The organism is Massilia sp. BAP21, assembly GCF_057801335.1.
The window spans coordinates 5491006-5606348 of the sequence record NZ_CM173596.1; the positions used below are offsets into that span (position 1 = coordinate 5491006).

Annotated in this window: 93 protein-coding genes, 1 tRNA gene, 1 pseudogene and 2 riboswitches (2 of these 97 only partly in view); of the genes and pseudogenes, 34 read left to right on the plus strand and 61 right to left on the minus strand. The window is 66.3% G+C overall.

The window, feature by feature from the left end:
- The 9 genes from bamA to rpsB form a co-directional block, all read right to left on the minus strand.
- Positions 1–1491 carry the 5' portion of an outer membrane protein assembly factor BamA gene (bamA, locus tag ACWYRN_RS23955; protein ID WP_229439811.1) on the minus strand. Its footprint begins 858 nt before the window's first position, so only the first 1491 of its 2349 coding nucleotides appear in the window; the start codon lies at positions 1489–1491; the stop codon falls past the left edge of the window.
- A gap of 65 nt (positions 1492–1556) precedes the next feature.
- On the minus strand, positions 1557–2921 hold the full coding sequence (rseP, locus tag ACWYRN_RS23960) for an RIP metalloprotease RseP (protein ID WP_488690303.1): 1365 nt from the start codon (positions 2919–2921) through the stop codon (positions 1557–1559).
- 5 nt (positions 2922–2926) lie between these two features.
- Positions 2927–4117, minus strand: coding sequence for a 1-deoxy-D-xylulose-5-phosphate reductoisomerase (ispC, locus tag ACWYRN_RS23965; RefSeq protein ID WP_488690304.1), 1191 nt, complete (start codon positions 4115–4117; stop codon positions 2927–2929).
- A gap of 38 nt (positions 4118–4155) precedes the next feature.
- Positions 4156–4986: a phosphatidate cytidylyltransferase gene (locus tag ACWYRN_RS23970; protein WP_488690305.1), complete on the minus strand. Its 831-nt coding sequence runs from the start codon at positions 4984–4986 to the stop codon at positions 4156–4158.
- Positions 4986–5735 (minus strand): polyprenyl diphosphate synthase, encoded by a 750-nt coding sequence (gene uppS, locus ACWYRN_RS23975; protein WP_488690306.1) that lies wholly within the window; start codon positions 5733–5735, stop codon positions 4986–4988. Before uppS ends, ACWYRN_RS23970 begins: the two co-directional genes overlap by 1 nt.
- A 123-nt stretch (positions 5736–5858) precedes the next feature.
- Entirely contained in the window at positions 5859–6419 is a 561-nt protein-coding gene (gene frr / locus ACWYRN_RS23980; RefSeq protein WP_229439806.1) for a ribosome recycling factor, read from the minus strand.
- A 35-nt stretch (positions 6420–6454) separates the two neighbouring features.
- On the minus strand, positions 6455–7171 hold the full coding sequence (gene pyrH / locus ACWYRN_RS23985; RefSeq protein WP_488690307.1) for a UMP kinase: 717 nt from the start codon (positions 7169–7171) through the stop codon (positions 6455–6457).
- A gap of 434 nt (positions 7172–7605) precedes the next feature.
- A complete protein-coding gene (tsf, locus tag ACWYRN_RS23990) occupies positions 7606–8514 on the minus strand; it encodes a translation elongation factor Ts (RefSeq protein WP_488690308.1) in 909 nt (302 codons plus the stop codon).
- 160 nt (positions 8515–8674) lie between these two features.
- On the minus strand, positions 8675–9424 hold the full coding sequence (gene rpsB / locus ACWYRN_RS23995; RefSeq protein ID WP_229439803.1) for a 30S ribosomal protein S2: 750 nt from the start codon (positions 9422–9424) through the stop codon (positions 8675–8677).
- A 462-nt stretch (positions 9425–9886) separates the two neighbouring features.
- Between rpsB and map the strand changes: the two genes are divergently transcribed.
- The 7 genes and pseudogenes from map to ACWYRN_RS24030 all read left to right on the plus strand — a co-directional run bounded on the left by map (position 9887) and on the right by ACWYRN_RS24030 (position 20576).
- Positions 9887–10714: a type I methionyl aminopeptidase gene (gene map, locus ACWYRN_RS24000; RefSeq protein ID WP_488690309.1), complete on the plus strand. Its 828-nt coding sequence runs from the start codon at positions 9887–9889 to the stop codon at positions 10712–10714.
- A 9-nt stretch (positions 10715–10723) separates the two neighbouring features.
- A complete protein-coding gene (locus ACWYRN_RS24005; protein ID WP_488690310.1) occupies positions 10724–13327 on the plus strand; it encodes a [protein-PII] uridylyltransferase in 2604 nt (867 codons plus the stop codon).
- A gap of 23 nt (positions 13328–13350) precedes the next feature.
- On the plus strand, positions 13351–14097 hold the full coding sequence (locus tag ACWYRN_RS24010; protein ID WP_488690311.1) for a pseudouridine synthase: 747 nt from the start codon (positions 13351–13353) through the stop codon (positions 14095–14097).
- A gap of 304 nt (positions 14098–14401) precedes the next feature.
- Entirely contained in the window at positions 14402–15271 is an 870-nt protein-coding gene (locus ACWYRN_RS24015; protein ID WP_488690312.1) for a phosphate/phosphite/phosphonate ABC transporter substrate-binding protein, read from the plus strand.
- 4 nt (positions 15272–15275) lie between these two features.
- Positions 15276–18152 (plus strand): EAL domain-containing protein, encoded by a 2877-nt coding sequence (locus ACWYRN_RS24020; RefSeq protein ID WP_488690313.1) that lies wholly within the window; start codon positions 15276–15278, stop codon positions 18150–18152.
- Positions 18153–18488: 336 nt separating this feature from the next.
- A complete protein-coding gene (locus ACWYRN_RS24025; protein WP_488690314.1) occupies positions 18489–19988 on the plus strand; it encodes a peptide MFS transporter in 1500 nt (499 codons plus the stop codon).
- Between the two features lie 130 nt (positions 19989–20118).
- Positions 20119–20576 (plus strand): annotated as a pseudogene (locus ACWYRN_RS24030) (GNAT family N-acetyltransferase).
- Here the strand turns inward: ACWYRN_RS24030 and ACWYRN_RS24035 are convergent.
- Genes ACWYRN_RS24035 through ACWYRN_RS24045 form a run of 3 tightly spaced genes read right to left on the minus strand, consistent with a single transcriptional unit; the run spans position 20573 to position 23782 of the window.
- The gene (locus tag ACWYRN_RS24035) at positions 20573–21922 is read right to left on the minus strand and encodes an ATP-binding response regulator (protein WP_488690315.1); all 1350 of its coding nucleotides are present in this window, start codon (positions 21920–21922) and stop codon (positions 20573–20575) included. The pseudogene ACWYRN_RS24030 and the gene ACWYRN_RS24035 overlap by 4 nt on opposite strands.
- A 12-nt stretch (positions 21923–21934) precedes the next feature.
- Positions 21935–23404 carry a DUF7125 family protein gene (locus ACWYRN_RS24040; protein WP_488690316.1) on the minus strand — a complete coding sequence of 490 codons (1470 nt, stop codon included), beginning with the start codon at positions 23402–23404 and terminating at the stop codon, positions 21935–21937.
- Positions 23405–23782, minus strand: a complete 378-nt coding sequence (locus ACWYRN_RS24045) for a hypothetical protein (protein ID WP_488690317.1) — start codon at positions 23780–23782, stop codon at positions 23405–23407.
- Positions 23783–24107: 325 nt separating this feature from the next.
- Between ACWYRN_RS24045 and ACWYRN_RS24050 the strand changes: the two genes are divergently transcribed.
- Positions 24108–25856: a DUF885 domain-containing protein gene (locus ACWYRN_RS24050; RefSeq protein WP_488690318.1), complete on the plus strand. Its 1749-nt coding sequence runs from the start codon at positions 24108–24110 to the stop codon at positions 25854–25856.
- An 87-nt stretch (positions 25857–25943) separates the two neighbouring features.
- Here ACWYRN_RS24050 and ACWYRN_RS24055 read toward each other — a convergent pair whose 3' ends face one another.
- The 7 genes from ACWYRN_RS24055 to ACWYRN_RS24085 all read right to left on the minus strand — a co-directional run bounded on the left by ACWYRN_RS24055 (position 25944) and on the right by ACWYRN_RS24085 (position 35558).
- The gene (locus ACWYRN_RS24055; protein WP_488690319.1) at positions 25944–26441 is read right to left on the minus strand and encodes a hypothetical protein; all 498 of its coding nucleotides are present in this window, start codon (positions 26439–26441) and stop codon (positions 25944–25946) included.
- A complete protein-coding gene (gene def / locus ACWYRN_RS24060) occupies positions 26438–26974 on the minus strand; it encodes a peptide deformylase (RefSeq protein WP_488690320.1) in 537 nt (178 codons plus the stop codon). Before def ends, ACWYRN_RS24055 begins: the two co-directional genes overlap by 4 nt.
- 3 nt (positions 26975–26977) lie before the next feature.
- A complete protein-coding gene (gene galU, locus ACWYRN_RS24065; protein WP_488690321.1) occupies positions 26978–27865 on the minus strand; it encodes a UTP--glucose-1-phosphate uridylyltransferase GalU in 888 nt (295 codons plus the stop codon).
- Between the two features lie 16 nt (positions 27866–27881).
- On the minus strand, positions 27882–30236 hold the full coding sequence (gene ligA, locus ACWYRN_RS24070; protein ID WP_488690322.1) for an NAD-dependent DNA ligase LigA: 2355 nt from the start codon (positions 30234–30236) through the stop codon (positions 27882–27884).
- A gap of 8 nt (positions 30237–30244) precedes the next feature.
- The gene (locus tag ACWYRN_RS24075) at positions 30245–31444 is read right to left on the minus strand and encodes a cell division protein ZipA C-terminal FtsZ-binding domain-containing protein (RefSeq protein ID WP_488690323.1); all 1200 of its coding nucleotides are present in this window, start codon (positions 31442–31444) and stop codon (positions 30245–30247) included.
- On the minus strand, positions 31441–34965 hold the full coding sequence (gene smc / locus ACWYRN_RS24080; protein ID WP_488690324.1) for a chromosome segregation protein SMC: 3525 nt from the start codon (positions 34963–34965) through the stop codon (positions 31441–31443). The genes ACWYRN_RS24075 and smc overlap by 4 nt, the downstream gene beginning before the upstream one ends.
- Before the next feature lie 122 nt (positions 34966–35087).
- Entirely contained in the window at positions 35088–35558 is a 471-nt protein-coding gene (locus tag ACWYRN_RS24085) for a hypothetical protein (RefSeq protein ID WP_488690325.1), read from the minus strand.
- A 260-nt stretch (positions 35559–35818) separates the two neighbouring features.
- Between ACWYRN_RS24085 and ACWYRN_RS24090 the strand changes: the two genes are divergently transcribed.
- Positions 35819–36673: a hypothetical protein gene (locus ACWYRN_RS24090; protein ID WP_488690326.1), complete on the plus strand. Its 855-nt coding sequence runs from the start codon at positions 35819–35821 to the stop codon at positions 36671–36673.
- A 59-nt stretch (positions 36674–36732) separates the two neighbouring features.
- On the opposite strand, the gene ACWYRN_RS24095 is transcribed toward ACWYRN_RS24090, so the two are convergent.
- Positions 36733–39351 (minus strand): DUF1631 family protein, encoded by a 2619-nt coding sequence (locus tag ACWYRN_RS24095; protein ID WP_488690327.1) that lies wholly within the window; start codon positions 39349–39351, stop codon positions 36733–36735.
- A gap of 243 nt (positions 39352–39594) precedes the next feature.
- Between ACWYRN_RS24095 and ACWYRN_RS24100 the strand changes: the two genes are divergently transcribed.
- Both ACWYRN_RS24100 and ACWYRN_RS24105 read left to right on the plus strand, forming a co-directional pair.
- Complete coding sequence (locus ACWYRN_RS24100; RefSeq protein ID WP_488690328.1) at positions 39595–40896, plus strand: methyl-accepting chemotaxis protein; 1302 nt, start codon at positions 39595–39597, stop codon at positions 40894–40896.
- Positions 40897–41096: 200 nt separating this feature from the next.
- On the plus strand, positions 41097–41432 hold the full coding sequence (locus ACWYRN_RS24105; protein WP_488690329.1) for a hypothetical protein: 336 nt from the start codon (positions 41097–41099) through the stop codon (positions 41430–41432).
- Positions 41433–41761: 329 nt separating this feature from the next.
- Here the strand turns inward: ACWYRN_RS24105 and ACWYRN_RS24110 are convergent, their stop codons facing one another.
- Entirely contained in the window at positions 41762–42322 is a 561-nt protein-coding gene (locus ACWYRN_RS24110) for an ATP-dependent Clp protease proteolytic subunit (RefSeq protein WP_229439781.1), read from the minus strand.
- A gap of 126 nt (positions 42323–42448) precedes the next feature.
- Positions 42449–42536: riboswitch (glycine riboswitch) on the plus strand.
- Between the two features lie 16 nt (positions 42537–42552).
- Positions 42553–42647, plus strand: a riboswitch (glycine riboswitch).
- A gap of 63 nt (positions 42648–42710) precedes the next feature.
- On the opposite strand from ACWYRN_RS24110, the gene gcvT reads away from it, so the two are divergent.
- The 3 genes from gcvT (at position 42711) to gcvP (ending at position 47333) form a co-directional block, all read left to right on the plus strand.
- Positions 42711–43841, plus strand: coding sequence for a glycine cleavage system aminomethyltransferase GcvT (gene gcvT, locus ACWYRN_RS24115; protein WP_488690330.1), 1131 nt, complete (start codon positions 42711–42713; stop codon positions 43839–43841).
- A gap of 55 nt (positions 43842–43896) precedes the next feature.
- Positions 43897–44277, plus strand: coding sequence for a glycine cleavage system protein GcvH (gcvH, locus tag ACWYRN_RS24120; protein WP_229439779.1), 381 nt, complete (start codon positions 43897–43899; stop codon positions 44275–44277).
- Between the two features lie 173 nt (positions 44278–44450).
- On the plus strand, positions 44451–47333 hold the full coding sequence (gcvP, locus tag ACWYRN_RS24125; RefSeq protein ID WP_488690331.1) for an aminomethyl-transferring glycine dehydrogenase: 2883 nt from the start codon (positions 44451–44453) through the stop codon (positions 47331–47333).
- Between the two features lie 552 nt (positions 47334–47885).
- On the opposite strand, the gene ACWYRN_RS24130 is transcribed toward gcvP, so the two are convergent.
- A complete protein-coding gene (locus ACWYRN_RS24130) occupies positions 47886–49604 on the minus strand; it encodes a methyl-accepting chemotaxis protein (protein WP_488690332.1) in 1719 nt (572 codons plus the stop codon).
- A 234-nt stretch (positions 49605–49838) separates the two neighbouring features.
- Here ACWYRN_RS24130 and ACWYRN_RS24135 point away from each other — a divergent pair, with 234 nt between their 5' ends.
- The gene (locus ACWYRN_RS24135) at positions 49839–50948 is read left to right on the plus strand and encodes a DUF3108 domain-containing protein (RefSeq protein WP_488690333.1); all 1110 of its coding nucleotides are present in this window, start codon (positions 49839–49841) and stop codon (positions 50946–50948) included.
- Positions 50949–50955: 7 nt separating this feature from the next.
- Here the strand turns inward: ACWYRN_RS24135 and ACWYRN_RS24140 are convergent, their stop codons facing one another.
- The 10 genes from ACWYRN_RS24140 to ACWYRN_RS24185 all read right to left on the minus strand — a co-directional run bounded on the left by ACWYRN_RS24140 (position 50956) and on the right by ACWYRN_RS24185 (position 65630).
- Positions 50956–53115 carry a TonB-dependent receptor plug domain-containing protein gene (locus ACWYRN_RS24140; RefSeq protein WP_488690334.1) on the minus strand — a complete coding sequence of 720 codons (2160 nt, stop codon included), beginning with the start codon at positions 53113–53115 and terminating at the stop codon, positions 50956–50958.
- 447 nt (positions 53116–53562) lie between these two features.
- Complete coding sequence (locus ACWYRN_RS24145; protein WP_488690335.1) at positions 53563–55230, minus strand: peptide chain release factor 3; 1668 nt, start codon at positions 55228–55230, stop codon at positions 53563–53565.
- Between the two features lie 146 nt (positions 55231–55376).
- Positions 55377–60041, minus strand: coding sequence for a pilus assembly protein (locus ACWYRN_RS24150; protein WP_488690336.1), 4665 nt, complete (start codon positions 60039–60041; stop codon positions 55377–55379).
- A gap of 107 nt (positions 60042–60148) precedes the next feature.
- A complete protein-coding gene (locus ACWYRN_RS24155; RefSeq protein WP_488690337.1) occupies positions 60149–60745 on the minus strand; it encodes a pilus assembly PilX family protein in 597 nt (198 codons plus the stop codon).
- A gap of 3 nt (positions 60746–60748) precedes the next feature.
- The gene (locus ACWYRN_RS24160; protein ID WP_488690338.1) at positions 60749–61927 is read right to left on the minus strand and encodes a PilW family protein; all 1179 of its coding nucleotides are present in this window, start codon (positions 61925–61927) and stop codon (positions 60749–60751) included.
- Positions 61927–62361, minus strand: coding sequence for a type IV pilus modification PilV family protein (locus tag ACWYRN_RS24165; protein ID WP_488690339.1), 435 nt, complete (start codon positions 62359–62361; stop codon positions 61927–61929). Before ACWYRN_RS24165 ends, ACWYRN_RS24160 begins: the two co-directional genes overlap by 1 nt.
- Entirely contained in the window at positions 62358–62984 is a 627-nt protein-coding gene (locus ACWYRN_RS24170) for a pilus assembly FimT family protein (RefSeq protein ID WP_488690340.1), read from the minus strand. Before ACWYRN_RS24170 ends, ACWYRN_RS24165 begins: the two co-directional genes overlap by 4 nt.
- A gap of 32 nt (positions 62985–63016) precedes the next feature.
- Positions 63017–63451, minus strand: coding sequence for a type IV pilin protein (locus tag ACWYRN_RS24175; RefSeq protein WP_488690341.1), 435 nt, complete (start codon positions 63449–63451; stop codon positions 63017–63019).
- Positions 63452–63639: 188 nt separating this feature from the next.
- Positions 63640–64968: a sensor histidine kinase gene (locus tag ACWYRN_RS24180; protein ID WP_488690342.1), complete on the minus strand. Its 1329-nt coding sequence runs from the start codon at positions 64966–64968 to the stop codon at positions 63640–63642.
- Positions 64965–65630, minus strand: a complete 666-nt coding sequence (locus ACWYRN_RS24185; protein ID WP_488690343.1) for a response regulator transcription factor — start codon at positions 65628–65630, stop codon at positions 64965–64967. Before ACWYRN_RS24185 ends, ACWYRN_RS24180 begins: the two co-directional genes overlap by 4 nt.
- A gap of 348 nt (positions 65631–65978) precedes the next feature.
- On the opposite strand from ACWYRN_RS24185, the gene ACWYRN_RS24190 reads away from it, so the two are divergent.
- Positions 65979–66791, plus strand: coding sequence for a Crp/Fnr family transcriptional regulator (locus ACWYRN_RS24190; protein WP_374041338.1), 813 nt, complete (start codon positions 65979–65981; stop codon positions 66789–66791).
- On the opposite strand, the gene ACWYRN_RS24195 is transcribed toward ACWYRN_RS24190, so the two are convergent.
- The 11 genes from ACWYRN_RS24195 to ACWYRN_RS24245 all read right to left on the minus strand — a co-directional run bounded on the left by ACWYRN_RS24195 (position 66788) and on the right by ACWYRN_RS24245 (position 77871).
- The gene (locus ACWYRN_RS24195; RefSeq protein WP_488690344.1) at positions 66788–68335 is read right to left on the minus strand and encodes a CHASE3 domain-containing protein; all 1548 of its coding nucleotides are present in this window, start codon (positions 68333–68335) and stop codon (positions 66788–66790) included. The two genes, ACWYRN_RS24190 and ACWYRN_RS24195, sit on opposite strands and share 4 nt — an antisense overlap.
- 229 nt (positions 68336–68564) lie before the next feature.
- Positions 68565–69197 (minus strand): response regulator, encoded by a 633-nt coding sequence (locus ACWYRN_RS24200; protein WP_005667428.1) that lies wholly within the window; start codon positions 69195–69197, stop codon positions 68565–68567.
- Between the two features lie 179 nt (positions 69198–69376).
- A complete protein-coding gene (locus ACWYRN_RS24205) occupies positions 69377–69781 on the minus strand; it encodes a MerR family transcriptional regulator (protein ID WP_229436604.1) in 405 nt (134 codons plus the stop codon).
- 7 nt (positions 69782–69788) lie between these two features.
- Positions 69789–70142 (minus strand): integration host factor subunit alpha, encoded by a 354-nt coding sequence (locus ACWYRN_RS24210; protein ID WP_229436605.1) that lies wholly within the window; start codon positions 70140–70142, stop codon positions 69789–69791.
- Positions 70143–70298: 156 nt separating this feature from the next.
- A complete protein-coding gene (gene pheT / locus ACWYRN_RS24215; RefSeq protein ID WP_488690345.1) occupies positions 70299–72740 on the minus strand; it encodes a phenylalanine--tRNA ligase subunit beta in 2442 nt (813 codons plus the stop codon).
- Positions 72741–72921: 181 nt separating this feature from the next.
- Positions 72922–73938 (minus strand): phenylalanine--tRNA ligase subunit alpha, encoded by a 1017-nt coding sequence (pheS, locus tag ACWYRN_RS24220; RefSeq protein ID WP_290424309.1) that lies wholly within the window; start codon positions 73936–73938, stop codon positions 72922–72924.
- A gap of 130 nt (positions 73939–74068) precedes the next feature.
- Entirely contained in the window at positions 74069–74428 is a 360-nt protein-coding gene (gene rplT, locus ACWYRN_RS24225; protein WP_192052139.1) for a 50S ribosomal protein L20, read from the minus strand.
- Positions 74429–74448: 20 nt separating this feature from the next.
- Positions 74449–74646 carry a 50S ribosomal protein L35 gene (gene rpmI / locus ACWYRN_RS24230; protein ID WP_026354218.1) on the minus strand — a complete coding sequence of 66 codons (198 nt, stop codon included), beginning with the start codon at positions 74644–74646 and terminating at the stop codon, positions 74449–74451.
- Positions 74647–75064: 418 nt separating this feature from the next.
- Entirely contained in the window at positions 75065–75535 is a 471-nt protein-coding gene (gene infC / locus ACWYRN_RS24235) for a translation initiation factor IF-3 (RefSeq protein ID WP_488690346.1), read from the minus strand.
- Positions 75536–75622: 87 nt separating this feature from the next.
- Positions 75623–77533, minus strand: coding sequence for a threonine--tRNA ligase (gene thrS / locus ACWYRN_RS24240; RefSeq protein WP_488690347.1), 1911 nt, complete (start codon positions 77531–77533; stop codon positions 75623–75625).
- Between the two features lie 261 nt (positions 77534–77794).
- Positions 77795–77871, minus strand: a tRNA-Val gene (locus ACWYRN_RS24245).
- Between the two features lie 145 nt (positions 77872–78016).
- Here ACWYRN_RS24245 and ACWYRN_RS24250 point away from each other — a divergent pair.
- On the plus strand, positions 78017–78958 hold the full coding sequence (locus ACWYRN_RS24250; RefSeq protein ID WP_488690348.1) for a cation diffusion facilitator family transporter: 942 nt from the start codon (positions 78017–78019) through the stop codon (positions 78956–78958).
- 69 nt (positions 78959–79027) lie between these two features.
- Positions 79028–80044: an NAD(P)/FAD-dependent oxidoreductase gene (locus ACWYRN_RS24255; protein ID WP_488690349.1), complete on the plus strand. Its 1017-nt coding sequence runs from the start codon at positions 79028–79030 to the stop codon at positions 80042–80044.
- Between the two features lie 19 nt (positions 80045–80063).
- On the opposite strand, the gene ACWYRN_RS24260 is transcribed toward ACWYRN_RS24255, so the two are convergent.
- The 7 genes from ACWYRN_RS24260 to ACWYRN_RS24290 form a co-directional block, all read right to left on the minus strand.
- Positions 80064–82850: a bifunctional diguanylate cyclase/phosphodiesterase gene (locus tag ACWYRN_RS24260; protein WP_488690350.1), complete on the minus strand. Its 2787-nt coding sequence runs from the start codon at positions 82848–82850 to the stop codon at positions 80064–80066.
- A gap of 79 nt (positions 82851–82929) precedes the next feature.
- Entirely contained in the window at positions 82930–83562 is a 633-nt protein-coding gene (locus ACWYRN_RS24265; RefSeq protein WP_488690351.1) for a hypothetical protein, read from the minus strand.
- On the minus strand, positions 83559–84488 hold the full coding sequence (locus ACWYRN_RS24270; protein WP_488690352.1) for an MlaD family protein: 930 nt from the start codon (positions 84486–84488) through the stop codon (positions 83559–83561). The genes ACWYRN_RS24265 and ACWYRN_RS24270 overlap by 4 nt, the downstream gene beginning before the upstream one ends.
- A 4-nt stretch (positions 84489–84492) precedes the next feature.
- Positions 84493–85302, minus strand: coding sequence for an MlaE family ABC transporter permease (locus ACWYRN_RS24275; RefSeq protein WP_488690353.1), 810 nt, complete (start codon positions 85300–85302; stop codon positions 84493–84495).
- Between the two features lie 131 nt (positions 85303–85433).
- A complete protein-coding gene (locus ACWYRN_RS24280; protein WP_488690354.1) occupies positions 85434–87671 on the minus strand; it encodes a RelA/SpoT family protein in 2238 nt (745 codons plus the stop codon).
- Positions 87672–87674: 3 nt separating this feature from the next.
- Positions 87675–88025, minus strand: a complete 351-nt coding sequence (locus tag ACWYRN_RS24285) for a RidA family protein (protein WP_229436620.1) — start codon at positions 88023–88025, stop codon at positions 87675–87677.
- 38 nt (positions 88026–88063) lie between these two features.
- Positions 88064–88942 (minus strand): alpha/beta fold hydrolase, encoded by an 879-nt coding sequence (locus tag ACWYRN_RS24290; protein ID WP_488690355.1) that lies wholly within the window; start codon positions 88940–88942, stop codon positions 88064–88066.
- A 146-nt stretch (positions 88943–89088) separates the two neighbouring features.
- On the opposite strand from ACWYRN_RS24290, the gene ACWYRN_RS24295 reads away from it, so the two are divergent.
- The 5 genes from ACWYRN_RS24295 to ACWYRN_RS24315 all read left to right on the plus strand — a co-directional run bounded on the left by ACWYRN_RS24295 (position 89089) and on the right by ACWYRN_RS24315 (position 93697).
- Positions 89089–89871, plus strand: coding sequence for a 3-hydroxybutyrate dehydrogenase (locus ACWYRN_RS24295; protein WP_488692882.1), 783 nt, complete (start codon positions 89089–89091; stop codon positions 89869–89871).
- A 220-nt stretch (positions 89872–90091) separates the two neighbouring features.
- On the plus strand, positions 90092–90730 hold the full coding sequence (locus ACWYRN_RS24300; protein WP_488690356.1) for a CatA-like O-acetyltransferase: 639 nt from the start codon (positions 90092–90094) through the stop codon (positions 90728–90730).
- Between the two features lie 95 nt (positions 90731–90825).
- Positions 90826–91413 carry a TetR/AcrR family transcriptional regulator gene (locus ACWYRN_RS24305; protein WP_488690357.1) on the plus strand — a complete coding sequence of 196 codons (588 nt, stop codon included), beginning with the start codon at positions 90826–90828 and terminating at the stop codon, positions 91411–91413.
- Positions 91414–91557: 144 nt separating this feature from the next.
- Positions 91558–92274 carry an SDR family oxidoreductase gene (locus ACWYRN_RS24310; RefSeq protein WP_488690358.1) on the plus strand — a complete coding sequence of 239 codons (717 nt, stop codon included), beginning with the start codon at positions 91558–91560 and terminating at the stop codon, positions 92272–92274.
- Between the two features lie 19 nt (positions 92275–92293).
- A complete protein-coding gene (locus tag ACWYRN_RS24315; protein WP_488690359.1) occupies positions 92294–93697 on the plus strand; it encodes an MFS transporter in 1404 nt (467 codons plus the stop codon).
- 174 nt (positions 93698–93871) lie between these two features.
- Here the strand turns inward: ACWYRN_RS24315 and ACWYRN_RS24320 are convergent, their stop codons facing one another.
- Positions 93872–95386 (minus strand): tetratricopeptide repeat protein, encoded by a 1515-nt coding sequence (locus tag ACWYRN_RS24320; protein ID WP_488690360.1) that lies wholly within the window; start codon positions 95384–95386, stop codon positions 93872–93874.
- A gap of 104 nt (positions 95387–95490) precedes the next feature.
- On the opposite strand from ACWYRN_RS24320, the gene ACWYRN_RS24325 reads away from it, so the two are divergent.
- From ACWYRN_RS24325 to ACWYRN_RS24355, 7 genes are all read left to right on the plus strand, one after another.
- Entirely contained in the window at positions 95491–96792 is a 1302-nt protein-coding gene (locus ACWYRN_RS24325; RefSeq protein ID WP_488690361.1) for a metal-dependent hydrolase family protein, read from the plus strand.
- Between the two features lie 369 nt (positions 96793–97161).
- Positions 97162–98478: a dicarboxylate/amino acid:cation symporter gene (locus tag ACWYRN_RS24330; RefSeq protein WP_488690362.1), complete on the plus strand. Its 1317-nt coding sequence runs from the start codon at positions 97162–97164 to the stop codon at positions 98476–98478.
- Between the two features lie 97 nt (positions 98479–98575).
- Complete coding sequence (locus ACWYRN_RS24335) at positions 98576–99427, plus strand: acyl-CoA thioesterase (RefSeq protein ID WP_488690363.1); 852 nt, start codon at positions 98576–98578, stop codon at positions 99425–99427.
- A gap of 90 nt (positions 99428–99517) precedes the next feature.
- Entirely contained in the window at positions 99518–100981 is a 1464-nt protein-coding gene (locus ACWYRN_RS24340) for a DUF4124 domain-containing protein (RefSeq protein ID WP_488690364.1), read from the plus strand.
- Between the two features lie 136 nt (positions 100982–101117).
- The gene (locus ACWYRN_RS24345) at positions 101118–102125 is read left to right on the plus strand and encodes a S41 family peptidase (RefSeq protein ID WP_488690365.1); all 1008 of its coding nucleotides are present in this window, start codon (positions 101118–101120) and stop codon (positions 102123–102125) included.
- 51 nt (positions 102126–102176) lie between these two features.
- Positions 102177–102308 (plus strand): response regulator, encoded by a 132-nt coding sequence (locus ACWYRN_RS24350; RefSeq protein WP_488690366.1) that lies wholly within the window; start codon positions 102177–102179, stop codon positions 102306–102308.
- Between the two features lie 97 nt (positions 102309–102405).
- Positions 102406–102867 (plus strand): YciI family protein, encoded by a 462-nt coding sequence (locus ACWYRN_RS24355; protein ID WP_488690367.1) that lies wholly within the window; start codon positions 102406–102408, stop codon positions 102865–102867.
- A gap of 132 nt (positions 102868–102999) precedes the next feature.
- Here ACWYRN_RS24355 and paoC read toward each other — a convergent pair whose 3' ends face one another.
- From paoC to paoA, 3 genes are read right to left on the minus strand one after another with little or no spacing between them, the layout of a single operon-like run.
- On the minus strand, positions 103000–105201 hold the full coding sequence (paoC, locus tag ACWYRN_RS24360; protein WP_488690368.1) for an aldehyde oxidoreductase molybdenum-binding subunit PaoC: 2202 nt from the start codon (positions 105199–105201) through the stop codon (positions 103000–103002).
- A gap of 2 nt (positions 105202–105203) precedes the next feature.
- The gene (locus tag ACWYRN_RS24365) at positions 105204–106157 is read right to left on the minus strand and encodes an FAD binding domain-containing protein (RefSeq protein ID WP_488690369.1); all 954 of its coding nucleotides are present in this window, start codon (positions 106155–106157) and stop codon (positions 105204–105206) included.
- Positions 106154–106819: an aldehyde dehydrogenase iron-sulfur subunit PaoA gene (gene paoA / locus ACWYRN_RS24370; protein ID WP_488690370.1), complete on the minus strand. Its 666-nt coding sequence runs from the start codon at positions 106817–106819 to the stop codon at positions 106154–106156. Before paoA ends, ACWYRN_RS24365 begins: the two co-directional genes overlap by 4 nt.
- Positions 106820–107009: 190 nt before the next feature.
- On the opposite strand from paoA, the gene ACWYRN_RS24375 reads away from it, so the two are divergent.
- Entirely contained in the window at positions 107010–108329 is a 1320-nt protein-coding gene (locus ACWYRN_RS24375; RefSeq protein ID WP_488690371.1) for an amidohydrolase, read from the plus strand.
- Between the two features lie 4 nt (positions 108330–108333).
- Here ACWYRN_RS24375 and ACWYRN_RS24380 read toward each other — a convergent pair whose 3' ends face one another.
- Positions 108334–109053, minus strand: coding sequence for an SIMPL domain-containing protein (locus tag ACWYRN_RS24380; RefSeq protein WP_488690372.1), 720 nt, complete (start codon positions 109051–109053; stop codon positions 108334–108336).
- Positions 109054–109196: 143 nt separating this feature from the next.
- Between ACWYRN_RS24380 and ACWYRN_RS24385 the strand changes: the two genes are divergently transcribed.
- On the plus strand, positions 109197–109580 hold the full coding sequence (locus tag ACWYRN_RS24385) for a BlaI/MecI/CopY family transcriptional regulator (RefSeq protein ID WP_229436643.1): 384 nt from the start codon (positions 109197–109199) through the stop codon (positions 109578–109580).
- On the plus strand, positions 109577–110839 hold the full coding sequence (locus ACWYRN_RS24390) for a M56 family metallopeptidase (protein ID WP_488690373.1): 1263 nt from the start codon (positions 109577–109579) through the stop codon (positions 110837–110839). The genes ACWYRN_RS24385 and ACWYRN_RS24390 overlap by 4 nt, the downstream gene beginning before the upstream one ends.
- 359 nt (positions 110840–111198) lie before the next feature.
- Here ACWYRN_RS24390 and ACWYRN_RS24395 read toward each other — a convergent pair whose 3' ends face one another.
- Complete coding sequence (locus tag ACWYRN_RS24395) at positions 111199–111849, minus strand: 3-oxoacid CoA-transferase subunit B (RefSeq protein WP_488690374.1); 651 nt, start codon at positions 111847–111849, stop codon at positions 111199–111201.
- A 21-nt stretch (positions 111850–111870) separates the two neighbouring features.
- The gene (locus tag ACWYRN_RS24400) at positions 111871–112569 is read right to left on the minus strand and encodes a CoA transferase subunit A (RefSeq protein WP_488690375.1); all 699 of its coding nucleotides are present in this window, start codon (positions 112567–112569) and stop codon (positions 111871–111873) included.
- 145 nt (positions 112570–112714) lie between these two features.
- Between ACWYRN_RS24400 and ACWYRN_RS24405 the strand changes: the two genes are divergently transcribed.
- Positions 112715–113275, plus strand: a complete 561-nt coding sequence (locus ACWYRN_RS24405) for a LuxR C-terminal-related transcriptional regulator (protein WP_488690376.1) — start codon at positions 112715–112717, stop codon at positions 113273–113275.
- Positions 113276–113344: 69 nt separating this feature from the next.
- Here ACWYRN_RS24405 and ACWYRN_RS24410 read toward each other — a convergent pair whose 3' ends face one another.
- From ACWYRN_RS24410 to ACWYRN_RS24425, 4 genes are all read right to left on the minus strand, one after another.
- A complete protein-coding gene (locus ACWYRN_RS24410; protein ID WP_488690377.1) occupies positions 113345–113965 on the minus strand; it encodes a 4'-phosphopantetheinyl transferase family protein in 621 nt (206 codons plus the stop codon).
- A gap of 16 nt (positions 113966–113981) precedes the next feature.
- On the minus strand, positions 113982–114422 hold the full coding sequence (locus tag ACWYRN_RS24415) for a heavy metal-binding domain-containing protein (RefSeq protein WP_488690378.1): 441 nt from the start codon (positions 114420–114422) through the stop codon (positions 113982–113984).
- A gap of 108 nt (positions 114423–114530) precedes the next feature.
- On the minus strand, positions 114531–115112 hold the full coding sequence (locus tag ACWYRN_RS24420; protein WP_488690379.1) for a hypothetical protein: 582 nt from the start codon (positions 115110–115112) through the stop codon (positions 114531–114533).
- 3 nt (positions 115113–115115) lie between these two features.
- On the minus strand, positions 115116–115343 hold the 3' end of the coding sequence (locus tag ACWYRN_RS24425) for a beta-ketoacyl-ACP synthase (protein ID WP_488690380.1). It continues 1020 nt past the right edge of the window; only the last 228 of its 1248 coding nucleotides appear in the window; its start codon lies off the right edge, out of view — the gene reads right to left on this strand; it ends in the stop codon at positions 115116–115118.

Consider the following 115343-nt stretch of genomic DNA (forward strand, 5'->3'; position numbering starts at 1 on the left):
GCGCGACACGCCGTCGTCGGTGAAGTACGGGTTGGTGTTCGAGACGGCGAAGGTGCGGCTGTACTTCGAGGTGTTGATGTCGAAGCCGACGGTCTGGCCGCTGCCGGCGAAGTTCGCCTGCTGCACGCCCATCGTGAAGGTGAACTTCTCGGCCTGCGAGAACGAGCCGCCGATCGTGAAGTTGCCGGTCGGGCGTTCCTCGACCGTCATGTTGACGTCGACCTGGTCCGAGCTGCCCGGCGACTCCGGCGTTTCGATCTTCACGTCCTTGAAGTAGCCGAGGCGGTCGACGCGGTCGCGCGAGAGCTTGACGCGGTCGGCGTCGTACCACGAGCTTTCGAACTGGCGGAACTCGCGGCGGATGACTTCGTCGCGGCTCACGGTGTTGCCCGAGATGTTGATGTGGCGGACGTAGGCGCGCTTGCCCGGATCGACGGTGAAGGTGAAGGCGACTTCGCGCTTCTCGCGGTCGAGGACCGGGTCTGCGTTCACGTTGGCAAAGGCGTAGCCGAAGCTGCCCAGGCGCGCGGCGATGCGCTTGCTCGAGGCTTCCTGCAGCGCGCCGGAGTACGGCTTGCCCGCTTCGAGCACGATCAGCTGGCGCAGTTCTTCCTCACGGCCGAAGGTCTCGCCTTCGAGCTTCACGCTCGAGACGGTGTACTTCTCGCCCTCGGTGATGTTGATGGTGAGGTAGATATCCTTCTTGTCCGGGGTGATCGCCACCTGGGTCGATTCGACGTTCGCTTCCAGGTAGCCGCGGTCCAGGTAGTAGGACTTGATCGCTTCCAGGTCGCCGGTCAGCTTGGTCTTGGAGTACTGGTCGGCCTTCGAGTACCAGGTGAACCAGCCCGAGGTGGACAGCTGCAGGATCTCGCGGATCTGCTTGTCCGAGACCACCTTGTTGCCGACGATGTTGATCTGCTTGATGCGCGCAACCTCGCCTTCGTCGACGTTGAACATCACGTTCACGCGGTTACGCTCGATCGGGGTGACGGTGGTGGTGATCTTCACGCCGTACATGCCGTGCGAGAGATACTGGCGCTTGAGTTCCTGTTCGGCGCGGTCGACCGCCGACTTGTCGTAGATCTTGGCTTCGCCCACGCCGATTTCGCGCAGGGCCTTGACCAGCATGTCCTTCTCGAATTCCTTGGCGCCGGTGAAGTCGACGGTGTTGATCGCCGGACGTTCCTCGACCAGCACCACCAGCACGCCGTTTTCTTCTTCGAGGCGGATGTCCTTGAAGAAGCCGGTCGCGTACAGGGCCTTGATGGCGGCGATGGATTTGTCGTTGTCGAAGGTCTCGCCCACGCGCACCGGCAGATAGGTGAACACGGTGCCGGCTTCGGTACGCTGGATGCCTTCGATCCGGATGTCCTTGACGACGAACGGATTGACGGCGAACGCAGGGCCGGCGCACAGCGCCAGCACGGCCGCGCCGATCAGGCTGCGGCGAATGAACGGCAGGGCAAAACGATCTGGTTGTGAATTCATTGGCTAAATAACGGGTCAGTCATTGGACAACATACATATTCTTGTTTGCCGGTGCCGCGGGAAGATCAGAGCAATCGTCCCAGGTCATTGAAGACGGCGAGCGCCATCAGCATGAACAGCAGGCCTACCCCTGCGCGCTGAGCGAATGCCTGGATTCGCTCGGACAGGGGACGCCCGGTCAAAACTTCCAGCGAATAATACAGCAAATGGCCACCATCCAGCACTGGAATTGGTAACAGATTCATTACACCCAGGCTCACGCTGACCACCGCGATGAAGCCCAAAAACGTCGCCAGGCCCATGCGTGCGGTCTGTCCGGCATAGTCGGCGATGGTCAGGGGACCGGTGACATTCTTCAGCGAAGCCTGCCCCGTGACGATCTTCGCGATCATCTTGAAGGTCAGCGCCGTCATCTCCCAGGTGCGCTGCGTGCCCTTCGCAATCGCCTCGAACGGGCCGGCCTGCACGGTCACGAAGTCGACCGCCGGCGCCAGCTGGACCTGGGCCACGCCCTGCCCCTTGGGGTCGCGTGCCTTGGGGTCGCGCTCGGGCGTGAGCGGCAGGCGCAGGAGATTGCCGTCGCGCCGCACGTCCAGCTGCAACGTGCGCCCGGCCGCGGCGCGCACGGTACGGATGAAATCGCCGGCGTCCAGGAGCGGCTTGCCGTCGGCCGCCACGACCACGTCGCCGCGGCGCAGGCCAGCGCGTTCGCCCGGACCGCCCGCCACCGCCTGTTCCACGACCGGCATGCCGATCCAGACGTTCATGCCGAGCGCGGCCATCACGTCGCCGTCGGGTTCGCCTTCAGGGTCGACGGCGCCGAAGGCGCTGGCCGGAATGGTGGCCGCGTAGCCGCTGCCGTTGGCGCTCTTTACGTCGAGGTGGGCGGCTTGCCTGTCGACCGCAAGATGGGTGACGGCCCAGCGCAGTTCCGAGAACGATTGCACCGGTTCGCCGTTGACGGCCACCACCACGTCGCCGGCGCGCAAGCCGGCGGCGTAGGCCGGCGTGTTCGTTTCCATCGCCGCCAGCCTGGCGCTGGGCTCCTGGGCGCCGTGCATGAACAGCAGGCCAAACAGGACAATGGCCAGCAGGAAGTTGGCGGTCGGACCGGCGGCGACGATGGCGATGCGCTTCCACACGTTCTGGCGCGTGAACTCGCGCGCCAGGTCGGCTTCGTCCTTGGGCGCGGTGGCCGGATCGCGCGCATCGAGCATCTGCACGTAGCCGCCCAGCGGCAGCGCCGAGATCGCCCATTCGGTATTGTCGCGGCCGAAGCGGCGCGACCAGACGACCTTGCCCATGCCGACCGAGAAGCGCAGGACCTTCACGCCGCACAGGCGCGCAACGAGATAGTGGCCGAGTTCGTGGAAGACGATCAGCGGCCCCAGCGCGAGCACGAAGCCCGCGGCTGCATACAGGAAGTTCATGGTATCTAAGTCCGGGTCGGGTTGCCTGCCAGCGCGGCGACGATCTGCTTCGCTGCCGCGCGGGCACGCTCATCTTGCGCCATCACGGCCGCGATGTCATGCGCTGCGCCATGGGTGTTCTCGTCCATCACGCGGCGCACCACGCGGTCGATGTCGCGAAAGCCGATGCGCCGTTCCAGGAAGGCTTCGACCGCCACTTCATTGGCCGCGTTCAGGAGGGCCGGCGCGGTGCCGCCCGCGCGCAGGGCGTCAAAGGCGAGCGCCAGGCAGGGGAAGCGCGCGAAGTCGGGCTGGTAGAACTGCAGCGCCGCCATCGCCGTCAAATCGAGCTGGGCCACGCCGGAGTCGATCCGCTCCGGATAGGCCAGCGCGTGCGCGATCGGGGTGCGCATGTCGGGGTTGCCGAGCTGGGCCAGCACCGAGCCGTCGACGTACGACACCATCGAGTGGATCACGCTTTGCGGATGGATCACCACCTCGATGCGGTCGGCCGGCGCGCCGAACAGCCAGTGGGCCTCGATCACTTCCAGGCCCTTGTTCATCATGGTGGCGGAGTCGACCGAGATCTTGCGGCCCATCGACCAGTTCGGATGCTTGCAGGCTTCTTCCGGGGTGACGTTTTCCAGCGTTTCGACGGCACGGTTCAGGAAGGGGCCGCCCGAGGCCGTGAGCAGGATCTTGGCCACGCCGGAGGCGTCCGGCTGGCGCGCGTAATTGCCGGGGAGCGACTGGAAGATCGCGTTGTGCTCGCTGTCGATGGGCAGCAAGGTTGCCTTGTGCTCGCGCACGGCGTCCATGAACAGCTGGCCGGACATGACCAGGGCTTCCTTGTTCGCCAGCAGCACCTTCTTGCCGGCGCGGGCCGCGGCCAGGGTCGGCGCCAGGCCGGCGGCGCCGACGATGGCGGCCATGACGGTGTCGGTGTCGTTGCCGGAAGCGATCTCGCACAGGGCCGCTTCGCCCCAGGCGACGTCGACCGGCAAGCCTTCGAGCAGGCGCGCCAGTTGCGCGGCGGCGGCGGCGCTGCCGACCACGGCGCGCTGCGGCTTGAACCGGCGGCATTGCGCGGCCAGTTCCTCGACGCGGCTGTGCGCGCTCAGTGCGTAGACCTGGTACTGATCGGGATGACGCGCGAGCACGTCGAGGGTCGAGACGCCGATGGAACCGGTGGCGCCCAGGATGGTGATGCGTTGCATGTGAAGCTCCTTACAGCCCGTGTTTTACAGCCCGGGTATTACAGCCAGTTGCCGATCAGTGCCGCCAGCGGCAATACGGGAACCAGGGCGTCGATCCGGTCCAGCACCCCGCCATGGCCGGGCAGCAGATTGCTGCTGTCCTTCATGCCGGCGCGGCGCTTGAGCTGGGATTCGAACAGGTCGCCGACGACACTGGCGGCGACGATCAGGACCAGGATGGCCCAGGTGGCGGCCCAGCCCAGGCTGGCCTGGACGCGCACCGGGAAGGTGTTGGCAAGCGGCGCGCCGGCGAACACGATGACCAGGGTGGCGATGACGAGCACGGCGATGCCGCCGCCGATCGCGCCTTCCCAGGATTTGCCAGGCGAGATCGACGGCGCCAGCTTGCGCTTGCCGAAGGCCTTGCCCGAGAAGTAGGCGAAGATGTCGGCGGCCCAGACGATGGCCATCACCGACAGCAGGTACAGCGGAGAGTAGGCGAACAGGGCCACGATGGCGGCAAAGCAGCCGACCAGCGACACGGCATACACCACGCTGAGCAGGGTGTTGGCCGTGGAATCGAGCGCCGGCAGGCCGATCTTCAGCGAAGGCGCGAAGCGCAGCGCCCACAGCAGCAGCGAGATCGCATACCAGAACACCGGGTTCGGCTGGGCCGGGCCGAAGAAGGCCCAGGCAAAGGCCGCCGTCCAGAAGGCGGCCACGACCGGGGCCTTGGTCGACTTCGGATTGAACAGGCGGAAGCATTCCCAGATCGCGGCGCCGAAGAACACGGTCGCCACCACCGCGAAGGCTGTGTAGTTGTTGGAATACAGGACCGGCAGCAGGACTGCCAGCAGCACGAGCGCGGTGATGATCCGGGTTTTCAGCATCAGGTTTTGTTCGCTACTTGTTCGCCGGTACGGCCGAAGCGCCGTTCGCGGTGTTGGTAAGACGCGATCGCCGCGTCCAGGGACTCGGCCGAGAAGTCGGGCCAGTAGGTATCGGTAAAGTACAGCTCGGAATATGCCAGCTGCCACAGCAGGAAATTGCTGATGCGCTCTTCGCCGCCGGTACGGATGAACAGGTCGGGTTCCGGCGCATAGGCCATCGCCAGGTGCGGTGCCAACATCTCCTCGGTGTAGTCGCGCACGCCGGGGTTGGCGGCTACCATCTTGCTTGTCGCCTGCATGATGTCCCAGCGGCCGCCGTAGTTGGCGCACACCGAGACTGTCAGGCGCTTGTTGCCGGCGGTCTTGCGCTCGGCATTCGCGATCATTTCCTGCAACTTCGGGTCGAAGCGCGAGAGGTCGCCCACCACTTTCAGGCGGATGTCGTTGGCGTGCATCTTCGCCACTTCGCGCTCGAGGGCGGTGACGAAGAGGCGCATCAGCAGCGACACTTCCTCGACCGGACGGCGCCAGTTTTCCGACGAAAACGCGAACAGCGTCAGGTACTCGACGCCGCGCAGCACGCAGGCCTCGACCACGCCGCGCACGGCCTCGACGCCCTTCACGTGGCCGGCCACGCGCGGCAGCAGGCGCTTGGTCGCCCAGCGGCCATTGCCGTCCATGATGATCGCGATGTGGCGCGGCACGGCCGGCACATCGGGGACTGCAGTCGTCGAACTCTTGAAAATCATAGATCCTTTGCCATCACGGCAATACAGAAAGGAAGAAAACAAACGGGCCCCGGGAACGCGGCAAGCGCGCATGCACGGGGCCAGGGACGCCATCAGCGTTGCAAAGGGGCGTCCGCTCCTGCGTCAGACGGTCAGGACTTCCTTTTCCTTCTCGGCCACCAGCTTGTCGATGTCGGCAACGAACTTGTCGGTCAGCTTCTGGATCTCGTCGGATGCACGGCGCTCGTCGTCTTCCGAGGCGGTCTTGTCCTTCACCATTTTCTTCAGCTGCTCGTTGGCGTCGCGGCGGATGTTACGCACGGCGATCTTCGCGTCTTCGGCTTCCGACTTGCACAGCTTGACCATTTCCTTGCGGCGCTCTTCGGTCAGCGGCGGGGTCGGCACGCGCACCATGTCGCCCATCGTCGACGGGTTCAGGCCGAGGTCGGCGTCGCGGATCGCCTTTTCGATCGTGCTCAGCATCTTCTTTTCGTAAGGCGTGACGGCGATCGTGCGCGCATCGGCCAGGGTCAGGTTGGCCACGCCGGAGAGCGGCGTTGGCGAACCGTAGTAATCGACCATTACATGGTCGAGGATGCCGGTGTGGGCACGGCCGGTACGCACTTTGGCGAGGTCGGCACGCAGGGTTTCAATCGACTTTGTCATGCGCTCTTGCGCATTCTTTTTGACGTCAGCTAGGGACATGCTGCTCTCCTGTTCTTCAGTATTTCAGAGTTAAATCAAACGTGTACCAGTGTACCTTCGTCTTCGCCCATGATCACGCGCTTGAGCGCGCCGGGCTTGACGATGGAGAACACCTTGATCGGCAGCTTCTGGTCGCGGCACAGGGCGAACGCGGTCGCGTCCATCACCTGCAGGTGCTTGGCGATCGCCTCGTCGAAGCTGATCGACTCGTAGCGCGTTGCGTGCGGATCCTTCTTAGGATCGGCAGTATATACGCCATCGACCTTGGTTGCCTTCAAAACAATCTGGGCCGAGATTTCCGAGCCGCGCAAGGCAGCCGCGGTGTCGGTGGTAAAGAAGGGATTGCCGGTGCCGGCGGCGAACACGACGACCTTGCCTTCTTCCAGGTATTGCAGGGCTTTCGGGCGCACGTAGGGCTCGACCACCTGCTCGATGCCGATCGCCGACATCACGCGTGCGGTGATGCCGACATGGCGCATGGCGTCGGCCAGGGCCAGGGCGTTCATGACGGTGGCCAGCATGCCCATGTAGTCTGCGGTGGCGCGGTCCATGCCCTGGGCGCCGGGGGCGACGCCGCGGAAGATGTTGCCGCCGCCAATCACGACCGCCAGCTCGACGCCCAATTTGGCCACTTCCGCCACGTCGGCCACCATGCGGTCGATGGTGGCGCGGTTGATGCCGAAGGGGTCGTCGCCCATCAGCGCTTCGCCAGACAGTTTGAGGAGGACTCGTTGGTAGGCTGGTTTTGTCATGATGAGGCGCTCTCCTGTAGTGTTCGGTTCGAATTCGGTTCCGGCCGCAGGCACATGGCTTGCGGCCTCATCTGCAAATGTACAGATGGCGGTGAAACTGGCGCGCACGGTGGCCGCCTTGGATGGCCCGCGGCGTATTCCGTACGGTGGGCACCCCGTGCCCACGCGGATGCCGGCATGGTGTTGGCCATGCCATATCCGGTACTGCCGGCGCTATCGAAACGCCTCGGGAGATGTCTCCGCGACGCATGCCGACGGCCACGAACGGCGTTCCGTTGACGCATCGTTCCGCGTGGGCACTTCGTCATGGATGCCACTGGCATCCATGACCCCACCGTACGGTTGCAGCCAACGATGCTGCGACCTGCCCCACAATTACCCGGCCACGTAAACCGCCGGGCTTAAAAAAACGGGCCTTGCGGCCCGCTTTTTCATTACTGCTTGTTGGCAGCCATCTGGGCCGCGACTTCTGCTGCGAAGTCGTCAACCTTCTTCTCGATGCCTTCGCCGACGACGTACATGGTGAAGCCCTTGACGGTCGTGTTGGCGGCCTTCAGCATCTGCTCGATCGACTGCTTGTCGTTCTTCACGAATGCCTGGTTCAGCAGCGACACTTCTTTCAGGTACTTCTGAACCGAACCTTCCAGGCGCTTGGCCAGGATTTCCGGCGACTGGGCTGGCTTGCCTTCGGCAGCTGCCTTGTCTGCATCTTCCTGGGCCTTCAGCTGGGCGACCGAACGCTCTTTCTCGATCATTTCAGCAGGCACTTGCTCAGCCGACAGAGCGACTGGCTTCATTGCGGCGATGTGCATCGCGACGTCCTTGCCGACCTGCTCGTCCGCGCCTTCGTATTCGACCATGACGCCGATACGGGTGCCGTGCAGGTAGGAAGCCAGCTTGCCGACCGTTTCGAAACGCTGGAAGCGGCGCACGGTCATGTTTTCACCGATCTTGCCGATCAGCGCCGAACGCAGTTCGTCGAAGGTCTGGCCGCCGGCGTCGAGCGCCGACAGGGCTGCCACGTCGGCCGGGTTGTTTTCGGCGATCAGCTTGGCGGCCAGGTTGGCCATGGCCAGGAAGTCGTCGTTCTTGGCGACGAAGTCGGTTTCGCTGTTGATTTCCACCAGCGCGCCGATGTTGCCGGCGATGTAGGTCGCGACGACGCCTTCGGCGGTCACGCGTGCCGATGCTTTCGATGCCTTGCCGCCCAGCTTGACGCGCAGGATCTCTTCGGCACGGCCCATATCGCCTTCGGCTTCGGTCAGTGCTTTTTTGCATTCCATCATCGGTGCGTCGGTTTTCGCGCGCAGTTCGCCGACCATCGCTGCAGTAATCGCTGCCATGTGTATTCTCCTAAATAGTGAGTCGCAGAGTGAAAACGCCAAACGGCGCTTCCACGACGTTATTGCTGAATTCGTTTTTGCTTGAAAAAAGGGGTGCTCAGTAACCGGCACCCCTTTTAAGAGCCTTGCAAGCTACAGGCAGGACCAGCCTGCCCGGGGCTTACGCCTGCTCGGAGACTTCGACGAAGTCGTCGCCGCCGGCCTTGACCATTTCAACGACTTCGTTGGTGGCGTTGGCACGGCCTTCCAGGATCGCATCGGCGACGCCGCGTGCGTACAGGGTGATGGCTTTCGACGAGTCGTCGTTACCAGGGATCACGTGGGTGACGCCTTCTGGCGAGTGGTTGGTGTCGACCACGCCGATGACCGGGATGCCCAGCTTGCCGGCTTCGGTGATGGCGCCCTTGTGGTAGCCGACGTCGACGACGAAGATCGCGTCAGGCACGCCGCCCAGGTCCTTGATGCCGCCAATCGACTTCTGCAGCTTTTCCATTTCGCGCGAGAACATCAGCGCTTCTTTCTTCGACATCTTCTCGACCGAACCGTCTTCGACCTGGGCTTCCATGTCTTTCAGGCGCTTGATCGAGGTCTTGATGGTCTTGAAGTTGGTCAGCATGCCGCCCAGCCAGCGCTGGTCGACGTAAGGGACGCCAGCGCGCTGTGCTTCAGCGGCGATGATGTCGCGGGCCTGGCGCTTGGTGCCGACCATCAGGATGGTGCCGCGGTTGGCCGAGATCTGCTTGATGGTTTTCATCGCATCCTGGTACATCGCCATGGTTTTTTCCAGGTTGATGATGTGGATCTTGTTGCGATGACCGAAGATGAACGGTGCCATCTTTGGGTTCCAGAAACGGGTCTGGTGGCCGAAGTGAATACCGGCTTCCAGCATTTCGCGCATAGTAACGGACATGTAATTCTCCAGGGTTAAATTCTTGAATAACGACCAGTCACCTCGAGGGCACCCTTGTCGGTCGCATTCGCGATTTGAATAAATAAAATAGACTACTTTGACAACATTGCCCGATCAGGATCGGAGCAACCCGAGATTCTAGCGGGATTCCGGTTGCTTATCAAGCTTTGCGTGTCATGACGGGGGGCTTGATCCCGCTGCACATCGGACGTAGGGTGGACGGCTGCGCCGTCCACGCGTTCAAATCACACTTGCACCACGGCGTAACGGTCTGCAAGGCATAGTCGGACGCGTGGACGGCAAAGCCGTCCACCCTACATGCGGCAGCCAGGCATCGGCAACCGGGATACACATCACTTATAATGCGGAGGATATTGCAGCGATTGAAATGTTTGCTCGACTGTTACGCGCTGTTACGAATCGCTGTTACGAATAAATACCGACCGCTTTAGCAGAACTCCTATGTCCATCTCCATCAAAACGCCAGAAGAAATCGAAGGCATGCGCATTGCCGGCCGCCTTGGCGCCGAAGTGCTCGACTACATCACGCCCTTCGTCAAGCCGGGCGTCACCACCGCCGAGCTCGACCGCCTGTGCCACGAGTACATGGTCAACGTCCAGGGCACGACCCCTGCCCCGCTGAACTACCAGCCGCCGGGCTATCCGCCTTACCCGAAGTCGGTCTGCACCTCGCTCAACGACGTGATCTGCCACGGCATCCCGAACGACAAGCCGCTGAAAGACGGCGACGTGATGAATATCGACGTTACTGTGATCACGAAAGACGGCTTCCACGGCGACAACAGCCGCATGTTTTTTGTGGGTAAACCGTCGATCATGGCCAGGCGCCTGGCGGAAGTCACCTACGAATGCATGTGGCTGGGCATCAGCAAGGTCAAGCCGGGCGCCCACCTGGGCGACATCGGCCACGTGATCCAGCAGCACGCGGAAAAGCACGGCTACAGCGTGGTGCGCGAATTCTGCGGCCACGGCATCGGCCGCGTCTTCCACGAGGAACCGCAGGTGCTCCACTATGGCAAACCAGGCACGCTGGAAAAGCTGGAACCGGGCATGATCTTCACCATCGAGCCGATGATCAACGCCGGCAAGCGCGAGATCAAGGCCCTGCCGGACGGCTGGACCATCAAGACCAAGGACCGCAGTCTGTCGGCCCAGTGGGAACACATGATCCTGGTCACCGAAACCGGCTACGAGATCCTGACCCAGTCCGCCGGCACGCCGCCGCCGCCGGCCATCGTACTGCCGGCCGCTGCTGCGGTGCCGGCATAAGGACACACCATGCCAGCCGCGCAGCGCGACGACACGCAGCCCGCGACCGGGCCCGAACTCAGGCAGAAGCTGAAAGCCGAACGGCAGGCGCTGTTCGAACGCTTCCGCCATGACGACCGCCCCGAGAAGCTGCTGCGCAGCCTGCGCCGCTGCGTCGACGGCATCCTCGGCGAAGCCTGGCGCGCGGCGCGGCTGCCGGCCAATACGGCCCTGGTGGCGGTCGGCGGCTACGGCCGCGGCGAACTCTTCCCCTACTCCGACGTCGATGTCCTGATCCTGCTCGGCGCCGCGCCCGACGCCATCACCCAGGCCAGGCTGGAGAACCTGGTCCAGCTGCTCTGGGACCTGGGGCTGGAGATCGGCCACAGCATCCGCACCGTGGACGAATGCCTGAGCGAGTCGGCCGCCGACATCACCGTGCAAACCAGCCTGCTCGAAGCGCGCCTGGTCAGCGGCGACACCGCCCTGTTCGCGCAGCTGCAGGCGCGCTATCGCGAAGCCCTCGACCCGCAAGCGTTTTTCCAGGCCAAGACCGCCGAGATGCGCCTGCGCCACGCCAAGTACGAGTACACCGCGTTTGCGCTGGAGCCGAACTGCAAGGAAAGCCCGGGCGCGCTGCGCGATTTGCAGGTGATCCTGTGGGTGGCGAAGGCGGCGGGCCTGGCCAATTCCTGGGGCCAGCTGGCCACGCGCGGCCTGATCACGCGGGTGGAAGCGCGCCAGCTGATGGAAAAGGAGCGCGCCTTCAAGGACATCCGCGTGCGCCTGCACCTGCAGACCAACCGGCGCGAAGACCGCCTGCTGTTCGACGTGCAGACGGCGATCGCCGAATCGTTCGGGCTCGCCTCCGACCCGCCGGGACCGGGCGCGCGGCGCGCTTCCGAATACCTGATGCAGCGCTACTACTGGGCCGCGAAGACCGTCACCCAGCTCAATACCATCCTGCTGCAGAACATCGAGGCGCGGCTGTTCCCGCAGCCCTCGGTGCCGCGCCCGCTCAGCTCCTCGTGCGGCGATTGCTTCAACGAGGTGAACGGTTTCATCGACATCGTGCGCGACGATACCTTCGAGACCACGCCGTCGGCGGTGCTCGAGATTTTCGTCGCCATGACGGAGCGGCCCGACATCAAGGGCATGACGGCGCGCACCACGCGCGCGCTCTGGCATGCGCGCAACCTGATCGACGACGACTTCCGCGCCGACCCGGCCAACAAGGCACGCTTCCTGCGTATTTTAAAGGCGCCGGTCGGCCTGGTGCACGCGCTGCGGCGCATGAACGAATTCGGCGTGCTGGGACGCTACCTGCCCAACTTCCGCAACATCGTCGGCCAGATGCAGCACGACCTCTTCCACGTATATACCGTGGACCAGCACATCATGATGGTGGTGCGTAACCTGCGCCGCTTCACCATGAGCGAGCACGCCCACGAATACCCGTTCTGCAGCGCCCTGATCGCCAACTTCCGCGACCGCTGGCTGCTGTACGTGGCGGCCCTGTTCCACGACATCGCCAAGGGCCGCGGCGGCGACCATTCCGAGCTCGGCAAGACCGACGCCTTCGAGTTCTGCCGCGACCACGGCTTGTCTGAAGCAGACACCGAACTGGTGGTGTTCCTGGTCGAGCAGCACCTGACCATGTCGCAGGTGGCGCAGAAGCAGGATCTGTCGGACCCGGACGTGGTCCAGGCCTTTGCCGGCGTGGTGAAGGACGAGCGCCACCTGACCGCCCTCTACCTGCTGACCGTGGCCGACATCCGCGGCACCAGCCCCAAGGTGTGGAATGCCTGGAAGGCCAAGCTGCTGGAAGACCTGTACCGCATCACCCTGCGCGTGCTGGGCGGCGAGCCGCATTCGGCCGACCGCGAGCTGCGCATGCGCCAGCAGGAAGCCCTGGCCACGCTGCGGCTGTTCGGCCTGCCGGCGAACGCGCACGAGGCGCTGTGGGACCAGCTCGACGTGGTCTATTTCCTACGCCACGACGCCTCCGACATCGCCTGGCAGACGCGCTGCCTGCACGACAAGCTGGGTAGCGGGCGGCCGGTAGTCAAGGCGCGCCTGGCGCCGATCGGCGAAGGCCTGCAGGTGACGGTGTACGTGAAGGACCAGCCCGATCTGTTCGCGCGCATTTGTGGCTACTTCGACCGCAAGAACATCAGCATCCTCGACGCCAAGATCCACACCACGCGCGACGGCTATGCGCTCGACACCTTCCTGGTCACCGACGCCACCTTCGCCAAGCATTACCGCGACATCATCAGCCTGATCGAGCACGAGCTGTGCGAACTGCTGGTGTCCCAGGCGCCGCTGGGTGCGCCGACGCGTGCCCGCCTGTCGCGCCTGTCGCGCCACTTCCCGATCACGCCGACCGTGGAGATGCGCCCGGACGAGCGCGGCCAGAACTACCTGCTGTCGATCGCGGCCCACGACCGTACCGGTTTGCTGTATGCGATTGCGAATGTGCTGACGCGCTACCGCATCAATCTGCACACCGCCAAGATCATGACCCTGGGCGAACGCGTCGAGGACGTGTTCCTGATCGACGGCCCGAACCTGAACAACCCGCGCGTGCAGGTCCAGCTCGAGACCGAGATGCTGGACGCGCTGTCCAATTAATTCTTTTCTTTGTAAGTTGCCTCATGACCGAACCGCTCCGCCTTTCCAAACGTATGTCCGAACTCGGCCTGTGCTCGCGCCGCGAAGCCGATGAATGGATCGCCCGCGGCTGGGTGCGGGTCGACGGCAAGGTGGTGTCCGAACTGGGCAGCAAGGTGCTGCCTTCGCAACGCATCACGGTCGAACGCCAGGCCGCCGCCGAGCAGTCGAAGCGCGTCACGGTCCTGATCAACAAGCCGGTCGGCTATGTCAGCGGCCAGGCCGAGGACGGCTATACACCGGCGGTGGCCCTGATCAAGGCGGAGAACCGCTGGGCCGACGACCCCTCGCCCGAGAACTTCCACCCTACCCAGCTGCGTTCGCTGGTGCCGGCCGGGCGCCTCGACATCGATTCGGTGGGCCTGCTGGTGCTGACCCAGGACGGCCGCATCGCCAAGCAGCTGATCGGCCAGGACACCAGCATCGACAAGGAATACCTGGTGCGGGTGCAATACACGAAACCGGGCAAGCTGCCCGACAGCGACCTGAAAAAGCTGAACCACGGCCTGTGGATGGACGGCAAACCGCTGCTGCCGGCCAAGGTGCGCTGGCAGAACGACGACCAGCTCAGCTTTACCCTGAAGGAAGGCAAGAAGCGCCAGATCCGCCGCATGTGCGACATGGTGGGGCTGAAGGTGGTGGGCCTGAAGCGGGTGCGCATCGGGCGCGTCAAGCTGGGCGACCTGCCGGTGGGTCAGTGGCGCTACCTGGGGGCGGACGAGCAATTCTGAGCTTGGTGGATTGATGCTTCCAGCAGCGTTGTTCGCAATAGCGTAGGGTGGACGGCTCTGCCGTCCACGCGTCGATCCATAGCGGCCGGGTCATCATGCCGCATGATCTTGCCGCCAACGATCACCGCGTGGACGGCGCACGCGTCTTGTCAGGGCAAGCATGCGGGTGCAGCCGTCCACCCTACACCGATCGCCGCCGCGATTGTTGCAAAAACTATCATAAACATTGTCTTGTGGAATTGTGTTATATTTGCCGGCCGGCGTAAGGACATCGCCGTTCGACTCCCTAGCTCCCCTCGACTCCATGCGTACCCCTTTCCGGGCAGGCCTCGCGCTGCTCCTTTGTTCGTCGCTGGCCGCGCGCGCCATCGCCGCACCCGCCGCACCTGCCCACCCCGCACCGCCCGTCTACAACTTCTCGCCGGTGAACCAGTACAACCTGCAGGTCTCGGCCAGCTTCTGGAATCCGATCGTGCGCTACGTCTCGGCGAAAAGCGGCGTGCGCCTGAACCTGAAACTGGGCCGCACCTCGGCCGATACCACCAGCTACGTGCTGGCCAAGGAAGTCGATTTCGCCTTCACCAACCACCTGTTCAGCCCCGAGCGCGCGAAGATGGGCTGGACCGTGTTCGGGCGCCGCAACGCCGAGCCGGTGCGCGCCCAGATCGTGGTGCCGGCCGATTCGCCGGTATGGCGCCTGTCGCAGCTGGCCAACAGCACCGTCGTGTTCCCCGGCCCGGAAGCGCTGATCGCCTACAAGGTCACCTATGCCCAGCTGCTGCGCCAGGGGATACCGGTGACGGTCGCCTTTGGCGGCAACATGGACGCCGCGTTCACCCAGATGTTCAGCGGCCGCGCCCGCGCCGCCGGCGCCAACTCGCAGCTGGTGGCCAACTATGCCGGGCGCGAGGACAAGCGCTTCCGCGTGCTGTGGAGCTCGGCCCCGTTCAACGACCTGGCCCTGATGGCCTCGCCGCGCGTGCCGGCGGCCCAGGTGCGCGCGGTCGCCGCCGCCTTCCTCAACATGCACCGCGATCCGGAGGGCCGGCGCATCCTCGATACGGCCGCCGAACTGATCCACGCGCCCGAGCCGCTCTCGTTTGTCGCCGCCAGCGACGCCGACTACGCCGCCTACCGCACGTTCTACCAGGCCGCCCCGGCCGAACTGCGCTAGGACCATGCCTTCCACCCTGCCCGCGTTCTTCGCCCGCCTGCAAGGCCTGCTGCTGCCGCGCTCCCTGGTCGGCCGCGTGTTCACGCTGTTTGCGCTGAGCATGCTGCTGTTCGTGACGGCCGGCCTGGGCATGTTCTACCGCCACCAGTTCCTGCAGCACATCGAGGAAACCCAGGACGCCGCCAGCACGCTGGTCGAGGTGGCCTCGCAGGCGGTCGAGGACAGCGCCGTGATCGGCGACTACGACACCGTCAAGCGCACCCTGTCGACGATGATCGTGCAGTCGCCCTTCCACAGCGCCACCTTCATCGACCTCGACGGCGGCGTGATCCGCGTCGAGGCGCCCGACGAAACCTACCAGACGCCGGCGCCGGACTGGATGACCCACCGCATGGCGGGTGCGCTGTTCGACGTCAACCGCGTGGTGACGGTCGGCGGCAAGGACTACGGCGTGCTGCGCCTCTCGTTCAACGAACGCAAGCTCGCCGCCCAGCTCTGGTCGCTGCTGCTGCAGTCGGCCGGGCTGGCGGCGGTCGCGCTGCTGGTCAGCCTGGTACTGGCGCGCACCTTCCTGGCGCGCTGGCTGAAGAACCTGGGGCGCCTGCGCTTCTATGGCGACGAAGGCGCGGCCAGCGCCGGCCTCGCGGAAGCCCTGGACAACAACGCGCCGCTGGAAATCCGCGAAGCGATCCAGGCCGTTAACCGCAGCGCCGCCAGCATGCGCGACCAGTACGGCCAGCGCATCGCCGCGCTGATGAGTTCCCTGGTCCAGCACAAGAGCGCGCTCGACCAGGCGGCGATCGTCTGCGAGGTCGACCGCGAGGGCCGCATCACCGGCGTCAACGAGCAGTTCGTGCGCCACGCCGGCTATGCGCGCGAGGAATTGATTGGCGCCGAACTGGCGCGCGTCGGCGCCCCGCTGCCCGCCAGCGGCCGCGCCTGGACGCCGTCGGACAGCGTCTGGAACGGCGAAGTCGTGGTGTCCGCGCGCGGCGGCGAGCGCCAGTGGCGCCGCACCGTGGTGCCGATCTTCGACGGCGCCGGCCTGGTGGAAAAATATATCTGCATCGATTTCGACATCACCGAACGCAAGGAATTCGAGGACGCCATCATCCAGAACGCCAAGCGCCAGGGCCTGGTCGCGCGCCTCGGGCGCAGGGCCCTCGAAGCCGGCCCGCTGCCGGAACTGTTCGCCATGGCGACCCAGCTCGCCTGCGAAGGCCTGCAGGTGCGCCATGCGGCGGTGTTCGGCTTCGACCCCGAACGCGGCACGGCCGCGCTGCAGGCGGGCCACGGCTTCCCGCCGCATGCCGCCGCAGGCGCGGAGTTCCCGCACGTGCCCGGCCCCGGTTCCTCGGACTACCTGGCGCGCTGGGGCCGCGGCCTGCTCGGCGCGATCGATGCCGGCAGCAGCATCGAGGTCTTCATCGTCTGCCACGACCGCCTGTACGGCGCGCTCGCCGTGTATGCGCCGGTCGAGCGCACCTTCCAGGAAGACGAGGACGGTTTCCTGAACGGCCTGGCCAACATCCTCGCCACCGCCATCGAGCGCGCGGACGCGAAGAGCCGCCTGACCTACCTGGCCCAGTACGACGCCCTCACCGGCCTGCCGAACCGGCACCGCCTGTCAAGCTGCCTGGAAGAAGCCATCGCCGGTTCGGCAAGCGGCGCCCACTGCGCCGGCGTGATGTTCATCGACCTCGACCGCTTCAAGAGCGTCAACGACATGATGGGCCACAGCGTCGGCGACGAACTGCTGGCCCAGGCCAGCCGCCGCCTGCAGGACTGCGTGCGTCCCGGCGACGTGGTGGCGCGCCTTGGCGGCGACGAGTTCGCGGTGGTGCTGCCGCACCTGGCCAGCAACCTCGAGGCCGAAACCATCGCGCGCTGCATCGTCGACGGCCTGGCGCGCCCCTTCCTGCTGCAGGGCCAGCAGATCTTCGTGTCGGCCAGCGTCGGCATCGCCGGCTACCCGCACGACGGCGAAGATGCCGCCACCCTGCTGAAAAGCGCGGACACCGCGATGTACAGCGCCAAGAACAGCGGCCGCAACAACTTCCGCTTCTTCGAAGCCGGGATGCACGCAAGCGCGGCCCGGCGCCTGCAGACCGAGACCGATTTGCACCTGGCGCTCGAGCGCGGCGAATTCGAGCTGCACTACCAGCCCAAGCTGCGCCTGGACAGCGGCGCGGTGAGCGGCTTCGAGGCCCTGCTGCGCTGGCGCCATCCCGAGCGCGGCCTGGTCTCGCCGCTGGAATTCATCGCCATCCTCGAGGACACCGGCCTGATCCTGCCGGTGGGCGAATGGGTAATCGCCGAGGTCTGCCGCCAGCTCGGCGCCTGGAGCGAAACGCTGGAGAACGTGCCGCCGGTGGCGATCAACCTGTCGGCGCGCCAGCTGGCGCATGCCGGCCTGTCGGAGACCGTGCGCGCGATCGTGGCGGCGGCGGGAATCGATCCGCGCCTGCTGGAATTCGAACTGACCGAGTCGATGCTGATGGCCGACCCGGAAGCGGCGGTGGCGATCCTGTCGAACCTGAAGGCGCAGGGCATGCGGCTGTCGGTGGACGATTTCGGGACCGGGTATTCGAGCCTGGCATATTTGAAGCGCTTCCCGCTGGACGCGCTGAAGATCGACCGCACCTTCGTGCGCGACCTGCCGACCGACGGCGACGACGCGGCCATTACCAAGGCGGTGATCAGCCTGGCGCACAGCCTGAACCTGAAGGTGGTGGCCGAAGGGGTCGAGACCATCGGGCACGTGCGGGCGCTGGAGGCTTACCAGTGCGACGAGATCCAGGGGTATTACGTGAGCCGGCCCTTGCCGGCGGCGGCTGCCGCGGCCTTGTTGGCGGAGCGGGTGGTGGTTGCGTCGGTGTGATGGGTTGGTGCCGTTTCGTCCGTTTGCATCGTTCGCCGCGTTTCAACCGGTGAGACCGCGTGGGCACAGGTGCGCACCCTACAAGAACACCGCCCGTCTGGGGTTTGCCACCGAGGCGCGGAGCGCCGAACCACCGGCTTCATCCGTAGGGTGGGCACCTGTGCCCACGCGGATCATGCACATCAATAACAGCACAGGCAACAGCCCCACATCCCCACGCACACCCGCCCGTCAACACACCTGCCACCATTGCAACTTCCCATTCCCTGGCGTAGCATGCAACGCTTGCCTCTGGTCACGAGCCAGCGGTGAAAGTCCATCCAAGAAGGGAATTAAATGAAAACGGAAATCCTCCCGTACAGCCAGACCCGCTCGTTCATGACGGTCGCCCTGATCGAACTCTGGGAACGCTTCGGCTACTACGGCATGCAGGCGCTGATCGTGTACTTCATGGTGCAGCGCATCGGCTTCGAAGACAGCCGCGCCAACCTGGTCTGGGGCGCAGCCGCGGCCCTGATCTACGTCGCCCCCGCCATCGGCGGCTGGATTGGCGACAAGGTGCTCGGCACCCGCCGCTGCATGGTCCTCGGCGGCATCATCCTGACCCTGGGCTATGCCCTGATGGCGGTCCCGACCGAGAACACCTGGTTCCTGTTCTCGGCCCTGGGCGTGATCGTGGTCGGCAACGGCCTGTTCAAGCCGAACACCGCGAACCTGGTGCGCAAGATCTACGAAGGCGACGACTCGAAGATCGACTCGGCCTTCACCATCTACTACATGGCCGTGAACGTCGGCTCGACCATCTCGATGCTGGCCACGCCCGCCATCAAGGACTACGTGAACGCCACCTATGGCAACGAACTCGGCTGGCACGTGGCCTTCGCCGTGTGCTCGGTCGGCCTGGTAGTCGGTCTGCTCACCGTGATGATGATGCGCGCCACCATCCGCCACGTCGGCTCGCTGCCGGACGAACTGCCGCTCGACAAGGCCAAGCTGGCCATGGTGCTGGCGGGCGGCGTGGTCGCCGTCGGCGTCTCGGCCGTCATCCTGCAATACCAGAGCCTGGCCCGCATCTTCGTCTACCTGGCCGGCATCGTGGTACTGGGCATTTTTGTCCACTTGATCCGCAAGAGCGAAGCCAGCGAACGCGCCGGCCTGATCGCGGCGCTGATCCTCACGCTGCAGACCGTGTTCTTCTTCATCTTCTACCAGCAGATGTCGACCTCGCTGTCGCTGTTCGCGCTGCGTAACGTCGACCTCGACTTCACGCTGTTCGGTTCCCACCTGTGGACCTGGTCGCCGGCCCAGTTCCAGGCCCTGAACGCGATCTGGATCATGGTCCTGAGCCCGGTCCTCGCATTCATGTACGCCCGTGCCGGCCGTACCGGCTCGGACCTCTCGATCGCCGGCAAGTTCGCGCTCGGCTTCTCGGTGGTGGCCCTGGGCTTCTTCACCTACGGCTTCGCCGGTTCCTTTGCCGTGAACGGCCTGACCTCGTCGTGGATCATGATCGCCGGCTACGGCCTGTATTCGCTGGGCGAGCTGCTGGTGTCGGGCCTGGGCCTGGCGATGGTGGCGCGCTACGTGCCGGCGCGCATGGGCGGCTTCATGATGGGCGCCTATTTCGTCGCCACCGGGATCTCGCAATACCTGGGTGGCGTGGTCGCCAACCTGGCCAGCGTCCCTTCCGGCATGACCGACCCGCTGCAGACCCTGCCGATCTACACCAGCCTGTTCAACAAGCTGGGCATCGCCGCCGTGCTGTGCACCCTGATCGCGCTGGCCGTGCTGCCGCTGATGCGGCGCCTCACTGCGACGCACCACGCGCACCAGTAAGCTACCAACGCAATGAAGGCCGGTTCATCAACCGGCCTTTTTTTATGCGAGCGACACCATGACTACCTTGATTACCGACCGCCTGCACCTGGAACCCTTCGACGACCATCACTTCGACGGCTTGCAGGCCATGAACCGCCTGCCCGAGGTGATGCGTTACCTGTCGGGCCAGCCCGAAACGCCGGAACAAACCCGCGCCGCGATCGACCTTGTGAAAGGCCGCTGGGCGGAATACGGCTTTTCCTGGTGGGCCTTTGTCGAGCAGGAAAGCGGGCGCGTGATCGGCGCCGGCTGCATCCAGTACCTGGGGCGCGACCCGGCCAACCGCACGAGATCGGCTGGCGCCTGGTGCCGGACAAGTGGGGCCAGGGCCTGGCCTCGGAGGCAGCGCGCGCGATGGCGGCCTGGACTTTCGACACCCTGGAGGCGCCGCTGCTGGTGGCGGTCTGCAAGCCGGAGAACCGCGATTCCGGGAAGGTGATGGCGCGCCTGGGCATGCGCTACCGCGGCGAGGAAACCTGGTACGGCAGCCCGCACGCGGCCTGGGAGCTCACGCGCGCGGCCTGGCTGGCGCACCAGTGCGCCTAGCGGCGCGGCGCAACGAGCGCCAGCAGCGCATCCGGGCTGACCGGCTTCACCAGGTAATGGTCGAAGCCGGCGGCCAGGGCGCGCGAGCGGTCTTCGGCCTGGCCGTAGCCCGACAGGCCGATCGCCAGCGGCTGCGCGCCCTTGCTTGAGGCGCGCAGGCGCGCCAGCACTTCCAGGCCGTCCATGCCGGGCAGGCCGATGTCGCAGACGATCACATCGTAGTCGTGCGCCAGCATGGCGTCGAGCCCGGCCTGGCCGTCGTGCGCCATGGTGACGTCGTGCGCTTCCAGTTCCAGGAAGGCCTTCAGGGTTTCGCAGGCGTCGATGTTGTCTTCGACCAGCAGCACGCGGCAGCGGCCCGAGGGCTGCGCCGCCGTGTCTTCGCGCGGCGGTGCGCTGTTTGTGAGCGGGCACAGCGGCAGGCGCACCACGAAGCGGCTGCCCTGGCCAAGACCGTCGCTGTCGGCCTTGACCGTCCCGCCGTGCATCGACACCACGTTACGCACCACGTTCAGGCCCACGCCCAGGCCGCCCTCGGAACGCGCCAGCGAGCGCGGGCCCTGGGTAAACAGGTCGAAGATGTGGGGCAGCACCTCGGGCGCGATGCCGGTGCCGTTGTCGCGCACCGAGACCACCACTTCGCCGGTTTCCACCGTGACGTCGACATAGACGTTGCCGCCGTCGCCGGTGTACTTCGAAGCGTTGCCGATCAGGTTGGTGAACACCTGGGTCAGGCGCACGCGGTCGCCGCGGGTGCCGGCCGGCTCGGACGGCATGTTCAGGTACAGGTGCTGGCCACGCTCGCGGATGCGCGGCAGCACGGTTTCCAGGGCCTGGTCGATGGCGTTCGAGACCGGCATCGGCTCCAGGCTGAGGGTGATCTTGCCGCTGCTGATGCGCGCCGCGTCGAGCAGGTCGTCGAGCAGGCGCGCCATGTGGTCGACCTGGCGCCGGATGACTTTCGAGAAATTCAGCAGCTGGGGCGAGGCGTCGGACGAGCGTTCCAGCAGCATCGCCGACATGCTGATCGGGACCAGCGGGTTGCGCAGCTCGTGGGCCAGCATGGCCAGGAACTCGTTCTGGCGCCGGTTGGTGGCTTCGGCATCGTCGCGCGAACCCTGGGCATTGATGGCGGCCACCACCAGGTGTTCGTTGGCCTCGCGCAGGCGCGTCACCGTCGCTTCCAGCGCCTCCTTCTCGCGCAGCGATTCGCGCAGGCGCGCCAGCTCGTCCTCGAGGGCGCCGATGTGGCGCAGCAGCGTGGCGCTGAGCGGGTCGGGATTCAGCTGCTCCGAGCCGGCCTGGAGGGAACGCTGCATCGAATTGCTGTCGTCTTCGTGAAACATTCCCTGTCCTCCTTAGCGTCCTGGCGCGCGCGATACCGCGCCGCCGGTAAGCGTCCCTTCGACACTGGTCGGCAACTCGTCGACCTCGATGCCGTTCTCCGTGATTTCGTAGCCGCGCACGTCGCGGCTGTGGTCGCTGCCGCGCACCTTCACTACCGACATGAACTTGTGCAAGCGCCCCTCGACCTCGGCGTAGCGCAGCGCCACCACCGCATCGGTGAGGTAGGAGATATTCGCCTGGCTGAAGCGCAGCTCGGTAAACACGTCGTCGAGGCCGATCGTCACCAGCGCCGTGACGCCGTGCTTGGCCACCACCGACAGCATGCGAAACACCGACAGGCGCAAATCGGCGTGGAATTCCGGCGCCATGTAGAGGCCGAATTCCGACAGCGAATCGATCACCAGGCGGCGCGCGCCGGTACGCCGCAGCGTATGCTCGAGTTCGTCGATGAGTTCGTCCACGGTGAGGTCGAGCAGGCGGCTCTCGACCACCGCCACCTGGCCGGACTGCACCATGTCGGCTAGTTCGGCATTGCGCAGGCGCGGCGTGCCCTTCTCGAAGAACATGGCCACGCCCTTCTCGCCCTGCGCCACCCCTTCCTGCAGGAAGTTGGTGGCGAGGACGGTCTTGCCGGCGCCGGTCGGCCCCGCCACCAGCACGGTGTGGCCCTGAGGCAGGCCGCCGTTGAGCATCTTGTCCAGTCCCGGCGTGCCGGTGGGGATGCGGCGCAGTTCGCGGTCGACCGCGACGCCCGGGTGGCGGTCGGCGGCCAGCGGCGGCAGGATGCGCGGATAGACGCGCAGGCCGTCGTCGGTGATGCGGAAATTGTGCGAGCCGGCCAGGTGGGCGCGCCCGCGCATCTTGACCACGCGCATCTTGCGCACCACGGTGCTATGCTCGTGGGCCTGGGTCAGCGACAGCATGCCGTCGGCCACGGTCATGATCGGGTTCGCTTCCGGGTCGGTGTGCATGTATTCGCCGATCAGGAAGGTGGTGGCCTGCCAGGTGGTCATGCGGGTGCCGAGTTCCTGGATGAAGAACTGCAGATCGGCCGCGCCTTCGTTGCCGCCCTTGGCGGTCTGCACCACGGAGCGGAAGGAATCGACAAAGACCAGCGAGGGCTGGAAGGCCTCGACCTCGGCCATGATGCGTTCGAGCACGCCGGAAAAGTCGCCGGTGCGCAGGTTTTCGCCCAGGTTGACGTAGCGGATCGCGGGGCCGACCTTGGCCACGTCGAAGAAGGAGAACTGCTGCTGGTAGCGCAGCATCTTCAGCGGCGGCTCGCCCAGCACGGTGAAGAACAGGGCGCGGCGCTCGCTCGTGGCCAGCGAGAACATGATCTGGTGCGCAAGCGTGGTCTTGCCGCTGCCCGGAGGACCGGCAACGAGATTGAACGAAAACTCCGGCAAGCCGCCGCCCAGCAGCGTGTCCAGTCCCGGTACGCCCGTGTTCAGCAGTCCCAAGGCTACTTTGTCGCTCATTTACTTCTGCTCCTGTACATGCTTCTGCCCGTCTCCGCCCATTGCGTCTTGTAACAGCTGCTTTGTTAACGCTTCGCCGATCAAGGTTCCCAGCAGCGTGGTGAAAGTATCGAGCAGCGCGGCATTCGCCAGCGCTGCCTGCTCCGGTCCTAGCTCGTTCAGGGTTCTGGTCAGGGACGCAAACAGGTGGGCAGTGGGCTTGGACGGGTCGCACCCGTCCAGGCCACTGAAACGCACCGTCGTCAGCCGGACGGCGCGCCCGAACAACACACAAAAGCCGCTGTCGCCGATCAATGGCGTCAGCTGCTCGCCCAGGCGCAGCCAGGGTTTGATCCCGGGCGCCTGCGCGCCCGCATCTGCCTGCTCATGCGTTGGCATGGGTGTGCTTGTATCTTTCCTGTTCGTCATGTCGGCTTTGTCAGACCGCGGAAGCTCCGCGTCGTTTCTTCTGGTCCATGCTTGCTGATCAGCTGTCATTGTGTAAGTGCACGGCCTGCCGACTGGCTGGCTGGTCCTCAATTATAGAGGTAATACCGACAATTTTTATAAAAGGTCAGCCAGGCATGCAAAAACAGGTGCCCCCGTTGCTGCGCCGCGAAAAAAGTGCGCATTCATCCGGTGTGCGACATAATGCCAATTGACAATTCTTGAGTTTCACACGCTGTATTCGACACGCTGGTTTCGGTTTATAACGAGGAGCAAGATGAAGCACACCTTGGTCGCGGCCCTGGCCGCTGCAGGAATGTTGATGGCAACGCCAGCCGGCGCGGCGCCGTCCGCGGCGGACGCCCGGTTCGAACGGATCTACCAGGCCGAATGGGAATGGCGCGTCAAGGAACGCCTGGCCAGCGAGGAAGACACCCGCGGCCGGGTGCGCGCGGAACTGCCGCGCGTCGATGCCAAAACCCAGCAGGCGCGCCTGGCCTACTTCCAGGGCGTGCTGCGCCAGCTCGACGCCCTGCCCCAGGCCGGCCTGTCGCCGGCGGCGCGGCTCGACTACCAGGTCTACCGCGCCCAGGTCGCCGCCTTCGTCGAGGAACTGCGTTTCCGCGAATACGAGCAGCCGCTGAACGCCGACAGCGCCTTCTGGACCGATGTCACCTACGGCGCGCGCCAGACCCTGACCAGCCGCGAGGACTACGACAACTACCTGCACCAGCTGGCCAGCTACCCGCGCTACTTCGGCGAGCAGCTCGACAACATGCGCGCCGGCCTGGCGCGCGGCTTCACGCCGCCGAAGGTCACCCTCCGCGGGCGCGACGCCTCGCTGGCCTCGGTGGCCGATGCCAAACCCGAGGACACCGTGTTCTACACGCCGTTCAAGACCATGCCGCCATCGATGCCGGCCGCCGAGCAGGCCGAACTGCGCGCGCGGGCGGTGGAGGCGATCCGCAGCCAGGTGCAGCCCGCGTATGCGCGCGTCCTGGCCTTCATGCGCGAGGAATACATGCCGGGTGCGCGCGAGGTGCTGGCCGCCGAGCGCCTGCCGGACGGCAAGGCCTATTACCAGTCGAAGATCGTCGAGTACACCACCACGAACCTGACCGCCGACGAGATCCACCGGATCGGCCTGGCCGAGATGGCGAAGATCCGCGCCGAGATGGCAACGACCATTGCCCAGACCGGCTTCAAGGGCGACTTCCCGGCCTTTTTGCAATTCCTCCGCACCGACCCACGCTTCTATGCCAGGACGCCGGAAGAACTGCTGATGCGCGCGGCCTGGGTGGCGAAGAAGTTCGACGCCAAGGCCGGCCAGTATTTCGGCTACCTGCCGCGCCAGCGCTTCGCGATCCTGCCGGTGCCGGACGACCAGGCGCCCTACTACACGGCCGGCCGCGGCGGCCCCGGCGTCTATCTGGTCAACACCTATAACCTGCCGGCGCGCGCCCTGTACAGCCTGCCGGCCCTGACCCTGCACGAGTCGGCACCGGGCCACGCCTTCCAGATGCCGGTGGCGCTCGAACAGAAAGGCTTGCCGCGCTTCCGCCGGGCCTACATCTCCGCCTTTGGCGAGGGCTGGGCGCTGTACACCGAGCGCCTGGGGACCGAGATGGGCATCTACGAGACGCCCTATGAAGTCTTCGGCATGCTGAGCTACCAGGCCTGGCGCGCCTCGCGCCTGGTGGTCGACACCGGCATCCACGCCAAGGGCTGGACGCGCGAGCAGGCGCAGGCCTATTTGCGCGAGAACACGGCGCTGTCCGAGCACGAGATCACGACCGAGGTGGACCGCTATATCTCGTGGCCGGGCCAGGCGCTGTCCTACTACCTGGGGCAGATGGCGATCATGGAGGCGCGCGCCAGGGCGGAGAAGGCGCTGGGCGCGAAGTTCGACATCCGCAACTTCCACGATACGGTGCTGCAGCTGGGGTCGGTGCCGCTGCCGGCGCTGCAGGAGCGGATCGACAGGTTCATTGCCGAAGGTGGGAAGAGCCCTTACCCGGCAGGGTAAGGGCTCGTAGGGTGGGCACCCCGTGCCCACGCGGAACGATGCGTCAAGTTAGCAGAGCAAAAGCGTCATGTTAGCTCCGTAGGGTGGTCATTCGAAGACCTTCAGCTTCAATTGCACCGACACCCCGCCGTACAGGCGGTCCTTGTAGCTGGGGATGATGCCGATGTTGACGCCCACGCGCTGGTAGTCGTAGGTCAGCGTCGGGATGACGGCCGGGAACCAGCCGCCGTTGCGCATCTTCGGGTAGCCGTCGAACGCCGCCAGCGCCGCGCCCACGCGTACCGGGCCGACCGCATACGGCTGCCACAGCACGCCGGCATAGTTCGACCATTCTCGGTCGCTGTTATAGAAGCGCCCGCCGACGGCGGCCATCGTGCCGGAAAAGCGGTATTCGGCGCCCAGGCCCTTGTTGTTGCCGTTCAGGCCCTTGCCGCTGTCGAAGTGGGCGGTCCAGAAACCGGAGTCGATCCAGAACTCGCGCTTCGGCTCGGCCTCGATCTTCGTGAACAAGTCCTCGGCCTGCGCCAGGGGCGCGGCCAGCGCCAGCAGCAGGAAGGCAGGTCCCGGCCAGGCGGCGGCCTTCAATCGTCGCTCCTGGGGTCGAGCCCGGGGAACATCACCTCGGTGAAACCGAAGCGGGAAAAATCGCGTATCCGCATCGGATACAGGATGCCGAGCAGGTGATCGACTTCGTGCTGCACCACCCGCGCATGGAAGCCGTCGACCTCGCGCCGGATCGGGTTGCCATGCTGGTCCACGCCTTCGTAGCGCAGGCGCGTATGGCGCGGCACGCTGCCGCGCAGGCCGGGCACCGAGAGGCAGCCCTCGAAACCCTCTTCCATCTCGTCCGACAAGGGCGTGAGCACGGGATTCAGGAGCACGGTCTCCGGCACCTGGGGCGCTTCGGGATAGCGCGGATTGCTCTGGAAGCCGAAGATCACCAGCTGCAGGTTGACGCCGATCTGCGGCGCGGCCAGGCCGGCGCCGTTTGCCGCATGCATGGTGTCGAACATGTCGGCGATCAGGCTGTCCAGCTCCGGCGTGCCGAAGGCGGTAACGGGTTCGGCCACGCGCAGCAAGCGCGGGTCGCCCATCTTCAAGATCTCGCGCACGGCCATGGTTTACCCCTTCAACTGGTCCAGGAATTCCCGGAAACCGGCGGCGGTTTCCGGGTGCTTCAGGCCGATGGCGGCGGTGGCCTGCAGGTAGCCGAGCTTGGAGCCGCAGTCGTAGCGCTGGCCGGCGTAGCGGTAGGCCAGCACGCGCTCGGCCCGCATCAGCGCGGCGATGCCGTCGGTGAGCTGGATTTCGCCGCCGCTGCCCACGCCCAGGTTTTCCAGGTGATCGAAGATGGCGCCGCTCAGCACGTAGCGGCCGACCACGGCCAGGGTCGACGGCGCCTCCTCCGGCTTCGGTTTCTCGACGATGCCCGACACCAGTTCCAGGTCGCTGCGATACGGCGTGGCGCTGACGATGCCGTACTGGCGCGTGTTCGCGCGCGGCACGTCCTGCACCGCCAGCAGGCTGCACTTTTCGTATTCGTAGAGTTCCGTCATCTGGGCCAGCACCGGCTTGCCGCCGTCGGCATCCATGAAGTCGTCGGCCAGCAGCACGGCAAACGGCTCGTTGCCGACCACCGGACGCGCGCACAGCACCGCGTGGCCCAGGCCGAGCGGGGCCGACTGGCGGATGTAGATACAGGTGACGTTCTTCGGGATCACCTTGCGCACCACGTCCAGCAGCTCCTGCTTGTTATGCGCCTGGAGCTCGGATTCAAGTTCGTAGGCCTTGTCGAAATGGTCTTCGATGGCGCGCTTGTTGCGGCCGGTGATGAAGATCATCTCGGTGATGCCGGCCGCCACCGCCTCTTCCACCGCGTACTGGATCAGCGGCTTGTCGACGATCGGCAGCATCTCCTTCGGCTGCGCCTTGGTGGCGGGAAGGAAGCGGCTGCCGAGACCGGCCACCGGAAAGACTGCCTTGCGGATCTGCGAAGTGCGCTGCGTCATGCTGTCCTTTCTTTGTTCAGGTTGGATTACCCAGCAGCGCCAGCAGGCCTGCTTCGTCGAGCACGGTCACGCCCAGCGCCTCGGCCTTTTCCAGCTTGCTGCCGGCCTCGGCGCCCGCGACCACGTACGAGGTCTTCTTCGAGACCGAACCGGAAACCTTGCCGCCGGCCGCCTCGATCAGCGCGCCGGCCGCATCGCGCGACATGGTCGGCAGCGTCCCGGTCAGGACAAAGGTCTTGCCGGCCAGGGCGCCCTGCGGCGCCTCGGCTTCCTCTGGCAAGGATTCCAGCAGCTCGCGCCGCAGGGCCGACAGGTTCATCAGCGCCTCGCGGTTCGCCTCGACCGCCATCCACGACTCCAGCGAAGTCACCAGCGCTTCGGGCAGGCCGAACACGCCGAACACCTTCAGGAAGGCCAGGTCTTCCAGCGTGCGGCCATCGAGCAGCTGGCGCGCGCGCGGCTCGGTCAGTTTCGGAATGCCGAGGGCGGCCAGCAAGCCGACTTCGTCCAGGCGTTCGCGCAGCGCCGCCTTCGGCGCGTGTTCGCCGGTGGGCGCCACGCCGGTCGCCAGCAGCGCGTTCAGGGCGATCTGGTTCTTTTCTTCGGCAAAGAAGTCGGCGATCGACTCGGCCACGGTGCCGCCGATGTCGGGCAGCACGCGCAGCAGCGCGGCCGGGGCACGGCGCACCAGGGCCAGCGAACCGAGCCAGTCGGCCAGGGTCTTGGCAGTGGACTCGCCCACGTGGCGGATGCCGAGCGCGAACAGCAGGCGCTCCAGCGGCGGATGCTTGCTGGCGGCAATCGCGGCCAGCAAATTGTCGGCCCACTTGGTGGCAACCTTGCCTTGTTTCACTGTCTCCGGCGTGGTGCCGTCGCGCTCGTCGGCCGCGCGCTTCATCTGCAGCAGATCGTCCAGCGTCAGCGTGTAGAGGTCGGCCACGCCGTGGATCAGATTGCACTCGACCAGGCTGTCGATATAACGGTCGCCCAGGCCCTCGATGTCCATCATGCGGCGCCCGGCAAAGTGGCGGATCGCTTCCTTGCGCTGGGCCGCGCAGGTCAGCCCGCCCGAGCAGCGCGCCACGGCCTCGCCCTCTTCGCGCACCACGTGCGAGCCGCACACCGGGCAGTTGGTCGGCAGCGTGTACACCATCGGCTCCGGGCTCAAGCGGCGCTCCAGCACCACCGACAGGACTTCCGGAATCACGTCGCCGGCGCGGCGCACGATGACCGTGTCGCCGATGCGCACGTCCTTGCGCCGCACCTCATCCTCGTTGTGCAGGGTGGCATTCGTGACGGTCACACCGCCCACCGACACCGGCACCAGGCGCGCCACCGGAGTGATCGCGCCGGTCCGGCCGACCTGCACGTCGATGGCCGAGACCACGGTCAGCGCTTCCTCGGCCGGGAATTTATGGGCCAGCGCGAAGCGCGGCGCGCGCGAGACGAAGCCGAGCGCGCGCTGGTCTTCCAGGCGGTCGACCTTGTACACCACGCCGTCGATCTCGTACGGCAGCGTGGGGCGCTTTTCCCCGATGCTGCGGTAGTAGTCGAGCAGGCCGGCGCTGCCTTTCACGACCGCCCTTTCCTTCGATACCGGCAGGCCGAGACGGTCGAACCAGTCCAGCATCTGCGAATGCGATGCCGGCATCTCGGCCCCTTCCAGCAGGCCGATGCCATAGGCGAAGAAGCGCAGCTTACGCTGGGCAGTGATGCGCGCGTCGAGCTGGCGCAGGCTGCCGGCGGCGGCGTTGCGCGGATTCGCGAATTCCTTCTGGCCGCCCTCGCGCTGGCGTTCGTTCAGCTTTTCGAAGTCGGCCTTGAACATCAGCACTTCTCCGCGCACTTCGAGCACGGCGGGAATATCGTCGCCATGCAGGCGCAGCGGAATCACGCGCACGGTGCGAATGTTGGCGGTGACGTCTTCGCCGGTGTAACCGTCGCCGCGCGTGGCGGCCTGCACGAAGACGCCGTTCTCGTAGCGCAGGCTCATGGCCAGGCCGTCGAACTTCAGTTCGGCCGCATATTCCACCGCACCGGCGGCCGCGCTCAGGTCGAGGCCTTCGCGCACGCGGCGGTCGAAGTTGTCGACGTCCTCGTCCTGGAAGCCGTTGTTCAGCGAGAGCATCGGCACCGCATGGGTCACCTGCTTGAACTCGGGGATCGGGGCGCCGCCCACGCGCGAAGTCGGCGTGTCGTTCGACACTGCTTCCGGGTGCGCGGCTTCCAGGTCCTGCAGTTCGCGGAACAGCTTGTCGTACTCGGCGTCGGGAATCGTCGGCGCGTCGAGCACGTGGTAATTGTAGATGTGGCGGTTCAGTTCCTCGACCAGCCAGGCCATGCGTTCAAGGTAGTCTTGCGCTTCGCTCATGCTGGTCCTCAGCTGAACAGGCGCAGCGCGCGGGTGGAGCCGGCCGGGATGTCCGAGGCTTCCATCTCCGCGTAGAACTCCTTCACCTGGCCGGCGATTTCTTCCAGGCTGGCGTCGAGCAGCGGCTGCTCGAAGTCGTCGACAACCGTCGCGTCCAGGCGCCCCACCAGGTCTTTCGCGCACCGGACCATGGCGCCAAAGCCGTCGCGGCTCGGGGCCACGCAAGGCACGTCGAGCAGCAGGGTCAGGCGGTCGGTCGTTTCGGCGCCCATGTTGACGTTGGTCGAGAGCGTGAACAGCACGCCGCCATGGCCGTCGGGCATGGCGAAGCGGCCATCCGGGCGCACGTCGAAGCCGGCCTTTTCCAGCGCGCCGATCAGGGTGCTCATCGGCCAGGCCGGGCCGTTCGATTTCAGGTTCACGCCCAGCTGGGCGTCGTGGCCGGCGACGAACTTGTGCAGGGTGCGCGCTTCGCTCATCACCTCGATCATGTCGGGCACGGCCGGCTCGGCGCCGATCTCGTCGGCCACGGCACGCAGGCGCGTGACCAGTTCCGAGTATTCGAGTTCGTTCAGGGCCGTGGTACGGGTCGCCATCTGCACACCGGCCTGCAGCTCGGTGTAGACGCCGCCATGGACGATCGGCTCCCAGTCGCCGCTGACGGCCAGGCCGATGAAGTGGATCGGCTTGTTGCCGACCCGGCGCAGTTTCAGCAGCGAAGGCAGGATCTTGTCGCCGCGCGCCGCGCCTTCCAGCGCCAGCGGGATCATGCAGTCGATCAGCGGGTCGACCAGGCTCTCGGCCACTTCGGCCGGCGGCGGCCCGGCGGTCACGCCGGGCGGGACGACGCCGGGCAGCGGCGCAGCAGGCGCCAGCGGATCGGCCGTCACGGAGGCAGCGGAGGCGGCGGCGACCGTACCGGCGGCGCCGGCCACGCTGCCACCCGTGGCGCCCAGGTCCGGCGCCGCATTCGAAGGCGCGCCGAAGCTCGGCTCCATCGCCTCGGCGCCGGGCATGCCGACGTCGAGCACCGGTTCCTGGCGGTCGACGCCGACCGAACCGCTGCGCATCAGGACGTCGTCATGGTCGGAGGCAAAGGCGCGTTCGACGGTTTTTCTCGCCTTGTACTCCTGCCACTTGTTGTAGGTGATGACGCCGACGACGAATACGCCGCCAGCCGCGATCAGGCTCATCTGGAAGTCTGTCATGCTGCTTGTGCCTCTTGTGCGAAGTGGGCGGCGGACTCCATGTCCACCGCCACGATGCGCGATACGCCCTGCTCCTGCATCGTCACACCGATCAGTTGATTGGCCATCTCCATGGCGATCTTGTTATGGGAGATGAAAAGAAATTGGGTATGTTCCGACATGCGCTTCACCATGCGGCAGAAGCGCTCGGTATTCGCGTCGTCCAGCGGCGCATCCACCTCGTCCAGCAGGCAGAACGGCGCCGGATTCAGGCGGAACATCGAAAACACCAGCGCCGTCGCGGTCAGCGCCTTCTCGCCGCCCGACAGCAAATGAATCGTCGCGTTCTTCTTGCCCGGCGGCTGGGCCATCACCTGCACGCCGGCGTCGAGGATCTCGTCGCCGGTCATCACCAGGCGCGCCTGGCCGCCGCCGAACAGGATAGGGAACAGTTCCGAGAAGTGGTTGTTCACGCGGTCGAAGGTATCCTGCAGCAGCTCGCGCGTTTCCTTGTCGATGCGGCGGATCGCGTCTTCGAGCGTGGCGATGGCCTCGTTCAGGTCGGCGTTCTGCGCATCGAGGAAGCGCTTGCGTTCGGTGGCCGTGGCCAGTTCGTCCACGGCCGCCAGGTTCACCGCGCCCAGCGCCGCGATCGCATTCGTCAGGCGGGTGACCTCGCCCTGCAGGTACTGGGGTTTCAGCTCCGGGTTCAGCTTTTCGGCCAGCTGCGCCACGTCGGCGCCGGTGGCGGCCAGGGCCTCGGCAAACTGCTCCTGGTTCAGGCGAGCGGCCTGCTCCTTGAGCTGCATTTCCGTGATGCGGTCGCGCTGCGGCTGCAGGCCGCGCTCGTTGCCCATGCGCGACTCTTCCGCGTGGCGCAACTGCTGGGCCACCTGGTCGAGTTCATGGCGGGCATCGGCCAACGCGCGTTCCTGGGCGCTGCGGCGCTCCAGCAGTTCTTGCAAGCCTTCGTGGGCGGTGCCCGATTCGAGCGTCGTCAGTTCGGACTGGCCGGAGGCCAGGCTTTCCGCCACCTGGGCCGCCTGCTGGCGCGCGGTGGCGATGCTGCGCCGCAGTTCCTCGATCTTCGCGCGGCCGGTCTTCTCCGCGAACAGCGCCTCCTGGGCGCCGCGTTCCAGCTCGCGCAGCTTGTCGCGCGCTTCGGCGAGGGCTGCTTCGCGCTGCAGGAACAAGGTCTGGCCATCTTCGTGGCTGCCCTGGAGTTCGGCCAGTTCCGTGTCGAGCACTTCGAACTGTTCCTCGGCTTCGGCCTTGACCTGCTGCTGCTCGGCTTCCTGGGCGCCGATCTCGTTCAGATCGAGGTCGATCTGGTGGCTGCGCTGGTTGAAGCGCGCCTCGACTTCGCTCTGGCGCACCACCTCGATCTGCAGCGCGTGTACCTCGCGCGTGAGCGTGCCGACGCGCGTGCGCGCATCCTGCAAACGGCGCTGCAAGTCGGTGACGGCGGCGTCGGCACGGGTGGCGCGACTTCGTGCTTCGTCGAGCAGCAGGGCCTGCGCGCGCAGCTGTTTTGCCGTGTTGTCGATGTCGTGCTGGCGGCCGAGCATGCCGTCCTGTTCGGCGTCGGGCGCGAAGAAGCGCACGCTCGACTGGGACACCATGTGGCCCTGGCGCGTGACGAAGGCGCCGCCCTGCGGCAGGCGGCCACGCTCGGCAAAGGCGGTGGCCGCATCCTCGGCCACGAACACCAGGTGCAGCCAGTCGTTCAGCACGCCGCGCAGGCCGGGGTCGTTCAGTTTCAAGAGGTTGGCGAAGGGCTTCAGGCCAGGGGCTTCCGCCGCGGCGGGTGCGCTTGGTGCCGGCGAGTACAGGGCCAGGCGTGCCGGCGGCGCATCGGCAAGAAAAGCCCTGGCCCAGTCGATGTTCGACACTTCGAGGGCGCCGGTGCGTTCACGCAGCACGGCTTCCAGCGCGGTCTCCCAGCCCTCTTCCACCTGCACCTGCTGCCACAGGCGCGGCAAGCCGCCCAGCTCGTGCTTTTGCAGCCAGGGCGCGACCTTGCCCTGGGTTTGCACGCGTTCCTGCATCGCCTTCAGCGCGGACAGGCGCGCCTCCAGCTTGGCGTTCGCGCCGGACTCCTGCTGGACCTGGGCGTGGGCTTCGCGGCGCTCGGTTTCCACCGCTTCCTGGCGCTCGCTCGCTTCTTCCTGCAACATGGTCTGCTCTTCCAGCGCCTGCTGCTTTTCTTCCAGCTGCATGCGCAGGTTGGCCAGGTGGCTGCTGTCGGGCGGGCTGAGGGCGTTCTTTTCGCCCTGCAGGCGTTCGCGGCGCGTGGCCAGGCCGCTCAAAATGTTGGCGGCGTTGCGCCCGTGCGCAGCGGCCAGTTCGATGCGCTGCTGGATCTGCATGATGCGCGCGCGCGATTCCTCGGCCTTGCGCTGGGCTTCGCGCCAGGCGGCGTCGAGTTCAGGCAGGCGTTCGCCGGCCGCTTCCACCGCGATCTGCGCGCCTTCCGCGCGCGCCGCCAGTTCCTCGACGTTGAAGCTGGCTTCTTCGATCTGCTCTTCGTACTCCGCGGCCTGCGCCAGCCAGCCGTCGCGCTGGGCGCCCAGGGTGCCGAGCTGGTTCTGCAGGCGCGTGCGCGACTCGATCACGAACTTGATTTGCGCTTCCAGGCTGCCGATCTCGGAATTGGTCGCGTACAGCGCGCCCTGCGCCGTGTGCAGGCGGTCGCCGACGGCGAAGTGGTGCTGGCGCAGGTGCTCGAGTTCGAGCTCGACGTTGCGCAGCTTGGCCGTCTGCGCTTCCAGGCTGGTCTGCGCTTCTTCCATCTCGCGGAACCAGCGCTTCTGTTCGGCCTCGGCTTCGTTCTTGCGCAGCAGCCAAAGCAGCTTCTGCTTTTCTTCCTGGTCGGCCTGCAGTTGGTGGAAACGGTTCGCCACCGCCGCCTGGGCTTCGAGCTTTTCCAGGTTGGCGTTCAGTTCGCGCAGGATGTCTTCCACGCGCAGCAGGTTTTCGCGCGTGTCGGACAGGCGGTTCTCGGTTTCGCGACGGCGTTCCTTGTACTTCGAGACGCCCGCCGCTTCTTCCAGGAAGACGCGCAGCTCTTCCGGGCGCGACTCGATGATACGCGCGATCATGCCCTGGCCGATGATGGCGTAGGCGCGCGGGCCGAGGCCGGTGCCGAGGAAGATGTCCTGGATGTCGCGCCGGCGCACCGGCTGGCTGTTGATGTAATAGGTCGAGGTGCCGTCGCGCGTGAGCGTGCGCTTGACGGCGATCTCGGCGTACTGGCCCCACTGGCCGGCGGCCTTGCCCAGGCTGTTGTCGAACACCAGTTCGACCGAGGCCCGGCCCGAGGGCTTGCGGTGAGTGGAGCCGTTGAAGATCACGTCCTGCATCGATTCGCCGCGCAGTTCCGACGCTTTCGATTCGCCCAGCACCCAGCGTACGGCATCGATGATGTTCGACTTGCCGCATCCATTCGGGCCAACCACGCCGACCAGTTGCCCAGGTACCTGGAAATTGGTGGGATCGACGAAAGACTTGAATCCCGACAATTTAATGGAAGATAGTCGCACCTTGCTTCGGCTATTCGGGAATCGATGAAAGCCGCATCATACCATTTGTTGCTTGCTTTTCGGCCAAGTTTGCGGCATGTGCGAAACGCTGGAAAGCGGCCCGCCCGGGCGCCGCTGCCGGATCAGCCCGGCCCCTGGAAATTGCGGTACAAGGCGGTGGCCGCGACAAGCGCCAGCAGGAGCAGTTTCAGGCAGGTGATCACCCTGGCGCGGCGCAGCGCGGCACGCCCCGGGCCGCTCGAGGCCAGGGCCGCTTCGCGCGCGGCGCGGTCGTCCGGGTGCAGGTAGCATTCGTCGACGCTGCGGAAGGTCTCGAAGTCGTCGTTGCGCACGCGTGCGCCGAGCAGCCGCGCCAGTTCGATCATCGCTTCCAGCAGGTGCTCGTCGGGATTGCGCGCCCACAGCTCGTCGGCTTCGCACACGATGCGTTCGCGTTCGTCGCCCAGGGCGGGCATGACGATGTGGTGGCCTTCGCTGCCGGGCAGGAAGGCCAGCTTGCCGCCCATGCCGGCGAGCGCGCGCTCGATCTCCGGGCGGCGGATCGGCATGGCCTTGCCGGATTGGGTGCGCAGGATGCGAACGTGATAGCCCATGGTCTTCCTGGTTGGAATCGGACGGCGATTGTAGCAAGAGCGCAAACCGACGAATGCGCTGCCTGCGAAGATGCAGCGCGACCCAGGCCGCCCTCGCTAAAAAACGTCGGCCATTTACGGGCAACAGCAAGTTCCTTTGTGCAATACACGCAGCTATAATGCTGCGAGATTTACAAGACATGCTGGCTGGTCGACGTCGCGCCGCCAGTCCTTCATCACGTCGATCCACCCTCCGACCTGACTGCTTTCGAAAGACCCGCGTGAACACCTCGACGCTTTTCTCCACCCTGGGCATGGCTGCCTTGCTGGCAGCACTGTGCTCTACCCCTGCCAGCGCCGCACCTGGCCCTGTCGATCCGCAGCGCGACAGCATTGCCGACGAGATCATCAACAGCGTGCGCACCGCCATCGGCGCCGGCAACTGCGACGCGGCGGTGAACCTCCTGAAGAGTGGCTTGAAATCCGGACGCCCGAAGGTATCCTTGCTGGCCGGATCGATGTATGAGCAGGGTCTGTGCGTGAAACGCGATTGGGACTCCGCCATCAGCTTCTATGCCCTGGCTGCCGATGGCGGCCTGAACCAGGGCGCCGACCGGCTCGCGGCAGGCTATGCCGACCCCGTCAACGGTCCCGACATTGCCGCCGCCCTGTGGTGGGCGCAGCGCGGGATGAGCAGGCTCGTCATCCCCTACTGCCCGATCAGCGATGAAGCCCTGAAGGACCCGGACCGCTTCGTCGCCGAAATCGGCGCCTGGGAACCGGCGCGCCTGGCGACATGCAATTATGTGTTCGCCGTGTCCAGCATGATGACGGCCGAGCTGGCCTATCCCGAGCTTGCAGCCGATTTCAACCTTGGCGCCGAGGTCAGATACATCTTTTGTCCTGGCAAACCCGCGGTCGAGATCGAGAAAAGCGAGACGCAGGAATACGCCATGCTCGGCGTCATCGACGGCGATGCCTTGCGTTATCGGAACAGGAAGGACAAGACGGGCGGCTTCGAGAAAGCAGTCAACGATGTTGCCAAGCGCGCCCTTGCGCGCTATCCGCAGCCGCCCGGCATTTCGCCCGACGCCAAGGTGCATCTGGGTATGGGCTTCTTGATCGACCATCGATAGCCATACCGGCTACGGCCGCCTGGAACATTCTCCCAGGCCGGCGCGTGATCCGGCGTCCGCTAGCCCACCGCGCGCTTCGGCCCCGGATCGTTGACGGCTTCCTGCATCGCTTCGGTCAGCACCCGGCCGACCACGCCTTCGACAGCCAGCACCCGGATGCTGCCGCAGCGCACGGCCTCGACCAGCTTTTCTGCCGGCAGCGAAAACGATTCCTGGCGCGCCGCGCCCGAGAAGATGAAGAGCGTGCGCAGCGGGCTGACCCAGGCCAGCTTGACCTTGCGCACACTACCGTCGCGCTCCCTGAACTCAAGGCGCATGCCGCGTTCCAACTCATCGACAGTGCTGATTGCCGCGTCTTTCGGCGCTGCGTTATCAGGTGTCATTTCGTCGTGTGCTCGCTGGCCGTGTGTCCGCCCTTCATGGGCGCGTTGCTCCTGCTCGCGCTCTTGCTCGATGCTCGCCTGCTCCAGCGCGATGCGGCGCAGTGCGTCCTGCTGGGCCGCCTCCACCGCGAGTTCCAGCTGGCGCTCGGGCGAGAGTTCGATCGGCGCGCGCACGATCTGCAGATGGCATTCGGCCAGTTCGGCAAAGAATTGCAGGCGGTCCGCATCCTGCCACTTGATGGCGTCCAGCCACTTGTTCAAGGCGGTCAGCAAGGGCGGGAGCTTGGCGATCAGGGCCTTGCGTTGCTCCTGGGTCGCCTTCGGCTTCACGGTCCAGATCAGTTCGTCCATGGTCTGGGTGGCGTTTTCCACGGCGCCGGGGCGCTCCTCGTCGATCAGGTAAGCAAAGGTCAGCACGTCGACCCAGCGCTTGTCGAGGAAGGCCGACACCGTGGCCACCAGTTCGGCGTCGCCCAGGCGCAGCGCCACCGCCTTGCGCGCGGAGCGGCCGGCCACGGTCTGCTTTTCCAGTTTCGTCGCGCGGGCGATCGGCTGGGCAATGGCGGCTTCGGCGGCGCGTTCTTCGGCGGCCAGCTGGGCCTCGACCTCGGCCACCGCCTCGGCAAAGGCTTGCGGCTCGGCGCCGGGTTCGCCGCCAGTGCGGCCGATGCGGTCGACGCCGCGGCGCATGGCCTGCAATACCGGATCGTCCGGCGCCTGGCGCTGCTCCCAGCCCATGCGCGACAGCAAGTCGATCATGCGCCGTGCCGGGTGCGTTTCTTCGAAGAAGAAATTCTGGTCGAGCAAGGCCGCTTTCAGCACCGGCACTTGCAGGAAGCGGATCAGTTCGCGTGTTTCGAGCGGGATGTTGTCGTCGAGCAGAACCGTTTCGAAAATGCGCGACAGCAAATCGAGCGTGTTTTCCTCGCCGCGCGACAGGCTGCCCTGTGGCAGGCTCTGCTTCAGGCGCGGCAGGTAGAACACCTGGTGCGGGGTGCTGCCAGCCTGGGCTGCATTCGCCGCACTTGCCGCATCCACACCGCTAGCCGCGGGCAAGCCTGGCTGGGCCAGCTGCAAGGAAGCGAGCAGGTCGAGCAGCGAAGCCGGGGCGCCCGCGGCAGCCGGCAGCCCGGCCTGGACAAGCTGCACGCCAGCCACGGCGCCGGCCGGCATCACCGGCCCCACGCCCTGCCCGGCCGCCGTCGCGGGCAGGCCGGCCTGCGCCTGTCCCGCCTGCACCCCTGCTTGTACGTCCGTTGATGCACTGATCGATGCGCCCATAACGGGTACGGCAACCATGCCGGCAATGTACCCGGAACCGATACCGGCAATGTTGCCGGCAATGTGCGCGGTACTGATCGCGGCATTGGCGCCGGCCTGCGCCGGCATCGCGGCGCCGGCGTCCTGCGGCACGGCGGGCACGGCCGGCGCTGCCTGCGCTGCCACCGCGAACCCCAGCGCCGAACTCGGGCGCCAGCCGCTGCCCTGGGGCATGTTCGGCAACTCGGGAATCAGCGGCACTGCCGGCTCGCCGTCGGCGCCGCCCAGCAGATTGCGCAGTTGCCGGGCCAACGCGGCATCCATTCCGGACCGCCTGGCGCGCGCAGTGTCGGTGGACTTGCTGATGTGGAAGCGTTCACGCGCCTGCTTGTTGCGGGCGCGCAGTTCCTTGTCGGCCGCGTCCAGCAACGCACCCAGGTCGAGGAAGATATCCGGCTTCATCAGCGGCAGCAGCAGCTCGTGGGAACCGGTGTCCGGCTCGAAGGCGCACCAGGCTTCGTGGATGGCGGTCAGGAACACGTCCGGGCGCAGTGGATTCTGCGCGGGGCGCAACACGTCGCGCCCGAGCAGCAGGCCGAGGCGCACGCAGAGGCTGGCCAGCACTTCCGAATGGGCGATCTCGAAGGGTCGGCACAGCGCGCCAAAGGCGACCTTGCTGTCCATGACCTCGATCGGCACCAGGCTCAGCGAGTCGAGATCGGCATCGGGCTTGCTGGCCGGCGCCAGCTCCTCGGCGGCGGCGGCGAGATGGCGCGCCAGGGCTTCGCCCGCCAGGTGGATGAAGGCGTAGGAATTGGTTTTCAGCAGGTTCCCGGCGCGGGTGCGGCGGTAGGCGGACTGGGCGTCGTCGCCGGCCGTGGTCAGGTCGAGCAGGACGCTCACCAGGCGCGTGACCATGCCGCCCAGCTGTTCGCCGGCGCCGCGCGCCGCGTTGCGGGCGAGTTCTGCCACGACCTCGCGCGCCGGTGTCGCGGGCTGGGCCTTGCTGGATGTCTCGGTGTTAGCTTGAGCCATGGTGAATTCCTTCGGCGTGGGCGCCGCTCCTGCCATTGTTGCACATTATTGCCACGTGGCAATAGTCCATTTACATATTTCCCGACTATGCGCATGCCGACTGTGGCGCCCTGGGCTGCTTGCGGCTGAGAATTACTTAACGGCAGGTTTTCTGTTGAGCTTGAACAAATTCGGCGCATTTCCTTTCCATAACATTGCTAGGTTCCTCCTTCCGCCTTCTCCCCATTTGTCCAGGAGCGCTCCATGAAAACCATCCGCCGGCTCGACAGCAGAATCAAGATCCACCTCGCTTTTGCCCTGTTCTTCTTGCTGTATGCGCTCGAAGTCGTGCAGTTGGGTGCGCAGGACGGGCGGCCGCTCCTGCACCTGGGCGTGCTCGGCCCGCTGGCCCTGGGCCTGGTCCTGGCGCTCGGCTTTGCCAGCTGGCTGGCCGGCGACACGCAGCGCGCCTTGCGCGAGGCCGGCGCCCTGGCGCAGCGCCTGGCCGACGGCGACCTGCGCGTGCGCGTCGACACCGTGCAGCACGGCGAAGCCGGCAAGCTGATGGCGGCCATCGCCGCACTGGCGACAAAGCTGGCGGCCGTGGTGAAAGAGGTGCGCGCTGGGGCCGAAGGCATCGGCACGGGCACTGGGGAAATTGCCACCGGCAATATGGACCTGTCGGCGCGTACCGAACAACAGGCCGCTTCGCTGGAAGAAACGGCGTCGTCGATGGAGGAATTGACGGCGACCGTGCGCCAGAACGCCGACCATGCGCACGAAGCCAGCCGGCTGGCGGTGTCGGCGTCGGAAGTGGCGGTCAAGGGCGGCCAGGTGGTGGCGGACGTGGTCGGCACCATGGCCTCGATCAACGATTCCTCGAAGCAGATCAGCGAGATCATCGGAGTGATCGACGGCATCGCTTTCCAGACGAATATCCTGGCCCTGAACGCGGCGGTGGAGGCGGCGCGCGCCGGCGAGCAGGGGCGCGGCTTCGCCGTGGTCGCCTCGGAGGTGCGCAGCCTAGCCCAGCGCTCGGCAGCGGCGGCCAAGGAAATCAAGGCGCTGATCGACGATTCGGTGGCCAAGGTCGATACCGGCACCCAATTGGTCGACAAGGCTGGCAAGACAATGGAAGAAGTGGTGAGCAGCGTGAAGCGCGTGACCGACATCATTGCCGAGATTGCCGACGCCAGCATGGAGCAGACCGCCGGCATCGAGCAGGTGAACGGGGCGATCGCGGCGATGGACCAGGCCACCCAGCAGAACGCGGCCCTGGTCGAGGAATCGGCGGCGGCAGCCACGGCGGTGCGCGAGCAGGCGGCGGCGCTCGCGCGCGCAACGAGCGGCTTCGTGCTGGCGAACGATGCGTCCGCGCCTGCTCCGGCCAGGGAAAAGCTGTCGGACAAATCCGTAACGCCTGCCCCAGCCAGGCTGGCCGGTAAACCTCGCCAGGCGCCGGCAACGTCCCGCCCCGCCCCGGGCGCCAAACCCAAAACCAGCAAATCGGCGCCCGCCGCAGCACGCGCAGCGGCCAAAACCGACACCGATTGGGAAGAGTTTTAAATAAAACGCACGAATTACATTGACGTATTTGAGGATGCGCTTATTTTGAATATGTAGGAGTTTCCCCTACACGGGCTCAGGCGGTCATCCGATACCTCTTCCACTGCGTGGGTCGCATGATGGCGCTACCGAATTGACTGCCTATCGAAACGCAGTAGTTCGGCGAGCGACGTATTTCTCTACATTGAAAGGAAATAATCATGGCCTCGAATCAAAACAAAGGTACGCAAGGCGGCACCCCTGAGCAACACGCGGCAGCTGGCCGCCAGAGCCACAAGAACGACGCAAACAAGCAGTCCGGTTCGGGCTCGGGTTCGCGCTCGGGATCGGCGTCGGGATCAGGAGCAGGCACCCGCGGCGGCACGCCTGAACAGCATGCCGCAGCCGGCCGCCAGAGCCACAAGAACGACGGCAACAAGCAGTCGGGCTCGGGTTCCGGTTCGCGTTCGGGCTCCAGCTCGGGCAACAGCATGCGCGATGACGCATCCGAGCAGAACCTCGAACTCGGCCGTCAAAGCAGCAAGCGCAAGCGCTGACGTGCCTGCACGCCGTTTCATGAAAAGGCGGTAAATAAAAAGCCTGGCGCACCGAGCAGCCAGGCTTTTTTTATTTCGATTCGTCTATCCCGATGACTGCACTATTCGCCTATTTGCAATCATCGCCCTGGATGCACATGTTTTATTGTCGAGTTAACCCGAGTGCAAATACTATTTGCATTCAGCGGCCGATCGATTAATACAATATGGTGTGACCTATTTTACTGCGGGGCCGCAGCGACAATATGCTCAGCAATAAAAAGAAAAAGCCGGCGAGGACCGCATCGTATCCCGATGCATTTCCCTGCCGGCCTGCATGCGCAAATGCTTCAGATATTGCGCAGGATCGCCCCTTTCGGCGGCGCGAAATCGGCCACGTCGTCGATCATGCGCGCCGTTTTCGCATCGCGCGAATTCAGGTGCAGGTCTGAATACTGGTGGATCGCCCACTGGTCCGGCGTGAGTTCGATGTGCTTGCGCAGGATCGACTCGGTACGCGCATCGTCGGCGCGCAAGCCCTCGACGATGATATTCAGCGCATCCGGCCGCGAGCCCGGCGAGGCCGTGGCGTGCGATTTATGCACCATGAAGCGCGCCGTGTCGCTGGCATAGCGCCGCGAACCGGCCAAGTACATGATGACCGCGATCGAGGCCACCGCCCCGCCGTTGTACATCACGAATTCGATCGGCGACTTCGACATGAAGTTGTACAGGCACAAGCCGTCGCTGACGTAGCCGCCATTCGACTGCACCAGCACGTGGGCCGTCTCGATCCCGTCCTCGGTCATGTGGCCGACCGCCTCGAATACCCGGTGCACCATGTCGCTGTTGACGTCGCCAGACAGCGTGAACCAGGCTTCCTTGTCGTGTTTGGTTTGATCTTCGCTCATCGTTTTTCTACCCGCAAAGTGACGACCCCAGTGTAACAAATGGAGGAAAAAGCCTGCGCGCATGCTCGCCAACGGTGCGCGCCCTCTCCTTTCATTGACACGGCTGCACGAGTAACATATTCTCCACAGTCTTGATCGGGAGAGGGCAGATTCCACGCTGCCGCCGAAGGGGCATCACCCAAAAACTCTCAGGCAAAAGGACCGGTCAGGGGACGGCGCGCACGGCGCACCGGACCAACTCTGGAGAGCGGCCAGCAACCCTGGCCCACCGAAGGGGCAGGCGGATTTCCGCTATCTCTCAGGTACCAAGGACAGAGGGGCGCGCAGCCGACGCCAGGCCACAGGGCCGGCGCGGCCGCTCCCTTATTCAATCTGCCCAGAGGATTCCATGACGCTCCAAGCGACCCCGCTCAATTCCGCACACCGCGCCGCCGGCGCCAAGATGGTCGACTTCGGCGGCTGGGACATGCCGGTCAACTACGGTTCGCAAATTGAAGAGCACCACGCCGTGCGCACCGATGCCGGCATGTTCGACGTCTCCCACATGTGCGTGGTCGACCTCGAGGGCGCGAATGTGCGCGCTTTCCTGCGCGGTCTGCTGGCCAACAACGTCGACAAGCTGCAGGTGCCGGGCAAGGCCCTGTACTCGGCCATGCTGAATCCCGAAGGCGGCGTGATCGACGATTTGATCGTCTACTTCTTCCGCGAAGACTGGTTCCGCCTGGTCGTGAACGCCGGCACTGCCGAGAAAGACATCGCCTGGATGCGCCAGCAGAACGACGCCACGAACAGCGGCCTGACCATCACCCCGCGCCGCGCCGGCCTGATCGACACGGATAAAGCCATCGCCCTGGTCGCCGTGCAGGGCCCGAATGCCCGCGCCAAGGTCTGGGAAGTGCTGCCGCAAACGAAGGCGGCTTCGGAAGCCATGAAGCCCTTCAACGTCGTGATCGTCCCTGACACTGCCTTTGGCGAAGCGATGGTCGCGCGCACCGGCTACACCGGCGAGGACGGCTTCGAGATCGGCGTGCCGGCCAGCCAGGTCGAAGCGCTGTGGAATGCCCTGATTGCGGCAGGCGTGAAGCCGGCCGGCCTGGGCGCGCGCGACACCCTGCGCCTGGAAGCCGGCATGAACCTCTACGGTCAGGACATGGACGACAGCGTGAACCCGCTCGACGCCGGCCTGGGCTGGACGATCGACCTGGTCTCGGAACGCGACTTCATCGGCAAGGCCGCCTTGCAAAATAAGGGCCAGAACGCCCAGTTCGTCGGCCTGATCCTGCGCGAAAAAGGCGGCATCCTGCGCGCCCACCAGAAGGTCATCGCCGCATCCGGCGCCGAGGGCGAGATCACCAGCGGCACCTTCAGCCCGAGCATGCAGCAGGCCATCGCCCTGGCGCGCGTGCCGATGGACGTGCAGGTCGGCGACACCGTCCACGTCGAGATCCGCGACAAGAAGCTGGCCGCCAGCGTGGTCAAGCTGCCGTTCGTGCGCAACGGCAAAGTGCTGGCTGTTTAATACACGCGATACCCGATTTATAATCACGCACCATCCCAAACCAGGAGTCTTTTACATGAACATCCCAGCCGACCTGAAATACACCGAGTCCCATGAGTGGGTCCGCCTCGAAACCGACGGCACCCTGACCGTCGGCATCACCGAGTACGCGCAGGACGCACTGGGCGACATCGTGTTCGTCGAACTGCCGCAGGTCGGCAAGACCTTCACCGCCGGCGACGACGCCGCCGTCGTGGAATCGGTGAAAGCCGCCAGCGACATCTACGCGCCGGTTTCGGGCACCGTCACCGCCGTCAACCAGCCGGTTGCCGACGCGCCGGACTCGATCAACAGCGACGCCTACGGCGCCTGGCTGTTCAAGCTGCAGCCGCAGGACGCCAACGCGATCAACGGCCTGCTGGACGCCGACGCCTACGGCAAGACCACCGACAATTAATTGTCGTCATTCGTAGGGTGGACGGCTGTGCCGTCCACGCGTCCAACTTCCGGTCGCACAACCGCGATGCATGCTCTGGCTGAACGCGTGGACGGGAAACCCGTCCACCCTACCGCAGTCCCCGATTTCATATCACCCAGCGGCACGCCGCCCTCCTCTCTTTGGCCCACATCATGACCCGCACCAGCCTCCTTGACCTCGAAGCACGCGATTCCTTCATCCCGCGCCACATCGGCCCATCGGAATCCGAACAGGCAGCCATGCTGTCGACCCTCGGCTACGACACGCGCGAAGCGCTGATCGATGCCGTCGTTCCCGCCAACATCCGCCGCAAGGACACCCTGGACCTGGGCCAGTTCGTCGAGCCGCGCAGCGAGGAAGAAGCGCTGGCGACCCTGAAAGCGCTGGCCTCGAAGAACAAGGTCATGAAGTCGATGATCGGCCAGGGCTACTACGGCACCTACACGCCGAAGGTCATCCTGCGCAACATCTTCGAAAACCCGGCCTGGTACACGGCCTACACCCCATACCAGCCAGAGATCTCGCAGGGCCGCCTGGAAGCCATCCTGAACTTCCAGCAGATGATCACCGACCTGACCGGCATGGGCATCGCCAACTCGTCGATGCTCGACGAAGGCACCGCCGCCGCCGAAGCCATGACCCTGATCCAGCGCGTCGGCAAGTCGGCATCGAAGGTATTCTACGTGGCCGAGGACGTGCTGCCGCAGACCCTGGAGGTGATCCGCACCCGCGCCCTGCCGATCGGCGTCGAAGTGCGCAGCATCGCCCCCGCCGACATCGAGAAGCTGGAAGACACCTGCTTCGGCGTGCTGCTGCAATACCCGGGCGTGAACGGCGAAGTGCGCGACTACCGCGCCGCCTGCGAACACCTGCACGCGATGGGCGCGATGGTCGTCGTCGCCGCCGACCTGCTGGCCCTGACCCTGCTGGCCGCCCCTGGCGAATGGGGCGCGGACGTGGTGGTCGGTAACAGCCAGCGCTTCGGCGTGCCGCTCGGTTTCGGCGGCCCGCACGCCGGCTACCTGGCCACCCGCGACGAATACAAGCGCTCGATGGCCGGCCGCCTGGTGGGCGTGACCGTCGATGCGCAAGGCAACCAGGCGTACCGCCTGGCCCTGCAGACGCGCGAACAGCACATCCGCCGCGAAAAGGCGACCTCGAACATCTGCACCGCCCAGGTGCTGCTGGCCGTGATGGCCGGCATGTACGCGGTCTATCACGGCCCGCAAGGCCTGAAGCGCATCGCCCAGCGCGTGCACCGCCAGGCGAGCATCCTGTTCGCCGGCCTGAAGTCGCTCGGCCATGACGTCGTCAACCACACGTACTTCGACACCCTGACCGTGCGCACGGGCGACGCCGAAGCGCTGCTGGCGAACGCCGCCGCCCAGGGCATCAACCTGCGCCGCGTCGACGGCACCCACGTCGGCATCTCGCTCGACGAAACCACTACCCGCGACGACCTGGCCGCACTATTCTCGGTGTTCGGTAACGGCGCCTCGGTCGACCTCGACGCGCTCGACGCCGACGCCCAGGACGCCTACCCGGCCGCCCTGCAGCGCACCACCGCCTACCTGACCCACCCAACCTTCAACCGCTACCACGCCGAGCACGAGATGCTGCGCTACCTGCGCTCGCTGGCCGACAAGGACCTGGCGCTCGACCGCACCATGATCCCGCTCGGTTCGTGCACGATGAAGCTGAACGCGACCTCGGAAATGATCCCGGTCACCTGGCCCGAGTTCTCGAACATGCACCCGCTGGCACCTAGCGACCAATCCGTCGGCTACCGCGAGATGATCGCCCAACTGGAAGCCATGCTGTGCGCCGCCACCGGCTACGCCGCGATTTCGCTGCAGCCGAACGCCGGCTCGCAGGGCGAATACGCCGGCCTGCTCGTCATCCAGAAGTACCACCAGTCGCGCGGCGAAGGCCACCGCAACGTTTGCCTGATCCCGTCGTCGGCGCACGGCACCAACCCGGCATCGGCCAGCATGGTCGGCATGAAGGTCGTGGTCACCGCCTGCGACGAGAACGGCAACGTCGACCTGGCCGACCTGAAGGCCAAGGCCGAGCAGTACAGCAAGGACCTGGCCTGCGTCATGGTCACCTATCCGTCGACTCACGGCGTGTTCGAGGAAGGCATCAAGGAACTGTGCGAGATCGTGCACGCGCACGGCGGCCAGGTGTACGTGGACGGCGCCAACATGAACGCGATGGTCGGCGTGGCCGCGCCGGGCGCGTTCGGCGGCGACGTCAGCCACCTGAACCTGCATAAAACCTTCTGCATCCCGCACGGCGGCGGCGGCCCGGGCGTCGGCCCGATCGGCGTCGGCGCCCACCTCGCTCCGTTCCTGCCGAACCAGCTGTCGACCGGTTACGTCCGTAATGAAGCCGGTATCGGCGCGGTGAGCGCGGCGGCCTATGGCTCGGCCTCGATCCTGCCGATCTCGTGGATGTACATCGCGATGATGGGCGCGGAAGGCCTGACCGCCGCGACCGAAGTGGCGATCCTGAACGCCAACTACATCGCGCGCCGCCTGGCCCCGCACTACCCGGTGCTGTACACCGGCCACGACGGCCTGGTCGCGCACGAGTGCATCATCGACCTGCGTCCGCTGCAGGACAAGACCGGCATCAGCAACGAAGACGTGGCCAAGCGCCTGATGGACTTCGGCTTCCACGCCCCGACCATGAGCTTCCCGGTGCCGGGCACGCTGATGATCGAGCCGACCGAGTCGGAATCGAAGGCCGAGCTGGATCGCTTCATCGAGGCGATGATCACCATCCACGCCGAGATCGTGAAGGTCGAGCGCGGCGAGTACGACAAGATGGACAACCCGCTGAAGGGCGCCCCGCACACGGCCGAGGTGGTGACTGCGGACGACTGGCAGCACACCTACACGCGTGAGGTGGCTGCCTTCCCGGTGGCCTCGCTGCGCAAGAAGAAGTACTGGCCGCCGGTCGGCCGTGCCGACAACGTGTACGGCGACCGGAACCTGTTCTGCGGCTGCGCACCGATCAGCGATTACGAGTGATGTGATGCGCTGTTGGTGACCGAAGCCCCGCCGCGTGCGGGGCTTTTCGTTTCCGGAGTCGGAATACCAATCGTACGGTGGGCACTCCGTGCCCACGCGGGTACGTGCGCATCCTTTTGCCTGCTGCGGGGATGGTTCGCTCCGCGGCTTGGCGAGCACCGCAAGCGTTGGCGTGACCCTCTTGCAAGCGCCGCAGCGGCGCGGCGGTTTCGACCATGCAGACGCCAACAATGCTCATCGTTCCGCGTGGGCACGGGGTGCCCACCCTACGGTAGTCGCGTTGCAACGCAACTTGGGCCCGGGACGTGAACATAGGGTGGGCCGGGCCGCGCAAGGCACTCCGTGCCCACGCGCTTACGTGCGTGTCCTTTTGCCCACTGCCGCGACTATTCGCTCCGCGGCTCAACCATCGATGCGAACGTTAGCGAGACGCCTTTGGACCAGCCGCAGGGCCGCGCCCTTCTCGACCAGAGCGCCGCCAACAATGACCACCATTCCGCGTGGGCACAGCGTGCCCACCATACGGGATACGCCGCCGGCCTCAATCCGGCCTCAATCCCGCCGCGAAGCCAGATGCAAATGCGGCCGCGGATGCCGCCTTCTCTCGGCCGCCACTTCCAGCGTCCCCTCCTGCGTCACCAGCCGCGACCAGGTCTTCACCGCCCCCTGCTGCGCCTGCGCGGGCTGCGCCGGCGCCGTGCCCGGCTCGCCCGTCGCCACTTCGTCCAGGCGGAACGCCGACACCGCCCGCGACAGCGTCAAGGCCTGCATCTGCAGGGTGCGCGCCGCGTCCGCCGCTTCTTCCACCAGCGTCGAATTGCGCTGCGTGACCTGGTCCATCTGCACGATGGCCTGGTTCACTTCGTCCAGTCCGCTGGCCTGCTCCAGGCTGGCCGAACTGATCTGGCTGACGATGTCCCCCACCTGCTGCACCGACATGGCCAGCGTCGCCATGCTGCTGCCGGCCTGCGCCGCGCAGGCGGTGCCGCCCTCGATCTCGGCCACCGACTGCGCTACCAGTTCGCGGATCTCGCGCGCCGCGCCGCCGACGCGCAGCGCCAGCGAACGCACCTCCCCCGCCACCAGTGCGAACTCGCGTCCACCCTCGCCCACGCGTGCCGCTTCCAGCGCCGCGTTCAGCGCCAGCGTGCCGGTCTCGTTGGCGATGGCGTCGATCTGGCCGACGATGTCGCCGACCCGGCGCGCACTGCCCTTCACCGTTTCCATGGTCGTCACCAGGCAGTCGACCACGCTCTCGCCCTGCAGCGCCGCGCTTGACGCCGATGCGGCCAGGCGGTTCGCGGCCTGGGCGCTGTCGGCGGTCTGGTGCACGGTGGCGGCCAGTTCCTGCATCGACGAGGCCGTGTGCTCGAGCGAACTGGCGCGGAATACGGCGCGCGTGGTCAGGTTCAGGTCGCGCAGCGCGATCTCGCGCGAGGCGCTGCCGATCGAGCGCGCCGATTCCAGGATGGTGCGCAGCGTGCCGTTCAGGTTGCGGATGCTGGCGTCGAGCGCGCGCGAGGTGTCGGCGATCTCGTCGTTGCCATACACCCGGTCCTTCACCGTCAGGTCGCCGCTGGCCAGGTCGACCGCCGCCGCACCGATGCCGCGGATTTCCGCCAGCAGCGCGCGCCGCACCGCCATCGTGATGCGCAGCGAGACCAGCACCGCCAGCAGGATCACGCAGGGCGTGGCCAGGGCCATGGCGCGGAAGTCGCTGGCCGCGCTGTCCGAAGCGGCGCGCGACAGCGCCTGCTCGTGTTCGGACAGCTCGGCCAGGCGCTGGGCCACCACGGCAAAGGCGCTGTCGGCCTTGCTCATGGCATTCGCGCCGATCGACTGGTCGTCGCGCACGATCTCGAGCACGTCGCGCACCGCGGCCGTGTAGACGCGGTAGGCTTCCAGCGCCTGCTCGACGTAGCGGCGCTCGGCGTTGCCCGCTTCGGTCTGGCGCGCCAGCGCGGCCAGGCCATTGCTGGTCTGGGCGTGCTGGCGGTCGATGTCGCGCATCAGCGGTTCGATCCGGCTTTTCGGGAAGCTGCCGGCGATCCAGGTCTGCAACTGGTACACCTGGGCGTGGCCGCGCTGGGCGCCCGCCACCAGTTCGCTGGCGGCGCGCATGTGGCTGGCGCGCTGGTTCACGATCACTTCCAGCGACGCGTTCTGGCGCACCATCGCGTAGTAGCCGCCGGTGGACAGCAGCACCAGCAGGACCAGCACGACGGCCGGCGCCAGCAGCAGCTTGGGGCCGATCTTCAGGCGGGCTAGCATGGGCAGGCGGGGCAAGAGGAGGAGAACGGCACGGCCGGGGCGGCCGCAACGGAGGAAAACGGAAGAATCATCATGGGGCCCTCGATGTGATCAACACGCAAAATTTCTTCAGCGCATTTGACCAATCTACGTCATCCGTCCGGGCGCGCTCTTGCGCAAAATCAAGACCCTCCCCGCCGCGCCCCCCGGCTGTGGCGCCGTGGACAATTCCGGCGCCACAGTTAAACTAGCGCCATGAAGACATTCGCCGTCCACCTGGCCCGGCACCGGCGCCTGCTGGCGCTGGGCGGGTTGTCCCTGCTGCTGCACCTGCTGGTCCTGGCCTGGATCGGCAGCCGTCCCGATGCCGCGCCGCGCCAGACCCTGGGCGTGCCGCTCGCCCTGCGCCTGGAGCGCTCGGCCGCGGCTGCGGCGCAACCGCAGCCGCAGCCGGCGGCACGCGCAGCCGCGCCCCAGACAACGACAAGGCCGCCAGCCCAGGCCAGCACGGCGCCCGCCGACCCGACGCCGGCCCTGCCGCCGCTGCCGCCGCTGCCGCCGCTACAGTCTCTGGCGCCAGCCGATGCGCGCCCGGCGTCCGCTTCCGCCACCCTGCCCGGCCCGTCGGCTGCCGCCGCAGCAGCCCCGCCCGCGCGCGGCGATCCACGCGGCGGCGCCGTGCAGCAGATGCCGGGCCGCTACCGGGTGCAGACGCCGCCTTCGGTGCGCCTGACCTATGCCGTCAGCCGCACCCGGCCCGGACGCGCTCCCTCCGGCGAAGGCGAAGCCCAACTGGTCTGGGAAGCTGGCGGCGGCCGTTACCAGCTGCGCCTCGAAGGCGTGCTCGGCCTGCTGGAAAGCGAAGGCGGCGGCGACGACACGGGCATCGCGCCAATCCGCGCCAGCGAACACCAGGATGACGGCAGCGACCGCATCACGCGCTTCGACCGCGCGGGCGGGCGCATCGACGCCGATGGCGCGGGCAGCAGCCCGCTCTACCTGGGCAGCCAGGACCGCGCCTCGCTGCTGATGCAGCTGGCCGGCATGGGCATCGCCGCGCCCGAGCAGATGCAGGGCGTGATCGAGATGATGGTCGGCGGGCCCGATGGCGCGCACCGGGCGCGCTTCGAGGTGCTGGGCCGCGAGCCGCTGGCCACCGGCGCCGGCAGCCTGCAGACGCTGCGCCTGGCCGAGCTCAGCGAACCGGGCCGGCGCCGGCTGGAAATCTGGCTGGCGCCGGAACGCGGCTGGCTGCCTGTGCAGCTGCGCGTGACCGAGCCCGATGGCAGCGTGGCGAACCAGGTCGTGACCGCCATCGAGACCAATCCTGCCGCGCAGGCCGCCCCGAACGCGGCGGTCATGTAGCCGCCGGTCAGAAGCGCATCTCCAGCGTCGCCACCAGCCTCGGGCTTTCCGGATAGGTCCAGCCGCGGCGCTCGGTGCCGCTCACCGGGTCGATGTAGCTCGGCTCGAAGAAGTTGTCTTCGCCGAGCAGGTTGGAACCGGCCAGATGCAGCTGCAGCTTCGGATTGAACCGCCACACGGCGTACGCTTCGAGGTCGGTGCGCGCATGCGTATAGAAGCTGCGCTCCACGCTGGGGTCGACGCGCCCGCCGCGCCGGTGCGCCAGGCTCGCACCACCCGAGAATGCGCCGCGCTTGTAGTCGAGGCCGAGGTTCGCCGTGAGCGGCACCTGCTGCTCCATGCGGTTGTAGGGGCCGGGCACCGACTCAACGCGCGACCAGTTGCGGCTGACGCTGGCGCGCAGTTCAAGCGCGGGCGCGTCCTCGATGAGTGCCGACAGCGGGAACTTCGCTTCCAGCTGCAGCGTGCGCAGCTCGGCGCGGTCTTCGTTGGTGGGCGTGAAGATCCAGCGCAGGCCATCGAAATAGATGCGGTTGCCAGTGTAGTCGTCGATGCGCCGTACCGAGGCGCTAGCGCCGAACATCGCCCCTTCGGCCCAATGGCGCTCCCAGCCGGCGTCGATGCCCCAGGCCAGCTCGGGTTTCAGGTTCGGGTTGCCCACGTAATCGGCCTCGGTGGCGCTGTTGTTTTCCCAGGCCGAGCGGCGCGGCACCAGGCTGTACAGGTCGGGCGCCTTGTAGGTGCGGCTCAGGGCCAGGCGCAGCTGGTCGCCCTTCTCGCCGGGCAGCTTCCACAGGGTCTGCAGCACCGGGCTGAACACGTTCGAGCGCACCCGCGTGGTGCTGAAAGTGTTACCGCTGACGCGCGTGCGCACGCCTTCCCAGCGCGCGCCCAGGTACACCGACAACTGCGGCGAAACGGTCCACTCGTCCTGGGCGTAGACGGCGGCGCGCAGGGCACGTGCCGCGAAGGTTTCGACCGGCGGCTGGCCGGGCGGCAGCACGCGCACCGCGTCGGCCTCGGCGCGCACGTCGTCGCTGTCGTTCAGGCCCGCGTCCCAGCCGATCGCCAGCACGTGCCCGCCCTCGAAGGCGCGCGTGTACTTGCCGGTGGTGCTCCCGCCGCGTGCATCGGTTTCGGTGCGCACGCTGCCCTCGGTTTCCGGCCGTCCCAGGCCATCGACGCCGCTGCGCCTTACCAGCGTGTCCTGCCAGCTGCGCGTGAGTCCGATCTTGCTCTCGAGCTTGGCGCCGGAGGCCAGGCTGGTGTTCCAGCGCAGGTTCGTGCCCAGCATGCGGTCATCAAAGGCCCCAACGGTATGCAGGTCCGGCACCGGCGGCGGCGCGCCGACCGTGGTCGTGGTCACGGCGTGGCCGTGGTTGCGGAAGCTGCCGCTGTTGGCCAGGGTGTCCCATTCGAGACTGTCGCCGTTCCCGAAGGTCCAGCCCAGGCGCGGGCTCAGGTTCAGGCGGTTCATGCGGCCGCGCTCGGCCAGCCTGGTCGACCTGCGCATGTCGAGGGAACCGTCGGGCCGGGTATTGGTCTGGTAGCTGCGCGTTTCGCGATCGAGGGCGTCGTGGTTGCCGCTGGCCGCGAACGACCAGGATGAGGTGTCGCCGCGGTCGGCCAGGTCGGCGCTGAAGGTGGGGCCGCGGAATTCGCGCGCCTCCATGTAACCGAGCTTCATCTCGCGCTCGGTCTTGCGCACCTTCCTGCGCGTGACGATGTTGATGGTGCCGGCCACCGACTCGTTCGAGAACTCCGCGCTGGCCGCGCGCAGCACCTCGATGCGCTCGACCATCTCGGGCGACAGCGTGGACAGCGTGAAGCCGGGCGGCGTGCGCTCGCCGTCGAGCAGGATCTGCGTATAGCCGCCGGCCAGGCCGCGCATCCGCACTTCCTGCGCGCCGCCCGAACCCACCGTGATGCTGACGCCGGGTATGCGCTTGAGCACGTCGGGCACACTGGCGTCGCCGTAGCGCTCGATCTCCTCGCGCCGGACCACGATGCGGCTGGCCGTATCATCGCGGCGCGGGTCGTAGGCGGCAGTGGTGCTCTTGACCTCGACCTGGGGGACGGGAGGGTCGGGTGGGGATGGCTGGGCGAGCGCCGGGCTTGACAAGCTGGCGGCGAGGATGAGGAGCGTGCGGGGGTGCGGTGGGGGCATGTGCCAGTCTCCAGGGAAGGTTATTCGCGTTGTGGGAATAACTATATGCCTGAACGTGGCAATATGTAAACATGCAAAGGAAATTAATATTTCTACTGTGTGGAAATTTAATATGCCACTAAATGGCATTCTATCTTGCGATCGAGACAGCAACCGTACGGTGGGCACCCCGTGCCCACGCGGTTACGTGTTTCGCCGCAGTCACTGGCGTGAATGGTTCGCCCGCCGGCGCCACTCCCGGACGGTCCATCGGCACGGGCTTCGCTCGGCTGTCCGGGCGACACCTTGCGGCACGTGTCCGGAGTTGAAGCACGTAACCGCGTGGGCACGGGGTGCCCACCGTACGGTCGGCGTCCAGGCCACTCGCTCAGTTCGTGATGACGCCTGGACAAAAAAAGCGGACCCACGCTCGCACGTGGATCCGTCCTCTTCCGCCTACCTGTCTGATTACGCCAGCTTCGCCGCGTGCTCGCGCGTTGCGTGGAAGGTCAGCTTCGGCCAGCGTTCCTGGGTCAGGCGCAGGTTCACGCCGGAGGTGGCCAGGAAGGCCAGGTTGCCGGCCGCGTCATACGCGACCTGGTGGCCGAGCTGGTTTTCGAAGTCCGACAGGGATTTCTTGTCATCCGACGACACCCAGCGCGCGCTGCTGATGCTCGACGATTCAAACACCGCATCGACGCCGTACTCGTTCAGCAGGCGGCTCGCCACCACCTCGAACTGCAGCACGCCGACCGCGCCCAGGATCAGGTCCGAGCCCAGCACCGGCTTGAAGACCTGCACCGCGCCCTCTTCGCCCAGCTGCTGCAAGCCCTTGTGCAGCTGTTTCACTTTCAGCGGATTGCGGATGCGCACCGTGCGGAACAGGTCCGGCGCGAAGTACGGGATGCCGGTAAAGGTCAGCAGCTCGCCTTCCGAGAAGCTGTCGCCGATCTGCATGTTGCCGTGGTTCGGCAGGCCGATGATGTCGCCGGCGTAGGCTTCTTCCACCTGCTCGCGCGAGGAGGCCATGAAGGTCACCACCGACGACAGTTTCACTTCGCGGCCCAGGCGCAGGTGGCGCACTTTCATGCCCTTCTCGAAACGTCCCGAGCACACACGCAGGAAAGCGATGCGATCGCGGTGGGCCGGGTCCATGTTGGCCTGGATCTTGAAGACGAAGCCCGAGAACTTCGGCTCGACCGGCGCCACGGCGCGCACGGTGGCGTCGCGCTCGCGCGGGGCCGGCGCCCATTCGACCAGGGCCGAGAGGATTTCGCGCACGCCGAAGTTGTTGATCGCGGAACCGAAGAACACCGGGGTCTGCACGCCGGCCAGGAAGCGCTCCAGGTCGAAGGGATGCGAGGCGCCGTGCACCAGCTCGACTTCCATCTTGAGCTGCTCCATTTCGAGCGGGAACATCGCGGCCAGCTTCGGATTGTCGATGCCCTTGATGATCTCGTAGGCGCCGTCGGCCTTTTCCTCGCCGGCCTTGAACAGCATGACTTCGTCGTTCAGCAGGTGGTACACGCCACGGAAGTTCTTGCCCATGCCGATAGGCCAGGTCACCGGCGCGCACTCGATCTTCAGCACGGATTCGACTTCGTCGAGCAGCTCGAGCGGGTCGCGCGTTTCGCGGTCCAGCTTGTTCATGAAGGTGACGATCGGGGTGTCGCGCATGCGGCAGACATCGAGCAGCTTGATGGTCTGCGCTTCCACGCCCTTGGCCGCGTCGATCACCATCAGGGCCGAGTCGACGGCGGTGAGCACGCGGTAGGTATCTTCCGAGAAGTCCTGGTGGCCCGGGGTGTCGAGCAGGTTGATCACGTGGTCGCGGAACTCGAACTGCATCACCGAGGACGCGACCGAGATGCCGCGCTGCTTCTCGATGTCCATCCAGTCGGAGGTGGCGTGGCGCCCGCTCTTGCGGCCCTTGACGGTGCCGGCCAGCTGGATCGCGCCCGAGAACAGCAGCAGCTTTTCGGTCAGCGTGGTCTTGCCCGCGTCGGGGTGGGAAATGATGCCGAAGGTGCGGCGGCGCGCCACTTCGCGCGCGATGAAGGCAGGCGTCGGCGCCGTCGTCGGCGCGCTGCTGTCGGCAGCGGCGTCGGTTGCGAGGATGTCAGATTCGTTGGACATAGTCGAGCCCCAATTGGCCCATGAAGAAAACCCTCGATTTTACCGATTCCGGGGGGGTTCGTGTGAACTGAATCGGGTGGCGGGCACGAGCGTCTCAGCGCATGCACCGGGTGAACGCGTGGACGGCGTAGCCGTCCACCCTACATTCATTCGCGGACGCGGCGCCAGCCGGCACGCGAGGCGCCTTCCGACTCGGCCGGGGCCACGCCGGAGGTGATCGTGTTGCCGTCGGCGGTGGTGGTGATCATCTTCAGCGCCCCGGACGGCAGGCGCACGATGATGAAGCCGACCGCGGCCGAGGAATTCGACAGGGTCCGCCCGGCCACCTGCACCTCCTGGCCGGCGCTGTTCCTGATCGTCTCGCCCAGCGGTTCGCCGGTGCAGACATTGAGCTGGTAGACGTTGCTGGTGCCGCCCACCTTGCAGCTCGACGAGGAGCTCGGCAGGTTGGTCACCACGTTCAGGCCGCCCGCCACGATCTTCGGATCCAGGTTCACGCGCTCGCCGGCGTTCAGGCCGAAGTCGACGTACCAGCCGCGCTGGGTCGAGAAATCGACCGCCGGGCCGCTGACCGAGTACGAGGTGCTGGTGCCGCTGATCTTCGCCAGGGTCTGCTTCGCCATGCTCGAGGTGCCGCGCCACTCGGCCGTCGGGATCGTACTGCCGGCGTCCTTCAGCACGTAGGCGCTCTGCACGCCGGTGTTGCCGATGTCGACCTCGTCGAGCAGGCGACCGGTGCCGAAGGCGACCACGCGCGTGGTGCTGCTGCTCTGGCTGCCGTCGGCGGCCACGGTGTTGACCAGGCAGGTGGTCACGTCGGGACGCGTGGTGACCGGCTGGCCGGCGCCGGGGAAGCCCAGCAGCAGCACGCCCGGGTCGCCCTGGCCGGTGAAGTCGAAGCGCCACATCGCGCCGTCGTTGTCGCCGCCATAGACGAAGGTGATCTTCGGATCGGTGTTCGGGTTGCTGCTGATGGCCGTGATGCGCGCGAAGCCGGTCGGCGTGTCGATGTACTTGCTGTCCTCGGCCTTCCCGGCCAGCTTCGGCGTGGCCTTCTTCGACAGCACGCGGCCGGTGGCGATGTCGACCACGTACAGGTAGCCGCGGCCGTCGCCGCTGGCGATGCCGTCGGTGCCCGGGATGTTGTTGTAGCCCGAGGTCAGGAACACGGCCCAGTACTCGACGCCGCGCGCATCCTTCCAGGTGCCGAACTGTGGATTGCCGAAGGTCAGGCCGATGTCCTTGTCATAGTTGCTGCCGCTGCAGACCGCGGTATCGGCGCACAGCTCCCACAGCGCCCTGGGCGCTTCAGGATCGGTGACGTCGAGCGCGTAGTAGCCGCGCCCGCCCGCGTTCAGGCCGGCCACCAGCACGCTGCGCCATTCGCCGTCGATCTGCACATCGGCCACTTCGGGCGAGCCGTCGGTGGTGAACTGGTGGTTGGTGCCGTAGGTCGTGCTGGCCTGCAGGTAGAGCTTCTTCATCGTGATGCGCGGTGCGTAGGCCCAGGTTTCCTTGCCGGTATCCGCGTTAAAGGCATGCAGCATGCCGTCGTTGGCGGCAACGAAGACCATCGGCTGGCGCGTGGCGTTGTCGAGCTTGTAGTCGTTGTAACCGTCCAGCGTGTACGACTTGCGCGGGTCGCGCAGGTAGGCCGGTTTCGACGAGGCGATGTCGCCCAGCACGATCGGCAGCTGGGCCGCGGCGCCGCCGGCGACCGTGGTGGTCCGCGCGTAGGCGCGGAACAGGGTGTCGTTCGCGTGCTGCTGCTGGCCGCGCAGCCAATTGACCATGTTCTCGCCGTTGTTGACGATCCTGCGGTTCGCGTCCGACAGCGTCAGGCACTGCGCCAGCGCGCTGCACTTCTCCGCGAACCAGGCCTTCTCCGGCTCGGTCATCAGGTTGAAGTCGAAGTCCTTCAGGCCGTCGTCGGTGTCGTCGGCGCCGGCGAAGTCGCGCATGTAGATCTTGCGCTCGTCCGTGTCGGTGCCGACCTGGCCGCCCACGGTTTCCGACGAATTCCAGTCCGCCTTGCTGCCGACCACGCCGGTGACGGTGTCGATCTTCTTGTCCGACAGTTCGCCGTACCAGTGCACCGTGGTGAAGGTGGCCGAGAAGATGTCGTTGTCCTGCTGCGAGATGTTCGGGGTCGAGGTCGCCGCCGCGGCCGCCGCGCCGATCTTCACCTCGATGTTCGACAGCGCCGAGCGCAGGCCCTCGATCACCTGCAGCGGGTCGGAGGCGCTGAAGTACTTGCCGTGGCCGTTGATGGCGGCATGCCACAGGTCGTCCACGCGCGACTGGTAGGCGGCGCCGCCGTCGTCGATTCCGGTCTGCGGGTTCGGCCACACGTAGGGACCGTTGTTGTTCCACGGGCAGCCGGTCTGGACGCCGGTGATCAGCTTGTAGAAGTCGCTGCCGGCTTTCGGCGCGGTGTCGTACTTGTCGTCGTAGGTCATGATGCCGTCCACGCCCAGGCCGAGCGCGTAGGTATTCATGTGCAGGCGCGTGTTGTCGCCGGCGGCCGCGGCCACCAGGCCGTTCGGCTCGTTCCAGTTTTCCAGCGACGGGCGCAGCGAGGTCACGCTGTCGTTCGAGCCGCCGTTGTACCAGTAGAGGGCGACGTCGGCCAGCGAGTTGGCCGTCTGCGCGCTGGGGTCGACGCAGCCCTTGCTCCTCGAGCAGAAGCGCGACGCATCTTCCCTGTTGTCGTTGTTGACCACGTCGTCGGCCGCACCGCCGTTCCAGTAGCCGTCGGTGGTAACAAAAGTGAAGTTCTGCTGGCAGGGGAACTGCACCACCTCGTAACCGGCCGAGTAGGCATACGGCGCACGGTTGGCGTACATCTTGCCCACCGCGTGCAGGCCCTGGCGCACCGGGGTCGAGCCGCTGGTGGTCATGTCGTAGAGGGCCTTGTACCAGGCCGTGCGCGCGGTGCCGGTGAAGGGTTTCGGCGGCTGGCGGATGGTGCCCTCGGCGGCGGCGGTCGAGAGCGACACGATGCCGACGTTGTAGTTGTCGGCGATCGGCTGGAAGGCCTGGCCCACCGCCGTCTTCATCATCTGGTTGCGGCTCTTGTAGTAGGCGTACCAGTTGGCGAAGTTGGTCATCTCCTCGGCATAGGTGCAGGTGGCGCCGGCACAGTCGGTGCGCTTGGCGTCCTTCGGGTAGCTGGTGCGGCTCGATACGATGTCGGTGCGCACGAACACCGAGGCACCGAGCGGCGTGACGTCGGTCGGCACGCCGTCGCTGATGCCCGGCGTCGAGCCGAAGCTCAGGTAGGTGGTGCGGCCGCTGGTGTTGTAGGTGAGCGAACCGAGGGCGATGTTGTTGCCGACGGTGTCCATGTTGGTGCTGACCAGGCAGACGAAGTTGCTGTTGGCGGCCGCGCAGATCGGGCCGGCGGTATTCGCACTCGTGCCGCCGACGTAGGCGGTGACGCCCTTGTTGGTGAGGATCTTGTTCTTGATAAGGTTCGCCACGGTGGAGCTCGACGAGCGCGAGCCGATGCTCAGCGTGCTGCCGAACAGCTGCACGCCGCCGTAGGACAGGCCGTTCAGGACCTGGGTCCTGGAGCTGTTCGAGGTGCCGGCCACCTGCAGCAGCGCGGTGACCCGGCTGCCCGAGTTGACGATCAGGTCGCGTCCGGCGCGGCTGCCGTCGTTGACCACGGTGCAGGGACCGACCGCCTTGCTGGTATTCCCGGCCGGGCAGCTGATCGGCACCACGGCGACGATGTTGTTCGACTCCAGGGTGATGCCGTATTTCGAGCAGGCCGGCACGCTGCCGCTGGCGGTGCGCAGGCAGGCCGTGTACTGGTTCGCCAGGCCGGTCTTGGCCATGATCGAGGCGGCCAGCGAGGCCGCCAGCGCGTTCTGCCTGGCGGCGGTGTCGGTGCCGTTGGCGGCGGTGACGGCGTCCTTGGTCAGGGTGAAGGTGCCGTTCGGCTCGACCACCTGCACGCTGCTGATGGTCATCGAGTTGGTGTAGGGCGAGGCCTTGATGGTGATGGTGCCGTACCAGTCGGGGTTGCGGTTCGGGTCGGAGAAGCGCGGGTACTTGTAGTCGCCGACGAACTTGGCCTGGCACCTGGTCAGCGCGCGGTCGGTGCAGAAGCGTACCCTGGCCGGCTCCGGATAGCCGGCCGGCGCGGCCGCTCCCACCGCCGTCACCTTGCAGTTGGTGAGCGTGGCGTCGGTGCAGTACTCGGCCACGTTGATGGTGTAGTAGTAGGGATTCGCGAGGAAGTATTCGGGCGAGTTGCGCGCGTCGTTCGGGTAGGTGTAGCCGGTGGTGTTGTAGCCGCAGTCGGCGCCGTCGCACCAGCGCAGGTCGGGGAAGCCCGTCACCAGGTTGGTGTAGTTGGCGTCGCGGCCCAGCAGGTCGCTGCGGTCGACGCCGTAGATGTCGGTGGTCACCGAGGTCCAGCTGTCTGTCTCGGCGGCGTTCTGGTTCGGGTAGGAACTGCCGTCGGCCTTCACCGGCGGCAGGTAGCGCACCTTGGGGTTGTAGTACTGCTTGTTGAAGTCGGCGCTGGCGAACGGCGGGTCGCCGGCCTTGCAGCCGCGGATGCCGCCGGCGATCGTCGCGCGCGAGCGGCAGCTGCCGGTGTTGTTCACGTAGTCCGGCGTGTAGTTGAAGGTCATCGAGCCCGAGTTATCGTACAGGAGCATCAGGTTCGGCTTGACGGTGCCGGTGCCGCTGATGTTGAGCAGCGGGACGTCGGCGATGCCGACCGGGGCGGCCATGGCCGGCGCCGCCACCAGGGTGGCCAGCAGGGCCGAGGCAAACAGGGTGAACAAACGGTTCATGCGCGTTTCCATTCTCGCGTTTCTATTCTCGCGTTTCTACTTGGTCCGGCAAGGGGCCGGTTCTCGTTGCTGCGGCCCGGCCGCAGCGCTGCCCGGGCTGAAGGGCCTCAGCCGCCGATCAGCACCACCAGCTGGTTCACGACGTTGCCGCCGCGCGTGCCGGCCAGGCGCGCCGTGACCACGTAGTGCACCTTCGGCGTTTCGGCGAACTGCGGCGAGTCGGAGGCCAGGCTATCGCCGACGCCGATGTGGGCGCTGCCGGAATTCGGGTCGGCGGTCTGCACGCAGGTGTTCCCGACGGCGTCGTAGGCGCCGCTCAGGAGGCACAGGCGGTGCACCACGTAGTCGATGCTCTGGCCTTCGTGCACGACGGTCTTCGCGCCGTCCCAGAAAGTGCTCGAGCGCGCGGTCTGGGTGGTGTCGAGCGTGGCAAGGTAGCCATTGTCCGGGGAATCGTCGTTCAGCAGCGCCTTGTTGTTGCCGGCCGCCGTGTCGCTCAGCCACTTGAAGCCCGCGTGCAGGCCGGCGTCGACCGCGCGGCTCTGGGCCGAGTCGTAGGCCAGGTTCGAGGCCGTCAGGGTGGTCGAGTTGCTCGACTTGATCAGGTAGATGCTCGAGATGAGCATCACCAGCAGGATGATCAGCATGACCGGCAGGGCCAGTCCGCCCTGCCGGCGGCGCGGGACAGTCGCGATGGTGTGCATGGTTCAGGGTCTCCAGCCGGCGTTGCGCAGCGGGACGATGGTCTCGAAGACGCGGTAGCGGTAGCAGCCCCAGTCGTCGCCGCCGACGTCGACCGTGATCGGGGCCGCGGCCACGCCTTCGGGCACGGCGCTGGCGAACACCACCGGCTTGTCGGCGGTGGCGGTGCAGTTGCCGTCCGCATCGGGGCGCTCGCGCGCCGCGCTGCGGGCCACCACGGCGATGCGCAGGGCCGCGATGTGCTGGTAGTCGCCGGCGCTGCCGGCGACGCCGCTGCCGTCGGCGTCGATCATGGTGGCCGACCAGCGCCGCACCTGCAGCCCGTCCTGGGGCGTAAAGGCGCCGCCGGTGCGGGTATCGAAGCCGTATTGCGCCTTGATCGAGACGATGTTGTCGGCCACGGTCTGGGCGGTGCCGCCGGCGCCGGCCAGGTCGGTCGAGCGCAGCTGCAGGAAGCCGTTGTTCACCGACCAGGTATGGAAGGCCAGGGTTTTCTCCGGCCCCAGGTTGAAGATGCGCGCCATGCCCGCCGTGTAGTTCGCGCCGCCAAGCGCGCCGCTGTTGTAGCGAAAGCCCGTGCCGCCGGCCAGCATCACGTACTGCTGCTTCGGCGGGGCGTCGACGCGGCCGGGGTCCTCCGAGATCTGGGCCAGCGCGCAATCGCCGGCGCCGATGTTGTCCGGGGCCACCACGACCACGTCGCCGAGATTGAAGCCGTAGGAGGGAATGCGGTCGACGTCGAGGCGCGTGCCGCCGATGTAGTTGCTGGTCACGCGCAGGGTGCCGGTGCCGGTCATCGAGCTGCCCGCGTAGAGGGTGATGCGGTCGGGATTGGCGCCGCCGGATTCGATCACGGCCGGCGCCAGCGGAAACACGGTGGCGGTGCCGCGCGCGGCCGGCGCCAGGCGGTAGCCGCCGGTGTCGGAAAAGCGCGTATTGCAGCCGACCAGCACCGGATCGTTCAGGCCGAAGCCGGCCTGCTGGGCGTCGCCGCTGATCGAGAACATGGCCAGCATCCCGTTCTGCATCGAGTCCGAGCCGCCCAGGGCCGAGGCCTTGTTCTGCTCGGCGCCGGTGATGAGGCGCGTGGCGAACACCAGCGCCAGCAGGCCGATGAGCACGCTGACCAGCAGTTCGACCAGGGAAAAGCCGCGCGCGCGCGGACCGTAGGGGTGGATGCGCATCACATCGCCCCCGAAATAAAGGCGCGCACCTCGTGCCTGTTGGCCAGCTCGCCGGCCTTGCGCTGCCAGGCGATGCTGACCACGACTTCGCTCGGGTCGGGCGACGTGCCCTCGTCGACGCTGACCGTGATCTCGGCGCCCGGGATATGGCTGCGCGTTTCCGCGTACCAGGTCGCGAGACGCTCGCCTGGTTCCTCGTCTTCATCCAGCGCGTAGTCGCCGAGGTGGGACGGATCGGTGCTCATTACGCCGATCAGCTTGTCGGCGGCGATGGTGGCCTCGGCGCGCATGCCGGCATCCGACAGCGCGGAATAGGCGCGCGCCTGCAGGCCGATGGTGCCGAGCAGGCCGATGGCCAGCAGCACCGCCGCGATCAGGGCTTCGATCAGGGATACGCCGTCCTGGCGGCGGGGAGGCATCAACCTGCGGGTCATGGCGGGCACCTGTGGGGGTCGTCGGCGGCGGCGCCGGGCTGGCATTTGGCGGCGATGCCGGCCAGGGTCAGCACCACGCTGGCGGAGCGGAACGCGCCCGCGTGGCCGGCGGCGGGCCGCATGTCGATGCGCGCAATGCGCGGCGCCATCGTGGTGTCGACCCAGCCGACCGGGGTGAAGTACACGCTGTCGGCTTCCTCGGGATCGACCGCCTGCACCAGCACGTCGGTGCCGGGCAGCGCATCGGCGAGGCGCAGCACCGACTTGAAGCCGGCCGCGCCTTCCGGGTCGCGCTCGGCGGGAGCGGTGGCGGTCGACCACGAGCCGCTGTCCTCGTTGCAGGGCGTCTCGGGACGCGGGAAGCAGATGTCGACCTGCCAGTCCAGCTGGCCGTTGGCGTTCTCGCTCAGCACCAGGCGGCTGGCGCTGTTGTGCGACAGCGCCTGGGCGCGCGCCAGGGCGAAACCCTCGGCGTAGAACTGGGAGGCGGCGGCGGCTCGGGTGGCGCTGACCCAGGCCGCCATGCGCGGCGCGCCGAAGGCCAGGATGCCGCCCAGGATGGCCAGCGCCACCAGCGATTCGAGCAGCGTGAAGCCGCGCGCCGGCCGCAGGGGCATTCGCATAGGCATATCCAGCCCCCTGCGCATATGCTCGCTTATTCGCTGCACTTTCCGCCCTTGTCGCTCACCCAGCAGCGGTTGCTGGCGGCCCAGCCCTCGGCGATGCGGGCGGCCGACAGCGCCGACGTGCGGCGGCCGTTCTGGTCGATCGTGAAGCGGAAGCCCGCGGCGCCGTTGCGGCCGGTGGCGGTGACGGTATAGGCGGTGTCGCTCTCGGCCGTCAGGGAATAGGTGAAGTTGTCGGTCTCGGCCGGGAAGCCGGGGGCGTCGTCGAGCTCCTCGAAGCTGTGCTCGTTGGCCCAGTACTGCTCGGCCAGCGGCTGTACGCCGGCCAGGCCGGCATAGGCGTCGGTCAGGCGCGTGCGCAGCATGTAGCTGCCGTAGGCCGGCACCGCGACGGCGGTCAGCACGCCGACGACCACCAGCGTGATCAACAGTTCGATGAGGGTGAAGCCAGCCTGGCGTGTCATGGGAATCCTCGGGATCGGGTGCTATCGGGTGCTATCAGGTGCTATCAGGTGCAATCGGGCGCATCGCGCACGGCAAGGAAAGTTGCCGCAGGAGAATAATACCCGAGAAAGCTTGCATTACCCTGAGGAAATGCTGACAGGAACCTGACAGGCGCACGCCGGCGTCAAGGGCAGTTGCTCGTTCGGATTCAGGGAAAGGCGATGTGGAAGACCGCCCCGCTGCCCTCTTCCGGCTCGCCAAGGCTGAGCTCGGCGCCATGCAGGTTGGCGATGTCGCGCACGATCGCCAGGCCGAGGCCGCTGCCCGTGCTTTGCTGGTCCAGGCGCACGAAGCGTTCGAACACCTGGCTGCGCAGGCTGGCCGGGATGCCGGGGCCGTTGTCTTCCACGCGCAGGAAGCTGCCGCCCTCGCTGCTGGCGCCGCAGGCCACCGTGACCCGGCCGCCGGCCGGCGTATAGCGCAGGGCGTTGTCGACCAGGTTGTCGACCAGGTCGCGCAGCATGAAGCGCTCGCCCTGCAGCGGCGCCGGCTCCAGCTCGAAGCCGAGGTCGATGTCCCTGGCCGCAGCCTGCTCGACGAAGTGCTGGATGCTCTCCGCCACCAGTTCCGACAAGTCCAGCGGCAGCAGGCGCGACCGCGCAAAGCGGTTCGGCTCGGCGCGCTCGAGCGAAAGCAACTGGTTGGTCTGGCGGATCAGGCGCTCGTTCGCCTGCAGCATCAGGGCGAGCGAACGGGCGCTGTCCGGGTCGGCGGCGTGGCGTTCGGCCAGCCATTCGAGCTGCAGCTTCAGGCCGGCCAGCGGGGTGCGCAGCTGGTGCGCGACGTTGGCGCGGAACTCGTCCTGGGCGCGGGCGCCGGCCTCGATCCGGCCCAGCAGGGCATTGAAGGCGCCGACCACCGGCGCCAGCTCGCGCGGCATGCCGCTGTCGTCGAGGGGCGCCAGGTCGGCACTGCCGCGCGCATCGAGCCGGGCGCGCAGGCGCGCCAGCGGCGCCAGGCCGTTGCCAACCGAGAACCAGGCCAGGCCAACCAGCGCCAGGCTGAACACGCCTTCGAGCAGCACCAGCGAGCGCACGATGGCCGAGCGCACCTGCTGGCGCGCCCGCACCGTACGGGCGATGCTGACCGTGGCCGGCGCACCCTGCCATTCGAGCGCGGCGGAAGCGATGCGCACCGGCTCGCCATGCAGCTCGGCGTCGCGCAGGCTGGGGCCGCGCAGCGTGGGCAAGGCGGGCAAGGCGGCGCTGCCGGCGATCAGGCGCCCGCCCGCGTCGTGCAGGGCGGCCCAGCTGGCCTCGCCGGCGCCGTCCTCCGGTGCGCGGCCATCGTCCAGCAAGCCCAGCCCCTCCGCGCGCACCCGTGCGGCCAGGGCGCCGGCGGCCGCGCGCAGGCCGTCGTCGAAGGCGAGCTGGGCCGGGGTCCAGGCCAGCAGGTAGGTGAGCGCCGCGGCGCCGAGGTTGAATACCAGGATCGGCCCGACCAGCCACTTCAGCAGGCGCAGCCGGATCGAGCTCATGCGCCCGCTTCGAGCAGGTAGCCGAAGCCGCGGATGGTGCGCAGGCTGACGCCGGCGCCGTCGAGCTTCAGGCGCAGGCGCGACACATAGACCTCGACCGCGTTCAGGGTCAGGTCTTCGCCCCAGGGCGCGATGGCGTCGACGATCTGCTGTTTCGAGACCACGCGCCCGGCATGCTGGAGCAGGTATTCGAGCACCGCCCACTCGCGCACCGACAGTTCCAGCGCACGTTCGCCGACCCGCGCCCGGCGCGCGCCGCTGTCGAGCACGATATTGCCGAGCGCGAGCACCGTCGATTTCGGGGCGTTCCGGCGCGCCAGGGCGCGGATGCGCGCGACCAGCTCGGGCGTGGCGAAGGGTTTCACCAGGTAGTCGTCGGCGCCGGTTTCCAGGCCGCGCACCCGGTCTTCGACGGCGTCGCGCGCGGTCAGCAGCAGCACCGGGGTGGCGTCGCCGCGCGCACGCAGGCGGCGCACCACCTCGAAGCCGTCGATGCCGGGCAAGCCGATGTCGAGCACGGCGACCAGCGGAGGGTTGCGCTGCAGGAGCGCATCGGCCTGCAGGCCGTCGCATGCGAGCTCGACCTGCATGCCCTGGGCTTGCAGGGTGCGCGCCAGGCCGTCGGCGAGGACGGCGTCGTCTTCCACAAGCAGGATGTGCATGCGCCTACATTTTCCAAGGAAATGGTGTTGGCGCACATTATGGGGCAAAGCGCCCGGCGGCCACAAACCGCTGGGCGTGGGCAGGGCTGAAATGGGGCGAAGAGCAGGTGGAGAGATGGCTGGAGATAAGGCCGAAGATGAGGCCGGCGTAGGTGTTAACTCCGGGTATCTTTCCTAGTAGGACTGGACTGACAAAACATCCTACGGGGGGCCTACACAGGGGCAACCCCTAATCTTATGTTCGGCAACAGACTATAGCTTTAATGTACACACATCGCGATGAGGCAAAGTCAACAGGCCAAAAAATCGCTCACAGATGCAATGAAGCTAGAGATAAGAGGACAGAAAATGAACAACGCTCAACTTGGTGGTGCAACGCAAAAAGCGCAATCGGTCAATGGCATGCCTTCGACCAAAGAAGAAATTCGAGCTGCGTCGCGTCCAGTTGTCAGCGTCAGCGGCACCCAGCAGAACGATCTGCTGGCCGCCCTGCCGCGCCAGGACCTGGAAACCCTGTTCGAGCACCTGGAACTGGTTCCTATGCCTTTCGGCAAGGAATTGTTCGAGTATGGCAGCAAATTGGAATACGTGTATTTTCCGACGACGGCAATCGTGTCGCTCCTGTATGTGATGGAAGACGGCGCCACCACCGAGATCGCCGTGGTAGGCCATGAAGGCGTGGTCGGCGTGTCGCTGTTCATGGGCGAACGCGCCATGTGCAGCGCCGTCGTACAGAGCGCCGGCTACGGCTACCGCCTCAAGACCCAGTACCTGCGCGACTCCTTCATGAAAGGCGGCGCCCTGCCCCAGCTGCTGATGCGCTACACCAACGCCCTGTTCGCCCAGATGGCCCAGAACGCCGTCGGCGGCCGCCACAGCTCGATCGAACAAAAGCTGTGCCGCTGGCTGCTCGACCGCCTGGACCGTTCACCAGGCAACGAGCTGAAAGTGACCCAGGAACTGATCTCGATCATGCTCGGCGTGCGCCGCGAGTCGATCACCGCCGCTGCCGGCAAGCTGCAGGACGAAGGCCTGATCCAGTACCGCCGCGGCAACATCACGGTCCTCGACCGTGCCGGCCTGGAAGAGTACGCCGGCGAATGCTACAAGGTCGCCAAGACCGAGTACGACCGCCTGCTGATGGACGTCGCCGCCCGCTAACGCGCAGCAACTCCCCCCAGATCGTCGTTCCCTATCGCCGGCAGGACCGGCGATGGGACCGGCGCTTTCGTATCGAGCAACACCGCACCATCCTCCGCTTGCTCCTGACCCGAGCAAGACGGCAACATGCCGGCCACGGCACCCGGCATTGGCGTCGCCACGTTGCCGGCACCCAGCGGAATGCTGGCCCGCACGCAAGTCCCTACCCCGTTCACGCCGCGCTCGACCTCGAACTTCCCGCCCAGCAGCAAGGCCCTTTCGCGCATGCCCAGCAAACCGTGCGATTTCGACCGTGCAAATGCATCGGCGGGAATGCCGATGCCGTCGTCCGTGACTTCCAGGCCCAGCACCGCGCCCACGCATTCGAGGTGGACGATCACATTGCTGGCCTTGGCATACTTGGCGATATTGTTCAGCGATTCCTGCACGATGCGGAACAGCGCGATCGCATGCATGGGCCCGGCCGAGTCGATGTCGCCGTCGACCAGCACGTCGCAGTCGAGGCCGGTCACGCGCGCATAGTCTTCGCAGTAACTCTGCAAGGCCGCGCTCAGGCCCAGGTTATCGAGCAGGCTGGGGCGCAGGTCCTCGACGATGCGGCGTTTCAGTTGCACGGTGTCGACCAGGGTGCTGCGGGCCCGGGTCAGCATTGCCACCAGGTCGGGCCGGCTGCCGCGCAATTGCTCGGCTACGGTGTTCAGGTCCATGCCGATCGCCGTCAGGTTGGCGCCCATCTCGTCGTGCAGCTCGCGCGCCAGCTTGGTCTTTTCTTCTTCCGACACATGGATCAGGTGGCGCGACAGCACCGACAATTGCTCGGTACGGCGGGCAACGATGGATTCCAGTTGTTCGTTGGCTTGCTGCAGGGCGTGCTCGGCATCCTTGCGCGCGCCGAAGCTGCGCCGCACCAGGCGGTAGAACAGCAGCAGCACGGCAATCGCGGCGGCGTTGATGCCCAGTCCCAGCATCACCGCGTGCCGGTACTGCCCGTAAAAGGCGGCGCTGCGCGCATTCAGCAGTTCGTTCTGTTCGCTCAGCATGATCACGACCTGCAGGCGGATCTCGTCGCTGTCGTTGTCGCCAGGCGCGCCGGTGATCGCCAGGATGTCCTCGATGCCGCCCTGGCGGTAGATCGTCATGGCCTGCTGCATCATGCCGAGCTGGCGCTCGACCAGGCTGCGCAACTGCACCAGGTTTTTCTGTTGCGAGGGATTGTCGGCCAGCAGCTTGCCGAGCTTATCGAGCTGCTGGTCGATGCGGGCCGGCGCCGCCTGCACGCTGCCCAGGTAGCTTTCCGAACTGGAGAGGAAATAGCCGCGCAGGCTACTCTCGGCGTCGGTGACCAGCAGGTTCAGGTGCTGCAGCTCGTCCGTGACCTGGGAGGTGCGCTCCTGCAGGGCGTTGGCCGCCTTCAGGCCGTCCAGGTTACGCAGCAGGAAATAGCCGTTCACCACCAGGATCAGCACGCAGGCAAAACACAGCAGCGTCTTGTAGAGCGGCAGCGCACGGGCCTGGGGCGGGGCCGGATCAGTGGTGAAATACATCGGTGGATTCCTTCGCGCAACTTAAGGGACGGGCCGATTATAGCCTTGCACGGGCATCGACGCACCCCGATGGTGCTGCGACGGGAAGTGGAACGTAGGCGGGAAGAGACAGATTGCGCGCTTGCGTGACGATTGCAAGCGTGGCGCAGGGACTTGCGGGCGACGCCTGCCGCACCCGTGGCGGCCAGGGTCGGGAAAGGCGGACGCCGGGCGGCGTCCGCGGCCCTGCTCAGTCGAGCAGGTTGTTTTTCATGGCGTAATACGTCAGGTCGCTGTTCGACTGCAGGCCCATCTTTTCCATGATGCGCGTGCGGTAGGTGGACACGGTCTTGATCGACAGCGACAGCGCATTGCCGATATCGGACACGGTCGCGCCCTTGGCCAGGCGCAGGAAGACCTGGAACTCGCGGTCCGACAGCTCGGTGTGCAGCGCGGTGTTCGGGTCGCGGTCGAAACTCTGGGCCAGCAGTTCGCCGACCGTGGACGAGACGTAGCGGCGGCCCTGGTAAACGGTGCGCACGGCGGTCTTCAGTTCGTCGGCTTCGCATTCCTTGTTCAGGTAGCCGTTGGCGCCCATCTTGAACAGATTCAGCGCGTATTGCTGCGCCGGATAGCCGGAGAGAATCAGCACCGGCAGGTTCGGCTGGCCCTGGCGGATGGTGCGCAGGATATCGATCCCGCTTTGGTCGGGCATGGCGATGTCGAGCAGCAGCACGTCGCAAATTTCGCGACGGGCGATATCGAGCGCCTCACGACCGGTGGCGCCCTCGGCGACGACTTCGAAATCGCCGGACGACGAGAAAATCTGTTTGAAACCTGCTCGAACTATCTGGTGATCGTCACAAATGGCAACGCGTATCATTGTCTTCCCTTAAATTTTCCTGGCACAGGAAAGAGCCGTGCGAACTTTTTTTCGCGCCCCGGCTGTCATGCGTTGGATGAGCTAAGCGCATGTAACATTTTAGCACTCCCACGCCCCAGTACAACAGGCGCACGAATGCCTGAGTGTGAACTGTGCCCTGCTCCCGATTGCGCCTTGTCTTATGCCGGCCGCGGGCCGTCTTTCAGCAACGCGAGGATGCCGAGCAGGTCTTCGCGCAGCTTGGCGGTATCGACCGCCGGCGCTTCCTCGACCTCTACCTGCTCGATGCCGCCGGCCAGGTCGCTGGCGCGGTTGTCGAGACGGTTGCGGGCGCCGCTGATGGTGAAGCCCTGCTCGTACAGCAACTCGCGGATCCGCCGGATCAGCAACACTTCGTGGTGCTGGTAGTAGCGGCGGTTACCACGTCGTTTGACAGGCTTCAGCTGAGTAAATTCCTGCTCCCAGTAGCGCAGCACATGCGGCTTGACCCCGCACAATTCGCTGACTTCGCCGATCGTGAAATAGCGCTTGGCCGGGATCGGCGGCAGCGCGGCGAGTTCATTCTTGTTCGGACGGTCGTTCATGGCTCACTCAGGCAGCGCGCGCCAGCGACGCCGGGCTGGTCTCTTCGACCATGCCCTTGAGTTTCTGGCTGGCGTGGAAAGTCACGACGCGGCGCGCCGTGATCGGGATCTCTTCCCCGGTTTTCGGATTGCGGCCCGGCCGCTGTGGCTTGTCGCGCAACTGGAAGTTGCCGAAGCCCGACAGCTTGACGGCCTCGCCGCGCTCGAGCGCGTTACGGATTTCGTCGAAGAAGGTTTCGACCATGTCCTTGGCTTCGCGCTTGTTCAGGCCGACCTGCTCGAACAGCAGTTCGGCCAGTTCGGCCTTGGTCAGGGTCGGCAGGTCGCGTTCGGCTTCCTTCCGTACCCGTGCCACTTGCATCGCACGATGCAGGTCGGCCGCCAGTGCCTCCTGGAATACGGCCGTATCAACGTCGTTATTATTAATTTTGAAGCCCTGCCTTCAGATCAAACGTTTTGGACGAAGTAATCGCAGCGTTCATGCGGTATGGCCGCAATGACGCCGCGATGCTTTCAATTACCCGCGCAGTTTTGCGCTGTGTTTTTCTTTTGCGGCCTCAGCCACGGCAGCCATCAAGGCCTCCACGGCATCGTCCTGCAATGTCGATTGAGTATCTTGCAAGCTAAAGCGGAAAGCAAGCGATTTTTCGTCCGCCTCCAGCCCCTTGCCGCGGTATTCATCAAACAAAACAACGGCTTGCAAGATCTTGCCGTTCGGGTGAGCGCTTGCTGCGGCGCTGAAACTGTCGAGCACGGCCTGGGCCGGCACGTCCTGTTTCACGACCAGGGCGAGGTCGCGGGTGGCGCCTGGGAACTTCGAAATCTCGGTATAGCCCGGCACCACGCGCGCCGTCAGCGCGGCGGCATCGACCTCGAACAGCACCGGCGCCTGCGGCAGGTCGTACTTCTGCAGCCAGCGCGGATGCAGTTCGCCGATGAAGCCGACATTCTCGCCATCGAGCTCGACGGTTGCGCAGCGGCCCGGATGCAGCGCCGGGTGCTCAGCCTTATTGAAGCGTACCACACGTGGCGCGAACAGGGCTTCCAGGTCGGCTTTCACGTCGAAGAAGTCGACCGCGCGGGTGGCCACGCCCCACTGCTCGTCCACGGCCGGGCCGTAGGCGATCGCGCCCACGCGCTTGGGCTGCTCGAAACCGGCGACGGCCAGCGGGCCGTCGGCAACTGCCTCGTTGCGCTTGAAGATGGCACCGACTTCGAACACGCGCACGCGGCCGGCTTTGCGGTTCAGGTTATAGCGCACGTTGGCCAGCAGGCCGCCGATCAGGGTCGAGCGCATCACGCTCATCTGGCTGGCGATCGGGTTCTGCAGCTTGATCGGTGCGTCGTTGCCGGCGAAGTCCGCTTCCCACGCGCTTTCCACGAAGCTCATGTTGACGACTTCCTGGTAGCCGAGGTCGGCCAGCTGGTGGCGCACGGCGAACAGCGAGCGGGTGTTTTCCGGCTCGATCAGCATGGCCGACGGGGCCACCGGCGGGTTCGCAGGAATGTTCTCGAAGCCATACACGCGCGCGACTTCCTCGATCAGGTCTTCCTCGATCTCGATGTCGAAACGGTAGGATGGCGCAGTCACCGAGAACTGGCCTGCGCCGTTTTCGTCCACTTGGTGGGTGAACGGCAGGCCCAGGCGGGTGAAGATGTCGGCGATCATTTCGTCGGTGACGGCCACGCCGATCACCTTCGCTGCGCGCGCGGTGCGCAGCACGACGGGCTGGCGTTGCGGCAGGTTCACGACCTGGTCGTCCACCGGACCGACTTTGGTATCGGCGGTGCCGCAGATTTCCACGATCAGCGCGGTGATGCGCTCGATGTTTTCCACCGTGTGGGCGAAATCGACGCCGCGCTCGAAGCGGTGCGAGGCATCGGTCGAGAAATTGTATTTGCGGGCACGGCCCTGGATGGCGTTCGGCCACCAGAAAGCGGCTTCCAGGTAGACGTCGGTGGTGTCGAGCGTGACGGCGGTGGAGTCGCCGCCCATGATGCCGGCCAGCGATTCGATTTCCTTGTCGTCGGCAATCACACCGACCCACTCGTCGACTTCGATGGTGTTGCCGTTCAGGAGCTTCAGGGTTTCACCCTTCTTGCCCCAGCGCACATCGATGGCGCCGTGGATCTTGCTCAGGTCGAACACGTGCGACGGCTGGCCGATCTCGAGCATGACGTAGTTCGAGATGTCGACCAGTGCCGAGACCGAGCGCTGGCCCGAACGTTCCAGGCGGCGCTTCATCCATTCCGGGGTGGCGGCGCGTGCATTCAGGCCACGGATCACGCGGCCGGTGAAGCGGCCGCACAGGTCCGGGGCGGAAATTTTGGCCGGCAGCACTTCGTCGGTATTCACGCTGACCGCGCGCGCGCTCGGCAGCGACAGCGGCGAGCCGGTCAGTGCCGACACTTCGCGCGCCACGCCCAGCACCGACAGGCAGTCCGCCTTGTTCGGGGTCAGCTTGATGGTGAACTTCAGGTCGTTCAGGCCGAGGTAGTCGCGGATGTTGGCGCCGACCGGCGCATCTTCCGGCAACTCCATCAGGCCGCTGCTTTCTTCCGAAATCTTCAGTTCCTTGGCCGAGCACATCATGCCCTGCGACTCGACGCCGCGCAGTTTACCGACCTTGATCTCGAAAGGCTTGCCGTCGGCGCCAGGCGGCAGCACGGCGCCGGCCTTGGCGCAAATCGCCTTCATGCCGGCGCGCACGTTCGGAGCGCCGCAGACGATGTTCAGCAGGGTGCCAGTGCCGACGTCGACCTGGCAGACGTTGAGGCGATCGGCGTTCGGGTGCTTGGCCACTTCCACCACGTGCGCCACCACCACGTTCGAGAACGGCGGCGCGACGGCTTCCACTTCCTCGACTTCGAGACCGGACATGGTCAGCAGGTGGGCCAGTTCGTCCGAATTCATTTTCGGATCGACCAGGGAACGGAGCCAGTTTTCGGAGAATTGCATAATCTTTTTACCTTGTAGCTGCGCTATTTATCAGGTTTTCTTCTGTCTTAAATAGGTCTCAGAAACCGTAGCGAGCGGCAGCAATTTCGGTTGAGAAGCGGAGCTGTACTTTAGTACAGCGAGCTATCGCCTTGGCGGCGGAGACCGAAAGTGCAACGCGCAGTAGGTTTATGAGGCCTATTTAGTTGAACTGCTTCAGGAAGCGGAGATCGCCTTCATAGAACAGGCGCAGGTCGTTGATTCCATAACGCAGCATCGTCAGGCGCTCGAGGCCGGAGCCGAACGCGAAGCCGATGAATTTTTCCGGGTCCAGGCCGAAGTTGCGCACCACGGTCGGGTGCACCTGGCCGGCGCCCGACACTTCCAGCCAGCGGCCCTTCAGCGGACCGGAACCGAAGGCGATATCGATCTCGGCCGACGGTTCGGTGAACGGGAAGTAGGACGGACGGAAGCGCACCTGCAGATCGTCGGTCTCGAAGAAGGCCTTCACGAAGTTCAGGTAGACGCCCTTCAGGTCGGCGAACGAGATGTCTTCGCCGATCCACAGGCCTTCGACCTGGTGGAACATCGGCGAGTGGGTGGCATCGCTGTCGACGCGGTAGGTGCGGCCTGGCGCGATGACCTTGATCGGCGGCGTGTGGGTGCGCGCGTAACGTACCTGCATCGGGCTGGTGTGGGTACGCAGCAGCAGCGGTTTACCGGTGCTGTCCTGGCCTTCGATGTAGAAGGTGTCCTGCATCGAACGCGCCGGGTGGTTTTCCGGGCTGTTCAGGGCAGTGAAGTTGGTCCAGTCGGTTTCGATTTCCGGGCCGTCGGCCACGTCGAAGCCGATCGAGCGGAAGATTTGCTCGACGCGTTCCCAGGTGCGCATCACCGGGTGGATGCCGCCGACCGAGCGGCCACGGCCCGGCAGGGTGACGTCGATGGACTCGGCGTTCAGGCGCTGCATCAGCTGGGCGTTCGCCAGGTCGTCGCGGCGCGCGGTCAATGCTTTTTCGATTTTTTCTTTGGCGGCATTGATCAGGGCGCCCTGCGCCTTGCGCTGTTCAGGGTCGAGCTTGCCGAGACCCTTCATCAGTTCGGTAATTTGGCCGGTTTTGCCGAGGTATTTCGCTTTTGCGTTTTCCAGCGCGGCTGCATCCTGGGCAGCGGCGAAATCGGTCCCTGCGACGACGACGAGTTCTTCCAGCGAGTTCATGCTTTGTTCTTTTCCTGTTTTTGGGTGGCGGGAGACGCCACAATCAAAAACGGGGCGAGGGCTTATTCAACCCCCGCCCCGCTCTCTGCCCTACGTCACCGCAGGGCTGGTCTTGCAAACTGGGATGCTATTAAGCAGCCAGCTTGGCCTGGACGGCAGCGACAATCGCGGCGAACGCCGGCTTGTCGTGCACGGCCATGTCGGCCAGGACTTTACGGTCCAGTTCAATCGCGGCTTTTTTCAGGCCGTTCATGAAAGCGCTGTAGGTCATGCCGTGCGAACGCGATGCTGCGTTGATACGGGTGATCCACAGTGCGCGGAAGACGCGCTTCTTGTTGCGGCGGTCGCGGTAGGCGTACTGGCCAGCGCGCATGACTGCTTGCTTGGCAATACGGAATACCTTGCTGCGGCGGCCACGGTAGCCTTTGGCAAGCGCAAGAACTTTCTTATGACGGGCACGTGCAGTAACCCCACGTTTTACTCGAGGCATATTCGCTCCTTAGTGTGAGATTAAGCAGATGGCATCATGCGGTAGACGCTGGTCACGTCCGACGCATTGATGTTACGGGTGCCGCGCAGCTGGCGCTTGTTCTTGGTGGTCTTCTTGGTCAGGATGTGACGCTTGAACGCCATACCCGATTTGACAGTACCGCCCGGACGCACGCGAAAACGCTTCTTCGCGCTGCTTTTGGTTTTCATTTTTGGCATAGTCATCTGTCCTCGCGGACAGCCTCATATGTAACAGGATTGCAGGTGGCAGCGACGCTGCTCTTAGATGCCTACTTTCACTTGTTTTGCAGCGAGTGCTGGACCCACTACAACCTGCTTCGAAAAACAGGAACCGCAGATTCTAGCACAGGAGTGTTGATTAGTGTAGCGGTAGTAATGGCCGTTGTAGGGTGGGCACTTGTGCCCACGCGGTATGGCACGGATGAGTTATCGAAACGTTCTCACATGCCGGCCGATCGACCCTGCGGCGATGATGTGCGGCATGCATGAGTACGACAGCGTGGGCACAAGTGCCCACCCTACGAACAACCCATCGCACAAACGAACAAAGCCGAGCCCGGCGCTGCAGCTCACACTGCGGCGCCGGGCTCGGCCTGGCTAGACCAACGCGAAAGAATTACTTCTTCTTCTTAGGCGCGATAATCATGATCATCTGGCGGCCTTCCATCTTCGGGAACTGCTCGACCTGGCCATACGGCTCGAGGTCGCCCTTCAGACGTTCAAGCATGCGGAAGCCGATGTCCTGGTGGGCCATTTCGCGGCCGCGGAAGCGCAGCGTAATCTTGGTCTTGTCGCCGTCGTCGAGGAACTTGATGAGGTTGCGCAGCTTGATGCTGTAGTCGCCCTCATCGGTACCCGGACGGAACTTGACTTCCTTGACCTGGATGATCTTCTGCTTCAGCTTGGCTTCGTGGGCCTTCTTCTGCTCGGAATACTTGAACTTGCCGTAATCCATGAGGCGGCAGACCGGTGGATTCGCGTTCGGCGCGATTTCCACCAGGTCGACGTTTTTCTCCTCGGCCAGACGAAATGCCTCAGCCAGGCTCACAATGCCCAGCGGCTCGTTGTCCACCCCGGAGAGACGCATTTCCGGGTAAGTAATTTCGCCATTGATGCGATGCGACTTGTCAGTAGCTATGTTGTTTCCTTTTAATGTCTGAATGACCGGCCGGCGTTATTTGGCTTTGGAGGAAACCTCGCCCAGGAGGCGCTCCAGCAGGGCATCGACGGACATCACGCCCAGATCGACATTGCCCCGTGCACGCACGGCCACGGTGTTTGCTTCGCGTTCCTTGTCGCCAACTACCAGGATGTATGGCAGTTTTTGGACGGAATGCTCACGTATTTTATAGGTAATCTTCTCGTTCCGCAAATCAGCGTGAACGCGCAGGCCGGCTGCCTTCAAGCGTGCTTCCACCTCTTTCACATACGTTGCCTGTGCGTCAGAAATGTTGAGAACGGCCACTTGTACCGGAGCCAGCCACAGCGGCAGCGCACCCGCGTAGTTCTCGATCAGGATGCCGATGAAGCGCTCCATCGAGCCCACGATCGCGCGGTGCAGCATCACCGGCACCTTGCGCGAATTGCCTTCCGCAACGTACTCGGCGCCGAGACGGCCCGGCATCGAGAAGTCGACCTGCATGGTGCCGACCTGCCATGGACGGCCGAGGCTATCCTTCAGGTGGTACTCGATCTTCGGACCGTAGAAGGCGCCCTCGCCCGGCAGCTCCGTCCACTCCACGCCACAGCCGCGCAGCGCCGAACGCAGCGCTTCCTCGGCCTGGTCCCAGACTTCGTCGGAACCGATGCGGTTATCCGGACGCAGGGCAATCTTGACGTCGATGTTGTCGAAGCCGAAATCGTCGTAGACCTTCATCGCCTGGGCGTGGAAGGCAACCACTTCCGGCGCAATCTGCTCTTCGGTACAGAACACGTGACCATCGTCCTGGGTAAAGCCGCGCACGCGCATCAGCCCGTGCAGCGCGCCCGAGGACTCGTTGCGGTGGCACTGGCCGAATTCGCCGTAGCGCAGCGGCAAATCGCGATAGCTCTTCATGCCGGCGTTATAGATCTGCACGTGGCCCGGGCAGTTCATGGGTTTGAGCGCGTACGAACGATTCTCCGAATCGGTGGTGAACATGTTGTCGCGATAATTGCCCCAGTGGCCGGTCTTTTGCCAGAGGGTGACGTCCAGGATCTGCGGGGCCTTGACTTCGTTGTAGCCGGTGACCTGGTAAGTCTTGCGCATGTACTGCTCGACCTGCTGCCAGACGGTCCAGCCCTTCGGATGCCAGAAGATCAGGCCCGGCGCTTCTTCCTGGAAGTGGAACAAATCGAGCTGCTTGCCGAGTTTACGGTGATCGCGCTTTTCCGCCTCCTCCAGCATGTGCAGGTATTGCTCCTGGTCTTCCTTCTTGGTCCAGGCGGTGCCGTACACGCGCTGCAGCATTTCGTTCTTCGAGTCGCCGCGCCAGTAGGCGCCGGCCAGCTTCATCAGCTTGAAGACTTTCAGCTTGCCGGTCGAAGGCACGTGCGGGCCCCGGCAGAGATCGGTGAAACCGCCTTCCGAGTACAGCGACACGTCTTCGTTGGCCGGAATCGAGGCGATGATCTCGGCCTTGTAGTCTTCGCCGATCGACTTGAAATAGGCCACGGCTTCGTCGCGCGGCAGCACCTTGCGGGTGACCGGCTCATCCTTCTTGGCCAGCTCGACCATTTTCTTTTCGATGGCTTGCAGGTCTTCCGGGGTGAATGGGCGCTTGTACGAGAAGTCGTAGTAGAAGCCGTTCTCGATGACCGGGCCAATGGTGACCTGGGCTTCCGGGAACAGCTCTTTTACCGCATACGCCAGCAGGTGGGCGGTCGAGTGGCGGATGACGTCCAGGCCCTCGGGATCCTTGTCCGTGACGATGGCCAGGTTGGCATCCTGCTCGATCAGGAAGGAGGTGTCGACCACCTTGCCGTTGACCTTGCCGGCCAGGGCAGCCTTGCCGAGGCTGGTAGCGATGCTGCTGGCCACCTGGGCGACAGTGACCGGTCCTTCGAATTGACGGCTGGAGCCGTCCGGAAGTCGCACATTCAACATTTTGATCTCCAATGGCGCCTGATGCGCCTGCTAACATTGATAAATTTGAAACTGAAAAAGTCGGGACGAAAAAAAACGCGCACCAGGCGCGTTATCTTCAGTGTTGTCGAGTTTCTTCGAGCAAAAGGCCACCGTACCGCGTCTAGCGATTCCCCCACAACCAGGTTGTAGTTCGCGGTGTCATAACCGTTTGTGCCTTTCTCGCTCTTACTGTGACGACAAGAGCGGAAAACCGGAGTTCCCCGCACTGTCTTTGTATTCTGGTGGGCGGTGCAGAATTCGAATCTGCGACCCCTTGGATGTCGACCAAGTATTCTAACCAGCTGAACTAACCGCCCAATGAGGAGCATTATAGGGGCCGCGCGCCGACCGCGCAAGGGTTGTTCGGAATTAAGTATTTCTGCGATGCCGTAAGGAGCGCCCTGCTTCCGTCCAGGCCGATATCCATTACACTTGCCAGTCGTTGAACCCACAGCATCAGCCATGCCTTCCCAGCACGCCGCACCGCCGACTTCCGAACACCTGCACGCCCACCTCGACGGCGATGCCCAGCATGGCCACTACATCGAGGCGCGCAGCCAGAAGGCGATGGCCTTTGCCCTGACGCTGACGCTGCTGTTCGCCGTGGTCGAGGTGGTGACCGGTTTCGTGTCGAATTCGCTGGCCCTGATTTCCGACGCCGGCCACATGGTGACCGATGCCGCCGCCCTCGGCCTGGCCCTGCTGGCGCAACTGATCGCCAAGCGCCCGCCCTCGAGCCGCCATTCCTTCGGCTTCGTGCGCGCCGAGGCGCTGGCCGCCTTCGTCAACTGCCTGGCGATGCTGGCCCTGGTTGCCTGGATCGTCTACGAGGCGGTGCAGCGCCTGACCCACCCGGAACCGGTGCAGGGCGGCGTGGTATTGATCGTCGCCGCCCTCGGCGCCTGCATCAACATCGCGGTGGCCTGGGTGCTCTCGCGCGACACCGAGAGCATCAACACGCGCGCGGCCCTGGTCAACGTGATGGGCGATCTGCTCGGCTCGGTGGCGGCGATCGCCGCCGGCGCCATCATCTACTTTACCGGCTGGGTGCGGATCGACCCGATCCTGTCGATCTTCGTGTCGCTCCTGATCCTCAAGTCCACGGTCGGCATCCTGCGCGAGTCCTATCACTTCCTGATGGAAGGCGTGCCGCACGGGATCGATTATCTGCAGGTGGGCGCCGACCTGGCCGCGGTCGAGGGCGTGCTGTCGGTGCACGATCTGCACGTATGGGACATGTCGCCCGGCCACCCTGCCCTCATCGGCCACCTGGAAATCGCCGACCTGGGCGAATGGCCGATCGTGCTGCGCCGCATGAAGGAAATGCTGCTGGCCAGGCACGGCATCGACCACGTGACCCTGCAGCCGGAAGCGCTGGACGGCAAGCCCTTGCAGGCAGTGTAAGTATCCTCCGACTCCGGCTGGGTGCGCACGCCGATAGAAGGCGCGCTTGCGCTTCGTGATAATCGGTGCATGGACGATATTACTGAGCATCTTACTGAGCACGTCTTCGACACCCTGGTCATCGGCGGCGGCCCCGGCGGGCTGACCGCCGCCATCTACCTGCGCCGCTTCACGCGCAACATCGTGGTGGTCGACAAGGGCAATAGCCGCCTGTGCCTGATTCCCGTCTCGCACAACTATCCCGGCTTTCCGGAAGGCGTGCCCGGCGGACAGCTCCTCGTGAATCTCACCGAACAACTGAAGCGTTATGGCGGCGAGGTGCGCCATGGCGAAATCACCGGCCTGCGCCTGGAAGACGGTATCTTTGTCGGCGACTACCTCGACGACGACGGCAAGGTCCGCCCGATCCGCGCGCTGACCGTGCTGCTCGCCACCGGCGTCGCCGATGCCGGGCTGCCGGTCGAGCGCTGGCACGAGGCGGTGGCGGCCGGCGCCGTGCGCCTGTGCCCGGTCTGCGACGGCTACGACGTCATGGACACGCGCATCGCCGTAGTCACGTCCGAAACCAACCCGGTCGGGCACGCCCTCTTCATGCGCTCGTTCAGCGCCGACGTGACCCTGTTCGACCGCAGCGAGGAATCGATGCTGAACGACGACGAGCGCCGCCAGATCGAGGCGGCCGGCGTGAAGTACGTCGAGTCGCCGCTGCTGGGCGTGACGCTCACCGACGACATGAAGCCGGTGCTCAATACCGCCGATGGCGCGAGCCGCGAGTTCGACGTGTTCTACCCGATGCTGGGCGAATCGGCGCGCTCCAAGCTGGCGGCCGACCTGGGCGCCGAGACGGCCGAATGCGACAAGCTGGTGGTCGACGACCACGGGCGCACGAAGGTGCCGGGGCTGTATGCGATCGGCGACGTGGTGCGCGGCCTGAACCAGATCGCGGTGGCGGCCGGCCAGGCGGCGATTGCGGCAACGGCCATCCACAACGCCCTGCCCTGGGCCTTGCGCCCGGCGCAGCAGCAGCAGCAGCAGCAGCAGCAGGACGGCCGGCAACCCGGCCAACAACAACCGCGCGCCGCCTGAACCAGGCGCCGCGGCGGCGCTAGCCCTGCCTGGCCGGAAGCGGCGCCCGCCTGCCCTCCAGCATGCGTTCGAATTCCGCCGCCGGCAAGGGCCGGCTGATCAGGTAGCCCTGGACTTCGTCGCAGCCGCGCGCATGCAGGAAGTCGCGCTGCGGCGCCGTTTCCACGCCTTCGGCGATGACGCGCATGCCGAGGTCGTGGGCGAGCGAGACGATGGCGCCCACCATGGCGGCGCTGTCGGCGTCGGTCTCGATGTCGCGGACAAACGACTGGTCTATCTTCAGCACGTCGACCGGGAAGCGCTTCAGGTAGGCCAGGCTCGAATAGCCGGTGCCGAAATCGTCGATGGCCAGCTGCACGCCCATCGCCTTGATCTCGCCCATGGTCGCGATCGCGCGCTCCACTTCGTCCATCACCAGGCTCTCGGTCAACTCGAGCTCGAGGCAGGCGGCATCGAGGCCGGTCGCGCGCAAGGTGTCGGCAATCAGGGGGGCGAGCCCGGTTTCGCGGAACTGGCGCGACGATAGGTTGACTGCCACGCGCAAGGCGCCGTGGCCGGCGCGCTGCCAGGCGGCGGCCTGGGCACAGGCGCTGCGCAGGGCCCAGGCGCCGATCGGCACGATCAGGCCGGTGTCCTCGGCCAGCGCGATGAAGCGATCCGGGCGCATCATGCCCAGTTCCGGATGGCGCCAGCGGATCAGCGCCTCCATCCCGATCACGCGGCCGGTGGCGAGCAGGATCTGCGGCTGGTAATGCAGCTCGAACTGGTTGCCGGCCAGGGCCACGCGCATGGCGTCGACCAGGGCCAGGCGCTCGCCCACGCGCTCGTTCATGCCCGGCAGGTAGAAGCGCGCCGTGTCGCGCCCGGCTTCCTTGGCGCGGTACATGGCGATCTCGGCATGCTTGACCAGGGTCTCGGCATCCCGCCCGTCGGTCGGGAACGCGGCGATGCCGGCGCTGCAGCTGAGGTGGAAGCGCCGCCCCTCGTCCTCGAACGGCTGGCCGACGGCGCGCAGCACCGCGTCCACGGTCGCCATCACCTGGTCTTCGCCGTTGCGCTCGATCAGCATCAGCACGAATTCGTCGCCGCCGGTGCGCGCCACCGTGTCGGCCGGCCGCACCGCCGCCGTGATGCGCCGGGCGGCCTGCTGCAGCACGCGGTCGCCGGCCGGGTGCCCGAGGCTGTCGTTGACGTACTTGAAGTGGTCGAGATCGAGCGCCACCACCCAGCCCTGGCGCCCGTGCTGGCCGGCGAACACCACGGCGCGCTCGATGCGGTCGCCCAGCAAGGCGCGGTTCGGCAAGCCGGTCAGGGCGTCGTAGCGCGCCCGGTGTTCCAGCTCGGCCTCGTAGCGCTTGGCGGTGGTGACATCGTATTCGGTGATCACGAAATGCTCGGTGCGGCCGTCGGCGCCGTGCACCGGCGCCACGTAGACCTCGGCGTACAGCTCGCTGCCATCCTTGCGCCGCAGGCGCAGCAGCGCGTGGCCTTCGCGCTCCTCGCGCATGGTGTTCTGCAGCTCGTGCACGGCGGCCTGCTCGGGCAGGCCGGCGATCAGCTCGTCGAGCCGGCGCCCGTTCAGTTCGTCCCTGCCATAGCCGCGCATGCGCATGAAGGCCGGATTCACGTATTCGATCGGATAGCCGGGCCGGGTGGCGTCGACCAGGATCACGCCGCTGGCACTGGCATCGATGGCGCGGAAATACAGGCGCATGGTCTCCGAGGTGCGCCGCAGGTCGGCCGTGCTCAATTCCACCAGGCGCTCGACGCGCCGGCGCCGCGTGACACTGGCATGCACGTAGGCGGTCACCGCCAGCGTGCAGACCAGGCTCAGCACCAGCAGGACGCTCGAGCCCAGGTGGACCGCCGCCGCTTCGCGGGCGCGCGCCCGCAGCTCCCAACTTTGCCCGTAGACGTCGAAGCGCTGGCTGCGCTCGACCAGGTGGGCCCCCAGCAGCTTGCCCCACCAGGCCGGCTCGTCGGGTACGGCATGGCCGTAGCGCGCGACTTCCAGCATCGTGGCCTTGCCGTCGACCTGGCCCGCCAGCGCCACCTCGACGCCGCGGTGGCGCAGCAGATTCGCGCTCAGCAGTTTCTGCTCGATCAGGCTGGCCACGTCGATCACCACCTCGGTCACGCCCTCGGCCCCGTCCGGTCCGGCGCCCCTGCCGTCGCCGGCAAGCGGCATGGCAATCACGATGCCGTGCCCGCCCTTCGGTTCGATCAGCGGCACCAAGCCGCTGGCGGTCCAGTCCTTGCGCGCCAGCGTGCGCTCGACCAGCGTGCGGTGCGGACCGAAGGCCCAGATATCGTAGCCGTGCGCGATGTGTTCGACAGGTTCGGGAATGATCTTGTCGAGCGGCAGGTAAAGGGGACGCACCGCGGCAGGCTCGAAGCCGGCGCCGCGGCGCTCGCGGATCCGGAAGTCGGGCCAATGCGCGCGGCGCGCCGCCTCGTAGGCGTCGCGCTCGTCGGCGCGCACGAAGCGGTAGAAGGCCAGGGCCTGGATGTAGGGATGGGCGCCGGCCAGGGGCGCGGCAAAGCGGGCAAACTGTGCGTCGTCGACCTGCGCGGTCGAGCCAAGCAGCAGGTTGATGGCGCGCATCGCTTCGGCGGCATCGTCGAAGCTGCGCGCCACCGCCGCCACCCGCGCCTGCACCCGGCGGTCGACATCGAAGTCGTTGCGGGCATGTTCCGATGCCTGGAGAATGGCAAACAACAGGCAGCTGAGGGCCACGCCGCACAACAGGGTGGCGATCGTCGCTGGATGCAGGGCACGCGCCCGCTTGATGCTGGAAACGCTCATGGTGGCCATGCGGCCAGTCTAGCAGATGCCAGGCGAATAAAGGCCGCGTTCGTTCCGCGCCAGCCACGGCGCAGCGGCTTCAGCGCTCGCCCGACGCCAGCGCGATGCGCCGCCTGATCCGCTCCAGCGCCGCCGCATCGCCTGCCGCCTGTGCCCGCCCCTGCGCCACGCCCAGCCACATCAGCAAGGGGCGGCGCCAGCCCTGCTCCGACGCGGTATCGGTGGCCGCCTCGATATCGGCCGGCGTGATCCTGCCTGCCTTGAACAGGGCGCCGGCCGCCACCAGGCGCGCCAGGGGATCGGCCACGCCCTTCAAGGAACCGCTGGCCACCACCGGCCGGTGCTGCTCGGGCAGCGCCGCCGCATCCAGCCCTTCCCAGCGCCCGCCGATATATGCCGCATACGCGCGCTGCTGCGCCGTGGCGTCCGGCGCCAGCGCCGCAAAGCCCGGGCAATCGTCGAACTCGAGGCTGGCCGCCAGCGTGGCGCAGCGCACCAGCTCCACCTGCGCCACCAGCGCCGGCTGCCCGGTGCTGGCGGTCTCGCGCCGCGCCCGCGCGAATTCGGCGTTCGCGGCGGCGCTGTTCCCGCGCAGGTAGTCATCGGTGAAACCGTCGAGCGCGTCCTTCGCGTCGGCCTGCCAGCTCGGCGGCGCCGGTTGGCTGGCGCAGCCGGCGAGCGCCAGTGCAACCAGGATCAGGGGCATCTTCATGGCAGCTTGATCTCCTGCTTCGCCTGGCCGAACGGCCACTTGCGGTTGATCTCGTCGACCAGCCGGTTCACCTTGCGCAGGCTGGCGTCGACCTCGCCGCGCAGCGCGCCCAGGTCTTCGGTGGCCACGCGCGCATTCGAGCCCACGGCCTGGGCCTCGATCAGCACCGCATCGACTTTCTTGAGCGTGCCGCGCGCGTCCTGCAGCACGCCCTGCAGCTCGACCACGGCTGCCTGGGCATCCTCGACCATGCCCTTCTTGCCGTACAGGCGCTGGTCGGTTTTCGCCAGCAGCGTGTCGAGGCGCTGCAGGGTCTGGACGAACTTGCTGGCCTCGTCGTCGCCCAGGGCGCCGCTCAGCAATCCATACTTGCCGGACAGGCGCCCGGTCATGGCCTGGATGTTCTCCAGGCTGCCGCTCATGGCGGAACCGTCGGCGGTCAGGTTCTCCAGGTTGTTCAGCAGCGAACGGGCGGTCGCCACCAGGCCCGGAATCTCGGCCGTCACGTCGCCGCGCAGCACCGGGCGGATGGCGTTGTCGGGCAGCGGCGGGTCGTCGAGCACGCCGCTGAAGGCGCGGATGCGGGTCTCGCCGACCACGCTGCGCTCCAGGGTGAACACGCTGGAGGTGCGCAGCCATTTCGCGTCGCCCTTCGAGACGTCGATCACGATGTGCACCTTGCCGTCCGCGCCCAGGTCGACCAGGCGCACGCGTCCGATCGGGAAGCCGGCAAACGTCATGTCCATGCCGGGAATGACGCCTTCGGAGTTGTCGGTTTCCAGCACCAGCTTCTGGGTCGGCTCGAACACGCCGCGCGCGTACATCACGTACACCACGAAGCCGATGATCAGCGCGGCCACCACCGCCAGCAGGATCATCGCCTTGGTTTCCACGTGGGCCGGTTCGTCTTGTAGGGTGTCGGTCATGGTCTCAGATGTATTTGATGGCAAGCGAGGAGCCTTCGATCAGCAGCAGCACGAACAGCAGGCGCAGCGCGCCGGGCTGCACGTTCGAGGCCAGCCGCCGCGGGTAGCGTTGCAGTTCGAGGATGGCGGCGGTCGGGATCACGGCCACCGCCAGGCCGAACAGCACGGTCTTGAGCACGAAGCCGATCGTCACCACCGGCTCGAACACGCGGCCGACGGTACGGGTGTAGTCGGGCAGGCCCCAGGGCGAAAGGCCGTAGACGTTCAGGTAGGCCAGCACCAGCACGATGGTGGAGCTGACCATGGCCAGGCTCAGCACCGAGAAGGCGTTGGCGAACAGCTGGGGAACGAGGTCGCGCCGCAGGCGGCGCAGGGCCTCCGTGGTGATGGCGTCGGTCGGCAGGCCGGCGCGCGCCAGGCCCAGGATCGAGGAGTCGAAGGCCATGCCGGCGCGCAGGGCGGCGAACAGGGCCGCCGACAGCGGGATCAGTTCCAGCACCAGCACCCGCACCACCATTTCCAGCGCATAGCGCGACAGGCCGTAGCTGAGCGCGGTCACCAGCACGATGCGGATGATGACGAGGCTGATCAGGGCCGAGAGCAGCGTGAACCAGGGCAGGACCTTCCAGGTGCCGGTGTAGACGTAGTAGGCGGTGGCGTGGCGGCTGGCGCGGTTGTAGCTCGACGGCGTAAGGGCAGTGACCAGGGCGATGGCGCCGAGGTGGAACATGTACCACCAGCTGCGCAGGTAGCGCACGAAGGCGGCGCCCCAGAGGCTGGGGCGGGTGGCGAGGTTGACGGTGCGGCGGATCATGCGATCAGCCCCGGAGACGCGCACATGGCGAGATCGTGGGCCGCAGGCCCGACCGTTTGCACGGCCGCTGGCCCTTCACGCTTCCGCGTGGGCACGCTCGGCCTCGAGGCCCCGGCATCGCGGCCCCCACCCTACGCCCGGCGTGCTTCATGCACGCTCGGGACCTCGCCGATCGCGGCCAGCGCTTTTTGCAGCTGGCTGGTGGAACCCAATTCGGCGGTGAAGACCATGCGCGCCTGGCCTTTCGTGGTCTGCGTGTTCACGCCCGTCACGTTGATCTTCTCGCGCGAGAACACCTCCGAGATGTCGCGCAGCAGGCCCTGGCGGTCGCTGGCGAGGATGAAGATGTCGACCGGGTAGACGGTTTCGCTGCCGAGCGTGCCCCATGCGGTCTGGATCACGCGCTCGGGCGCCTTGCTGCGCATTTCGGCGAAGTTCTTGCAGCTCTGGCGGTGGATCGACACGCCCTTGCCGCGCGTGACGAAACCGACGATCGGGTCCGGCGGCGCCGGCTTGCAGCACTTGGCCAGCATCGTCATCAGGCCTTCGGTGCCGACCACCAGCACGCCGGACTTGGCGCCCTGCTCCACGCTCGAGGCGCGGCTCTTGTTGACGACCGCCGCGTCCTCCAGCGGCGGCGCTTCCACGGCGTCGTGCAGCGCCGCTTCCACGTGGCGCAGGCTGAATTTCTCCTTGCCGACCGCGATGAACAGATCGTCGACCTTGGCAAAGCCCAGCTTGTGCGCCAGCGCTTCCAGGTTGACCGCCGTCTTGCCCTCGCGCTGCAGGGACTTCTCGACCAGCGCCCGGCCCTGCGCCAGGGTCTCGGCCAGATCGAGCGCATGGAACCAGGCGCGGATCTTCGAGCGCGTGCGGCTGCTGACCGTGTACTCGGGACTGAGCCAGTCGCGCGAGGGTCCGGCGCTGCCGGCCGGTCCCTTGGCCGTGATGATCTCGCAGGTCTGGCCGTTGCGCAGCGGGGTGTTCAGGGGCACCATGGCGCCGTCGATCTTGGCGCCGCGGCAGCGGTGGCCGACCTCGCTGTGCAGGTGGTAGGCGAAGTCGATCGGCGTGGCGCCGACCGGCAGTTCCAGCACCCGCGCCTGCGGCGTGAGCACGAAGATGCGGTCGTCGAGCGTGGTGGCTTTCAGCTTCTCGACCCACTCCTTCTGCACGTCCTCGCCGGCCACGGCGTCGGCGACGTCGCTCTTCCAGGCCAGCAGCTGGCGCAGCCAGGCGATCTTTTCGTCGTACTTCTCGCCCTTGAAGTTGGAGCCGCCCGACTCTTTGTAACGCCAGTGCGCAGCAATGCCGTACTCGGCGAAGTTGTGCATCTCCTGGGTGCGGATCTGCACTTCCAGCGGACGCCCGTCCTCGGCCGTGACCACCGTGTGCAGCGACTGGTACCCGTTCGGCTTCGGACGCGAGATGTAGTCGTCGAACTCCTTCGGGATCGGGGTCCAGATGTTGTGCACCAGGCCCAGCACCGAGTAGCAGGTCTTCACGTCGGGCACGATCACGCGGAAGGCGCGCACGTCGTAGAGCTCGGAGAAATCGAGTTCCTTGCCGCGCATCTTGTTCCAGATGCTGTAGATGTGTTTTGGGCGCCCGCTGACCTCGGCCTTGATGCCGGCCGATTTCAACTCGCCTTCCAGGCGGTCGATCGAGGACTGCACGAAGCCTTCGCGCGCCATGCGCTTTTCTTCCAGCATCTTGGCGATGCGCTTGTAGGTGTCCGGCTGCAGGAAGCGGAACGACAGGTCTTCCAGCTCCCACTTCAGCTGCCAGATACCGAGGCGGTTCGCCAGCGGCGCATACAAGTCCATGACCTCGCGGCCGTAGTCGCGGGTGGTGTCGTCGAAGCGTTTTTGTTCTGCGAACCAGCGCAGCATGGTGGCGCAGGACGACAGGCGCACCAGCACCACGCGCATGTCGGACGCCATGGCCAGCAGCATCTTGCGCAGGGTTTCGATGTGCGCCGCCGCTTCCTGGGCCGCGTTCTTGCCGCGCCCCAGTACCGGCTGCGCCACGGTGAGGTCGCGCAGGCGGATCAGTTGCTGCACGCCGCGCACCAGCGTCACCACCTCGCTGCCGAACAGCTGCTCCAGCGTCTCGACGATGGCCGGGTCGAACATCGCCAGCTCGAACAGCAGGCCGGCGATGCGCGTCTCGGCGTCGCTGCGCAAATAGGCCAGCGTGCCGGCCACGCCCAGCGAGAACTCGAAGGCGTTCTGGTGCGACGCCAGCGTGCGTTCGCCGTAGGCGGCCGCGGCGTAGTCGAGCGCATGCTGCACGCGTGCGCATTCCTCGGGACTGAGGCCCTGGACCAGCTGGGTGGTGGCGTCGCCGAGGGCGGCGGTGGAAACCATCGTTTAGCGCAGCGCGGCGGTGACGACGATCTCCACCAGGCAGGCCGGGTTGGCGAGTTTCGATTCGACGGTGGCGCGCGGCGGCGTGTGGCCCTGCGCGACCCACTCGTCGTAGACCGCGTTCATGCCGGCGAAGTGGGCCATGTCGGCGATGTAGATCTGGCACATCAAGATGCAGGTCTTGTCGCTGCCGGCTTCGGTGAGCAGGCGGTCGACGTGGCCCAGCACTTCGCGCGTCTGGCCCTCGATGTCCTGGGTGGTGTCTTCGGCGATCTGGCCGGCCAGGTACACGGTGCCGTTGTAGACAGCGGTTTCGGAGAGGCGTTTGCCGACGTGGTAACGGGTAATTTCCATCTTCTTCTCTTTCTAGAACGTGGGGCGTCGGATGAACCTCAGCCAAGTAAAAATTCGCGTGCAAGCGCGATCTGGTCGGCATGCACGAAGGTGGGCGCGTGGCCGACGCCGGGGAACTCGACCAGGCGCGGACGCGGGCCGCGCGTCGTCATTTCCTGCGCCGTGGCGTGCGACAGCAGGTCGGACAGTTCGCCGCGCACCAGCAGCGTCGGGCACCGGATCGCGTCAAAAGCGCGCCACAGGGCCGCCTGGCCCAGCTCGGCGCGCGCGGCGGTGACGGCCTTGAAGGGCTCGGCCAGCGCCAGGTCGTAGTGACGCACCCATTCGCCGTTCGGCGCCTGGCGCAGCACGTCGGCGGCCAGCTTGCGCCATTCCTCGTCGGAGTGCGGACCGAACGAGCTTGACACATCGCGCACGAAGCGCGCGCCGGATTCGAAGTCCGGAAAGCGCAGGTCCTGGCCGATGTAGTTGGCAATGCGGCGCATCGCGGCTTCGTCGAGCACCGGGCCGATGTCGTTCAGCACCAGCCTGGCGATCGGCGTGTCCGGCAGCGAGGCCAGCACCATGCCGATCAGGCCACCCATCGAGGTGCCGAACCAGTCGACCCGGCTGTCCTCGCTGCCTGCCGTAATGCGGGCGATCAGCGTGACCATGTCGGCCACGTACTGCGGCACCGCGTACAGCTGCGGGTCGCGCAGGTGGTCGGAACGGCCGCGGCCGGCCACGTCGGGGCAGACCACGCGGTAGGTATCGCTCAGGTCGCGCGCCAGGGCGTCGAAATCGTCGGCCACGCGCGTCACGCCATGCACGCAGACCAGCACGCGCGGATTGGCCGGGTCGCCCCACTCCTTGTAGGCGATGCGGTGCAAGCCAGCCCGCGAGCTGCACTGCACATGTTTGATCCTCGCTTCGCTCATCCCGCCTCCATGATGCAATATTGTCTGCCTGTTCAGCCGCAACCGACATTTTAGCTGGCAGTGCGATTAGAATTCTACCAATTCCGAGCAGGCACCTTGAACACCACTTTAAAGAGGGCAGCATGAATGCACTTGCAAGCGCAAAGATGTTAAGCGGTAAAACGGCACTCGTCACCGGTTCCACCTCGGGCATCGGCCTCGGCATCGCCCGTGCGCTGGCCGAACAGGGCGCGAACATCGTCTTCAACGGCTTTGGCGACGCCCAGCAGATCGAAAAGCTGTACACCGACGTCGGCCAGGAGTTCGGCGTCCAGACCGGCTATCACAACGCCGACATGTCGAAACCCGCCGAGATCGCGGCCTTGATGCAGTTTGCATCCGACAAGTTCGGCGGCGTCGACATCCTGGTCAACAATGCGGGCATCCAGCACGTGTCGCCGGTCGAGGACTTCCCGGTCGAGAAGTGGGACGCCATCATCGCCATCAACCTGACCTCGGCCTTCCACACCACGCGCCTGGCCCTGCCCGGCATGAAGGCGAAGAACTGGGGCCGCATCATCAACCTGGCCTCGGTGCACGGGCTGGTGGGATCAAGCCAGAAGTCGGCCTATGTCGCGGCCAAGCACGGGCTGGTGGGCTTTACCAAGGTCACGGCGCTGGAAACCGCACAGACCGGCGTGACCTGCAACGCGATCTGCCCGGGCTGGGTGCTGACGCCGCTGGTGCAGAAGCAGGTCGACGACCGCGCCGCACGCGAGAGTGTGTCGAACGACGAGGCGAAGCGCGCGCTGCTGGCGGAGAAGCAGCCGTCGGGCGAGTTCGTCACGCCGGACGAACTGGGCGCGCTGGCGGTGTTCTTCTGCTCGCCGGCCGGCGCCCAGGTGCGCGGTGTGGCGTGGAACATGGATGGGGGCTGGGCCGCGCAGTAAGTCCGTGACGATGCGGGGATGATGTTGCTGTTGTAGGGTGGGCTCTCGAGCCCACGCGGTCTCATCGACTGATCATCGGCGAACGAAACCGAAGCCGGGATGCATGCATCACGACGCCGGTTTGTGCCGCATTCGTGCATGTGATGATCCCGCGTGGGCACCTGTGCCCACCCTACGGGTATGCGACAATTCTGCCCTTCGATACCACAGCAGAACCAGCATGCAGCACTTTGAACGGCGGCGCGACCGCTTCGACCTTTTCGACCGCATGGACAGCCCCGCGGTCAACCTCTGCTTCACGATGGACCTGCCGGACTTCCGGCCCTGGTGCAAGGCGCAGGGCCTGCCGCCCTTCCACGTGCTGCTGTGCGCCGTGCTGCGCTCGGTGCTGGCGATTCCGAACTTCCGCTACCGCGTGTTCGAGGGCGAGGTCATCGAGATCGACCGCCTGATGCCTTCGTTCACCGTCACCAACCAGCACCACGACCTGAATTTCGCCCTGTTCGACTGGTCCGACGACTTGCGCGAATTCGTGCGGCGCGGTGTGGCCGCGCGCGACCAGGCCGGCGCCATGCTGGAACTGAACAATGCCTATGCCGGCCTGTCGCCACGCCAGGTGAAGGACCAGGTCTTCATTACCTGCATACCCTGGCTCGACTTCACCTCGATCAAGCATCCGGCCGCCACGCTTGGTTCGCCCGACATCCCGTCGCTGGCCTGGGGCAAGTTCAAGGATGGACCGAACGGCCGCCTGGCGCTCCCGTTCTCGGTGCAGGCCCACCACGGCTTCGTCGACGGCTACCACATCCACCAGCTGGCGCAGCAGATCGCCGCCGAGCTGGAAGGCTTCATGGCCTGATTCAAGGAAGCGCCGGCACGCGGCGCGCACATTCCGCTTGACTCGGAAATATGATGATCATAATATGAAAGCCATCATATTGAGCGTCAGCCACCATGAACACCGAATCCAAGCAAACCCGGCGCGAGCTGTCCCACCAGCGCATCCTCGACGCCGCTGCCCGCGCCGTACGCCGCCATGGTTATGGCGGCGTCGGCGTGGCCGAGGTGATGAAAGAAGCCGGCCTCACCCACGGCGGCTTCTATGCCCACTTCAAGTCGCGCGACGCCCTGCTCGCCGCCGCGCTCGACCATGCCGGCGCGGGCAGCGCCAAGGTCCTTGCACGGCGCATCGCACTCGGGCGCGAAGCAGGCGTAAGCCCCTTGCGCGCCCTGGTCGAAGGCTACCTGAGCGAAGCCCACGTTGCCGCCGCCGAGCTGGGTTGCCCGGTGGCCGCCCTCGGCTCCGACATGCACCGCCAGCAGGAAGACGTGCTGGCCGCCTCGCGCCGCCGCGTGCAGGGCCTGATTGCCAGCGTGCGCCAGGCGCTGCCGCCAGGCGCTCCCGAGGCGCAGGCGCAGGTGATCGCCAGCACCCTGGTCGGCACCCTGCAACTGGCGCGCACGCTCGGCGACGAGGCCGGCGGCCTGCTGCAAGCGTCGCGCGACGCCCTGCTGGCGCAATACGACAAGGCGCCGGCCTGAGCTAACAACGCGTAGGGTGGGTTCTCGAACCCACCATCCACATGCGACAACGAATGGATACCCATGGTGGGTACAAGTACCCACCCTACATTTGCCCCAAAATATGATGGTCATCATATTCAATCAACCTGAAAGAGGAACACCATGAAACTCGCAGATGCCACCGTCTTTATCACTGGCGCCAATCGTGGCCTCGGTCTCGCCTTTGCCCGCGCCGCCCTGGCAGCGGGCGCACGCAAGGTCTACGCCGCTGCGCGCGACCCGGGCAGCGTCGCCCTGCCCGGCGTGGTGCCGATCGCGCTCGACGTCAACAATCCCTCGCAGGTCGCGGCTGCCGCGGCCGATTGCGGCGACGTCACCCTGGTCGTCAACAACGCCGGCATCGCCACCACCGGCGGCCTGCTCGACTCTGGCAGCATCGAGGTCACGCAGCGCATGATGGAGACCAACGTCTACGGCATATTGCGCGTGAGCCAGGCCTTTGCGCCGGTGCTGGCCAGGAACGGCGGCGGCGCGCTGCTGAACGTGCTGTCGGTATCGAGCTGGCTCAGCGCGCCGGTGCTGGCCGGCTATGCGGTGTCGAAAGCCGCCGCCTGGAGCGTGACCAACGGCCTGCGCAACGAACTGCGGGCGCAGGGTACGCAGGTGCTCGGCCTGCACGTGGGCTTCATCGACACCGACCTCACCAAGGGCTTCGACGCACCGAAGCTCGCGCCGGCATTCGTGGTCGAGCGGGCCTATGCGGCGCTGGAAGCCGGCGCCAGCGAAATCGCGGTCGACGAATGGACGCAGGGAATCAAGCGCGGCCTGTCGAACGAACCCGGCATCTACATCGGCATCTCTCCCGATTCTGCACGCTGATCCTTTTCGGACAACCACCATGACCACTCCCTCCATCGCCCCGTCCCCGCTGGCCGCCAGTGCCACCACCAGCGCCTCGCCCTGGCCCATCTTCTGGATCGCCAGCATCGCCGTCTTCCTGGTCTCGCTCGACGCCACCCTGCTGTACGCCGCGTTCGGCCCGCTCGGGCGCAGCTTCCCGAGCGCCAGGCCGGCCGACATGTCCTGGGTGCTGAACGCCTACACCATCGTCTACGCCGCCATGCTGGTGCCGGCCGGCGGCCTGGCCGATACCCACGGCCGCAAGCGCGTGTTCCTGATTGGCGTGACGCTGTTCCTGGTGGCGTCGGCCGCTTGCGGCATGGCCGACAGCGTCGCCTGGCTGATCGCGGCGCGCGTGGCGCAGGCGCTCGGCGCGGCGCTGCTGACGCCGGCCTCGCTGTCGATCATCCTCGACGCCTTTCCGAAGGAGAAGCGCGCGGTGGCGGTCAGCCTGTGGGGCGCGGTCGGCGGGCTGGCGGCGGCCGTGGGGCCGAGCCTGGGCACGACCGTCATCGAGCACTTCGGCTGGCCGGCGGCGTTCTACCTGAACCTGCCGCTGGGCGCCGTGTCGCTGTGGTACGGGGCGGCGCGCCTGCGCGAAGCGGGCGGCGCGGCGAACCGGCAGCGGGTGGACGTGGTCGGCATGCTGCTGCTGATCGTGGCGGTGGGTGCGTTCGCGATGGCGATCACGCAGTCGGAATCGCCGCACTGGAGCCGGATCGAGCTGGCGGTGCTGGCCTTGCTGGGCGTGGCCGGGCTGGGCGCCTTCATCCTGTGGGCACGCACGGCCAGGGCGCCGCTGGTCGACCTGGCGCTGTTTGCGAACCGCAGCTACAGCCTGGTGAACCTGGCAACGCTCGCCTTTGGCACGGCGTTCGCGCTGATGTTCTTCTCCTACTTCGCCTACCTCACGAACGTGTGGCACTACAGCCTGCCGGCGGCCGGCCTGGCCGTGACGCCGGGGCCGCTGACGGTGGTGCCGACGGCCATCATCGCCGGGCGCATCGCGGGGCGCTACGGACACCGGCGCGTGCTGGTGCCCGGCGCCCTGGTCTACGCGTGCAGCAGTTTGTGGCTGTTCTCGATGGTGGGGAGCGAGCCGCACTACCTGACGCAGTGGCTGCCGGCGGTGCTATTGAGCGGGACCGGGGTCGGCATGGTGCTGCCTTCGCTGGCCGGCGCCGCGGTGGCGGGCCTGCCGCCGGCGCAGTACGCGGTGGGCAGCGCGGTGAACCAGGCCACGCGCCAGCTGGGCGGCGCGCTGGGGGTGGCGATCGCGGTGGTGCTGGTCGGGCACGCGGGTGTGGCGCGGGCGGACTTCGTGCCGCTGTATGCGCTGCACATCGGCCTGGCGCTGGTCACGTGCGTCTTGTGCCTAGGCGTGCAGACCAGGCGGGCGTAGGGTGGACCGGGCCACGAGAGGCGGCTACACCCGACGGTGTGCGGTCACGCTGCCGTGATGCCGTCCACGCGTCCAACGACATCTTGTGCAGCCTCGCAGCATGCGAGCACGGACTGAACGCGTGGGCGGCGCACAAGCAGCGTGACCGCATGCAGTCCGGTATAGCCGACCACCCTACATGCGCAGGACCGCGACCTGCCCAACGATGGGCTCGCCGTTCTCGCTGCGCAGCGGGGTCGACTCCAGCAGCACGACCTGGAAGCCGTGCGCATCCGCCAGCCGGCGCAGGTAGCCGGCCGCATGCGCGTAGCGGTTCGATGCCTGCAGCACGAAGCCCTCGCCTTCGCAGGTTTCGGTCGACAGGCAGAAGGCACCTCCCGGGCGCAGGATGCGCGCGACCTGTGCGAACACCTCGGCCAGGTCGCCGAAGTACACGAACACGTCGGCCGCCACGACCAGGTCGGCGCCTGCGCTTTCCTGCGCCAGGAAGGCGGCGATGTCGGCGCAGGCAAGGCGGTCGTACAGGCCGGTCGCGCGCGCCTTGTCGAGCATGCGCTCTGACAGGTCGACGCCGACTAGCGAACGTGCGGGCGGCTTCAGGTAGGGCGCGCACAAGCCCGTGCCACAGCCCAGGTCGAGTACGTCGCCGCCGGCGTCGACCCCGGCCCGGCGCAAGGCGGCATCGATGGCTGCCGGCGTGCGGTAGTCCAGCACCTCGGTCAGGTGCTGGTCGAAGTGGCCGGCATACTGGTCGAACAGCGCCTTGACGTACGCCTGCGGCGCGCGTTGCGGCGCCTTGCCGACGCCGAGTGCGGCCAGGGCGAAATCGACCTGGCTCGTGTCGCTATCCTGCGCCTGCCGTATCCGGCGCGCGCACTGGTAGGCCTCGATGGCTTCGGGCTGGCGCCCGAGGGCAAGCAGCGTCGCTGCGCGATGCTCGTGCGTGACGGCGTGTTCGGGCCGCAGCGCCAGAGCATGCTCGTAACTGCGCAGTGCCTCGTCGAAGCGGCGCAGCTTGTGCAGCGCCATGCCGCGGCCGGCGTGGGCCTCGGCCATCTTCGGGTCGACGGCCAGCGCATGGTCGTACCCCTCGACCGCGTCGCGCAGGCGGCGCAGCAAATACAGGGCATTGGCGCGCACGCACAGCGCCTGCGCGTAGCGTGGCTGGGCGGCCAGCGCCCGTTCGGCGCCCTCCAGCGCGGCCTGCGGCTGGCCCAGGTCGATCAAGGCCGCGGCACGGTTGCAGGCCGCTTCCGGATACGGCGAACGCAGGGCCAGCGCGCGCTCGTAGCTGTCCACCGCTTCCTTCGCCCGTCCGAGCTTGCGCAGGGCGTTGCCGCGGTTGGCGAATGCCATCGCATACGACGGGTTCAGGCGCAGCGCCTGCTCGTAGCTGGCCAGGGCTTCGGCGCTGCGGCCCAGGTCCTGCAAGGCGGCGCCCAGGTTGCAGTGCGCGGTCGCCTGGGCTGGGTTGATGGCGATGGCTTGCCCAATCAGGTCCAGCGCCAGCGCGGCCTCGCCCTGCTGGCGGTAGACCACGCCGAGCAGGTGCAGCGCGTCGAACTGGTGCGGCGCCTCGGCCAGCACCGCGCGGTACATCTCCTGCGCCTGCGCCAGCCGGCCCGCCTGGTGGTGGGCGACGGCCTGCTGCAACAGCGTGGTGCGGTTCTGTTTTCCTGCCTGCGTCATTCCTGCCTCTCGAATCCGGATCGGCGCAAGGATACCGCAAGCGCCTGCCATGCAGGGGAAGCAGTCCGCTATCATTCCATCTTCACAACAATAAGAGACCCACCATGCGCCGCTGGACCAGCAAGCTTGCCTTTACCGCCCTCACCCTCGCCGTATTCTCCCTATCCGCCGCCGCTGCCCACGCGGCCGAACCGCGCACCCTCCTGCTCACCGCCGACCGCGTCTGGACCGGCGACGGCCAGCCCCACGCCAACTGGGCGGTGCTGGTGAGCGATGGCCGCATCAGGGAAGTCGGCCCGGCGGACAGGATCAACGTCCCGGTCGATGCCGAGCGCGTCGCCCTGCCCGGCAAGACCCTGATCCCCGGCCTGATCGACCTGCACTCGCATGTGCTGCTCCACCCCTACAACGAAACCACCTGGGACGACCAGGTGATCAAGGAGCAGGTCGAGTACCGCACCCTCCTCGCCGGCAAGCACGCGCAAGACACGCTGCAGGCCGGCTTCACCACCCTGCGCGACCTCGGCACCGAAGGCGCGAACTATGCCGACGTCGGCGTCAAGCGCGCCATCGAAGGGGGTGTGATTGACGGCCCGCGCCTGCTGATCGCGACGAAAGCCATCGTGGCCAGCTTCAGCTACGGCCCGGCCGAGCGCAGCTACCGCCCGGACATGGAGATACCTTACGGCGCCCAGCCGGCCACCGGCGTCGACGAGGTAACGAAGGCGGTGCGCGAGCAGGCTTCGCACGGCGCCGACTGGATCAAGTTCTACGCCGACTACCGCACCGGCGTCGACGGCAGCAGCCGCCCGACCTTTACCATCGAGGAGATGAAGGCGATGGTGGCGGCGGCCCACGTCACCGGGCGCAAGGTGGCGGCGCATGCCAGCACCGACCAGGCGATCCGCATGGCGGTGCTGGCCGGGGTCGACACGGTCGAGCATGGTTATGGCGCGAGTGAGGCGACCTTCCGGCTGATGAAGGAGCGCGGCACCGCGTACATTCCGACGCTCACCGCGCCGGAAGCGATCGGCGAATACTTCCAGAAGCACGTGCGCGGCGGCGAGCCGACGCCGTCGATGAAGGAAGCGGCGCGCGCGTTCGCGCTGGCGCGCAGGGTGGGCGTGGTGATCGGGAACGGCAGCGATGTCGGCGTGTTCACGCACGGGACCAATGCGCGCGAGCTGGAGTGGATGGTGCGGCTGGGGATGTCGCCCACGGAGGCGCTGCGCGCGGCAACCTCGGTGGCGGGGGAGATTCTGGGCAAGGGCAAGGAGCTGGGGCGGCTGGCGCCGGGGGCGCTGGCGGACGTGGTGGCGGTTGAGGGCGATCCGACGGCGGATATCGCGGCCGTGCGCAAGGTGGGCTTCGTGATGAAGGGCGGGAAGGTCTACCGCAAGCCTTAACGGGATCGTAGGGTGGGCTCTTGAGCCCACGCGGTCGTACCCGTGCATTCCCCACCGTCGAATGGAACCGGCGACGTCCGCGACCGTCCAGGTTGGCGTTTCGACATGCATGCGCTGTACCGCGTGGGCTCGAGAGCCCACCCTACGAGATACCAGTAGGGTGGGTTCTCGAACCCACCATTGTGCATGACGATATGCACGCGCATGCATGCACTACGACCTGTCATCCATTTTATTGATATCCGCCATCAACACTGCCATCAATAAACCATATGACGGTCATTCACCGACCTGCGGATATCCACAATATCCACGCCGGTGAGTTTTTGTGATGATCCTCTTCACCATCAACCTCTCGAGAAGAGTGTCATGAAAAAGCCATTCTACAAAATCCTGTATGTACAGGTTCTGTTCGCCATCGTGCTGGGCGTCCTGCTGGGCGTGTTCCATCCCGAGCTCGGCGAGAAGATGAAGCCTTTGGGAGACGGCTTCATCAAACTGATCAAGATGATCATCGCACCGGTCATCTTCTGTACCGTCGTGGCGGGTATCGCCGGCATGCAGGACATGAAGAAGGTCGGCCGCGTCGGCGGCAAGGCCCTGCTCTACTTCGAGGTCGTGTCGACCTTCGCGCTGGTGATCGGCCTGCTGGTAGCGAACATCGCCAAGCCGGGAGCCGGCTTCAACGTCGACGTCGCCCACCTCGATACCAAGGCGATCGCCCAGTACACCGAGAAGGCCTCGCACCAGAGCACCGTCGACTTCCTCATGAACATCATCCCGAACACCTTCGTGGACGCCTTCGCCAAGGGCGACATCCTGCAGGTGCTCCTGATCGCGATCCTGTTCGGCGTGGCCCTGTCGATGCTGGGTGAGCGCGGCCGTCCGATGACCAAGATCATCGACGACTTCTCGCACGTGATCTTCGGCGTCGTGAACATCGTCATGAAGCTGGCCCCGATCGGCGCGTTCGGCGCGATGGCCTTCACCATCGGCAAATACGGCCTGGCCTCGCTGGTCCCGCTGGCCAAGCTGATGGGTTCGTTCTACCTGACCTGCTTCGTGTTCGTCGTCCTCGTTCTGGGCACCATCGCCCGGATGACCGGCTTCTCGATCTTCAAGTTCATCTCCTACATCAAGGAAGAACTGCTCATCGTGCTCGGCACCAGCTCGTCGGAATCGGCCCTGCCGGCCCTGATGCGCAAACTGGAAAAGCTGGGCTGCTCGAAGTCGGTGGTGGGCCTGGTGGTCCCGACCGGTTACTCATTCAACCTGGACGGCACCAACATCTACATGACCATGGCCGCCCTGTTCGTTGCCCAGGCAACCAACACCGACCTGACCCTGACCCAGGAACTGACCATCCTCGCCGTGGCGATGCTGACCTCGAAAGGCGCATCGGGCATCACCGGCGCCGGCTTCATCACCCTGGCCGCAACGCTGGCCGTGGTCCCGACCATCCCGGTGGCCGGCATGGCGCTGATCCTCGGTATCGACCGCTTCATGAGCGAATGCCGCGCCCTGACCAACTTCGTCGGCAACGGCGTGGCCTCGGTGGTGGTGTCGAAGTGGGAAAAGGAACTCGACCACGACCGCATGAACGCCGTCCTGAACGGCACCTACGTCGAGCCGGCCGAGTCGATCGACCCGGTCACCGGCAGCCCGACCCTGCAAAAGGCGGCCTGATCGTCCTCCGCAGACCAGGAAAACCGCGCTCCGGCGCGGTTTTTTTTCGTCCCTGCCGGCCTGAGCAGGCGGCGGCGCGTGGTGCTAAGATCGCTCTATGACACAACAGCAAAGGGACACCGACATGAGCAGCGACGGCACCTCCACCGCGGCGCACGACTTCGACGCCGCCATCGCCCTGGCAAGCAGCGGCGACAACGAGGCGCAAGGCCAGACCCACCCCGCCTACGGCAACATGGTCGGCCCCTTCGGCGGCGTCATCGCCGCCACCCTGCTGAACGCGGTGCTACGCCACCCCGAACTGCTGGGCCAGCCGGTCTCGCAGACCGTCCACTTCGCCGCCCCGATCGCCGACGGCGGCTTCACGGTGCAGACGCGCGTGATGCGCACCAACCGCACCACCCAGCACTGGCATGTGGAGCTGATCCAGAACGGCGAGGTCGCCGCCTTTGCCACGACGGTCACCGCCGTGCGGCGCGAAACCTGGGCCGCCCTCGACGCCGCTTTCCCGGAAGTGCCGCCGGCCAGCAGCATCGCCCCCTCTCCGCACATCGCGCGCGCCGCCTGGACCGGCCGCTACGAAATGCGCTTCATCGACGGCGCACCCGGCGCGCCCGACACCCCCAGCGACAGCTCGCAGTCGACCATGTGGATCCGCGACACGCCCGAGCGCCCGCTCGACTACCAGTCGCTGGCCGCCCTGTGCGACGCCTTTTATCCGCGCATCTTCGTGCGCCGCCCGAAATGGGTGCCGATCGGAACCGTGGCCCTAACCACCTTCTTCCATGCCGATGCCGCCCAGCTGGCCGCGCAAGGCAGCGCGCCCCTGCTCGGCGTGGCGCGCGCGCTGCGCTTCGGCAACGGCTTCTTCGACCAGAGCGCGGAGATGTGGAACGAACGCGGCGAACTGCTGGCGACCAGCCACCAGGTGGTGTACTTCAAGGAGTGAGTCCGGGCCAGTCAATTTTCCCTCGATCGATTACCAACAAATGATAGCGAACTGATATGATTTGTTGATAATTTCTTTGAGGAAAGCATTATGCCTGCCGTGACCGCATCCCGACCTGGTCTTGCCCCACGCCATACACTAACGACGCTCATATGCGTACTGGCGCTGGCGCCTGGCCTGGTGCTTGCCGGCGAGCGCGTCTACCGCTGCACCGACCGCGATGGCAAGGTAGCGTTCCAGGGGCAGCCCTGCCCCGGCGCCCTGCCGCCCGCCACCACTGCCGCTGTCGCCACCGCGCCGCCGCGGGCCACCGTCCCCGCCGCGTCCCTGCCGCTCCATTTTCTCGACTACGAACAGACGACGCGCGCCAACGCCCTGTCGCCGCCGCTTCCGGGAATGAAGCAATGGGCGGCGGACGCGGACGTCGTGGTGGTGTCGGGTTACGCACCGTCCGCCCGGCTGACCCAGGTCGACATCGACCACCGCGCGCGGCCGGTGCTGGTGGTGCTCAGCGCCTACGAAAGCACGATGTGGAAGGTGGTGCCCGCGCCGGGTACCCGCATCAAGGCCATCGTGGTCTCCAGCAGGGAAAGCACTCCCCGCTACGACGTGCAGGCGCCGGCGGGGGTCCCGGTCCAGTTCGACCGCTTGCCTTATGCCGACGAGGCGGAAAACATCAACTTCCGCGAACTGATGAAACAGCTGAACGCCCGCTACGGCGTCGAGCGGGTGCTGGCCTTGCGCGGCGGGCACAAGCTGCCGGCCCAGGTCGCGGTGCGCGGGCCGTTCGCGCCCGACCCCTTGCTGACCTTCGCCGGGGTCCGTCCCCAGGTGCCGGCTGTGCGCTTCGGCTTCGACCTGGTCAGCGTCGACGGCCGGCGCCTGCCGTTCACGAACACCGGCCCCGCGGACGGCAAGCGCTACACAGGCATCGTGCGCGGCGGGATGCTGAGTTTCCACGGCTCCGGCGCGGCGGCGGTGGGCGAAGACGGCCGCGAAGCGTACTATCTGGAGGGCAACGGCAGTACCCTGGTCTGGGCGCCCGAAGGCATGAGCGGCCGAAAGGAGAAGCTGACGCTGCCCCCTCACCTGCCGCCGCTGTCCTGGGGCGCCGGCCTGGCCTGGGACACGCGCAAGGGCGTGCTGGCCATCGCGTCGTTCGGTGGCGAAGGCCACTTCTACCGCTACGACACGCGCCGCCACCAGTGGCTGGACGCGCGCTCCCTGCAGCGCCGCAACCTGATGAGCCTATCCTTCGATGCGAGCAGCGGAGGCTATGTCGGCGTATCGCGCAGCCTCGAACTGGTACGCTTCAACGCACGCGGCGAGCTCGAAGACGTGCAATCCCTGGAGGGCCTGCTCCCGGACGTCGACAGCACCTACGACAAAGGCAACCGCCGCCCCGATGGCCTGAGCGCGTTCGCACACGGCGCCGCCACGGCCGTGGTCAGCGTCGTCGACGGCACGGTCTCCCACATCTGGACCTACGATGCACGTGCGCGCAAGGCGCAGCTGAGCTACAAGGCCGAGCCGTCAAGCTGGCCGGTCCGGTAAGCAGGCCACGGCGCTGCCACTGCGCGGCGCCGGCCATGTTCGGCATACCTTCACTTCGGTATCTGCGCTTCCTGCAGCATTGCCAAGGAGTCCATTCATTGCTAGCATATGGAAACCATAACTTCCACATGCTGGCATGTCGAATATCCTCAAGCTGGGCGTAGCTTGTCTGTTACTGGCAGCTTCGCTCGCCCACGCCGCCCCCGAAGCCTCGCTCACGCCCCAGCAGCGCAGCCAAGCCATCGCCGACATCGCCACGGCCTTTGAGCAGACCTACATCTTCCCCGAGGTCGGCAGCGCCATCGCGCGCGACCTGCTTGCCCGGCGCGCGCGCGGCGAATACGACCACATCGAAGCCTCGCGCGAGCTGGCCGCGCTGCTGAGCAAGCACATCGACGACATCAGCCACGACAAGCACACCGAGGTCGCCTACCTCGAGGACGATCAGCTGGCCGAGGCGCCGCCGGCCGACCCGGCCGCGGTGCGCAAACGCGCCGCGGCCCGACGCGCCAGGGCCAAGGCCGCCAACTACGGCTTCGCCGCGCCGCAGCGCCTGGACGGCAACATCGCCCTGGTCCGCTTCGACAGCTTTTATCCGCCCGCCGAGGCCGCGCCCTTCGTGCACGCGCTGATGAGCGACCTGGCCGACGCCGACGCCCTGGTCCTCGACCTGCGCGAAAACGGCGGCGGCGCGGCCCAGCTCATCCCGGTGCTGGCCAGCTACCTGTTCGACGAGCAGCCGGTCCATCTCTATGACACGGTCGACCGCCGCCTCGGCACCCGCACCCAAGCCTGGACCGCGCCGGCGCTGACCGGCGCCCGCTTCGGCGGCAGGAAGCCGGTCTATATCCTGACGAGCGCCGGCACCATCTCGGCCGCCGAGAACCTCGCCTACACCCTGCAAAAGCTCGGCCGCGCCAGCGTGGTCGGCGAGCGCACCGCCGGCGCGGCGCACGGCTCCTACGGCAAGCCGGTCAGCAGCCACTTGGTGCCGATGGTGGCCAGCCGCCGCATCATCCACGCGGTCACGAAAAGCGACTGGGACCGCAGCGGCGTGCTGCCCGACATCCAGGCGCCGGCCGGGGAAGCGCTGGCCGTTGCGCTGGCGCGCGCCAGGGCCGACATCGCCAAAGCCGCGCCTTGAAGCGCGCACACGGTGGCGCACCGGGTGCGTCAGGGTGGGCGACATCCGGGGATGAAGATCATCGCGCTCACCGGATGGGGCCAGCAGGTGGACCGGGCGCGCTCGCACACGAACGGGATCGACCACCACCTGACCAAGCCGGTGGACTGGAAGGTGCTGGTGAATCTGCTGGCGGCCGGCTGAGGCGCCCTTCAGGCTTGCGTTGACGGCGTTGCGGGCCAGCTTGATAATCGCGCCGCGCACGCCCTGTGCGCCACGATAAGAATGGAGACTGGAACATGTGGAAAACGCCCTGGCCGGCGCCTGCCTCGCGCTCGCCCTGCCTTTATGCGCGTCCGCGCAGACGCCGCCGGCGCCAACGCCGGCCTACGATGCCGCACTGGCCGCCTCGCTCGGCGCCGACGAACGCGGCATGCGCCAGTACGTGCTGGTGATCCTGAAGACGGGGCCGAACAAGATGACCGATGCAGAAGGCCGCAAGAAGATGTTCGCGGGTCACTTTGCGAACATGGAAAGGCTGGCGGCGCAGAAGAAGCTGGTGCTGGCCGGGCCGCTCGACGGCAAGGAGGGGCGGCGCGGGATCTTCGTGTTCGCGACGCCGGAGATCGAGGAAGCGCAGAAGCTGGTGGCGACCGATCCGGTGATCGTGCAGGGCGAGATGGTGGCGGAGTACCACAAGTTTTATGGGTCGGCGGCCGTCATGATGATCAATGAGGTGCACAACCGGATTCAGAAGAAGTGACGGCGGCGCGTTAAAGGCGATTCGATTACGCAGCCGATTGTTGAACGCGTGGACGGCGGAGCCGTCCACCCTACGTAGGGTGGACGGGTTTCCCGTCCACGCGTCCACCTTACGCCCGCCTTACCCGGCCGCTCACGCGCTGATCGTCATCTTGCTCATCAGCTTATCCAGCGTCACCGGATAATCGCGCACGCGCACGCCGGTGGCGTTGTAGATGGCATTCGCCACCGCCGCCGCCACGCCGCAGATCCCCAGCTCGCCCACGCCCTTGGCCTTCATCGGCGAGGAAATCGGATCGGTCTCGTCGAGGAACACGACTTCCTGGTGCGGGATGTCGGCATGCACCGGCACCTCGTACCCGGCCAGGTCGTGGTTCACGAAGAAGCCGCGCCGCTTGTCGACCACCAGGTCTTCCATCAGCGCCGCCCCCACGCCCATGGTCATGGCGCCGATCACCTGGCTGCGCGCCGACTTCGGGTTCAGGATACGGCCCGCCGCGCACACGGCCAGCATGCGCCGTACCCGCACCTCGCAGGTGGCAACGTCCACGCCGACCTCCACGAAGTGGGCGCCGAAGGTCGACTGCTGGAACTTCTTGTCGAGGTCCCCGTACTCCATGGTGTCTTCGCCCACCACTTCGCCACCTTGCGCCGCCTGGCGCAGCGGCAGCGAGCGTCCGCCCGCGCGCACCGAACCGTCCACGAATTCGGCGGTCGCCGGGTCCAGCCCCAGCTTGCCGGCCACCGCTTCGCGCAGCTTGACGCAGGCCGCGTACACGCCGGCGGTGGAGCTGTTGCCGCCCCACTGCCCGCCCGAGCCGGCCGATACCGGGAAGGTCGAATCACCGAGCTTGACCACCACCCGCTCCAGCGGCACGCCCATCATCTCGGCCGCGGTCTGGGCGATGATGGTGTAGCTGCCGGTGCCGATGTCGGTCATGTCGGTCTCCACCGTCACCATGCCGTTCTGGTCGAGACGCACGCGCGCCGCCGATTTCATCACCATGTTGTTGCGGAAGGCCGAGGCCACGCCCATGCCCACCAGCCAGCGGCCGTCGCGCACCTTGCCCGGCTGGGCCTGGCGCCTGTTCCAGCCGAAGCGCTCGGCGCCCTGGCGCATGCACTCGACGAAGCGGCGCTGCGAGAACTTGCGGCCCGGCTTTTCCGGGTCGCTGGTGGTGTCGTTGATGATGCGGAACATCACCGGGTCCATCTTCAGCTTTTCCGCCATCTCGTCGATGGCGATTTCCAGCGCCATCATGCCCGGCGCCTCGCCCGGCGCGCGCATCGCGTTCGCTTCGGGCAGGTCGAGCACGGCCAGCTTCAGGCGCGTCAGGCGGTGGGCGCCGGCGTACAGCAGGCGCGTTTGCTGGACCGCCGTTTCCGGCTGGCCGCCCGGCAAATCGCCGGACCAGCTTTCGTGCGCGATCGCCGTGATGCGGCCTTCGCGCGTGGCGCCGATGCGGATGCGCTGGATGGTGGCCGGGCGGTGCGTGGTGTTGTTGAACATCAGCGCGCGCTGCAAATTCACCTTCACCGGACGGTTCGCCGCGCGGGCGCCCAGCGCCGCCAGCACTGCCTCGGAACGCAGGAACAGCTTGCCGCCGAAGCCGCCGCCGATGAAAGGCGAGATCAGGCGCACGTTCTCGACCGGGATGCCGAGCGTTTTCGCCATGTCCTTGGTGCCCCAGTTGATCATCTGGTTCGAGGTCCACAGGGTCAGCTTGCCATCCTTCCAGGACGCGATCGAGGCATGCGGCTCCATCATCGCGTGCGACTGGTCGGGCGTGGTGTAGTTGGCGTCGAGCTTCACCGGTGCGTTGGCAAAACCGCTGTCGAAGTTGCCGAACTTCGATTCCGGCTTGTCTTCCTTCTTCGGCAGCTGGGCCTTGCCCTTGGCCTTTTCCAGGTCGTACTCGCCCTTGCTCTCGGCATAGGTCACGCGCACCAGCGGCGCCGCGGCGCGCGCCTGCTCGAAGGTCTCGGCCACCACCACGGCCACGGCCTGATGGTAGTGCTGCACTTCCGGGCCGGCCAGCAGCTTCGCCGTGTTGTAGTCGCCCTTTCCCAGCTTGCCGGCATTCTCGGCGGTGACGATCGCGATCACGCCCGGCGAGCGGCGCGCCGCCTCCAGGTCGATCGAGACGATGCGGCCCTTGGCGATCGTGGCGCCGACCACGTAACCGTAGGCGGCGTTCGGCGCGGCCTCGTGCTGCTCGTAGGCGTAGCGCGCGGTGCCGGTGGTTTTCATCGGACCGTCGATGCGGTCCACGGGTTTGCCGACCACCTTCAACTGGTCGATCGGGTTGGTGGTGGCGGGGGTATCGAATTTCATGGTTATCCTTTCTTCGCTTCCGCCAGCACGGACTCCAACGTGCGCTGGACCAGGGTCACCTTGAACGCATTGTCGGCGGTCGGCTTGGCGCCGGCCAGCAGGCGTTCGACGACGGCGTTCGCGCCGCCCGGCATGCTGGCATCCGCGCCCGGCACGCGCCAGGGCTTGTGGGCGACGCCGCCCAGCGCCACGCGCCCGCTGCCGTCGGGCTGCACGACGGCAGCCACCGACACCAGGGCAAACGCGTAGGACGCGCGGTCGCGCACCTTGCGGTAGAAGTGGCGCCCGCCGAGTGGACGCGGCAGGGTCACGGCGGTGATCAGTTCGCCGGCCATCAGCGAGTTCTCGATGTGCGGCGTGTTCCCCGGCAGGCGGTAGAAGTCGGCAATCGGGATCACGCGCGTGCTGCCATCGGGCTTCACGGTCTCGACGCCGGCGTCAAGCAGCTGCATGGCCACGGCCATGTCGCTCGGGTGGGTGGCGATGCAGGCCTCGCTGTGGCCGACAATCGCGTGGTTCCGGTTGTAGCCGCCGATGGCCGAGCAGCCGCTGCCCGGCACGCGCTTGTTGCAGGGCTGCGCCGTGTCGTAGAAATAGGGGCAGCGGGTGCGCTGCAGCAGGTTACCGGCGGTGGTGGCCTTGTTGCGCAGCTGGGCCGAGGCGCCGGCCAGCAGCGCGCGCGACAGCACGGCGTAGTCGCGACGGATGCGGGCGTCGCTCGCCAGGTCGACGTTCAGCACCTGGGCGCCGATGCGCAGGCCGCCCTGCGCGGTCGCCTCGATCTTGTTCAGGCCGAGGTGGTTGACGTCGATCAGGTGGGTCGGCGTTTCGATCTCGAGCTTCATCAGGTCGAGCAGGTTGGTGCCGCCGGCGATGAAGCGCGAACCCGGGGTGCGGGCGGCGGCGGCCGCGGCTTCGGCCGGGGTGCTCACGCGCTGGTAGGTAAAGGCCCTCATGCTTTTCCTCCGGCGACTTCGGTAATCGCATCGACGATGTTCGAATAGGCGCCACAGCGGCAGATGTTGCCGCTCATGCGCTCGCGGATCTCGTCGATCGACAGCAGCGGTTTCTGGTTCAGGTCGGCCGTCACGTGGCTCGGCACGCCCTGGCGGATTTCGTCCAGCACCGACACGGCCGAACAGATCTGCCCCGGGGTACAGTAGCCGCACTGGTAGCCGTCGTGTTTCACGAAAGCGGCCTGCATCGGATGCAGCTTGCCGGGCTGGCCCAGGCCTTCGATGGTGGTCACTTCCGAGCCGTCGTGCATGATGGCCAGGCTGAGGCAGGAATTGATGCGGCGACCGTCGACGATGATGGTGCAGGCGCCGCACTGGCCCTGGTCGCAACCCTTCTTGGTGCCGGTCAGGTGCAGGTTCTCGCGCAGCACGTCGAGCAGCGAGGTGCGGGTGTCGACGGTCAGCGCGTGCGCCTTGCCATTCACGCGCAGCGTCACCTTCGAGGTGACGGGGGCGCTGGCCGGCACGGCGGGCGTGGCGGCGTTGCCGGCGTTCGGCGTCTGGGCGATTGCGCCAAGGGGCACAGCGGTCGCGGTGGCCGCCAGCGCGCCGGTCTTCAGCACATTGCGCCGCGCGATGTTTGTTTCGATGGAGTCGTCCATGTCGGTCCTTCCAGGGTATTGGGTCGTATTGACGTGGCGCTGCCTGCGGCGGCGCAGCACGGCACTTATATTAAAGACATTCTTGCAGGCGCGCGGCACGCTAGACTTTTCGTCACTCTTGCTCATTCCGTGCACGGAAGATGTATCATTTTGGAAACCTCAGCCGTTTCCATCGAAAAGGAAATCCATCGTGATCCCTCGCCTGCCCCACGCCGCCGCGCTCGCCGCCACCCTCGCCCTTTCCCTCCCGGCCCAGGCCCAGCTGCCAGGCGCCCTGAAAACCCAGGTCTCGTCCAGCGTGAACAGCGCCTGGCCCGCGCTGGAAGGCATCTACAAGGACCTGCACGCGCACCCGGAACTGGCGTTCCAGGAAACCCGCACCGCCGGCAAGCTGGCGGCGGAAATGCGCAAGCTCGGCTTCACGGTCACGGAAAAGGTCGGCAAGACCGGCGTGGTGGCGATCTACAAGAACGGCGCCGGCCCGACCGTGATGGTGCGCACCGAGCTCGATGGCCTGCCGATGGAAGAAAAGTCCGGCCTGCCCTATGCCAGCCGCGCAAAGGCCACCAGCGAGGGCCGCGAAAGCTTCACCGCCCACAGCTGCGGCCACGACATCCACATGACGTCCTGGCTGGCCACGGCGCGCACGCTGGTGAACATGAAGTCGCAGTGGAGCGGCACCTTGATGTTCGTCGCCCAGCCCGCCGAGGAAACCGTATCCGGCGCCAAGGCGATGCTGGCCGACGGCCTGTTCACGCGCTTCGCCAAGCCCGACTATGCGTTCGCCCTGCATTCCTGGCCGCTGGCCCACGGTACGGTCGGCTACAACGTCGGCGCCGTGTCGTCGAATTCGGATGCGATCGAGATCGTGTTCAAGGGCCGCGGCGGCCACGGCTCGGCGCCGGACAAGGCGGTCGACCCGATCGCCATCGCCGCGCGCTTCGTCACCGACGTGCAGACCGTGGTCAGCCGCGAAAAGGACCCGAAGGAGTTCGGCGTGGTGACCATCGGCGCCATCAACGGCGGCACGGTCGGCAACATCATTCCCGACAGCGTGCAGGTGCGCGGCACCATCCGCTCCTACAGCCCGGCGGTGCGCGCCAAGCTGCTCGACGGCGTGAAGCGCATTGCGCTGGCGTCGGCGGCGATGGCGAACGCGCCGGCGCCGCAAGTGGAGCTGATCCCGGGCGGCACCGCCATCGTCAACAGCGAGGCGCTGGTGCAGCAGCTCGAACCCGTGTTCAAGGATGCCTTCGGCGACGCCAACGCCCAGCGCATGCCGGCCATGACCGCCAGCGAAGACTTCTCCCAGTTCGTCGACCAGGGCGTGCCTTCGGTGTTCTTCTTCACCGGCGTGTACGATGCCAAGGACGTGGCGGAAGCGGCGCGCGAGGGCGGCAAGCCGATCGCCTTCAACCACTCGCCGTTCTACGCGCCGGTGCCGGAGCCGTCGATCAAGACGGCGGCGCAGGCGATGAGCCTGGCGGTGCTGAATGTGCTGAAGCGCTGAGGCCTTATTCGAGCCTGAACACCACGTCGACCGGCTGCATCAGCTTCAGCGCCTCGATGGCGAGGAAATCGCTCCTTGCCACCTCGGCCCCGGCGCCGCGGCGCGAGCTGAAATCCTCGCGCAGCAGGCCCATCGCGTAACCGACGTTCTTCACGCCGGCCGGGGTGACGGCGGTGACCGGGCCGAGCTTGCGGCGCGCGCCCCTGGCGATGATCTCGGCGCGGCGGCGCGCTTCGCGCAGGGCGTTCGCCATCAGCTCGGCCTCGACCTCCTCGCGCTGGCTGGAGTCGAACGAGGTGGCGAAGCTGCCCAGGTTCGGCATGTCGAGCAAGGGGCCAACCACGCCGGCCCACTTCGACAAATCGCGCATGTTGATGTGGACGCTGGAGCGCAGTTCGTACACGGGTGCATCCAACTGCCCATCCTTCTTCTGCTCCTTGCGCACGTCGCGCGTTTCCATGTCCTCCAGTGGCACGCCCTGCGCCTGCAACAACGCGCGCACCTCGGCGATGCGGGTCTCGACCGTGGTGCGCGCCAAGGCCGGGTCGGCGCCACTCGCCGAAATCTCGAAGTCGATGGCGCCGATGTCGGGCACGCGGTACACGGACGCGTCGGCGCTCACGTGCACGAAGGGATAGGCCGGCAGGGGCGACGCGCCCGCAATCGTGGGGATGGCGGCGATGGCGGCACAGGCAAGCGCAGAGGCGGCGAAGCGTTTCAGCATGGAGTCTCCAGGTGGCGAATGTGGGTCCAGCATAGGTCAATCTAGACAGTTATGTCTACAACTTTCATCCAGCAATCGAATCACGTAGACAAAGATTTCTAGACAAGCTATTCTGGATGCGACCGTCATTCAAGGAAAGCGCCATGCCAAGCCCATCCGATCTCCCGAAGCCGACCGCGGCCGAACTCGACCTGCTGCAGGTGCTGTGGCCGCTCGGCGCCGCCACCGCGCGCCAGGTGCATGAAAGCATGCAGAAGACCCGGCCCGACGTCACCTATGCCACCGTGCTGCGCCTGATGCAGATCATGCACACCAAGGGCCTCCTGATCCGCGACGAAAGCGAGCGTTCGCACGTGTATGCGCCGGCCCAGCCGCAGGATTCGCTGCAGACCAACCTGCTGAAGGACCTGATGCAGCGCGCCTTTGCCGGCTCGGCCAAGGCCCTGGTGCTGGCTGCGCTGAAAAGCGGCATCTCGAAGAAGGAGCGTGCCGAGATCGAGAAGCTGCTGAAGGAGGACAAGGAATGACGCTGCCAATGTTCGTCTCCCAGCTCGGCTGGGTGCTGCTCGACTTTGTCTGGCAGGGTGCGCTGGTCGGCTGCGAAACCGCGCTGCTGCTACTCGCCCTGCGCAATGCGCGCGCCGAAACGCGCTACCTGGTCGCCTGCAGCGGCCTGCTGCTGTGCCTGTTGTGGCCGGCCGCCACGCTGGTGCTGCGCCTGTCGCATGGCGCGGACGCCGGCGCTGGCGCCCTGCCCCTCGGCCCCTTGCTGGCCGGCGGCGCGACGCAAGCCGATAGCTGGCGCGCTATCTTGCAGGGCAACCTGTCCTGGATGGTCGGCGCCTGGGCGCTTTGCGCGGCGGCCCTGGCCCTGCGCATGGTGCTCGGCCTGTTGTGGATCGGCCGGGCGGCGCGCCGCGAGGGCGGCAACGCGCAGTGGCAGGCGCGCCTGGACACGCTGGCGCACGGCTTCGGCATTGCCCGTGCGGTGCGCCTGCAGGTCGTCGACGGCCTGGCCAGCCCGGTCACGGCCGGCTGGTGGAAGCCGGTGGTGCTGGTGCCGGCGGCCCTGGTGTCGGGCATGCCGCCGCAGCTGCTGGAAGCCCTGCTGGCGCATGAACTGGCGCACGTGCGCCGCTGCGACTACCTGGTCAACCTGGTGCAGAGCGTGATCGAGACCCTGCTCTTCTACCACCCGGCCGTATGGTGGATCTCGCACCGCATCCGCGTCGAGCGCGAACACATTGCCGACGACCTGGCCGCGCGCCGGATCGGCGAACCGCGGCGCCTTGCCCTGGCGCTTTCCGAACTGGAGAAACTCCAGTTCTCCAACAACAAACTGGCCATGGCGGCCAATGGAGGAGATCTCATGCAACGCATCAAACGACTGGTCCGTCCCGACACGCAAGCCCTGAACTGGAAGGCGGCGATTCCCGTGCTGGGCTTGAGCGCCACCCTGCTGGTCGGCTGCGCCCAGACGCCGGTGGCCGACAGCGCGGCCGACGCCGTCACCACGCCGCCGCTCGCACAGTTCAACAGCTGCGCCAAGCCGATGTACCCGGCCGAAGCACTGGCCAAGCGGCTCCAGGGCACGGTGACCTTGCAGTTCAAGGTCGAGACTGACGGCAGCGTGCAGGACTCGAAGGTGATGAAGTCGAGCGGGGATGCGTCGCTGGACGAAGCGGCGCGCGTGGCGATTGCCAAGTGCACCTTTACGCCGGCAACGGTGAACGGCAAGCCGAAGGCGGCGTGGGCACCGGTGCAGTACGTGTGGTCGGTGGAGTAAGAAGCGCCTCGACCGGCAGTGGTCCGATTCGTTGAACGATAGCCTGCGGCATCAACCGTACGGTGGGCACCCCGTGCCCACGCGGAAGGATGATCATCGTTAGCGCGTGCCGTATCGAGATCGAAGCGGATTGCCGGCGTATGAGAAGCGTCTCGCGAACGTCTCCAGCATGCTTGAAGCCACGGAGCGAATAGTCGCAGCAGCGGACGATGGATGCGCACGTAACCGCGTGGGCACGGGTGCCCACCGTACGTTACCGCCAGCGAATCCGGTCGTACCTCGATCATGCGCGCGCAGCCGCTGTAAACGACAAAGGGCGCTGATATGTCAGCGCCCTTTTCATTCAACGCGACGAAGGATTACACCGCCGACACGTCCAGCTCCGCCCCGGTCGCCGCCAGCACGTCTTCCTTGCTGACACCCGGCGCCAGCTCCACCAGCTTCAGCCCGGTGCCGGTCACGTCGATCACGCCCAGGTCGGTAATGATGCGGTCCACCACGCCCACGCCGGTCAGCGGCAGGTCGCACTTCTTGAGGATCTTGTGCGAGGTGCTGCCGTCCTTGGCCGTGGCCACGTGTTCCATCACCACGACCACGCGCTTGACACCGGCCACCAGGTCCATCGCGCCGCCCATGCCCTTCACCATCTTGCCCGGGATCATCCAGTTGGCCAGGTCGCCGCCTTCCGACACCTGCATCGCGCCCAGGATGGCGAGGTTGATCTTGCCGCCGCGGATCATGCCGAAGGAATCGGCCGAGCTGAAGTAGGAAGCGCCCGGCAGTGCGGTGACGGTCTGCTTGCCGGCGTTGATCAGGTCGGCGTCGACGGCGTCGTCCGTCGGAAACGGGCCGATGCCCAGCAGGCCGTTTTCCGATTGCAGGAAGACTTCGATGTCCTGCGGCACATAGTTGGCGACCAGGGTCGGCAAGCCGATGCCCAGGTTCACATAAAAGCCGTCCTGCAGCTCTTTCGCTGCGCGCGCGGCCATTTCGTCACGAGTCCATGCCATGTTCTGTCTCCGAATGATCTTTTAGTTGGCGCGCACGGTGCGCTGTTCGATGCGCTTTTCCGGCGTCGGGTTATGGACGATGCGGTGCACGAAGATGCTTGGGGTGTGCACCTGGTCCGGGTCGATCTCGCCGATCTCGACCAGTTCCTCGACTTCCGCGATGCAGACCTTGCCCGCGGTGGCCACGTTCGGATTGAAGTTGCGCGCGGTCTTGCGGAACACCAGGTTGCCGGCCTTGTCCGCCTTCCAGGCTTTTACCAGCGAAACGTCGGGCACCAGCGCGTGCTCCATCACGTAGTGTTCGCCATTGAATTCGCGCGTTTCCTTGCCGTCGGCGACGATGGTGCCGTAGCCGGTTTTCGTGAAGAAGGCCGGGATGCCGGCGCCGCCTGCGCGCAGCTTCTCGGCCAGCGTGCCTTGCGGGGTGAATTCGAGTTCGAGTTCGCCGGCCAGGAACTGGCGTGCGAATTCCTTGTTTTCGCCCACGTAGGAGGCGATCATCTTCTTGATCTGGCGCGTTTCCAGCAACTGGCCGAGACCGAAGCCGTCCACGCCCGCGTTGTTGGAAATGGCCGTGAGTTGCTTGACGCCCGAATCGCGCAGCGCTTCGATCAGCGCCTCGGGAATGCCGCACAGGCCGAAGCCGCCGACGGCAACCATCTGGCCGTCTTGCACGACGCCGGCCAGCGCCGATGCCGCGTCTGGATACACTTTGTTCATACCCGTCCCTTTTATGAGTTAAGCCCGGAAAGCTCTTTATGTCCTGCAGAGTAGAGCGAGCCAGCATAAAATACGCTTGCGCAAAGCACAATACCGTAGAAATACCGCCTCTCGCGGAACTCCTTCCCCAGTCGACCTGCATCAGATGAATTCATCATACGCCATTGATTACGAAATGATTTTCCAGCATGCCCCGGTCGGCATGTGCATTTCGGTGAACCGTGTGATCCAGTCCGGCAATGTAGCGCTGGCATCGATGTTCGGCTACGCGCGAGGCCAGCTCGACGGCCAGTCCTTTGCCGTGCTGTATCCCACCATGGATGAATTCCTGCGCACGGGCGACCGCATCGTGCCGATCATGAATGCGCGCGGGCGCTATTCCGACGAGCGCATCATGCGCCGCGGCGATGGAGAATTGTTCTGGTGCCACGTGACCGGCCGCTCGCTGGACCCGGCCGAGCCGCTCGGCGCCGGCGTCTGGACCTTCGAGGACGTGAGCGAAAAGCGCCCGGTTACGGCCGAGCTCACGCCGCGCGAACGCGAGATCGCGGCGCTGCTGGTGGAGGGAAAAACCAGCAAGATCATTGCCCGCGAAACCGATCTCAGCCCACGCACGGTGGAGATGCACCGGGCGAAGTTGATGAAGAAGTTTGCGGCATCGACCTCATCGGAGCTGGTGCACAAGCTGGTGGGTGTGGCGCGCTAAAGTCCTCGGATCGATAACTCCATTTCCGGAGTGATTACACTCCGAAAGCGGAGCACAGTGGCTTGTTACTCAGGCGTTTGAATGCATGCCGCGCAGGTCGATCATGGCTGGTTCCACGTCGAGCGCCGCCACGCTGCTCAGCACGAGCGCCAGGCCAGGAAAGGCGTGGAAGATGTCGTGCACACCCTGGCAGCCCAGCTTGATATGGGCTTCGTAGCGGCACCACATGCGATAGAAGGCGTCTGCACGCGCGGCCGCGTCCAGGGCCCGCAACTGCCCTGCTTCCTCCGGCCCGAAGGCCTGTTCGGCAATCGCCAGCACGTCGCGCGCGGGATCGATGCGTTCGATGTCGAGCCCCACCGGCCCCGTCAAACTGACCGCGCAGGCCACCCACTGCCCGCTGTGCGAAATGCTCAGGCCAAGCCCCGGCCGTTCGGGAAAGGCCAGTGCCGGTGCATTGCCCGGCCTTTCGGTCAAGGCAACTGCGTGCGCCGCGACACCCAGCAGTTCGCCCAGCGCCATGCGCAGCAGCACGCGGCCAGCGACGAACTGGCGCCGCCGCTCGGCGCGCACGAAACGCTCGTGCCGCAGGCGCTCGGCATCGTTCAGCCAGGCGGCGCCGACCGCAAACCAGTCGTCGTCCAGCAGCGCCGTATCGGCCAGCCACAGCAGCGCAGTGATCGTCGCCATGGCTGCCTCCTGCTGCTTACTTGAGCTTGACGAAATCTGCCTTCAGCGCCACGCCCGTCATCATCGCGCCATCGTGGCATTCGAACTCGGTCTCGCTCGAGTTCTCGATGTTCTTGTAGTTGCTGACGATATTCACGACCGCGTTCGCGCCGAGTTCCTGGGCACGCGCCTTCAAGCGCAGCATGGCCGACAGGAAGGCCCAGTTGCAGGACTTCTCGGGCGACTTGCCGAAGGAATTGGTCTTCTGGCTGGTCTGGTCGGTGCCCAGCTTCTTCAGCACGGCCGGGGTCTTCTGCTTGCCGAAGTAGAACTTGACGTCGTCGCCGAGGCGGGACTGGGCGTCGTTGTCGGCCATGGCGGCGTCCAGCGGCATCATCAGCTTGGTGTCGCGCGCCTGCGCCGGAAGGGTGCTGCCGATGGCGGCGATGGCGGCGACGGTCAGGATCAATTTTTTCATGTTGTTTTTCGCTTGTGGATCGGTGGAAGAACACCGGCAGCGCTGCCCTGCCGCCGGCACTGTGAAAGCGGACAGGATCGTCCGCCGTGCTGCAATGACGCCGGAAGCTTAATTGACGGCTGCGTCGTCGGCGCCGGTCGGGCCGCCCACGGCCTGGTCGTAGTTGGCGATCACGTAGCTGCTGGCCAGCTTGGCCACGCGGGTCAGCATCAGGTTGTCCTGCACGCCCAGGGTAAAGCCGCCGCTCATCGCATTCGCGCGCTGGAAGAATTCCGGCGTGGCGATCACCTTGCCGGTGTTGTCGCGGAAGGTCACGCGCATCAGCACGCCCGAGCTGCCGGCCAGCGGCCCGAGGAACACGCGCTTGGTGGTGCTCTTGAACGACATCTCCTCGACGACCGGTTCCACGGTCAGCGTGCGGCCGTTGGCCGGGCGGCTGTTCCACTGGGCCAGCGACGGCGCCAGGTCCTTGTCCAGGTTGGCAGCGATCTTGCCCAGCGCGGCCGGGTTGCCCTTGTAGCCTGGCGCGTAGGCGACCGGCTTCACGTCGATGCGGCCATAGGACGAGAACGCGGTGGCCGGAGCCGGGTTATGCGACGACGAGGCCTTGATCTTGGTGGCGCAGCCGCTGACGAGCGGGAGCGCCACGGCGACGGTGGCGGCGAGAAGGATACGGCGGGTGTTCTTCATGATTTATCTCTCTTGATTGTTGGAAGACCAGCGTTTGAAAATCAGGGAGGTGTTGATGCCGCCGAACGCAAAATTGTTCGACATGACGTACTCGCATTCGAGGCGCCGTCCCTCGCCCCGGATGTAATCCAGTTCCCCGCACTCGGGGTCGACATCAATCAGGTTCAGCGTCGGCGCGAACCAGCCTTCGCGCATCATCTCGATGCTGAACCAGGCCTCCAGCGCGCCGCA

Bases quoted from the DNA above. Each gene is read 5' to 3' on its own strand.
- ACWYRN_RS24150 (WP_488690336.1), bottom strand. From the start codon at position 60,041: ATGAACCGTTTGTTCACCCTGTTTGCCTCGGCCCTGCTGGCCACCCTG.
- pheT (WP_488690345.1), bottom strand. From the start codon at position 72,740: ATGCAATTCTCCGAAAACTGGCTCCGTTCCCTGGTCGATCCGAAAATG.
- ACWYRN_RS24270 (WP_488690352.1), bottom strand. From the start codon at position 84,488: ATGACCGACACCCTACAAGACGAACCGGCCCACGTGGAAACCAAGGCG.
- paoA (WP_488690370.1), bottom strand. From the start codon at position 106,819: ATGGACGACTCCATCGAAACAAACATCGCGCGGCGCAATGTGCTGAAG.
- ACWYRN_RS24380 (WP_488690372.1), bottom strand. From the start codon at position 109,053: ATGCTGAAACGCTTCGCCGCCTCTGCGCTTGCCTGTGCCGCCATCGCC.
- ACWYRN_RS24275 (WP_488690353.1), bottom strand. From the start codon at position 85,302: ATGATCCGCCGCACCGTCAACCTCGCCACCCGCCCCAGCCTCTGGGGC.
- galU (WP_488690321.1), bottom strand. From the start codon at position 27,865: ATGACGCAGCGCACTTCGCAGATCCGCAAGGCAGTCTTTCCGGTGGCC.
- ACWYRN_RS24395 (WP_488690374.1), bottom strand. From the start codon at position 111,849: ATGGCATGGACTCGTGACGAAATGGCCGCGCGCGCAGCGAAAGAGCTG.
- infC (WP_488690346.1), bottom strand. From the start codon at position 75,535: ATGCGTCTCTCCGGGGTGGACAACGAGCCGCTGGGCATTGTGAGCCTG.
- ACWYRN_RS24335 (WP_488690363.1), top strand. From the start codon at position 98,576: ATGACACAACAGCAAAGGGACACCGACATGAGCAGCGACGGCACCTCC.
- ACWYRN_RS24310 (WP_488690358.1), top strand. From the start codon at position 91,558: ATGAAACTCGCAGATGCCACCGTCTTTATCACTGGCGCCAATCGTGGC.
- gcvP (WP_488690331.1), top strand. From the start codon at position 44,451: ATGACCCGCACCAGCCTCCTTGACCTCGAAGCACGCGATTCCTTCATC.
- ACWYRN_RS24325 (WP_488690361.1), top strand. From the start codon at position 95,491: ATGCGCCGCTGGACCAGCAAGCTTGCCTTTACCGCCCTCACCCTCGCC.
- ACWYRN_RS24110 (WP_229439781.1), bottom strand. From the start codon at position 42,322: ATGAGCGAAGATCAAACCAAACACGACAAGGAAGCCTGGTTCACGCTG.
- ACWYRN_RS24255 (WP_488690349.1), top strand. From the start codon at position 79,028: ATGGACGATATTACTGAGCATCTTACTGAGCACGTCTTCGACACCCTG.
- ACWYRN_RS24165 (WP_488690339.1), bottom strand. From the start codon at position 62,361: ATGACCCGCAGGTTGATGCCTCCCCGCCGCCAGGACGGCGTATCCCTG.
- frr (WP_229439806.1), bottom strand. From the start codon at position 6,419: ATGTCCCTAGCTGACGTCAAAAAGAATGCGCAAGAGCGCATGACAAAG.
- ACWYRN_RS24300 (WP_488690356.1), top strand. From the start codon at position 90,092: ATGCAGCACTTTGAACGGCGGCGCGACCGCTTCGACCTTTTCGACCGC.
- ACWYRN_RS24035 (WP_488690315.1), bottom strand. From the start codon at position 21,922: ATGTTTCACGAAGACGACAGCAATTCGATGCAGCGTTCCCTCCAGGCC.
- ACWYRN_RS24160 (WP_488690338.1), bottom strand. From the start codon at position 61,927: ATGCGCATCCACCCCTACGGTCCGCGCGCGCGCGGCTTTTCCCTGGTC.
- ACWYRN_RS24195 (WP_488690344.1), bottom strand. From the start codon at position 68,335: ATGTATTTCACCACTGATCCGGCCCCGCCCCAGGCCCGTGCGCTGCCG.
- ACWYRN_RS24040 (WP_488690316.1), bottom strand. From the start codon at position 23,404: ATGAGCGACAAAGTAGCCTTGGGACTGCTGAACACGGGCGTACCGGGA.
- ACWYRN_RS24085 (WP_488690325.1), bottom strand. From the start codon at position 35,558: ATGGGCTATCACGTTCGCATCCTGCGCACCCAATCCGGCAAGGCCATG.
- ACWYRN_RS24390 (WP_488690373.1), top strand. From the start codon at position 109,577: ATGACGCTGCCAATGTTCGTCTCCCAGCTCGGCTGGGTGCTGCTCGAC.
- pheS (WP_290424309.1), bottom strand. From the start codon at position 73,938: ATGAACTCGCTGGAAGAACTCGTCGTCGTCGCAGGGACCGATTTCGCC.
- rseP (WP_488690303.1), bottom strand. From the start codon at position 2,921: ATGAACTTCCTGTATGCAGCCGCGGGCTTCGTGCTCGCGCTGGGGCCG.
- ACWYRN_RS24415 (WP_488690378.1), bottom strand. From the start codon at position 114,422: ATGAAAAAATTGATCCTGACCGTCGCCGCCATCGCCGCCATCGGCAGC.
- pyrH (WP_488690307.1), bottom strand. From the start codon at position 7,171: ATGACAAAACCAGCCTACCAACGAGTCCTCCTCAAACTGTCTGGCGAA.
- rplT (WP_192052139.1), bottom strand. From the start codon at position 74,428: ATGCCTCGAGTAAAACGTGGGGTTACTGCACGTGCCCGTCATAAGAAA.
- ACWYRN_RS24260 (WP_488690350.1), bottom strand. From the start codon at position 82,850: ATGAGCGTTTCCAGCATCAAGCGGGCGCGTGCCCTGCATCCAGCGACG.
- ACWYRN_RS24170 (WP_488690340.1), bottom strand. From the start codon at position 62,984: ATGCGAATGCCCCTGCGGCCGGCGCGCGGCTTCACGCTGCTCGAATCG.
- ACWYRN_RS24200 (WP_005667428.1), bottom strand. From the start codon at position 69,197: ATGATACGCGTTGCCATTTGTGACGATCACCAGATAGTTCGAGCAGGT.
- ACWYRN_RS24050 (WP_488690318.1), top strand. From the start codon at position 24,108: ATGAAGCACACCTTGGTCGCGGCCCTGGCCGCTGCAGGAATGTTGATG.
- ACWYRN_RS24015 (WP_488690312.1), top strand. From the start codon at position 14,402: ATGCGTACCCCTTTCCGGGCAGGCCTCGCGCTGCTCCTTTGTTCGTCG.
- ACWYRN_RS24185 (WP_488690343.1), bottom strand. From the start codon at position 65,630: ATGCACATCCTGCTTGTGGAAGACGACGCCGTCCTCGCCGACGGCCTG.
- ACWYRN_RS24250 (WP_488690348.1), top strand. From the start codon at position 78,017: ATGCCTTCCCAGCACGCCGCACCGCCGACTTCCGAACACCTGCACGCC.
- map (WP_488690309.1), top strand. From the start codon at position 9,887: ATGTCCATCTCCATCAAAACGCCAGAAGAAATCGAAGGCATGCGCATT.
- def (WP_488690320.1), bottom strand. From the start codon at position 26,974: ATGGCCGTGCGCGAGATCTTGAAGATGGGCGACCCGCGCTTGCTGCGC.
- ACWYRN_RS24025 (WP_488690314.1), top strand. From the start codon at position 18,489: ATGAAAACGGAAATCCTCCCGTACAGCCAGACCCGCTCGTTCATGACG.
- ACWYRN_RS24405 (WP_488690376.1), top strand. From the start codon at position 112,715: ATGAATTCATCATACGCCATTGATTACGAAATGATTTTCCAGCATGCC.
- ACWYRN_RS23970 (WP_488690305.1), bottom strand. From the start codon at position 4,986: ATGCTGAAAACCCGGATCATCACCGCGCTCGTGCTGCTGGCAGTCCTG.
- tsf (WP_488690308.1), bottom strand. From the start codon at position 8,514: ATGGCAGCGATTACTGCAGCGATGGTCGGCGAACTGCGCGCGAAAACC.
- ACWYRN_RS24105 (WP_488690329.1), top strand. From the start codon at position 41,097: ATGGCCTCGAATCAAAACAAAGGTACGCAAGGCGGCACCCCTGAGCAA.
- ACWYRN_RS24410 (WP_488690377.1), bottom strand. From the start codon at position 113,965: ATGGCGACGATCACTGCGCTGCTGTGGCTGGCCGATACGGCGCTGCTG.
- ACWYRN_RS24130 (WP_488690332.1), bottom strand. From the start codon at position 49,604: ATGCTAGCCCGCCTGAAGATCGGCCCCAAGCTGCTGCTGGCGCCGGCC.
- ACWYRN_RS24340 (WP_488690364.1), top strand. From the start codon at position 99,518: ATGCCTGCCGTGACCGCATCCCGACCTGGTCTTGCCCCACGCCATACA.
- ACWYRN_RS24135 (WP_488690333.1), top strand. From the start codon at position 49,839: ATGAAGACATTCGCCGTCCACCTGGCCCGGCACCGGCGCCTGCTGGCG.
- gcvT (WP_488690330.1), top strand. From the start codon at position 42,711: ATGACGCTCCAAGCGACCCCGCTCAATTCCGCACACCGCGCCGCCGGC.
- ACWYRN_RS24305 (WP_488690357.1), top strand. From the start codon at position 90,826: ATGAACACCGAATCCAAGCAAACCCGGCGCGAGCTGTCCCACCAGCGC.
- gcvH (WP_229439779.1), top strand. From the start codon at position 43,897: ATGAACATCCCAGCCGACCTGAAATACACCGAGTCCCATGAGTGGGTC.
- ACWYRN_RS24140 (WP_488690334.1), bottom strand. From the start codon at position 53,115: ATGCCCCCACCGCACCCCCGCACGCTCCTCATCCTCGCCGCCAGCTTG.
- ACWYRN_RS24385 (WP_229436643.1), top strand. From the start codon at position 109,197: ATGCCAAGCCCATCCGATCTCCCGAAGCCGACCGCGGCCGAACTCGAC.
- uppS (WP_488690306.1), bottom strand. From the start codon at position 5,735: ATGATTTTCAAGAGTTCGACGACTGCAGTCCCCGATGTGCCGGCCGTG.
- ACWYRN_RS24190 (WP_374041338.1), top strand. From the start codon at position 65,979: ATGAACAACGCTCAACTTGGTGGTGCAACGCAAAAAGCGCAATCGGTC.
- ACWYRN_RS24100 (WP_488690328.1), top strand. From the start codon at position 39,595: ATGAAAACCATCCGCCGGCTCGACAGCAGAATCAAGATCCACCTCGCT.
- ACWYRN_RS24365 (WP_488690369.1), bottom strand. From the start codon at position 106,157: ATGAGGGCCTTTACCTACCAGCGCGTGAGCACCCCGGCCGAAGCCGCG.
- ACWYRN_RS24315 (WP_488690359.1), top strand. From the start codon at position 92,294: ATGACCACTCCCTCCATCGCCCCGTCCCCGCTGGCCGCCAGTGCCACC.
- rpsB (WP_229439803.1), bottom strand. From the start codon at position 9,424: ATGTCCGTTACTATGCGCGAAATGCTGGAAGCCGGTATTCACTTCGGC.
- ACWYRN_RS24155 (WP_488690337.1), bottom strand. From the start codon at position 60,745: ATGCACACCATCGCGACTGTCCCGCGCCGCCGGCAGGGCGGACTGGCC.
- ACWYRN_RS24265 (WP_488690351.1), bottom strand. From the start codon at position 83,562: ATGAAGATGCCCCTGATCCTGGTTGCACTGGCGCTCGCCGGCTGCGCC.
- ACWYRN_RS24075 (WP_488690323.1), bottom strand. From the start codon at position 31,444: ATGACAGACTTCCAGATGAGCCTGATCGCGGCTGGCGGCGTATTCGTC.
- ACWYRN_RS24180 (WP_488690342.1), bottom strand. From the start codon at position 64,968: ATGAGCTCGATCCGGCTGCGCCTGCTGAAGTGGCTGGTCGGGCCGATC.
- ACWYRN_RS24045 (WP_488690317.1), bottom strand. From the start codon at position 23,782: ATGCCAACGCATGAGCAGGCAGATGCGGGCGCGCAGGCGCCCGGGATC.
- ACWYRN_RS24095 (WP_488690327.1), bottom strand. From the start codon at position 39,351: ATGGCTCAAGCTAACACCGAGACATCCAGCAAGGCCCAGCCCGCGACA.
- ACWYRN_RS24295 (WP_488692882.1), top strand. From the start codon at position 89,089: ATGTTAAGCGGTAAAACGGCACTCGTCACCGGTTCCACCTCGGGCATC.
- rpmI (WP_026354218.1), bottom strand. From the start codon at position 74,646: ATGCCAAAAATGAAAACCAAAAGCAGCGCGAAGAAGCGTTTTCGCGTG.
- ACWYRN_RS24145 (WP_488690335.1), bottom strand. From the start codon at position 55,230: ATGTCCAACGAATCTGACATCCTCGCAACCGACGCCGCTGCCGACAGC.
- ACWYRN_RS24010 (WP_488690311.1), top strand. From the start codon at position 13,351: ATGACCGAACCGCTCCGCCTTTCCAAACGTATGTCCGAACTCGGCCTG.
- ACWYRN_RS24350 (WP_488690366.1), top strand. From the start codon at position 102,177: ATGAAGATCATCGCGCTCACCGGATGGGGCCAGCAGGTGGACCGGGCG.
- ACWYRN_RS24290 (WP_488690355.1), bottom strand. From the start codon at position 88,942: ATGAGCGAAGCGAGGATCAAACATGTGCAGTGCAGCTCGCGGGCTGGC.
- ispC (WP_488690304.1), bottom strand. From the start codon at position 4,117: ATGCAACGCATCACCATCCTGGGCGCCACCGGTTCCATCGGCGTCTCG.
- thrS (WP_488690347.1), bottom strand. From the start codon at position 77,533: ATGTTGAATGTGCGACTTCCGGACGGCTCCAGCCGTCAATTCGAAGGA.
- paoC (WP_488690368.1), bottom strand. From the start codon at position 105,201: ATGAAATTCGATACCCCCGCCACCACCAACCCGATCGACCAGTTGAAG.
- ACWYRN_RS24345 (WP_488690365.1), top strand. From the start codon at position 101,118: ATGTCGAATATCCTCAAGCTGGGCGTAGCTTGTCTGTTACTGGCAGCT.
- ACWYRN_RS24280 (WP_488690354.1), bottom strand. From the start codon at position 87,671: ATGGTTTCCACCGCCGCCCTCGGCGACGCCACCACCCAGCTGGTCCAG.
- ACWYRN_RS24420 (WP_488690379.1), bottom strand. From the start codon at position 115,112: ATGAAGAACACCCGCCGTATCCTTCTCGCCGCCACCGTCGCCGTGGCG.
- ACWYRN_RS24210 (WP_229436605.1), bottom strand. From the start codon at position 70,142: ATGCAAGTGGCACGGGTACGGAAGGAAGCCGAACGCGACCTGCCGACC.
- ACWYRN_RS24320 (WP_488690360.1), bottom strand. From the start codon at position 95,386: ATGACGCAGGCAGGAAAACAGAACCGCACCACGCTGTTGCAGCAGGCC.
- ligA (WP_488690322.1), bottom strand. From the start codon at position 30,236: ATGAGCGAAGCGCAAGACTACCTTGAACGCATGGCCTGGCTGGTCGAG.
- ACWYRN_RS24205 (WP_229436604.1), bottom strand. From the start codon at position 69,781: ATGAACGACCGTCCGAACAAGAATGAACTCGCCGCGCTGCCGCCGATC.
- ACWYRN_RS24005 (WP_488690310.1), top strand. From the start codon at position 10,724: ATGCCAGCCGCGCAGCGCGACGACACGCAGCCCGCGACCGGGCCCGAA.
- ACWYRN_RS24400 (WP_488690375.1), bottom strand. From the start codon at position 112,569: ATGAACAAAGTGTATCCAGACGCGGCATCGGCGCTGGCCGGCGTCGTG.
- ACWYRN_RS24175 (WP_488690341.1), bottom strand. From the start codon at position 63,451: ATGACACGCCAGGCTGGCTTCACCCTCATCGAACTGTTGATCACGCTG.
- ACWYRN_RS24285 (WP_229436620.1), bottom strand. From the start codon at position 88,025: ATGGAAATTACCCGTTACCACGTCGGCAAACGCCTCTCCGAAACCGCT.
- ACWYRN_RS24020 (WP_488690313.1), top strand. From the start codon at position 15,276: ATGCCTTCCACCCTGCCCGCGTTCTTCGCCCGCCTGCAAGGCCTGCTG.
- ACWYRN_RS24330 (WP_488690362.1), top strand. From the start codon at position 97,162: ATGAAAAAGCCATTCTACAAAATCCTGTATGTACAGGTTCTGTTCGCC.